The organism is Streptomyces yongxingensis (genome assembly GCF_055597465.1).
In genome coordinates this window covers 2,335,538-2,444,210 of sequence record NZ_CM145717.1, presented here as the reverse complement: position 1 = coordinate 2,444,210, position 108,673 = coordinate 2,335,538, and the positions used below count along the sequence as shown (strand labels likewise).

Here is a 108,673-nt window from a genome sequence, read left to right as displayed (position 1 = left end):
CTGTGGCCTGCGCTCGCCCAGGCAGTGAGGGGCTAACCATGGGCATCACGTTCCGCAAGAGCATTCGCATCTTCCCCGGTGTCACCCTCAATCTGAACGCCAAGTCCTGGTCGATAACCCTCGGAGGCAGGAGCGGCCCCCGGCACACGATCAGCTCCACCGGCCGCCGCACCAGCTCCATGGATCTTCCCGGCCCGTTCGGGTGGAGGCACAACCACCGCCGCAACCGCCACCACTGACCTGCCCGCCCGCCGTGCCCCGCGTGCCGCCACAGGCGCGGAGTACGGCGAGCACACAACCCGGACACCAACCACCTGAGAGGACCATGGAAGCCATGACTCCCATGACCGACCTTCTATTCACCGCCACGCGAATGGTGACCGAGACCCGGTTTGCCTCGCCATCCATGCTCGTCCGTCGCCTCAAAACGGAGCACGGCGTGCGCATCACCTTCGACACCGCCCGCAACCTCCTCGACCAGATGCACGACGCTGGCATCGTCGGGCCCGAGAAGGGCTCACTCGCCCGCGACATCGTCATGGACGACAACGAGGCGACACAAGCGCTGACGAGCAGGTGGGGCGGCGACTGGACTCATCCCAGGGTCACCTGACCTACCCCGCCGCACCACCTCGGCCCCGCTCGGATTCCGGGCGGGGCCTACTCGTGGGCGGCGCCTTGTGGCTGCGGGGCGGGCACCTGGGCGCGGGCCATCCACCGGTCCCGACCCAAAGCCTGCGACGGGCGACCCAGAGGCTCCAAACCCAGCACCTCGCACACCCGCCGGTGCCACGCCAGAGCCTCAGCCTCCGACTCCGTCAACACCACCACCGTCACGGCCATAGCCACAGTGTGGCGGGCAAGGCGGGGGAGCGGGCTGATTTGCGGCTACTCGTCGCCCCCGAAGCAGCAACCCGGCCGTGTCGGGACGGGTATGCACAATGAGGGCAGCGCCACCTCCTGCACCACCCGCGCCACGAGGAGCCCGCCGTGCAGCACAACGCCCCCACCGACACCTACCAGTGGCCCACCTGCACAGCATGCAGCCGAGACCTCTGGGAAACCGAAGCCGGCCGCATGGCGTGCCGACCGTGCGAGACACGCACCAGCGAACGGCTCGGCGAACTCGCCACCCTCTTCCAGCAGATCAACACCAGTGCGGCCCTCATGCGCGGCGCCCGGCGCGGTGGCGCACCCATATCCGGCAGCCGCACCCCGCCCATCCCGCCACGGCTCGAAGTCCTCAGCCTGGCCGCCGCGGGGGGAGTAGCCACCCGGCTCCGCGACATCGAAGACGCGTGGCGGAAGACGCTCGGTTGGACCATCGCCCCGTGGCGCGGCAACCCCGGTGAAGCGGTCCCCGAGCACGTGCGATTCCTGATCAACAACCTGCCCTGGGCCGCCGACGCCTACGACAGCGTAGGCCAAGACGTGGAAGAGATCCGGCGACTCCACGCCGAATGCAAGCAAGCCCTGTCGCACGACCGGAAGCCCGGTCGGGTCAACGTCGGCCTGTGTCCCGTCGTGGTGGACGACGTCCGGTGTGGGGCGCAGCTCACCGCCTCCGCCGTCACCAGTCGCATACGGTGCCAAGCGTGCGGGGCACAGTGGGACGACATGTTCGGGTGGCGGGAACTCCGGCAGGCGCAAGAAGCCGTGGCAGGCGGAGAGAGGGCAGCAGCATGAGCGAGCCCACCGTCACCCGCGTCCACGACGCCACCGGAAGCCACATCGAACCACCCCTCGAAGAGTCTTGGAGCGACCTCGCCAAGCTCAGATGGCACGCCGCCGTCACAGCCCACGACACCGGCATAGCCGCCACCGTCCAAGACGCCACCTACACCATCGACGGCAAACCGGTGCCCGACCTCTACGACATCATCGTCGGCGCCAGCAGCATCGGCCCACTCGACTTCCGGTCCGCATGGGACTACCTCAACGGAATCGGTACCGGAGCCGCCCAAGCGCCCTGGCTCGTCACCGACGCCATGGTGCGGGCCGCCGCCGAAGCCATCGAGGACGAATGCCTGACGCATCTCGGCCGCGACCTCGGCACCATCCACCGCGACGACATCGCCCGCGCCGGACTCGAAGCAGCAGCACGGGCGCGAGGCGAGCAGCCGTGACCGACAAGGACGACACCCCAATCCAGCCCGCCTCCACCAGGCTGCCCATCGTCACCGCCACCGACGGGCAGCCATACCTCGGCTGCGACGCCGTCATCGCCTTCCTACGGGCCATCGCCGAATCCTGCCGCAACCTCGCCGACAACCCCGAATGCGACCTCGACACCGCAGCCGCCGCCATCGACTACGAAGCCGACAACCTCGAATGCCGGGCCATCGCACACACCACCGGAGCCACAACATGACCGACATCGCCGACTTCCTCCGCGCTCGATATCAGGAAGCCCGCAAGCGAGAAGAAGGGGTGCGCTCCATGCGCGGCGACCTCGGCTTCCAATGGGAACACCGCTACGACATGGACGAGGAATACGTCCTCATCAGCGGGCACCAGCGCGTCGACGTCAACGAGTTCTGGGAACGGTACGGAGAGCCCGCCGCAGACGCCGCCATCCTCGCTGACCTCGACGCCAAGCTCGCCCTCGTGGACGAACTGGATGCGGCTGCCCCGAACGGCGGCTACATCACCGCCACGTTCACCGCCCAAGACGCACTGCGCCTCCTCGCCCAACCGTTCGCCGGACACCCCGATTACAAGGCCGCCGAATGGGCGGCGTAAGTCAAACCGTGCCCTTAGTTGACAATCGGACGAACCGAAGTCATGATCTGCTCAGATAGCAGAACTTCGCGCTGAGGCCACCCAGACACAGGGTGGCCTTCGCTATTTCCCGGAGGTGACCATGGCCTCCACACTCGCGCTCGCCACCGCCACAGACGTCGCCCACTGGACAGGCCGCCCCGTCGGAACCATCTGGCGCTGGGCATCCGAAGGCCGCATCACCGTCTACGGCCACGGCAAGAACGCCCGCTACAACCTCATGGAAATCGACCCCGCCACCCGGGACGAAGACCGCAACGTCATCGCCCCCACCCCAGCACCACCCATCACCGGCCGCGTCCGCATCGACAACGCCGCCTAACGACTCCTCGCGGGCTGGTCGAGCGCGCTGGGTGGACGCTCCCACCCGCGAGGACACACACCTGCCCTGCGGGGGCAGGAACGGGAAGCCCGCACCCCCACGCCGCTTCCCCCGTCCGCCCGGCCGCCTCGTCACGGCCGGGCGGACACACGCGCACCCGCTGCCCGGAGGATCGCGACCGGGCAGCGGGCCCAGCCGGCACCACCAAGGAGGCCCGCGCCATGGCCGACGACCTGCTCGTCATCATCCCCACCCGCGGCCGACCCCAGGCCGTGCCCGAACTCGTGCGGGCGTGGGACGACACCGGGGCCACCGCGGACCTGCTGTTTGTGGTGGACACTGATGATCCGGAGCTGGCCGCGTACAAGCAGCACGCTGCGGCGTTGAAGCCCGATCCGCGAGTGCGGTTCACGTTCGGCAAGCGGCGGAGGCTGTGCGGGACGCTCAACCAGCAGGCCATCAAAGCCGCGCCGAAGTACCGGTTCCTGGCGTTCCTCGGCGACGACCACCGACCGCGACCCGCTGACCGTCCGTGGGACGAGCGGATCCGGGAGTGCCTATCCGGCGGGCCCGGCATCGTGTACGGCAACGACCTGCTCATGGGGGAGCGGATGCCGACCGCGGTGGCCATGACGTCGGATATCGTCACGACGCTCTCCTACATGGCGCCGCCGCAGCTGGTGCATCTCTGCCTGGATCTGTGTTGGCTCGACTGGGGGAAGGGGATGCGGCGCATCACCTACCTCGACGACATGGTCATCGAGCACCTGCATCCTGCGGCGGGGAAGGCGGAGGTAGACCAGGGCTACGAGGAGGCCAACAGCTCGGAGCAGGTGTCCTCCGACTCGGCTGCCTACTACGAGTACCGGGATGGCGGCGGCCTCGAAGCCGACCTGGAGAAGCTGCGGAAGCTCGTGAAGGCGAGCGGCTGATGGACCCGCGGATTCCGGAGTACGCAGAGCGCCTCCGCAAGCTCCACAACAAGATCAGACCACTGCTCGCACGCGAAGATCAGAACGAGTTGCTGGAGTTGGCGATCGGCCTCGGCCTGGTGGCGCTCGACCAGAAGCGGGAGGAGACCCGATGCGAGTCCTCCTGAGTGGTCACCGCGGCTTCGTCGGCCGCCACCTGCACCGGGCGCTGGAGGAGCGCGGCTGGGAGGTCACCGGCATTGACCTTGCGGACGGCGGCGGCGATGCCCTCGACTTCTTTCGCACCGACAGCGTTCCCTTCGATCTGGCCTTCCACTGTGCGGCGGTCGTCGGTGGCCGGGCCAGCATCGACGGGAGCCCGCTCGGTGTCGCCACCAACCTGGCGCTCGACGCCTGGTACATGCGGTGGCTCGCCCGCACCAAGACCCCGAGGGCCGTGTACTTCTCGAGCTCGGCGGCGTATCCGGTGGCCCTCCAGCAGCCGGGCAGGGTGCGGAAGCTCCGCGAGGACGACATCGACTACGAGTGCCCGGGGCGTCCGGACGCCACCTACGGGCTGGCCAAGCTGACGGGCGAGCAGCTCTGCCAGTACGCGGCGGCCGAGGGCACACGCATGACCGTCGTCCGGCCATTCTCCGGCTATGGCGAGGATCAAGACGAGGCGTACCCGTTCCCCGCGTTCATCCAGCGGGCCAAACGCCGCGACGACCCGTTCGAGATCTGGGGCGACGGCAGCAGCACACGCGACTGGATCCACATCAGCGACCTGATCGGGGCCACCCTCGCTGCCGTCGACCAGGACGTCACCGGGCCCGTCAACCTCGGCACCGGGCGGCCCACGTCGTTCGACCAGCTCGCCCGGCTCGTCACCGAAGCAGCGGGCTACCGGCCACAGCTCAAACACCTCGCCACCGCGCCACAAGGCGTCCACCACCGCGTCAGCGACCCGAGCCGGATGCTCGACTTCTACCAGCCCCGCGTGAGCCTCGAAGAAGGCATCCAGCGGGCACTCGGCACCTGACAAGACGAGAGGCCCGCGCCAATGACAGTGATCGATTACGACCTTGAGTTCTTGGAGGACGGCCGAACCATCGACCTGATCTCCATCGGCATGGTGTGCGACGACGGCCGCGAATACTACGCGGTCAACCGGGACATGCCGGTCCGGAAGATTCGCAAGCACAAGTGGCTGATGGAGAACGTCGTCCCGCACCTGCCGCAGGGACACGGCGATCGCCGCAACCACGTACCGAAGTCCTGGCTGTTCGACTACGCCGATCCGGTCGTGAAGCGGCGGGAGCGGATCGCAGACGAGGTCCGGGACTTCATCCTCGGCACCGACCCGCATGAGTTGCCGCACATCGAACTGTGGGCGAACTACGGGGCCTACGATCACGTCGCCCTCGCGCAGCTCTGGGGGCCGATGATCGCGCTCCCCGAGGGTGTCCCGATGTACACGAACGATATCCAACAGGAACGCGCCCGCCTCGGCTTCAACTGGGACGACCTGCCCAAGCAAGAGGCTGGCGAGCACAACGCACTCGCCGACGCCCGCCACAACCAGACGATCCGGCGGTGGCTCGCCGAACACGCCAGACGGAACGGCTGATCCAACGAGGAGGTAGCCGTGACCGCTGGTGCGTGGGACCTCCAGATCGAGCAAGGCAGCACGTTCGCCGAGACCTACACGTGCACCAACGACGACGGATCAGCGGTCGACTGGACAGGCTGGACCGGTCGCGCACAGATCCGGGTACTCGCCGCCCCCGACGCCGAGCTCCTCCTCGACCTCACCCCCTACCTCACCATCACCGGCGCCGCCATCACCGTGCTGGTCCCCGCCACGATCACCACCACCCTCACCCGCTCCGGACGCTGGGACCTCGAGCTGACCGACGGCACCACCGTCATGCGACTCCTCCAAGGCCGCGCCCTCCTCGCCCCGGAGGTGACCCAATGAACATCACCGTCACCCCCAACGGCACCCAACCACCCCGCGTCATCCAAGTCACGGATGGGGCCGTTACCTCCGTCAACGGGCAGCGCGGCGACGTCACCATCACCGCCGCTAGCCTCGGCGCCCTCGACACCACCGCAGCAGCAAGCAGCGTCACGGCGGAGACCACCTTCGGGCAAGCCTCCAACGTCGGCGTCAGCACCGGATACGCCCGCGCAGACCACACCCACGGCACACCCGCCGCCCCCACCGTGCCCAACGCTGCTACCACCGTCACCGCACAGACCACGTTCGGCGCCGCTTCCAGTGCGGGCGCCGCCACCACCTACTCGCGCGGCGACCACACGCACGGAACCCCCACCCTGCCCACCGCATCCACCAGCGCGGCCGGCGTGGTGCAACTCGACGGGACCGCCGCCGACATCGCCGCCCTCGGCACCCAAGCCGCCGGCGCCACCGGCAAAGCCGCCGACGCCGGACACGTCCACCCCACCACCGGCGTCCTCCCCACCGCAGGCGGCAACCTCACCGGCGCCGTCACCTCAAACCGCTCCGCCACCAGCGACGTCGCCTACGCAGTCATCCTCGGCGGCGACACATTCGACCGATACCGCGTCCTCGGATCCGGGAACATCGAGCAAGGCTCCGGGGCAGCGGCCCGCGAAGTCACCTACGGTCGGACCGCAGCCAATCAGTGGTCGGTCACCGGTGCCGACCTGCGCGTTGCCACCGTCGGACGCGGACTCATGGTGGCGGAGGGTAGCAACGCCAAGATGGGCACGGTCGCACTGACAGCCGGAGCCGCGACAGTCTCCACCACGGCGGTCACCGCCAGCAGCCGCATCTTCCTCACCAACCAGGCCCTCGGCGGTACCGCGGGCTTCCTGCGGGTCTCCGCACGCACCGCCGGAACCTCGTTCACCATCACGTCCAGCAGCGGCACCGACACCAGCACGGTCGCCTGGATGATCGTCGAACCCGCATAGTCCATCACCCAGGAGGCCAGCGCCATGGATCTCCACGCCTGGATCACGAAGCAAGTCGAGCGCGTTGCAGCCCTCACGAAGGAGGCCACGCCCGGCCCTTGGCAGGCAGAAGCTCACCGGATCGAAGGACACGGGCGCACGGTCGTCTACCCGGAAGTCCATCCCATCGCCGAGATCGACAGCGACGGAAGCGGTGGCGTCACAAGCGAAGCCGACGCCATCCACGTCGCCCTGCACGACCCGACGACTGTCTTCCGCCGCTGCGAGGCAGACCGCCGAATCCTCGCCCGGCACACGATCGACCCCGACCAGGTGGCATTCCCGGCCGCCTGCAACGGCTGCGGCATCGACGACTGGGGCCTACCGAACATGGGCAACATCAACGACTGCCCCGAACTCCGCGACCTCGCCCACGCCCACGGCATCACCGACGAGATCCTCGCCGAACTCGACCGACCACAGGCGCCCGAGCCGGACAGTGGCCTCCCTGCCGACGCTGGCTACGAGATGCGCATCACCCACTGGCCCACCCCGCCCATCACCACCAGCGACGTACCCGCCGCGCTACGCGGACCCCGCTGGAAGCCGTAACCACACCCACAGGAGCCCGCGCCATGCTCGACTACCTCGCCCCGGCCCTCGCCCGGGCGGCAGCCATCGCAGCCGAAGGGGAACTGTCGTGACCGCTGCGATCTACCGGTACGAAGTCCCCGTCGACGACCAGTGGCATCAACTCGAACTGTGCGGCGATGTCCTCCACGTGGCTGCCCGCACGCCGTACCGTGTCGAACTCTGGGCACTACATGGCGCCGGGTCGACCATCGCCCGCACCTTCCGCGTAATCGGCACAGGACAACCCTTGCCCGACGAGTACACCACTTACCGAGGGACGGCCATAGTGCCCGGCGGGCAACTCGTATGGCACCTCCTCGAACGCCAATAACCCGCCACAGGAGGCCCGCGCCATGGCCCGCTACCGCAAGAAGCCCGTAGAGGTCGAAGCCATCCGCTGGGACGGCACCGATACCGAGGCCACCCGCATCATCGACTGGATCTTCAGCAGTGGTTCGACAGCGAACTACATCTGCTCGAACCCTGAACGCTGCTTGGAGACCCACGGCGACACCCCGCACGTCATCGCCATTCGAACGCTCGAAGGAACCATGAACGCCGATCTCGGCGACTGGATCATCAAGGGGGTCGCGAGCGAGTTCTATCCCTGCCGCGACGACATCTTCCGAGCCACCTATGAGGCGGTGACTGACTGATGGCCCGCCTGCAGATCCTCGAACTCCCCGAAGGCGCCGGAGACGACCGGCCGCCGTTCGTGCTCGTCATCGACCAGTATGAGCCGCCGCCCTACCCGGATGAGCTCGGTGACACGTCGCCCTTCGATGGGGTCGCCGAGAAGATCGGCGCCCGCGGCGTCCTCGTCTTCGAAGACACCATCGACATCCCCGCCAACCAGGTGGCCGTCGACCCCGACGGCTACCCGGTGCGCGTGCGCATCGAAGGCGACTTCGAGGAGTTCCGCGAACAGGTCCAGGAAGAGATCGCCAAGGCGCAGGCTGAGACCGCCGAAGCTCTTCGGTACGGTCTCGGATGAGCGGCGGCTGGAAGAACTCCAACCGGCGGGCGCGCCTGCCGTCAGGGTGGCGGAAGATACGTGCGCAGGTACTGGCCAGGGATCCGATCTGTGTTCTGTGCTCGGTCAGACCCTCGGCCTTCTGTGATCACATCGAAGCCATGAAGGACGATCACAGCCTGTCGGCGCTCCAAGGCGTGTGCGGGCCCTGCCATGATCGAAAAAGCAGCGCCGAAGGGAACGCAGCCCAGAAAGCTAACCCACGCCCCGGACGTCAACGGCCACCCGAACAACACCCCGGACTGCTGTAACCGAAGGCGGTGACCATGCCCGCCTACCTCGTCCAACACCAGCGCGGACAACGCGACGACATCCTCATCGACGCCCCCGACCTCAAGCTCACCTTCGAAGGCGACTGGGCCATCTTCAGCGACAGCAACGGCCCCAGCCTCGCCGTACCCGCCGAACGCGGCGCCACCATCCAACGCATCGACCCCGACCAAGCCGGGCAAGAGCAAGACGACACCACAGCCAAGGGGCCCGCGCCACAGGAGTGACCCCCATGGCCAAGCTCAGCAGCAAGAAGCGACGCAGCCTCCCCAAGACCTCGTTCGCCCTGCCCGGCAAGCGCAAGTACCCCGTGGACACGAAGAACCGGGCCCGCAACGCCCTCGCACGGGTCGCGCAGCATGGCACGCCGGCCGAGAAGAAAGCCGTCCGAGCCAAGGTCCGATCCAGGTACCCGAGCATCGGCAAGTCCGGTCGGCGCAAGAAGGGCGGGAAGTGATGGCCAACAAGGGCAGTCGACGGAACCGAGGCAACGCCGAGACGCTTCGTCGTTACTGGAGCACGGGCGGCGCAGGCGGGGCCAAGATCCGTTGGGGTACACCAGGTGACTGGAAGCGGTGCAACCGCCTACTGAGCAAGTACCTCGGAGCCCGCGCCCGCGGATACTGCCAGCTCATGCACATCCGCAACACGGGCGTCGGGACAGGGTCTCGTCTCAACCCTGGCCGCCGCATGGGCAGGCGTCGATAGCGGAACTGGCCGCATCGCGCCGGGCGTTGAACAAACAGAACCCCGGCGACTGCGGTAACAGTCCCGGGGCCATGGCCGACCTGAACAGACAGGACCGACATGACCCAGGCTACGCGAGCCTGCCCATACTGCAGCGCGCCCCTCGACAACCCCCGCCGCGTTCAATGCGGAGCACCCGACTGTAAGCGTCAGCACCGCAACGCCCGGCAGAGAGACTTCCAGCGCAAACACAAGGCCGAGCATGGGCGCTACTACAGTCGCAAGTACGACAAGCCCAGACAGAAGCAATACCCGATCACCTGCGCACGCTGCGGAGTCGAGGCAGTGGTTACGAAGAACACTGCAAAGTACTGCTCGCATCGCTGCTGGTACGACGCTAAGCATGCTGCTCATGTGCAGGTGGAGCTGTGGCAGCCCAAGCCGGCTGACCCCAGGGTTCAACCAGTGACGATCCTCAAGCCGCCGAGGCCACGCTGGTATAGCGGCAAGTGTCCACTGTGTGCTGACTGGTTCGTCACCTTCGATCCTCGAACGCAGTACTGCTCGCAGCGATGCGCACGTAGGGCCGACAAGGACAAGCGGCGAGCCATGGAGCGCGAGGCGTTCGTCGCCCACGTGGACCGCACTCAGGTATACGAGCGGGATGGTTGGACGTGCCAGCTATGCCGGAACCCGGTCGCACGGGACGAGGTAGTTCCTCACCCCAAAGCGCCGACACTGGATCATGTCGTTCCGCTCTCGAGAGGTGGAACACACGAACCTGCGAACGTGCAGCTTGCACACTACTGGTGCAACACGATCAAAGCTGACGGCGAGTGGAACGACGGCGAGCAGATGCTCTTGCTGGATTGATCCCAAGATCCATCACCAAGATCACCCTGGGGAATGATCTTCCCCCATGATCTTTTGGCCATCGGGGCCGTCTAGCCCCTCTGGATCTGCAAGCGCCTGAGCTGTATTTTTTCGGCCCCTGGCGGGCCTCCCCGAGGCCCCCGGAGGGTCGACATGTCATCGAAGATCGAACCCCCTGAGGGTCTCGGTGCCAAGGCCCTGGTGGTCTGGTCGGAGATCGCAGGGAACTATGAGCTGCGAATCGACGAGCTGCGCGTCCTCGAGGACGCTTGCCGAGAGATCGATCTGATCGAGCGACTGGAAGCGGAACTGGTCCACGCCGACCTCATGGTCACCGGCAGCATGGGCCAGCCCGTGGCGTCGCCCCTCGTTCAGGAACTGCGCCAGCACCGCGGCGTCCTGGCCCGCCTGCTGGGCTGGCTGAAGCTTCCGGACGAGGAGGAGCCGGCGAAGGGCAACACCTCGGCGTCCGCGCGGCAGGCCGCGATGGCGCGCTGGGGCCGTGGCGCGTAGGCGGTCGGTCGAGCGCCGGGACGACGGGCACGAGGACGTCATCGCCTGGTATCGGGAGCGGCTACTGGCGGTTGCTCCGCGCCCGGAACTGGAGTGGGAGCCAAAGCTGATCGGCCCGACCTGGCAGCGGAACCCGGACGGAACCTGGCTGCTGCCGGAGGCCACCCTGGGGTGGGAAGTCCTCGGTTGGTGCGGCGTCTGGCTGCAGCATTCCCGAGGTGTCCCGTGGCGCTTCACCGACGAACAAGCACGTTTCTTGCTGTGGTGGTTCGCCCTCGACGAGGCCGGTACGTTCGCGTACCGCGATGGGGTCCTGCAGAGGCTGAAGGGCTGGGGCAAGGATCCTGTGGGGGCTTGCCTGTGCGCGGTAGAGGCACTGGGGCCGTCGCGCTTCGCCGACTGGGCTTCGGACGGTTCGCCGATCGCCACTGACAGCCCGGAGGCGTGGGTCCAGACCGCAGCGGTCAGCCTGGAGCAGACGAAGAACACGATGCGGCTTTTCCCGTCGCTGTTCACTGCCGAGGCGAAGGAGCACTACCGGATCCAGGTCGGCAAGGAGACGGTGAACGCTCTCGGCGACTCGCGGTTGATCCAGGCCGTGACCTCTTCGCCTTCCACCCTGGAGGGTGCGCGGGCCACGTTCGTGCTGCTCAACGAGACGCATCACTGGGACTCGTCGAACTCGGGTCACGACATGGCCGATGTGATCGAGCGGAACGCCACGAAATCAGCTGACGGAGCGGCTCGGACGCTGCGCATCACGAACGCTTACGAGCCCGGCCAGGACTCGGTCGCGGAGCGGGACCGGGAGGCTTGGGAAGCGGTGGACGCCGGGCGGGTTTTGGATTCGGGTCTGCTGTACGACTCCATCGAGGCTCCGCCGAAGGCCCCTCTGACGGTGGAGGATGCGCCGGCTGTCATCCGGTCGATCCGGGGTGACGCCTCCTGGTTGAACGTGGACCGGCTGGTGAAGTCGATCGCCGATGTGCGTAACCCGCCGAGTCGGTCGCGACGCTTCTGGTACAACATGATCGTCGCCGCTGAGGATGCCTGGATGGCACCCTACGAATGGGACGCCTGCAAGGCCGAGGCCCTCGAAGTGCTGGATGGCGAAGAGATCGTCATGTTCTTCGACGGCTCCAAGTCCGACGACGCCACGGCCCTGGCCGGCTGCCGCATGTCCGACGGGCACGTCTTCACGCTGGGCGTCTGGCAGCGGCCGGCGAACTGGAATCTGGACGTGCCGTGGTCGGTGCCGCGTGACGAGGTCGACGGCGTCGTGGAGCGAGCGTTCAACGCGTACAAGGTGCTGGCGTTCTTCTGCGACCCCGGTTCCGGGCAGGACGAAGACGGAGAGCGTTACTGGTACTCCTACCTCGACAAGTGGGGCCAGGATCACGGGGCGAAGCTGATCCTGCACGCCGTGACCGCCGGTCCGAAGCAGCACGCCGTTCGCTGGGACATGGGCGCACCCCGCCACCAGGAGGAGTTCACGGATGCGGTGAAGCGCACGAGCGAGGACATCCTCGAACGGCGCCTCACCCACGACGGTCACAAGGTGATGCGCACGCACGTGGCGAACGCCCGCCGCCGCACGAACGCGTGGGGGATCACGATCGGCAAGGAGCATCGCGAATCCGCACGGAAGATCGACCTCGCGGTGTGCATGGTCGGTGCACGCATGCTGCGCAGGAAGCTCCTCAACAGCAAGCAGTACGGGAAACGGCCGAAGTCGCGCGGTAAGGGACGGGTGGTGGTGCTGCGGTGACCACGTCTATCCCCGACCTGCCGCTTCTGACGTTGTCGGACGACGAGCTGGCGCTGGTGCAGACGTTGCGCGGGGACATGCTGGCTGAGCGCTGGCGCTTGCAGTTGTTGGACGCGTACTTCAACGGCGAGCAGCTGGTGCGGGACCTGGGCATCAGTATCCCGCCGCAGCTCAAGGGCCTGCACACGGTCATCGGGTGGCCGCGGGTTGGTGTGGAGTCGCTGGAGGAGCGGCTGGATTTGGAGGCGTTCCGGTGGGCTGATGGCGGCGATCCGTCGGACTTGGAAGAGATCGCGACGGCTAACGACCTGTATGACGAGTCGAGTCTCGCGCATCTGGATGCGATGACCTATGGCCGCGAGTATTTGGCGGTCGGTTCGGGGGATTGCGGCACGGGCGACTGCCCGCCGCTGATCAGCGTCGAGTCGCCGCTGGACATGACGTTGATGTGGGATGCCCGTCTGCGGGTGGGTACGGCCGCTCTACGGGAATGTGCCGCCGATGACCTGATCGAGGCTGGCAGTGACGAGCGGATGCTCGTGCTGTATCTGCCGGATCAGACGGTGATGGCGGTGCCGACCCAGTCTGGCGGCTGGGAGGTCGTCGACCGGGACATGCACAACCTGGGCATTGTGCCGGTGGTCAGGTTGGCGAACCGGCAGCGCACGGCGGATCGGGTCGGGAAGAGCGAGATCACGTCGGACGTCATGTCGATCACGGATGCGGCGTGCCGTCGACTGATGGGTATCGAGGTGGCGGCCGAGTTTTTCGGGGCGCCGCAACGGTACATTTTGGGCGCTTCGGAGTCCGCGTTCCAGGACGCGGAGGGCAACGCGAAGAGCGCCTGGGAGACGTACATCGGCCGCGTCCTGGCCCTGGAGCGGGATGAGGACGGCCAGGTGCCGGACGTGGGGCAGTTCCCTGCCCACGACCCGTCGGGGCAGACACGGATCATCGATTTGTATGCGCGAGTCATGGCCTCCCAGTTTGGGCTGCCGCCGCACATGCTCGGCTACACCACCGACAACCCTGCGTCCGCGGATGCGATTCGTTCCACTGAGGCGAAGCTTGTGAAGCGGTCTGAGCGTCGGATCCGGCGTTTCGGGGCAGCTTGGCAGCAGGCGATGCGTCTGGCCCTGTGGGTGCGGGACGGCGTACCGCCGGACAAGGCGCGGCGTATCGAGACGGTGTGGCGGAACCCGGCGACACCGACGGTGGCTGCGCAGGCGGACGCGACGGTGAAGCTGGTGCAGGCGGGCATTTTGCCTGCCGAGTCGGATGTGACGCTGGAGATGGCGGGTCTTACGGAGAGCCAGCGGCAGCGGGTTGCCGCGGATCGCCGGCGTGCCGCGGGCGGTTCGGTGCTGGAGCGGCTTGCGCGACTCGGTGCCGGCTCGGATGCTCAGCCGAGCCCCGAGCCCGGTCATTTGCCGGTGGACGTGGTGGCCGATGGCGACGCTGGTTTCTGATGGCGGGGGTGCGGATCGGCAGCGCCGTGCGCAACGCGGTGTGACGCGGCTGCTGGTCCGCGATTTGCGGAAGCTGCGGCGGCTCATCCTGCCGTCGCGGATGCAGGCGACCGTTCCGGACTGGATCGAGGCCGTTCGTACTCTGGTCGGCGAGTACGGGAACGCCTCGGCGAGCCTCGCGGCCGACTACTACGATGCGCAGCGCGTGGCGGCCCGGGTGACCGGGACGTTCACGGTGCCGCTGCTGGATCCCCCGCCGGATGAGCAGGTGGACAACAGTCTGCGGTGGGCGACGAAGGATCTATGGCCGCGGGATCCTGAGGATCCAGCGACGACAGAGGCCCAGAAGGCTCCACTCGAGACGCGTCTGGAACAGGCCGAGAAGAAGGCCGAGCAGGTCGCACAGAAGTTGGTGGCCGACCAGGGGCGCGGCACGGTGCACAACGCCGTCCAGCGGGATCGCCAGGCCGTGGGATGGGCTCGGTCGGCAGCGCTGGGCGCCTGTGCCTTCTGCCGAATGCTGGCTATCCGAGGGATGGTCTACAAGCGGGAAACGGTGGGCTTCCGGGCCCACGATGGCTGCCACTGCATGGCCATTCCGGTGTTCAAGGGGCAGCGGTTCGAGCTGTCCGACAAGGCTAAGGAGTGGGAGCGGCTGTACCGGGAGTATGCCGCTCCGTACTCCGGTGATCAGCTTCGCCGTTTTCGGCGGGCGATCGAAGAGCACGGCTGACCGCCAGGCTCGCTGATTGATTCCTGGCTGCCCTGGTGGCGGCCTTTCTCATTTCCACAGCCCCTGGAGGGCCGTTTCGTCATGTCCGATGAGACCAAGCAGAGCACCGAGCAGCAGGCCGAGACCGGCACCGAGGAGACCGTCGAGGAGACGGCGACCGAGGACGGCGGTGGCACCGACACTACGGATGACGCCCAGGAGGCGGAGACCGAGGTCGAGGAGAAGCCGTTCGACCGGAAGAAGTTCGAGGCCGAGCTACGCAAGAAGAACAACGAGGCCGCGAACCTCCGCAAGCGACTCAAGGAGCAGGAGCCCCTACTCGCAGAGTTGCAGCAGCGTAAGGACGCGGAGAAGTCCGACACGGACCGCCTCAACGACCAGCTTGCCCGCGCGAACGAGCAGATCACCAAGACGCGACAGCGGCTGGTGAAGACGCAGGTTCACGCGCTGGCAATGCCGTCGTTCGCGGACCCCGAGGACGCCGTTGGCGCCCTGGACCTTGACTCGTACATCGACTCTGACGGGGACATCGACGAGGCGGCCATTAAGGCGGACCTCGACGCGCTCTTGGAGCGCAAGCCGCACTGGGCGAAGAGCCTGCCCCAGGAGGGCCCGCGGCGTCCCGCACCGGATCGCACTCAGGCATCCGGCGCCAATCGACCCAGGCCCACTGATCCGGCGGATGTGTTTGCCGGGTGGCTTAAGCCGCAGCTCAAGCAGTAGCTGCGGGGAAGGTAGGACCCCATGGTGGCTACGGCCCCCCTGAAGTTGAGCGACGTCAATGCGTCGCTGCTGCCCCGTGAGATCACGGGGCCGATCTTCGAAAAGTCGGTCGAGCAGTCGGCGGTGATGGCGCTGGCACGCCGTGCGCCGCTGAGCATCGACGCGACCACGAGCATCCCGATCCCGATGGACGTGCCGACCGCGGACTGGGTCGGGCAGGCGGCGAAGAAGCCCCTGTCCACCGGCGGCGTGGACGTCAAGCAGATGACGGCGAAGAAGCTGGCCGTGCTGATCCCGGTCGCCGAAGAGGTCGTCATGACCAACGCCGGCGGCCTGTGGACCCAGCTCCAGACGGACCTGCCGACCGCATTCGCGCGGGCTTTCGACCACGCGGCGATCCACGGAAAGACCATGAAGGGTGCCACGGGCCCGTTCACCGACTACCTGGCGATGACCACCAACTCGGTGGCGCTCGGTACCGCGTCGCAGGCTACGGGTGGCATCTGGGCCGACCTGGTGACCGGCATGGAGGAGGTCATCGACGGCGACTGGGACTACACCGGCACCATCGCGGACCACCGGCTGAAGCCGAAGCTGCTGCTCGCCACCGACACCACGGGCCGGCCGATCCTGGTGGACACGCAGACCCCGGGCACGGACGCGGCCTCGGCGGGCACGTTGATCGGTGAGCCGCTGGCGTACTCGCGGTCCGTCTCCGGCAAGCAGCGCCGCCAGTCGGCCAGCACCGACACGGGCCTGCGGGCGATCGGCGGAGACTTCTCACAGGCGGCTTATGGAGTGGGCATGGATATCACCGTGCGCATCTCCAAGGAAGCGACCTACGTCGACGAGGACGGCGGTGTGCACTCGGCATTCCAGGAGAACCTGGTGCTGCTGCTCGCGGAGGCGTTCTACGGCTACGTGCAGGGCGACGCCGAGGCGTTCGTGAAGTTCACCGGCACCCCTTCGGGGTCCTGATGGTGGCCGTCCCGGCTTCCGCGCCGGGCGGGACGGCCAAGCCGCTCCGCATCGTGGCCAGGGTGCATGCAGCGCCGCCAGAGCACAATGCCGGGGCGGAGCACATGCTCATCAGCATGCTGCGTCCTCTGGCGGAGCGTGGGCACGATGTGTCTGTGTGGCTGTCCCGGTACGGCAAGGCTCACCAGGAGTACGAGTACCGGGGCATCCGTATCGTGCCGCTGGAGGCGGGGCTCGACTTCCCAACGGCTGTGCGTCGGGCCGATGTGCTGCTGGCGCATCTGGAGACCGTTCCGTCGACGGCGTCACTGGCCCGCGGCTACGGCAAGCCGCTCGTGGTGATCTGCCACAACACCCATCGGCCCACGTTTCGGGATGCGGCGGCGGGCGGCACGTCGCTGGCGGTGTACAACAGCCAGTGGATGGAGCGGGAGGCAGAGCTCTTCTTTGCCGAGTACCCGAAGGCCATCCGGCCCGCGAGCAGCCTCATTGTGCGGCCTCCGGTGTTCGCCGCCGAGTACGCCACGAAGAAGCGGGGCGACCGGGTCACGCTGATCAACTGCAACCTGGAGAAGGGCGGCAGGGTTCTGGCCGCTCTTGCCGAGAGGATGCCCGACACCAAGTTCCTGGCCGTCACGGGCGCTTATGGGCAGCAGATCCTCCCGGACCTGCCGAACGTCGAGGTACTCGAGCATGTGGATGGCCTGGGCATGCGGGAGCAGGTCTATGCCCGCACCCGTGTGCTGCTGATGCCGTCCTCCTACGAGTCGTGGGGTCGGGTCGGGGCCGAGGCGCTCGCCAGTGGCATTCCGGTCGTAGCGCACCCCACGCCGGGGCTGTGCGAGTCTCTGGGCGAGGCCGGGATCTTCGTGGACCGGGCGGACATCGGCGGCTACGAGGCGGTGCTGCGGAAGCTGAAGGCGGCGGCCGAGTACCGGCTGGCGTCGAAGCGGGCGCGGGCGCGGTCTGCCGAACTGGATCCGTCCGCCGAACTGGCCGAGTGGTGCAGCGCTGTGGAAGCCCTGGCCTGACGGGAGGCGCGACGTGTCATTCACGACTCCGACAGCCGAAGATCTCGCCCTCTACCTGGGGCTCGACGAGATCAACGGCGCCCGCGCGGATCTGCTGATCCAGCAGGCCATCAACCTGTGCCAGTCGATCGTCACGCCGTTGCCGGACGGGGCGAGCGCCGTGGTGCTGTCCGCTGCGGGCCGGGCTTACGTCAATCCGCAGCAGGTGTCTTACGAGACGATCGGCCCCATGTCGGTGCAACGGCCATCCGGCTCAGGCGGCCTGTACTTGACGAAGGCGGACAAGGCCGCGCTCAAGAGCATGGCTGGCCGGGGCGGGGCGTTCACAGTAGACCCCACGCCCGCAGAGGCCACCCCGTGGCCATCGTGGCCACTGGACGTGGACGACGACGGCGGTCCGTTCGGTCCTGGTACGGAGTATGAGCCTGGTTGGGGCTGGGTCTGATGCCCGCGCCGTATCCCTATGGGGAGACGGTGCGGATCCTACGCACCGGACCGCCGCCGACTGGCCCGGATGGCAAGGTGCTGCGGGATGACCGCGGCCATCCGGAATCGGGGCCGGATGAGTCGTTCGATCTGCATGGCTGCGTGGTCACGCCTCGGCAGGAGTCGCCGCAGGTGGGTGGTGAGTTCCAGCAGGGCCGGGACACGGTCATCGTCGGGTACACCGTCTATGCCCCGCCGGGGTCTGATGTGCGGACGACGGATGAGGTGCTGGTTCGTGGCCACCGCTGCGGCATCACGGGCCAGCCGGGCAACTGGGGCCGCTCCCCGTTCACCGGAACCGCCGGTCCCGTGCAGTTCGCTGCTGATCTGGTCACTGGTTGAGGAGGCGCGATGGCTGAGGCGCGGTTCAAGATGAAGAGTCGCGGTGTGAACGAGCTGCTGCATTCGCCGATGATTCAGTCCGAGATTCTGAGGCGAGCCGAAGTCATCAAGAGCGTGGCCATTTCAATCTCCCCGGTTGGGACAGCGGCATGGGATCCGCATCCCGGTTTGTATAAGGAGTCGTGGCACGCCGAGATCAGGCAGAAGCCTGTCGGTCGTTCACAGAAACGGCGTCCGGTGGCGGTGGTGTGGAACTCGGCCCCGTATGCCCGCTGGGTGGAGTACGGAACAGAGCGGGTTCCCGCTCACCATGTGCTGCTGCGAGCCGCGCAGGCGGGTGGCCGCTGATGGCCGCCCCTGTAGGCAGCGTGGACGCCGAGGAGCTGCTGATCGGCTGGCTCGCCGCGCGCTTCCCCGACGCCGTGGTGCGCGACGAGACCGACAACAACCTGCTCAACGAGCTACCCACGATCCAGGTGGAGCAGCTCCCGGGCGGTAACGATGACGGTTTCCGCCTCACGCGCGCTCTGGTGGACGTGAACGTGTACGCCGCGACTCGAAGCGAGGCTGTGGCGATCGCTCAGGAGGTCCGCGGCCGGTTGGCCACTGACCTGGCTGGTTCCACGACTGGCACGGCAGTAGTCGGCCGCGTGGCGGTGGAGAGCCTGCCCGCAAAGCGGCCCTACGAGAACACGGGTCTGCGTCGGGTGGGCGCGACCTATTCGATCTATCTACACCCGGTCTCCTGACCGGTTCAGGCCCGCGCCGGTCCTGTATCCCGACCCCGTCCGTTGTTGGCGGGGTCTTCGCATGTCTGGAGACCCAATGGTCAACATCACGAGGGCCGCGGACCTCACCATCATCGGGAGCAACGGAGGGGGCTGGGTGTCAGACGTCGGCACGACGGCTCCGTCGTCGCCGCTGGTGCAGCCTGTGAGCCCGTGGGAGCCGCTGGGCGCCGTCTCGGACGACGGGCTCGTGTTCGGCTTCGACGAGGACTCCCAGGAGTTCACACCCTGGGGCCTGACGTCGCCGCTGCGCACGACGATCACCAAGTCGATCCGCACGTTCAAGGTCACGTTGTGGGAGACCGCGCGGGTGGCGGTCCAGTCGGTGATGTTCCGCATCCCGGCCGCCGACCTCACCCCGTCGTCCGGCCTGACGTCGTTCGCCGAGACCGCGGCGCCGTCGGTGGACCGCCGCGCCTGGTGGTTCGCCGTGTTCGACGGCGACAGCGCCCGGGGCTTCTACGTCCCGGCTGGCGAGATCAGCGACCGCTCCGACGTCACCTTCAAGCAGGACGAAATGAGCGGCTACGAGATCACGATCACCGCCTACCCGGATGCGGCCGGAAACACGGTGTACCACACCGATTCGGTCCCGGCGACGCCTGCGTACACGGGCTCCTGAGGCCCAATGACTGGTGGGTGGGTCGCCCTGGCGCGGGCCCGGCCCACCCACCACCTCCCCTTGCCCGCGCCAGATGAAGGAGGCCCGCGCCCATGACCAGCACACCGCGAAACGCCCGCCCGCGTCCCACACCGAGGGACCTCGCCCCCAGCGAGACAGCGGAGCCGGAGCAGGACGACTACTACGACGACGAGCCCGTGACTGCAGCGGAGGCCCAGGAGATCGAGGCGAATGGCCGCTACGTGGAGGCCAAGCTCGCTGGGGAGCCGATCCGCGTGATCCCGCCCGGCGCCTGGCGCCAGTCCTGGCAGATGGGCCTCGCTCAGGGGCAGTTCAATGCCTTCGCCGAGAAGGTCGTTCACCCCGATGACCTGGACCTGTACTTCGATATCGATCCGACGAACGACGAGTTCGAGCAGTTCGTGTCCGACGCAGCGAACCTCTCGGGTGAGAGCCTGGGGAAATCGCGTGGACCCAATCGGTCTACGAGGCGCATGCGGAGGCGGTAGAGGCTGACCTCCTCGACCGGCAGATCGATATTCATGATCTGCACACCGGACGCATGACCTGGCGCCGCCTGCGGGTGATCATTCAGCATCTGCCGCCTGAGTCACACACTATGACCGCACTCCGCAACGCCATGTCCGACGAGGAACTGGCGGAGCAGGCAGACAAGGGCGGGTCGGAGCAGGCCCGCTGGTCGCAGGCCGAGCAGCTACTGGCCCTGATCGCCGACCGTCTGGCGCGCTTGGAGTACGTGACGGTCCTCGCCAACTCTGACGGCAAGGGTCGGAAACCGACCCCGCCGGAGCCCATTGCCCGGCCGGGTGCGAAGCCCCGCAAGCCGAAGCCGAAGCTGTCGGAGAACAGCGCGAGCATCCTCTTCGATCTGATCAATGGGGGCGCGGCCTGACGCGCGGGAGGAGGCTCCCGTGGCGATCAGCGTCGGTTCGGTCGAGGTCGATGTCATCCCCAACACTCAGGGGATATATCAGCGCCTACGTGCGGGGCTGGTGCCCGCAGCGACGCGGGCTGGCGAGGATGCCGGTTCGGCTGCGGGTCGTGCGTTTGGCCCGGCTATGCAGCGGCAGGTCGGCGACATTGGCCTGCGGATTGGCGAGCAGATCGGGCAGCAGATCGCGAACCGGATCACTGCGGCGCTGCGGGATGCGGTTCGGGATGGTGTGACCCGGGGTGGGCAGGCTGCTCGCCCGGCTGCGGCTCGGCAGGGCGAGGAGACGGGTGGCGCGTTCGCCCGGTCGATGAAGGCCCGCCTGGAGGCGGCTTTCAAGTCGCTCCCGAAGGCCAACGTCTCCTTGGACGAGACGGGTGTGGATGCGGATCTGGCTCGCCTGCGGGCCCGCATGGAGACCCTGTCGGGCAAGCGCATCGGCATCGATGTCGATGTGGCCGCCGCCCAGGCGGAAATCACAGACATTGAGGAGCGGCTGCTGCGCCTGGGTGCCGCCCACCCGAACGTGTCGGTGCGCGCGGACACGGCGGCGGCGCGGGCACAGCTTGCGGCAATGCGGGAGGAAATAGCGCGGCTTACCGCTGACCCGCACCGGATCCGCCTGGAGACGGACGGATCGTTCGGGACCCGGCTGCGGGCAGCGGTGCAGGCGGCCGAGGCGTCCTTGCAGAACATCAACATCGGTGTGGACACATCTGCGGCCGATGCGGAGATTGCCTCGCTGCGGGCACAGCTGACCGCGCTGCGGGATCAGCGGATCGGCATCGACATTGATGCCGCCACCGCCACCGCGAAGATCGCCGACATCCAGGCCCGGCTGGAGCGCCTGTCAGCATCCGACGCTGACGTCAACGTGCGCGTCGACTCCGCTGCCGCTGCCGCCCAGTTGGCGCAGGTGCAGGCCATGGTGTCGGCGCTGGATGGCCGGACGGCCCGGATCGATATCGACACGATGTCGGCGTCTGCGGCGATGCTGCGTTTGGCGATCGCGGTCGGCAGCGTGGGGGCTCTCCCGACGCTTTCGGTGCTGGCTGCGGGGCTGGGCGCGGTTGCTTCGGCTGGTATCGCGGCTGCTGCCGGTGTGGGCGCTATCGCGGCTGTAGCCGTCCCGGCGTTCACCGGCATTGCGGGCGCGCTGCTGGCCCAGAAACAAGCCCAGGACGCGGCTACGAACGCCTCGCTTCGAGGCGGGCAGGCCGCTTCCCAGGCGGCGTCTCGTGCATTGCAGATGGCGGGTGCCCAGCAGGCTTTGGCTACGGCGCACCGGAATGCGGCCCGGCAGATTGCTCAGGCTGAGCAGGGTGTGCAGGACGCGGTGCGCTCTGCCGCCGAGGCGAACCGGAATGCGGCCCAGCAGGTGAAGACGGCCCGGCAGGGGCTGGCGGACGCCTACCAGCAGGCCGCGGACCGGATGCGCTCGGCGAACGAGCAGGTACAGCAGGCCGAACGGTCGCTGGCGGATGCGCAGGACGCGGCCCGGCAGGCGCAGCAGGATCTGACCCAGGCGCGGCGCGACGCCGCGATGCAACTAGAAGACCTGTCGAACCGGCTCGCGGACGCCCAGTTGTCCGAGCGGGACGCGGCTCTCTCTGTGGAGGAGGCGGAGGTTCGGCTGCGGGCGACGCAGGCGGCCGGCTCGAAGGCCACCGCGTTGGAGCGTCAGCGGGCCCAGCTTGCGTATGACCAGGCGGTTCAGCGGCTCGAGGAACAGCGCATCGAGACGGCCAGGACTGCCGCGGAGAAGAAGAAGGCCGACAAGGCAGGTGTCGAGGGATCTGACACGGTTCGCTCGGCGCAGGAGCGGCTGGCGGCTGCCCAGCAGGCTGTGAAGGACCAGCAGGCCGCGCTGGCGAAAGCCCAGCAGGCCGCTGCCCGCCAGCAGATCCAGAACACCAAGGACATCGCCTCCGCCCAGGAGAAGCTGTCCGAGGCGCAGCGGAATGTGACGCGCGTCCAAGAGGACGGTGCCCGGTCGGTTGCGCGTGCGCAGGAGCAGTTGGTCGCGACGCAGCAGTCGGCGGCGGACAGTATCGCGAGTGCCCAGCGGCAGATCGAGTCGGCGAGCCTGACGGCCGCCGGGGGTGTGGACCAGGCTGCCATCGCCCAGGCGAAATACCAGGAGAAGCTGGCGAAGCTCACCCCGGCGGCGAGGGACACGTTCGACGCATTCGTGGATCTGCGAGGCGCGTTCTCGAAGTGGTCTCGGGCGCTTCAGCCTGCGGTGATGCCCATCTTCACCCGAGCCTTGAAGGGCTTGAAGAACAGCCTGCCGGGTCTGACGCCGATCGTGAAGGGTGCTGCGGACGGCATCAAGAAACTTCAGGACCGTGCCTCAGCCGGGTTCAAGAAGCCGTGGTGGAAGGACTTCAAGAAAGACCTGGCGAAGAACGTCGGGCCCGCGATCGAGGGGCTTGGCATCACCTTCGGCAACATCTTCAAGGGCATGATCGGGATTGTTGACGCCTTCCTGCTGCACACGGACGGCATCAACGACCGCATGGAGTCGATCACCGGCCGGTTCGCGGACTGGGGCACCAACCTCAAGGGATCACCCACGTTTGAGCGGTTCCTGGACAACGTGTCGGAGAAGGGCCCGCAGCTCGCCGAGGCTCTCGGGAAGATCGCTGCCGCTTTCCTGGCTATCAGCACGGCGCTGGGTCCGCTGACGGGCCCAATCCTCGAGGTGATCGGGACGGTCGCCGACGGGATTGTCTACATCGCGGACACGATGCCGTGGCTGATCCAGGGCCTGTATGGGGCGTACCTCGCGTGGCTGGCGCTGAACATCGTGATGGGCATCTCGCCCATCCAATGGATCATCCTGGGCCTCATCGCACTGGTCGTGGCGATCAAGTACGCGTGGGATCACTTCGAGTGGTTCCGCGACATCGTCAAAGGCGTGTGGGACGGCATTTCGACTGCCATCTCGACGGCGTGGAACGTCGCCATCAAACCCACCTTCCAGGGCATTCAAGCTGGTTTGAAGTGGGTTGGCGACAAGGCCACTTGGCTGTGGCGGAACGCGATCTCTCCTGCCTTCAGGGGCATTGCGCTGGCGGCCGGGATCCTAATTACGGCGATCATGACGATCCTGATCACGCCGCTGTATCTCGCCTTCCAGGGAGCGGCGGCCGTTGGTACGTGGCTGTGGAGGAACGCCCTCGGGCCTGCATTTCGCGGCATCGGGGCGGCGGCCACCGGGCTGTGGCGGAACGCGATCGGCCCCGCGATCCACGGGATCGCGACCGTGGCCCGGTGGCTGTACAACAACGCCATCAAGCCTGTGGGCAGCCTCATCGTGGGCTCGTTCCGCACGGTGGGCGATGTCGGCAGGTGGCTGTGGCAGAAGGCCCTGGCCCCGGCATTCCGTGGCATCGCCGATGTGGCTCGGTGGCTGCACACCAAGGTCATCAAGCCGGTGTTCAGCGGCATCAGTACGGCGATCGGTATCGCGTGGCGGACCGGGATACGGCCGGTGTTCGACACAATCAAGTCGGCGATTCGCAAGGTCGCGGACGCGTTCGACTCGGCCCGGAAGGCGATCAAAACCGCCTGGGACAAGATCAAGGACGCGACGAAATCGCCCATCAACTGGGTTTTGAGGGTGGTTTGGAACAACGGCATCGTCAAAATCTGGAAGAAGATCACCGGCTGGATCCCGGGTGTACCGCAACTCGGCAAGGTCGACTATCTCGCCCAGGGCGGCAAGCTCCGCGGCCCCCAGCCAGGCATGTACAACGCCCCGACCGCGATCGTCGGCGAAGGCAACCCACGATACCCGGAGTACGTCATCCCGACGGACCCCAAGTACCGGGCCAGGGCGCTCGCCCTGCACCAGGCGGCTGGCACGCAGATGCTCGCCAAGGGCGGCGTCATCGGCTCGGCTACCGACTTCCTCGGCAACCCGATCAAGTCGTTCGGCAACATGCTCAAGCCGTTCATGGACAAGGCCAAGGGTCTTGGGAAGACCAGCTGGGGCAAGGCCGCGATCGGCCTACCCACGATGGCCATCACCGGCCTCAAGAAGCTCATCAAGGATGCCGTTGGCAGCTGGTTCACCCGCGACGCCTCGGGCGCCCTCAAGTTCATCGGCAAGGTCGGCAAAGGCGTCCAGCGGTGGACCCCGCAGGTGCTCGACGCGCTCAAGCAGCTACACCAGCCCTCGAGCTACCTGGGCATCACCCTCCGCAGGATGAACCAGGAGAGCGGCGGCAACCCGCTCGCGGTCAACAAGTGGGACTCCAACTGGAAAGCCGGACACCCGAGTGTCGGATTGCTCCAGGTCATCGGCCCGACCTTCCGCTCTTACGCGGGCAAATATCGGAAGAAGGGCCCGTTCATGTACGGGGTGAGCGTTGACCCACTCGCCAACATCTACTCCTCGATGCGGTACGCGTTGGCGGCCTACGGCAGCCTGCCGCGGGCCTACAACCGGGCGGGCGGCTACGACTCCGGCGGGTATCTCCAGCCGGGCCTCAACCTTGCCTACAACGGCACGGGCAGGCCCGAGCCCGTCTTCACCACACAGCAGGCCAACGCGCTCGTCCGTATGGGCACGGATCCGGCTGCGGGTCTCGGCGACCTGAACGTGTCGGTGTATGTGGGCGACCGGGAGATCACGGATATCACGCGGGCCGAGGTGCGCCGCTCGAACGGCGAGCTGGTGACCGCGCTGCGAGCCAACAGGACGGGGTGAGACGTGGCGATCCCCGGCAACTTCTTGTCTTCGGTGACGGAGACGATCGACCCGAACACTTCGGGCTGGAAGGTCAAGCTCAATGCCACGATTGGCCTCGGCAGCGGCGGGCGATCTGGCGACGGATGCCTCTTCGTGAAGTCCGTCGCTGCCGGGGAGATGCAGGCCATCACCGTCTCGTCGTACAGCGTGCAGCCGTGGACTGAGTACGAGGCATTCTGCGACGCGGCTGGTGTGGTGGGGGAGCGGATCGGCATCCGCTGGCTCAACAGCAGCAACGCCGAGATCAGCATCACGTGGTCGATGACCACGTCGCCCGCCTCGTCGAGCTGGCATCGGATAGCTGTGGGCGGGGTAGCCCCGGACGGCGCGGCACGGGCTCAGGTCGTACTGTCCTCCACGCCCGCTGCGAGCAACGTCAACCAGTACTACGAGAACGTCTACCTGGGATTCCCGAAGACCACGGTCGGGAACCTGTTCGCATTCAACGCCGAGTCGGGCGAGATCGACGCGAGCGGCTGGTTCGCCGAGAGCAACTGCACGATCGCACGGCAGGTCCCTCCCGTGCAGTGGGCAGTCGACAATTACCTGGCGGGCGGCCACGTCATCGCCATGACCGCGACCGCCAACGGTAACGCCTCGATGCGCAGCACCGACCGGCCCGACGCCACTGCTGGCGTGGAGTACATCGCTCACGCCTACCTCAACCCGCCCACAGCGGCGTCTACCACCTGGGTCGAGCTGCGCTTCTACAACTCTGGCGGCACCCAGATCCAAGCGACACGCAGCGTGCTCGCCGCACCAGGAACCGCCTGGTATCGGCAACGAGCATCCGCCGTCGCTCCGGCAGGCACCGCATCCTGCTCCATCGCGGCCGGGATCGACTCGGCGACCGCCGGGCAGGTGTTGAAGGTCGATTTGGTAGTCGCAGGCACCGCACCGGTGCTGTACGCCGGGTCGATCGTGCCCTACGCCGACGCCAGCTTCGAACAGGGCGCGGCCGGATGGACTGTCGCATCTGGTGCGGCAACGATCGCCCGAACGAGCCCGTGGGGCACCTACGGATTCGACGGGTCTTACTCGCTCGCCGTCTCCTCGGCAACCGCCACCACCAGCGTCATTCGGTCCGCACGCTTCCCGCTCCCGGCCGGGGCTACGGCGGGCCAAAACCTGCGGACGAAGGTCGTAGCTCAGGTGGCGGCTGGCGGGTGGACTGTGATTCGCGGAGTCCGCTGGTACGACGCATCCAATGTGGACCTCGGCGCGTCGACGAGTACCTCTGGTGCTGCTCCGTCACCGGGCTGGTGGAACCTCCAGAACGATTTCACCATCCCGGCGAATGCCACGCAGGTGGCGATCGAGTACACGCTCACCGCAACCAGCACCAGCAGCACATGGATCATCGACATGGTGGGCGCGTGGCTTGCCCTGCCCGCCAACAGCGTTGAGGCCCACGACGACACCGCGAGCATCACGCTGACATTGCGGGAGCTCACCCTCGGGCAGCTCCTCACCATCTACCGGGTGCTCCCGGACGGATCCCGAACCCTGGTGCGTGGACCGTCGGGCCTGTATCTCCAGGTGCCGATCACGGCCGGCGAGGTCATCGTCGAGGACTACGAGGCGCCGCTGGGAGTGTCGGTCAGCTACTACGTGGAGACGTTGCCGCCCGGTACGCAGACGCCCGGCTTCCAGGGCACAGGCACCGTGATTCTGGAGGCTGGCGACCGCAATGAAGCCTGGTTGAAAGACCCGGGCGAGCCCCAGCGGAACATGCGGGTGCTGGTGGCGAAAGCGCCGGACTGGCAGCGTTCGATCGAGCAGGCGGAGATGCGGGTGCGTGGCCGACGCAATAGCGTGATCCTCAGCGATGTGCGCGGGGGCCTCGAAGGCGATCTGACCATCTGGACCCGCAGCGACGACGAGCGGGATGCCCTGCACTGGATACTCGATTCCGGCAACGTCATCCTGTGGCAGTCCGTGCCCGGCATGGGCGTCGCCGACATGTACGTGTCGGTTGGCCAGATCACCGAGGCCCGTGTCACCGGGTATGCGCCGGAGCCGTGGCGGGCCTGGACGCTGCCGCTGAAGGCCGTGGATATGCCCACCACGACGGGTACTGCGGGCTCGGCTGGCCGGACCTGGCAGGACATTCTCACCGAAAACGGTACGTGGCAAGACCTGCTGAGCAAGTACGCCACGTGGGAGGACGTGCTATTCGACCGCAGGATCGGTGAGTGAGGTGTACGCCGTATCCGATCGCTTCCTGACCGCCCTCGCCGAGTCCCACACCCCGATCGTCAAGGTCGAACTGTTCCGCCCAGACGGACGCGTCGAAACACTGGACATCACGGGTGGCTCGGTCACGGTGGACCGCGGGCAGGCGACCCGCCGCACCTGCACCGTCACTCTCTCGGACACGGCCCTGATCCCGCTCACGGCATCCGACAAGCTCAGCATCTACGGCGCGCGCCTGCGCATCAGCCGAGGCATCCAGTTCGCGGACGGACCAGAGATGGTGCCGCTCGGAGTGTTCCGCTTGGACAGCGTGGACGGGGATGTCGATGAGGGGCCCGTGAGCCTGGCTGGGAAATCCCTGGAAGCGGTCGTGTCCGACGACAAGTTCACCTCGCCCTACAAGGCCACTGGTACGGCCGTGGGCGCGGTGACGGCGCTGATCCAGCGCAGCATCCCGGACGCGGTGGTCGTCAACCGTGCGACGGACGCGTCGATCGGCCCCCGCACCTGGGATGTCCAGGGAGACCCGTGGACCGCGGTCACCGAATGCGCGGCGGCCATAGGCGCCGAGGTCTACGCGGACCCGGACGGCGTGTTCATCATCGCCGAACTGCCCGACATCCTCTCCACTCCACCCGTGTGGACGATCGCCGCAGGGGAGGGCGGCGCCTACGTGAAGGCGACACGAGGCATGTCCGCAGACGGGGTGAAGAACGGTTGGCTGGTGTCCGGGGAGAACACGGAGACCGACGTTCCCCCGGTCAGTGCACTGGTCGTCGATAACGACCCAACCAGCCCGACCTACTGGGGCGGGCCCTTCGGACACAGGCCGGATTTCTACTCCAGCCCCACCATCACAAGTGGGGCGGCAGCAACCGCAGCAGGCAATCTGAAGCTTCGCGCATCCGTCTCCCCGAACGCCTCGGCCGACCTCAACAGTCTGCCGAACCCGGCACTCGAACCGGGCGATGTCCTGCGTGTCGCCTATCCGGACGGGAAGCGGGAGCTGCACCAGGTGCAGTCCTTCACCGTGCCCCTGGATGTGGGCGGTGATTTCACCATCGCCACCATCTCCGCGAAGGAGGACGCATGATCTCCTCCTCGGCCTCCCCGGCAGACCTAGCGGACGCCATCCGACAGCAAGCCGTCCAAGCCAGCGTCTCGACTCCGTCGGTGCGTGGCGCCGACTGGCGGCAGGCCACCGTCCAAACCGTCAACACCGACGGTACCGTGCTCACGACGGACGGCATCACCGCCCGCCGACTGGAGACCTACCAGAACGCGGCGGTCGGCGACCGCATCATCGTCACCATTTCCGGGTCCGGGCAGTGGCTCGCCGTCGGGCGCACAGCTGCGGCGACCGAGCAAGCATTCACGGCATATACGCCGACGTGGACCTCAACAGGAACCAACCCTTCCATCGGCAACGGTACTTTGTCTGGCCGCTACTGGCGCTACGGCAGCATGGTGCAGGGCTCCATCAACATGACCATCGGGTCGGCCAGCACACTCGGCTCCGCCAACTACTTCTGGCAATTGCCGACTGGTGTGGGCGGCCTGATCACCGTTTGCTCGGCGCAGATCCTCACCGCAGGATCCCCCTCGCACCGCTGGCTGGGGCAGGGCGTCATCTCGTCCACCGACACCAATCGCATCGGCATCTATATGCCCACAGCGGCAGCAAACGGCGAACTCGTGCGGTGCTCGGCGACGGCCGCCAGCCCGTCCGGGGCATTCGCTTCAGGCGACCAGTTGCGCGTCACCTTCCAATACGAATCTGCCTAGGAGGCTCAGTGGACTACCCCTACGTCGCCGTCGGCTGCCGCACCAGTGACGGCGAGAGCTCGGCGGCCATCTCACTTCAGATCACCCCGAATGGCGTGGACGTCGACGAAGGCGAGCTCGTTGCCCTGATCCGCACATATCTGGAGGGCCTACCTGGCGTGGTGACGAGCGGGGCGACCAGGTACAGCATCGCCCAGGAAGCACTGTAGGAGGCGCGGATGCCGACGACCGACTCCTACGGGCAGGGCGTCAGTATCGCGGCGCTCACCGATGCCCCGAACGCGTCCACTCTCGCATTCAACATTGCGGACGCGATCGCGCAGCGTTCGGTGATGCGCTTCACCTCGGCGACCGCCCGGAACGCCACCTTGACGTCCCCGGTCGCCGGCATGACCGCCTACCTGTCCACCGAGAAGACCTACACGGTGTATGACGGCACTCAGTGGGTTGCGCTGGTCACCGTGCCGGGGGCGTGGACCACGTTCACCCCGACGTGGACGGCCACCACGCTCAACCCGAGTGTCGGCAACGGCACCCTGATCGGCGCCTACTCTCTGTTCGGCAAGACGTGCGACGTGCACATGGACCTCACCATGGGCTCGTCCACCAATTACGGCAGCGGGAACTGGCAGTTCGCTCTGCCGTTCACGGCCGTGTCCGGGAAGGGCTCCCGAGTGGGGAACGCGCACGCTCTGGGCACCGGCAGCAATGGTCGGTATGCCGGACAGAACATCGTGTCGCCGGGGGCCACCACGACCTCGCCGTTTTTTCCCGATTCGGCAGGCGACAGCCAACTGTTCTTCGCGAAGAACGACACCCCGTTCAACTGGGCGGTCGGCTACCAGCTCCGCATCTCCTTCACCTACGAGATCGCCTAGCAGCGGTCGCGTACCACCGGCACAGCGCCCCGAGGGCGCTTTTTTCATGCCCTCAGGAGGGCACCACATGGCCACACCACTCACCGCCACCGCGATCCTCACAGTCTTCAAAGCCGAGGGCCTCACCGTTCACGAGCACTCCGGATGGAAGACTCACAACCGCGACAGCGCCACCGGCAAGGCGTTCGGCCCGGTCCACGGTGTCCTCATCCACCACACCGCTGGGCACGACGACCGCGAAATCTGCTACAAGGGCCGCTCCGACCTGCCCGGCCCGCTCTGCCACTCCTGGCTCGGCAAGACCGCCGGACTCTGGATGATCGGCCACGGGCGCGCCAACCACGCCGGCCTCGTCGACATGGACGTCATCCAGGCACTCATCGCCGAGAAGTCCCCACTCCCGCGGGACGACCAAGCCAACGCCGACGGCAACGACTGCCTGTACGGCCTCGAGATCGAAAACCTCGGCAACGGCAAGGACCCCTACCCTGCCACCCAGTACCGGCAGGCCGTCCTGTGGGCCGCAGCTCTCTGCCGTGCGCACGGCTGGTCGGAGAAGTCCGTGGCCGGGCACAAGGAAGTCCAGCCCGGGAAGATCGACCCCAGCTTCGACATGGACGTCTTTCGTGCCGACGTGAAGAAGCAGCTCGCCGCCAAGCCTGGTGGCACGCCGACTCCCAAGCCCACGCCCTCCACGCCCCGCGTCGATCTCTCGCGGCTCATCCAGGCAGCCAAGGTCGACCCGCCCGCCCGACAGGGCCATCAGACCTACATGGCGGGCGTGAACCTCGTCGAGAACGCCCTCGTCAAGGAAGGCTTGCTGGGCAAGACCTACGCCGGAGACGGCAGCTACGGCACCACAACCATCGCCGCCTACGCCGCCTGGCAGAGGAAGTGCGGCTACACCGGCAAGGCCGCCGACGGCATCCCCGGCCGCTCCAGCCTGGAGCGCCTCGGCAAGCGGCACGGCTTCAACGTCGTCGCCTGACCCATCTTCTCGGCGCCACGAAGACGCCTCGACCTGCACATTTCTCGGCGCCAGGAAGTGGTGCCACAACGAACGGAACCCTCATGAAGATCCTCGGCCGTGAGCCCGCCACGTGGGCCGCACTCGCCTCCATCCTGCTCCAGGTCATCGGTGCGTTCGTCGCCGACTTCGACGCCGATACCCAGGCGTGGGTCAACGCCGTCGTGGTCGCCGCGCTCGGCCTGGTGGTGGCCGTCATGGTCGGTGACGGCGTGATAGCCGCCATCGCCGGTTTCGCGCAGGCCACCATCACGCTGGCGGTCGGCCTCGGCCTCGACTGGTCCGCCGAACGGCAGGCAGCCGTCCTCATCTTCGTCACAGCCGCAGCCCAGTTCGCCGTCCGGCAGACCGTCACTGCACCGGTCCCGCCACTCCCGGCCCCGGCAGCCCGCCGCACCGGGCCGACGAGCGTGTGACCTGACCGGAGCCTTCATGTCCGACGAGCCGACCCTCGGTGAGGTCGTCAGGCGGTTTGAGGACCGGTTCATGGACGTCCGCGACGACATCAAACAGCTCGGCGACCGCATCGATACCAAGGTCTCCCAAGAGGTGTACGACCTGCGGCACGAGGCCCTGGCGTCACGGGTCACCACACTGGAGACCCTGCGCGAAAAGGACGCCGAACGCATCGTCGCCACCCGACGCTGGCTGATCGGCGCGGTGGTGGTCCCCCTCATCGGCGTGCTGCTGCCCATCGTCATCATGCTGACGCAGGGAGCCGGGTCATGACGCGCTCGAAGCTTCGGGCAGAAGAGCGGCGGTGGCGCCGCGGGGACGCCCTCGCGGTGGCCGGAGCCCTGCTGTTGGGTGTGGTGTTGGCATGGATCGTGCTCACGGTGCAGCAACTCAATTCGGAACTGCACACGGCCAACGCCGCCCGCGACGCCCTCGCACGCCAGATAGAGCAGCTCGGAGAAAAGCCCGTCGCAGGCCCGCCCGGATCCCGTGGCGAGCCGGGCCGGTCCGTCGTCGGCCCCCGCGGACCCAAAGGAGAACAGGGCGAGCCGGGCTCGCCAGGGCCTACCGGACCTCCGGGCAGCGACGGCAAGAACGGAGCCAACGCCACCGGCAAACCCGGGCCCGCCGGCCCCTCCGGCGCTCCCGGCGTCGCTGGCAGCGAAGGCCAGCCCGGGGCAGCGGGACCACAGGGCGAACCCGGGCCGGCTGGACCGCAAGGCCCTCAGGGCGAGAAGGGGACACCGGGCGACACCGGTCCCCGTGGCGAGCAGGGCCCGCCACCGTCCGGCTGGACGTTCACCGATTCGCAGGGCGTCACCCACGAATGCACCCCGGACGGTGACGGCTCAACCCACTACACGTGCCGCCCGGACCAACCGGCACCCGAGCCATCCGATCCGTCCTCCGGCCCACTGAACCTGGGCCTCGACCCACAACGCCGCCAATACCCGTAGGAGCAACGATGCCGACACCGGACGAGCAGCCCGCACCGCAGCCGGCCGTTCCGATCCCGGACACAACCGCCGCGGACATGGGCACACTGGTGGGCATGGGCGTGGTGGACCCGCAGCCGACACCAAGCCCGGAGCCGCCACCGCCACCCAACTACGACAGCATGGCCGCCGAGACGCCGTGAGAACGCCCCGCTCTCCTCTGGGAGGGCGGGGCGCTTCGTTGCGCGGAGTGTCAGACTGGAGTTATTCCAGGCGAGAGGGCACAGCATGACCAAGACGAGTTCCGGCACTGTGCGCGCACCGGTCGTGCTGCGCTGCTGTGTCACGCTCCGGGAGCGTGAGATCGCAGCGGTCCAAGAGGTGCCGCGCATCGGTTGGGATGAAGCCGACGAGCTCGTGCGGTCGCACCTCATGAACCTTGCACGGTCCGGCTTGAAGAAGGCCGTCATGCGGGAGACGGGTGGTGCTCCTGACCCTGTCGCGATCGCCGAAGCGCCGGTCACGGTCCACCTCCCCAGCGAGCAGGAGGACGAGATGCACCGGGCGGCGCTGGCCTCTTTGGGAGAGGACGAGTAGGTCTCGCTCCGCAGCGCCCCGCCCTCCGAAAAGGGCGGGGCGCTGCGTCGTCTGCTGCTACTGGATGGTCCCGGTGAACTCAGGAAACTCGAGATCGAAGCTTTCGCTGGCCCGCTGCACAGTGACTACGATCTTGCGGCCGTACTTGGTGCCGAGCACCTCGTCGTCGTTCTTCGTGACCGTCAGCCCCGGTGCGAGACGCCCCTCCAACGGCTCCGAGCCCACGTCGTAGGTGGTGGAGGCTGCCTCGCCGCCGTTGGTGGCGCCCTCGGTGATGAGGGACAGGCCGTCCAGTTTCACCGCGGTCTTGCCCTTGTTGGTGAGCTTGAGGGTGACCCGGAACCCGGTCTCGCCCGGGTCCGGCTTGGAGTCGTACTCCCCGAACTCGGTGACGGTCTTGGCGGAGGTGACGGACACCTCGAGCCCGTCGGGCCAGCGGTAGGACTTCCCGAAGGCGAGACCGGTGCTGGGCTGCTCGGCCGGCGCGGTGGCCTTGTCGGCGCAGTGCTTCATCCATTCGGCCTGGGTCGTGTCCTGGCTGGTGCAGTCGAAGCTGCTCCCTGCGGCTTTCGGCTTCTCGTCTTTGCTGCTGTCGCCGTCGTTTCCGCTGCATGCGGTGAGCGGCAGTGTGGCGGCCAGGACGACGGCCGCAATGTGGTGTGTGCGCATGATGCCCCCCTTGCGTGGTGCGTGAGGGATGACCGTAGCCGTACCAGGCTCCGGGTGAAGGGGGCGTGCACATTTGGTGGCCGACTTGTGATGAGATGCGTGGTGTCGGGAGAGGGTTCGGCGGTCAGTTCGTCAGCCACCGCATTCGGGGAGACTCGGGTACCTCGACGTCGCAGGGCACGACCCACGGCTCGAAACCTTCCTGCGTACACGCGATCACTAGACGAAGCGGCTTCCCAAGCCACCGATCTCGCCACCGCGCGTTCACGTCCTCGCCCTCCTGCCAGTGCGGCGGGCGGGTCCGCTCGATACTGAACGATCGACCGCGGCCGACCTGTAGGCGGACCGGGCGGACGGTGTGGCCGTTGACGTCTGCGCCGTCCGCCCCATGGGTGAACCGGTACGGCCCCCACACCTGCGCGTCGATCTCTTCCTGTGTCCGCGACCCCGCAAGCCGGGGGGTGCGGTCAGCGTCGTCACTGCTGACGATCGCGATGCTGACGCGGTCGAGGTGGTGGAGGGGGAGTGGGCCAACCAGCTGAACGTCGAGCGTGGCCCGGTCACCCTCAGCCCGCTCAATGGTGATGCTGAACTGTGGTGTGAGGTCGGCATGCCACCGGTCCCGCTCGATGCGGGCGACGGCCTCGGCGGTGGTGTTGGAGCGCCGAGCCGCCATCCAGGCGCCTACCGCAGCAATGGCACTTAGGGCAGCGGCGGAGAGACTGGCTATCTCGGACCACGGAATCTTCATGCGGCGGAACGATAGCGACGAGCGGGCCCCGGCGAGCTCCGGCTACCCATCCAGCCGTGGATGAGTAGGCGCCGGCGAGGCATGGTTGCCCCCCCAGAGCAGCCGCCGTTGGCGTCATGCGCTCTCGATAACATGCCATATCGCGGGCATCATTTGGGGTGATTGTCCGACTCTCGCGGGGTGGTTGGACTGCCCGTCGACACCCCTTCGGCGGCCCCTCGTTCGCGGCGCCGCCGGGTCACGTAGCGGTGCAGCTCCCCGAGGATGACGTCGGTGAGGCTGCGGCCTTCCAAACGCGCCTCTTCCTTGGCTGCCGCCCATAGGTCTTCAGGGACGCGGATGCCCCGGATGGGCGTCTGGCCGGTTGCGGGCCGGGCCACGGCCTCACCTCCTTGGTGTTCATACAGAAACTAGCATCCATCTGCCCGTCTGGGTTGACAAGGGGGAGCGGTGGGCGCATTCTGTTAATACAGAAACTCGGTCGCAACAGGGAGTATCCGATGGACAAAGCATCGCTCGTCACCAACGTGAAGCCGCTGACTCCCGCGATGCGCAAGGCCCTGGCCGATGCTGCCGCCCGGTGGGACCGATCCCTGATGGACGTGGACGGGCGGACTCTGCGAGGTCTCATGCAGCGCGGTCTGGTCGACGTCGCGATCGGCACGGAGTCCTACCACCGGGGTAACGGCCACTGGGTGACGAAGCAGGTCATCACCGACGCGAAAATCAACGACGCCGGGCGGGCCGCCCTTGCCGCCAAGGAGCCCAAGCCGCGCACTCTGCGCCGGGACAACCTCGGATACGGCTACGTCACCAGCGACGGCCGCTACGAGATCACGCCCGCATACTCGCCCACCCACCTCGGCGGCAGCGCCTCCCGCCCCTCGTACTGGATCCTCAAGGACCGTCAGGGCCAGTTCGAGGCGCGGACCGAGCTCACTCTCTCCCGCATCCGTGACACCCTCAAGGAGCGCCCGTGACCAGCAAGCGCCGCTACTACGTCGACTTCGACCACGGCTCCGTACCACTGATCCTGCCCGTCGAACCCGGCGACGACGACTACGAGTACGCCGAGCACACCCTGTCGGCCGCGAAGAAGCGAGCCATCAACGGCATGCAGGACAAGATCCGCAGCCTGCGCGAGGCCATCAAGGACGTGCGTCAGTCCCGCGCCGCAGACTTCAACTGATGGCCCTCGAAGTGGCGATGCCCCGCCTGAGGAAAGCAGGCGGGGCATCGCCCGTACCGTACCCGATTGGAGACCCGTGACCGACCTCGTCCGTGCGACCTGCCCCGGCTGCGGCCAGCCTCGGCAGGTCACCATCGCTGGCGTATTTCGCCGCCACCGCCGGGGCCAGATCACCTGCCCCGGCGCAGGGTGCCGACCGTCCGGCAACGGCACGCCACCCGTATCCAGCCGCAGGCCGTTCGGGCTCACCGGAACACCCCCGCCCGACGAACCGGCCGCTGGCCGCTCCTGCGACGCCGGACACTGCGACCGGCCGTCCATCGGCTGGCGCCTGTTCCGAGGCCAACGCGAATGGCTGCCCGTCTGCGGCATCTGCATGGACGGCCCAGCCGGACGAACACGTGTCTATGACCCCGAGAACGAGGAACGCATGATCGACAACGAACCGGAGTGCTGCGCGTACTTCAACCAGGAGACAACAGACGACGGGGATGTGATCTATCCCGACCTCTGTCACTGCATTTGCCACACGAGGGACGACGCGTGACCGCCCTCATCCCGCGCCATTCGGACGCCACCCCCGCCGCCTACGACGCTGCGACGCTCGCCGTCCTGGCAGCCATGGAGAAGGCAGCCGAGAAGCACCTCGACGCCATCCGCCCCCACAACACGAAGCGCAGCTACGCCAACGACTGGGCACTCTGGGAAGAGTTCCACCGCTGGCTGGGGGAGCGGACCGGCAAGCGGCTGCCGTCCACCGCAGTCACCAAGGGCACGCTCGTCGGATTCGTCGTCTGGCTCGACACCATCAAGCTCGCCGCCCCCAACTCGATCGACCGACGGATCACCGGAGTTACCGTCACCGCCCGCAACGAACACGGCGTCGAGGTGCCGAAGGCCGCCACCGTCGCCGCGCGGCAGGCCCTCAAGCCGCTGAAGAACGACCCCGAACGGCAGGCGCGCGGGCGGGGTAAGGCCGCCGCCGTCACCCCCGAGCAGCTCCGACAGATGAACGCCGCCGTCGCCGACGGACTCACCGGACTCCGCGACCGCGCCCTCTGGCTCATGGCCTTCGCCATCGCCGGTCGCTCCGCCGAAGTCGCCGCCCTCCGCGCAGACAGCATCACCCACGTCAGCCAAGGACTCGAAGTCCACGTCCCAGCAGTGAAGGGACGGCCGCCCCGGGACGTCGTCGTCGGCTACGGCCGCAACCCCGACACCTGCCCCGTCCGCGCCTGGCTCACCTGGCGCGCCGCCGCAGGCATCACATCCGGCCCCGCCTTCCTGCCCATCACCGTCCACGGCCGCCTCGGCGACCGCGCCCTCTCCCCAGAAGCCGTCCGCGAGGTCATCGCCCGCAACGCCGAACGCGCTGGCCTCTCCGTCCGGTTGACCGGCCACTCGATGCGGGCCGGGTTCATCACCACCAGCCGGCGGGCAGGGAAGCGCGAAGAGAAGATCCGCGCCCAGTCCGGGCACGCCGAAAACAGCCCCGCCTTCTGGGGATACATCCGCGAGGCTGACAAATGGACCGATGCCGCCTCGGAGGACATCGGGCTGTGAGTCGCGCCGAGGTCGCTGCCATCAAGCTGCTTGACGAGATGGGCGACGGTTCCGCCCCCGTCGATCTCACCGCGCTGGCCGCCAAGCTGGGGGTGCTGATCGTGCCGCATGAGGGGCCGGAGGGCCTGTCCGGAATGTTGCTGCGCCAGGACGGCCGGCTGGTGATCGGCGTGAATGGCGCTCATCCGCAAGAGCGGCAGCGGTTCACGGTGGCACACGAGCTAGGGCACTTGCAGGTGCACCGTGGCCGCCCGCTGATTCTGTGCACGGACGAGCGGGTCACGATGAAGGACGCTCCGAGCCTGGCCACGGATCGGGAGGAGGCGGAGGCCAACCGCTTCGCTGCCGAGCTGCTCATCCCGGAGACTACGGTCCGCCGGATGGTGAAGCAGGGCGGGCTCGCCACGGCGGGCGACATGGCCAGTCGTGTTGCAGCGGAGTTCAAGGTCGGCGTGACCGTGGCCGTGTTCCGGCTGATGTTCCTCGGGCTGATCGTGGACATCTCGGGCAGCCATCTGGTCAGCGCATAAGGGAACGTTATGCGCTACCTCCTGCCGGAGGGCTGGCGTCCGACGCTTGCCCGTCGCCCCACCCCGGGCGCACACTGACCGCGGTCCTCCCCGCCACTGCCCCGCCCCGTCCTGAGCTGCGGACAGGACGGGGCGCTCTGCTGCCCGCCCGTCGGCCCCTCGTGCGACACTGGTTGTGCGGGCTGAACCGGGCCCCTTGCCCGGTGTAGGTCTGCGATCAACCCGCCCGTCTGTCACGGGAAACCGTGTCACCCGGCTCTCTCCGTCAGGGACGGATGCACACCGGCTCAAGCCGGGCGGGCCTTCATCTGTCGGACAAGGCCGGTCCTGCTGCCAGGACCTCCCGGAAGGTGCAGCCCCAATCAGGGTGGCTGCGCTCACCGACCGGGCAGCGGCCCCGGAGATGCTCGCCTTCGCCCCCTGCTCCGGCAGGGGGCGTCGTGCTGTCGGCGCCTACTCGTTCTCGATCCAGAAGTAGCCGGGTCCCGAGCAACGGATGTTGTTGCAGTCCCAGCCAACAGGGATCTCCGGGTTGAACTCGTCATCGAGTCCTGTCGGCTTCTCGTACCTGATCTGGCCGAGCTGCCCGCAGTGGGGGCAGGGGCGGTTGCCGAGGCGACGCGCTTGAGAGAGGTGGTATCGCTTCTTCGGTCTGTTCATGAGGCCAGGAGAGCACGGATTCGTGCGGGCATTGCCCCGGGTCCCTTGGGCCCTCCGCTGTCACCACACGTTGGGCCCGCCGCCGCGCCACTCGATCAGCGGCGACGCTTCGAGGTCCATGTCGTCGACGTCTTCCAGGCCGGCGCGCCGGAGGAACTCGCGGAGGTCGGTCTCGCCGTAGGCCACTCCGAGGATGACCCCGTCGACTCGTACTCGCCGGCCGCCGGTGGGGGAGGGCGGCTGGACGACGACGCGCGGCACCCCGGCCATGCGTCCAGGGTGCGACCATCCGGGACATACCGCACCCTGTGGTCGCCGGTCCGTGCCACACTGGTTCTGGCCCCCGCCGCATCCCCCGTCGGCGGGGGCCACTTCGCGTCCCGAGCGTTGTCGGCGCCCCCACGTACCCTGGAAGCATCTATCCGATCTACTGCGTGGGCTGCGCGGCTACTCGGATGCGACCGCCCCGTCGAACCGGCGGGGCGGAGGCATGTCAGCCCTCAAGCTCCGAATGTCGGGCGAGGCGCTTCACCTTCGACTCCAGCTCGTACCGGTTCTGTCCCTCGGCCGCGTCGGTGATCGCCGCCTGAACCGTCTCGGCCGCCGCCCGCCACCGCTCCCACTGCTCGCGATGCTCCTCACCGTCCAGGCCCTGGAGCTTCGCGTGCTCGGCGTCGGAGGCCCGCTGCAACTCGATCAATCTGTCGATATCACTCACGGCCGGATCTTAAGCCGCCGCAGTGACATCCCGGCGCTGAGCCGCAGCCCACGCCACCACCAGCCGTGCGTACTCCGCCCGTTCGGCCTCGAACAGTGGCCGCCCTGCCCGCTCCGCCATGAACGCCCGGATCGCCTCATTCGCCGCAGCAGCAGGTGCGGGAGGCAGGGGAGCAGGGGTCTCGGGCATGCGAACAAGACTACGGGCCGCCTGTGACAACGGACCCCGTATTCAGGCGTCCGGCTCGGGCTCCGCGATGAAGGTGCCCTTCGCGGGCAGCGTCAGCACCAGCCCTCGCTCCCGCAGCTCCTGCACCGCGCGTCGCACCGTGCCGACCGCCACCCCATACTCCTCGGCCAGATCCCGCTCACCAGCCAGCCGCGCACCCGGCCGCAGCCGACCAGACTCGATCTGCGCCGCGATGCGATCAGCCACCTGCACATACACATACACAGGCGCCGTGGGGTCGATAGGCGACTCGTCCATGCCAGCAACGTAGAACGCCCCTGAGCTGCACAGACGTATGGAGAGCGGCCTACTGCACCATACTGCTCCGGTAGTTATGGACCCCCGCGACCGTGCGACCGGCCCGGGGGCATGGCCCACCTGGAGAGAGCAGGCAGACATGACGGAGCCTACGACCGGACCACGCCACAACAGCAGCCCCAAGGCTGAATCCCTCGCCGCCCGACTGGCCGCACTCACCGGGGCTACGCCGCGAGTCAGCGTCGACGGCTGCCGCACCCGCGTCGAGGTCGACCTGCCAGCTCAGCTCACCAACGCCGAATGCCGCATGCTGTACCACGCCCTCGCCGACACCGACCACTGCGGCATCGACCCAGACGGTTACGCATGGGCCGAATACACCACCCTCCCCGACGTCGCCCGGCTCAGCCCTGAACAGCGGACCGGCGACAACTGTGCCCTGTGCGGCGCCAGGCTCTACACGTGCCGCTACCTCGGCACGGTCGGCGGCCACCAGTTGTACGCCTGCAGCCCCCTCTGTCCGACCGCACCTCTGGCCAGGGGTTAAACAACCCGTGACGGGTTCGTGGGGGATGCATTTATCTGTGCGCGAGACCTTCCGTGGACGCGCCGCGCGGGGTTGACTGGCCGCCACACGCAGGGGCGAAACAGGTCAACACTCCTGTCGCTCAGTCCTGCGCCCACCACACCCCAGCCGCCACCGATCCGCAGGAAGGACCAGGTCGCATGCCTCCACGGGGCGGCCATCCGCCGCATACCGCACCCGCTGAAGCGAAAACGCCGCAGCGCCAGCGGCCAGCCCGGTCAACTCGGCCTCTGCGGCGGTGATCTGATGCGGCACGATCTCGCACCGATACGAGGCGTGCTCTCTGCGCCGGCCGCGCCGCCACGTCGTACACAGGCCCACGGTGACGCCGCTGCTGTCGACCATCTCGACCGACAGGCGCGACAGGCGGGTTCCTGGTGGAACGCCGAGACGGACGGCCAGGTCGACGTCCGCCAGCGGCCGGCTCTCGGCCCGCTTCGCGTCCCGGTGCACCGGCCAGTCGACGTCCGCAGAGACGAGGGTGCGCACAGCCGGAGGGTAGGCCACGGTGGGTCGCGCTCGCCGGACCCCTTCGAGGAGTCCTTCGCGGCGGAGCTGGGCGATGGCGTGCTCAACGACTCCGCGGCCGACGTCATGCTGCTGCTGGAGCTGGGCGTGCGAGGGGATGCGGTAGCCGGGCGGCCAGTCGCCGTTCTGGATGAGGATCCGGAGGTGGGCGGCGAGCCGCTGATACGGCGCACCAGCCATTTAGCAGGCCCCCAACAGCGGACGATCTTGAAGACGTCACGCTAGAGAGGGGTCGAAAATCTTCCGGCCGGAAGATAGCGTCGAGTGATCGACGACTGAAACCCTGCGTCACCTCCGGCGGCGTCGCCGCAGGGAAGGGTTCTGCACCCTTAAAATCACACACACGTTCACACGGTCGAGTGAAAAGCCGGGTGGCGACAGCACTGCCGGGCAGGGGGAAAACCGTTATGCAGCTACGCCTCCAGGAGACAACCATGGACAGGGGAGAGATCCTCGGTCACTACGCATGGGCCACCGCAAACTGCTTCCGGTGCGCCAAGATCGACACCCCCACCACCCTGCTCGCCGAGATCACCCCACCCGCCGGCGACCGCTACGAAGTCCGCGTCTGCGAGCGGTGCGTCCTCGAACTCGAGGACGAGAGACGCCGCTACGCCGAACGGACCGGGCGCGAATACAAGCCCGGTCGGCTGGGGCGTCGCGATCCGTAGACGCCTGGACGTGCCTGCCCGTCAACAGCCCTAGGGCGCCGGATTGGGCGGTAGACGCTCCGGCGGGGGCTCGAATTCTGGGGAGCCTGTGGGGAGAATCATGGCGCAGGGGAGCCCTGGGGGAGGCAAATGCGTCGCCACTCATCTCTAACTGTCTCCACTCATCTCAAGACGTCTCAGCAGGTAGTGCCCGCGTAGGCCGCCCCGAGACGACAAAGGAACTGGCGAGCGCTACAAGCGGCGGCAGTGGGAGAACATCTGGCTGCGGACGAAGCGGTACAACGCCGACGGCAAGGTGGTCTCGGGCACCGGCGGCGTCTGCTACCTCTACTTCCCGGCCGAGCCCACCGCCGCCCAGCGGCGGGTGCTGAAAGCACTGGGCATCCGCTGACGGGGTTCAGGTGGCGCCCAGCGCCACGGTGGGATGGAGGCGAGAGGCGCGGATGGCCGGGTAGAGCCCCGCGAGCATGCCGATCCCCAGCGTGGCGCCGAAGCCGCCGGCCAGTGCCCAGGGCGGGATGACCGTCGTCCAGCCCTGGGCCAGGGCGAACGCCCAGGTGGCCACCGAGCCCAGCGCCACCCCGGCCAGCCCGCCGAGGGCGGACAACAGCAGGGATTCGGTGAGGAACTGCAGCCGGATGGCGTTGCGGGTGGCGCCGATCGCCCGTCGCAGACCGATCTCCTGGCGGCGCTCGAGCACCGAGATCACCATGGTGTTGGCCACGCCGACCCCGCCCACCAGGAGCGCCACGGCCCCGAGCCCGAGCATCAGCGCCGTCAGCCCCTCGTCGGTGGTCGCCTTCGCCGCCAAGGCGTCCGACGGCCGTGAGATCTTGACGGTGCCCTCCTGGCCGGGGTTGACGCTGCGGGCCAGCACCGCCGCCACGTCCTCCACCGACGCGTCCGTGGAGCGCTCGAAGATCGTGGTCGGGTGGCCGTTGAAGCCGAAGTACCGCTCGGCGGCCGGGAATCCGACCATCGCCACCCGGTCCAGGGTGGGCACCAGCTCGACCGGCCGGAGAATGCCCACGACCACCACATAGCGGTCATTGACCATGATCTTCTCACCGGGCTCGGTGACCCCCAGCCGCTTCGCGGCGATCGACCCCAGCACGGTCACCGGCAGCCGCTCATTGGCGGGGTTGAGCCAGACGCCCCGGTCCACCTCGGCGCCGAGCGTCTCCAGCAGATCGGGCCGGGCGGCCTGGGTGGTGACCCCGGCCGTCCGCTCCTCCGGCACCACATCGCTGCGCCGGATCCGGGTGTCCACCTCGCCGGTGGCCGTTGCGTGCCGCACCGGGCCGATGCGTTCGACCATCGCGACGGCCTTCTTGGGCAGGACGATGTCCTTACCCGTCGCGTCCTCCCCGGCCTCGGCGGTGAGCAGATTGGTGCCCAGCCGATCCAGCCGGGCCATCAGATCGGCCCGGCTGGAGGTGGAGAGCCCCACCACCGCCACCATCGTGGCGATGCCGATCGCGATACCGAGGGCGGACAGCACCACCCGGGTCCGGCGCGCCCGCAGCCCGACGGCGCCCACGCGGAGGATGTCACCGGCGGCCGGCCTGGAGGGCTTCAGGCCACGGCCGCCCCGGGACGTCCCCGCCGCGGTCTTCCGGCCGGTCATGACCTCACCTCGTTCGAGTCGGCGTCGGGCGTGGCGGAGCCGTTCATCAGGGAGCCGTTCGTACGGGAGCCGTCCGTACGGGAGCCGTCCGTACGGGAGTCGGCGACGACCTCGCCGTCGCGGAAGCGGACCCGCCGTGGCAGCGCGTCCGCGATCTCGTGGTCATGGGTGATGACACAGACCGTGGTGCCCGCCGCGTTCAGCTCCCGCAGCAGCTCCATCACCACCTCGCCCGACGCCGAGTCCAGCGCGCCGGTCGGCTCGTCCGCGAGCAGCAGTTCGGGCTCGCCGACCAGCGCCCGCGCGATGGCCACGCGCTGCTTCTCCCCGCCGGACAGCTCATGCGGCCGGTGGTCCAGCCGGTGGCCGAGGCGCACCCGCTCCAGCGCCGTACGGGCCCGCGCCCTGCGCTCGCGCGCGCCCACCCCCGCGTACAGCAGCCCGTCCGCCACGTTCTCCACCGCGTCCCGGCCGGGGGAGAGGTGGAAGTGCTGGAAGACGAAGCCGATGTGGCGGGCGCGGAGGGCGGACAGCTGGGCGTCGGAGAGCGTGTTCACATCGTGGCCGGCCACCCGGACCGTGCCCGTGGTGGGGCGGTCCAGGGTGCCGATGATGTTCAGCATGGTCGACTTCCCGGAGCCGGACGGGCCGACGATCGCCAGGAGTTCACCGGAGACCACGGTCAGATCCACTCCGCGCAGGGCATGGACCTCACCCGGATAGGTCTTGGTGGCCCCCACCAGCTCGATCACGGCCGCCGGGCGGGGCGGTGGTGCGGTGGCGATCACTGCTCGGCCACTCCCACCGTCATGCCCTCGCGCAGCCCGGCCCCGCTGACCTCGATTCGCCCGTCGGTCGTCATCCCGGTCTCCACCCGCACCATCCGGGTGGTGTCGCCCCGCACCAGCTCCAGGCCGTAGCCGCCGTGCTCACCGCGCAGCGCCACCACCGCCTCGACCGGGACGGCCAGCACGTTCCGGCGGCTCTCGCTGACGAACGACACGTTCACCGTCGCCTTGGCGTCCTCGCCGGATGCGGCGGAACGGCCGCCGTCCAGGGTCACCTCCACGGTGATGCCGTCCCGCGCCGCGGCCGACGGGTCGTCATCGGAGGATTCGGGGCGGACGGTGCCCGACACCTCGCCCCGTACAGTCCGGCCGCTGGGCAGCGTCACTTTCACCGTGGTGCCCTTGGCGGTGAGCGACACGTCCTGCTGATCGAGCCGGGCCCGGACCACCGGCTGGGTGGAGGCGACGGTGAGCACCGTGGTGTCCGGGCCCACCTGGTCCGCGGCCGCGGCGTCCGCCGAGACGACCTTCACCCGGTCGGGCTGGAAGACCACGTCCCCCTTGCCCACCGTGCCGGTGGGGGTGCGGTTGAGCGACTTCTGCCAGCTCTTGACCGCCGCCTTGGTGGCCGCGTCGTAGCGCGGATCGATGTACAGCCCGGCCCCGAACCCCAAGTCGCGCAGATTCCGCTCCAGTTGGAGGACATCGGAGCCGCGGTCCCCGGGCTTCATGGCGCGGAACATCGGGATCTGCCCGTACAGCAGGGTGACGGGCTTGTCGTTCAGTTCGTACAGCGCCTGCCCCTGGGTGACCGTGCGGCCCGCGTCGGCCGCCACGGTCACGGTGCCGTCGACGGCGGAGGCCACCGTGCGCCGCTGGGCGTAGTCGAGCTGTCCGTCGACGGTCTTGCTCTGGACCAGATCGGTGCGGACGACCTTGGCCGTGGCGGGCGGCCGGTCACCGTCCCGGGACGAGGCGTCCGCCCCGTCCCCGCCGCCCAGGACCAGGGTCGCCGCCCCGGCCCCGGTCGCGGCGGCGGCCAGCGCGCCACCCGCGATCCACGCGGTACCGCGCCTCACTGCATACCGTCCAGACCGTCGAGCAGCTTGCCCTCGCACGCCTTGCGGGCCTGCTTGTACACCGAGGAGTCGGGGTCGATCCGGGGGTTCGTCGGGTCCGGCTCACCGCCGGGCACCGCGTTGCCCGCGGACATGGTGGGGTTCTGGAATTCCGAGACGCCGTGGTCCCGCATGCACGTGGCGTGCGCGAGCATCGACTCGTAGTCCTTCTGGGCGTCCCGCTCGGGCTCGAGCGTCATCGCCTTCCGCAGCTCATCGGCGCAGGCTCCGTCCTTGCCGCCCTTCGTCACCTCGCCCGTGCCGCTGGGGTCGTCCAACTCGTTGATCTTGTCCCAGTCGAGATAGCCGCTGAGCTTGGGGTCGGGGAAGTCCTTGGCCCCGCCCTTGGTGCGCATACAGCGCACATAGTCGAGCTGCGCGTCGTAGAAGGCGCTCTTGCCCTTGCCGGAACCGCCGCCGGTGTCCTTCGAGGAGCCGCCGCCCGAGCCCCCGGAGCCCCCGGAGCCCCCGGTGTTCTCGCCCGGGGCGGAGGCAACCCCCTCCACCCGGGTCGAGGAGTCGTCACCGCCGCAGCCCACCGCGAGGGCCAGGACGGGCAGTGCGGCGAGGGCGGCCAGCGTGCGCCGGACGGCGGCGCGGGAAGTGGTGTGCCGTGTCATGGCGACCACTTTTCGGCGATCACATGATGGTCCGTCCATGACCACATGATGGATGTGTAACAAAGCCCGTCTGCCTTTGAATCATCGGCCTGACCAGCGGGTTTCGGCGATTTCATGGGTCATAATCGACCGCATGCCGCATGTACTGCTCATCGAGGACGACGCCTCCGTACGCGATGGAATGGAGCTCGTGCTGCGCCGCCACGGCTATCAGGTGTCGGTCGCCGCCACCGGCGAGGAGGCCCTCGCCCTGCTCGACGCCCCCGCCGAGACGGCCGTCGAACTCGCGGTGCTCGACCTGATGCTGCCCGGCATGGACGGCTTCGAGGTGTGCCGCCGGATCCGGGCCCGCTCCACCCTGCCCGTGATCATGCTGACCGCGCGCGGCGACGATCCGGACATCGTCGGCGGCCTGGAGGCCGGAGCCGATGACTATGTGGTCAAACCGGTCACCGCACCCGTCCTGGAGGCGCGGATCAAGGCGGCACTGCGGCGCGCCGACCCCGTGCCCCGGCGGCCCGGCGAGGTCTACGCCGGGCTGGTCATCGACCGGGCGGGGCTCACCGTCAGCCGCGACGGCACCCCCATCCCGCTGCCCCCCACCGAACTGCGGCTGCTACTGGAGCTGTCCGCCTCGCCGGGCCGGGTCTTCAGCCGGGAGCAACTGCTCGCCTCGGTGTGGGACCACTCCTTCCTCGGGGATTCGCGCCTGGTCGACGCCGCGGTCGGACGGCTGCGCGCGAAGATCGAGGAGGTGCCCGCCCGGCCCCGCTACATCCAGACCGTGCGCGGCTTCGGCTATCGGTTCGGTCCGATATGAAACGCTTCCGGCCGCGTCTGGGCGGGTTGCGTACCCGGCTGGTCATCGCCTTCGTCCTCGTCGCGCTGATCAGCACCGTCACCGCCACCGCGCTCGCCTACCGGGAATCCCGCAGCGCCGTGCTCCAGCGCACCCAGGACGCCTTCCAGGCCGACCTCCGCGCGCGCGTCGACAGCGTCGCCCCCGACTTCGACATGCCCCCCGACATGCGCACGCTGACCGCGCTGGCCGACTCGGTCTCCTCCGGGCTCTCCGGCGCCCCGCTCGTCGTCACCCGCTACCAGGACCTCACCGCGTCCTCCGACGGGCTTGCCGACCGCACCCGGATCACCCCCGAACTACGCGCCTCGGTCCGCTCCTCGGGCCGCACCCGCTTCCAGCGCGTGGAGTACCGGGGCCGGCCGTATCTGGTGGTCGGCACCCCCGTCTCGTACGAGGGCGGCCGGGCCTCCGGGCTCGAGGTGTTCGCCGTCACCTCCCTGCGGGCGGAGGAGGAGCACACCGCCGCCCTGTTGGACGCGGTGCGCGGCGGACTGCTCCCGGTGCTCGGTCTCGCCGCGGTGCTCGCCCTGCTCGCCGCCGGGACCGTGCTGCGGCCGGTGCGCGAGCTGGGACGCGCCACCCGGCGGCTGGCCGAGGGCGACCTCGACTCACGGGTGGAGGTCAGGGGCCGTGATGAACTCGCGCGGCTCGCCGCGGACTTCAACACCACGGCCGACGCGCTCCAGCGTTCGGTGACCGACCTGCGCGACCAGGAGGCCAGGGCACGGCGGTTCGTCGCCGATGTCTCGCACGAGCTGCGCACCCCGCTGACCGCCATGACGATGGTGACGACCGTGCTGGACGAGGACGCGGCGCAGCTGCCCTCGGACACCGCCCGCGCCGCCCGTACCGTCAGCGACGAGACCGCGCGGCTGGCCCGGCTGGTGGAGGACCTGATGGAGATGTCCCGCTTCGACTCGGGCGCGGCCCGGCTCGACGCGGCGGAGACCGATCTCGCGCGGATCATCCACGGCACGCTGGAGCTGCGCGGCTGGACCGGCCAGGTGGCGGCGCGGCTCCCGGAGGGGATACGGGCGGTGGTGGACCGGCGGCGGGTGGACGTGGCCGTGGCCAACCTCGTGGGCAACGCGCTCCACCACGGTGAGCGGCCGGTGACGGTGACGCTGTCCGCCGACGCGGACCGGGTGACGGTGGAGGTCACCGACCGCGGGCCGGGACTCCCGCCCGACGCCCTCGCCCAGGTCTTCGACCGCTTCTACAAGGCGGACAGCGCCCGGACCCGCTCGGAGGGCAGCGGCCTCGGCACCGCCATCGCGCTGGAGAACGCACGGCTGCACGGCGGCACGGTCGAGGCGGCCAACCGGCCCGCCGAGGAGGGCGGCGGCGCCGTGTTCACCCTGAGGCTGCCCCGCCATCCGCGGCAACGCACCGGGCAGGACTCCGGCGCACGGGAAGCGGTGGCGGACGGAGGGGCGCGATGAGGGGTGGGACGAACCGCCCGCGTACGGTGGCGGTGGCCGTGCTCCTCGCCCTGGCGGCGGCCGGCTGCGGAGTGCGGCCCACCGGGGTGGTGGACGGCGGCGAGCCCGCGAAGGGGCTCACCAAGGATCTGCGGATCTACTACGTCCGCGGCTCCGCGCTCCAGGGCGTCACCCGCCCCGACACCTCCATCGAGGAACCCGTCGGTGCCCTCAAGCTGCTGTCGGACACGCCGGCCTGGGTCGCGGAGCGCGGGCTCGTCAACCTCGTCCGGCTCAGGTCGTACTGGACCACCGGCACGGGCCACCGGATCACCCTGCACTCGCCCGGCGCCTCCTTCGACAGCCCGAGCGACCGGCTGCCCAACGGCCAGCTCGTGTGCACCCTCGCGCGCGCCCAGTCCTTCCTGCGCCGGGACGAGGCCGTCCGGCCGGACGACGTCCGGGTCTCCCTGGACGACGGCGAGCGGACGTACGGCCCCTACCAGTGCTCGCAGTTCCTCACCTGACCGCGTTGCGCCGCCTCACCTGACCGCGGTCACGCGGCCGCGCGCACCTCGCGCGCGGCGTCCGCGTGGAGCGCGACCCGGACCAGGGCGGCGGCCAACCGGGGAAGGTCCTTCTCGGCCACCAGCCCCTCCAGCGCCCGTGCGCTCTTCGGCAGCCCGACCCGCTCGGCGCCGTCCAGCGCCTTGCTGTCGAAGTACGGGGCGAACTCGGGCCAGACGCCCTGCACCTCGCGCAGGAAGATGTTGACCCCGGCCGGCCCGATGCCCTTGATGCCCTGGAGCAGCTTCTTCACGTCCCCGGCCTCGCGCATCCGCCGCAGATCGCCCCCGTACTCCCGGTTCACCAGCTCGGCCGCCTCGCCCAGCTGGCTGGAGGTCCGCTCGTCGTAACGCCGGTAGCCGCCCTCGCCCAGCGCGTCGACCCGCTGCTGCCAGGTGGCCTCCGCCATCCGCCGCGGGTCGCGCATCCCGGCGTCGAAGAGGGCACGCGCGGCGGCGACGGCGATGTCGGAACTGATCCGCGCGGACAGCAGATGCGCGAGCACCAGCAGCTGGTAGAGGGGGCCGGGGGAGTTGCGGAGCTTGATCCCGGCCTCGGCGGCGAAGGTCGTGCCCTGCTGGTCGAGCAGGGTGCGCGCCACACTCTTGTTCTTCTCGCTCATTGCCCATCCCGCCTCGTGGTGTGGTGCCGTCGCGTCGGTCACGGGTGCCCGGCGGCGCCCCGCGGCCATGCGGTCACTCCGTGCGTTCCTCTGTGTCCCGTGCGTCGTCGTGCCTCCTCATGGCGATCCCTCACCACGAGTACCCCTATTCGCGGCAATTCACCGCATGAGGACGAAAAGGCCGCACGGATTTCGGTCCGCGGGGGTGGAGGGGCGGGCGTACGGGCCGGGAGTGCCCCTGCCTCGGCCGTGGAGACCCCGGTGTGGTCCGCGGCGCGGCGGACGTGATGGATTTCCTCATTCGACTGTTCACGAACGAGGGTTGGCGCACCGCCAGAAGGGGTCTCCTGAAGGGGGTTTCGCCGAGGCGCTTTCAAAGGCCCGCCCACTGGAGGGCCGAGGTCAGCGCGGGGATCGAGTCGCTGGCAGATGCCTCTGACAGGTGCTCGACAGCTCCCGGCGGCGCCCGCCTCCATGATCAGATCCGGATTGAAGTTTTCCGTTTTTCCTTTCCTCATCGAACGGTTGATCAGTAATCTCGCCTCAGCAGCGGGTTGCCGTGCCGCTCTTCGTCGTGCTCCACTTCCCCGAGGACGCGGACGACCCGAGGGCGGCCCCGGAAGCCGGAAGAGGGCGAAGGAAGTGCAGGACGTGGACTGGCGGCCGGAGGGCATCGACGCCGCAGGCGAGGACGCGGCGGGCTACAGGGACACAGCCCATGGCGGCTGCCCCGGGGAGCGCACGATATGACTTCCGAATCGGGCGGGCCGAGATGTGACCGCGGCGCCGGGGACGCCGCCGGACACCCCGCCCCCAGGGAGAGCGATCCGCTGAGGCGATTCGCGGGCATCTGGTGCCGGGCCGTCCACCCGCTGGCCGCCACCACGATGACCCCCGATGAGTTCGAGGGCTATCTGCTGCCGCTGGCCCACCGGTTGAGCGCCGCGCTGCGCTCCTCCCCCTTCGACACCGAGGCCGCGTACGAGGTCGGGGCCGCGCTGGTGGACGCCCAGTGCACCGAGCCCGACGCGCTGCCCGCCATCCTGGGCGTCATCGACGCGCATCTGGTGTCCTGCTCGTCGCCCGCCGTGCCCGTCTCCCAGCCGCTGGGTGAACCGTTCCCCGGGGCGTCCGGTGAATCGTTCCCAGGCCCGTCCGTCGAGCCTTCCCACGAGCACGAGCCCCTGGCCGACGAGGAGGCGCGCGCCCGCTGTGTGCGGCTCCAGCACGCCCTCGCCGCCGGATTCGTCCGCGAGCTGCGCGAGCGCGAGCGCGATGAGCAGGAGGCCATCTCGCGAGCCGCGATGGCCGCCCGGACCGAGGCCGAGAAGGCGCTGCACGCGAGCGAGGCCAAGTTCCAGGCCGTCTTCGAGGGCGCGGTCATCGGCGTGGGCATCGCCGGGCTCGACGGCGAGGTGCTCGTCGTCAACGACGCCATGGCCCGGATGTTCGGCGGGATGGACTTCTTCCGCCCCGGCCGCAACGTCACCGAGTTCGTCCACCCCGACGACGTCCCCGGCGCCCACGAGCTCTACCGCGAGCTGGTCAACGGGGAGCGCGACCACTTCCGCATCGAGAAGCCGCACTACCGGGACGACGGCAGCGAGCTGTGGACCAATCTGACGGTCACCCTGCTGCGCGACTCCAGCGGCGCCCCGCAGTACCAGCTCGCCCTCGCCGAGGACATCACCGAGCACCGGCTGCTCCGGGAGCGGCTGCGCTACGAGGCCACCCACGACGAGCTGACCGGACTGCCCAACCGCACCCTGTTCCTGGAACGACTGGACCAGGTGCTGGCCGCCGACGCCGACGCCGAGCGGTTCGGCGTGTGCTACCTGGACCTGGACGGCTTCAAGGCCGTCAACGACAGCCTCGGGCACGCCGTCGGCGACCGGATGCTCAAGGCCGTCGCCGAACGCCTCCAGCGCTGTGTGAAGGCTCCCGCCGAGCTGCTCGCCCGGGTCGGCGGCGACGAGTTCCTCGCCCTGGTCACCGGCCCGGCGGCGCAGGCCGACGGCGCCGGGCTGGCCCGCCGGATGCTCGCCGCGCTCGCCGAACCCGTCCGGATCGAGGGCCGTGAGCTGCGGGTACGGGCCAGCATCGGCGTGGTCGACGGCCGGGCCGGGGAGATCGGCCGGGCGGAGGTGCTGCGCAGCGCCGACATCACCATGTACCGGGCCAAGGCCGCGGGCGGCAATCGCTTTGAGATCGCCGACGCCGACTCCAACGCCCGGGTGATCGCCCGTCACAGCCTCACCAACGGTCTGCCCTCGGCCCTGGAGAAGGGCGAGTTCTTCATCGAGTACCAGCCGCTGGTACGGCTCACCGACGGTACCGTGCGCGGCGCCGAGGCGCTCGTACGCTGGCTGCACCCGCTGCACGGAGTGCTCGGCCCCGACCAGTTCATCCCGCTCGCCGAGGACACCGGGCTGATCGTCCCGCTCGGCCGCTGGGTGCTGGAGCAGGCGGCCCGGCAGGCGCGCGAGTGGCGCGACGCCGCCGAGGACGGCGAGTCGCTGCGCGTCAACGTCAATCTCTCGCCGTGCCAGCTGAGCCATCCCACGCTGGTATCCGACACGGTGGCGGTCCTGGAGAACGCCGGGCTGTGCCCGAGCGCGCTGTGCCTGGAGGTCACCGAGAACGACCTCATCGGCGCCGACGAGACCGCCCTGCGGCCGCTGCGGCAACTCGCCGACCTCGGCGTCGACATCGCCCTGGACGACTTCGGCACCGGCTACTCCAACCTCTCGTATCTGCGCCGGCTCCCGGTCTCGCAGCTCAAGCTGGACCGTTCCTTCACCCGGGGCATGCAGCGGGCCCCGGCCGATCCGGTCGACGTCAAGATCGTCGAGGGAATCGTCTCGCTCGCCCACACGCTGGACCTCGCGGTGACGGTCGAGGGCGTGGAGACGGCCGTACAGGCCGAGCATCTGCGGGGGCTGGGCTGTGACACCGCCCAGGGCTGGTACTACGCACGGCCGGGCCCGCCGGAGCGGCTGCACACTCTGGCGCTGGCCGACGCGAGCTGAGGCACGGCAACGCGGTACTCACGCCGAGGGCGCGAGAAGGTGGTGTTCGCCCCCCTCGTGCCCATCCGGCGGCGCGGCGGCGGGCGGCGCGGCGCGCTGAGTTCGCCGCGCTCAGCTCGCCGTGTCGTCCAGCAGCCGTGAGCGGATCAGGAAACGCACACCCTCCGGCGCCTCCAGGGAGAAGCCGCTGCCACGGCCCGGCACCACGTCCACCGTGAGATGCGTATGGGCCCACAGCTCGAACTGCGAGGCCGACATCCAGAAGCCCACCGGCTCCTCGACCCCGTCCACCTCCAGCTCCCCGAGCAGCACATCCGACCCACCCGTACGGAACTCGCCGAGCGGATAGCACATCGGCGCGCTGCCGTCACAGCAGCCGCCCGACTGGTGGAACATCAGCGGCCCGTGCTCCGCCCGCAGCTTGCGGATCAGCTCGGCCGCGGCCGGTGTCAGCGCGATACGGTCCATGGCGATCCCTCTCCGTCATGCTGGTCATGCTCACCGAGCGGTCAGGGGTCCGGCCCAGCGAACCCCCCGCCACAACGCGGCCCGCTCCGCGCTGCGCGCGCTGGGGCGCCCGACCCCGGGGAGCCGGGCGCCCTCCGCACGGCCGCCTGACGGGCATCCGCCCTGGTCAGGCGCCCTTTTGCGGTGCTCAGAAGAAGCCGAGCTTCTTCGGCGAGTACGACACCAGCAGGTTCTTCGTCTGCTGGTAGTGGTCCAGCATCATCTTGTGGGTCTCGCGGCCGATCCCGGACTGCTTGTAGCCGCCGAAGGCGGCGTGCGCCGGATAGGCGTGGTAGCAGTTGGTCCACACCCGGCCCGCCTGGATGGCGCGCCCGGCGCGGTACGCGGTCGAGCCGTCCCGGGTCCACACCCCCGCGCCCAGCCCGTAGAGGGTGTCGTTGGCGATCCCGATCGCGTCGTCGAAGTCGCCGAACCGCGTCACCGCGACCACCGGCCCGAAGATCTCCTCCTGGAAGACCCGCATGCGGTTGTCGCCCTCGAAGATCGTGGGCTCGACGTAGTAGCCGCCCTCCAGCTCACCGCCGAGCTCGGCACGGCTGCCGCCGGTCAGGACGCGGGCGCCTTCCTGACGGCCGATGTCCAGGTACGAAAGGATCTTCTCGAGCTGGTCGTTGGACGCCTGGGCGCCGATCATGGTGTCGGTGTCCAGCGGATGCCCCTGCGTGATCTTCTCCGTACGGGCCACGGCCGCGTCCATGAACGCCTGGTAGTGGCCGCCCTGGACCAGGGCGCGCGAGGGACAGGTGCACACCTCGCCCTGGTTGAGGGCGAACATGGTGAACCCTTCCAGGGCCTTGTCCATGAAGTCGTCGTCGGTGGCCGAGACATCGTCGAAGAAGATGTTCGGGCTCTTGCCGCCGAGCTCCAGGGTGACCGGGATCAGGTTCTCGCTCGCGTACTGCATGATCAGCCGGCCGGTGGTGGTCTCCCCGGTGAAGGCGACCTTGGCCACCCGGGAGTTGGACGCCAGCGGCTTCCCGGCCTCCACGCCGAAGCCGTTGACGATGTTGACCACACCCGGTGGCAGCAGATCGGCCACCAGGTTCATCCAGACGTGGACCGAGGCGGGCGTCTGCTCGGCCGGCTTCAGCACCACCGCGTTGCCCGCGGCCAGCGCCGGGGCCAGCTTCCAGGTGGCCATCAGGATGGGGAAGTTCCACGGGATGATCTGGGCGACCACGCCCAGCGGCTCATGGAAGTGGTACGCGACCGTGTCGTGGTCGATCTCGGAGAGGCTGCCCTCCTGGGCCCGGATGGCTCCCGCGAAGTAGCGGAAGTGGTCGATGGCGAGCGGGATGTCGGCGGCCAGTGTCTCCCGTACCGGCTTGCCGTTCTCCCAGCTCTCGGCGACCGCGAGGGCCTCCAGGTTCTGCTCCATCCGATCGGCGATCTTCAGCAGCACCGAGGCGCGCTCGGCGGGTGCCGTACGGCCCCAGGCGGGGGCGGCCGCGTGGGCGGCGTCCAGGGCCCGCTCGACGTCCTCGGCGGTGCCCCGGGCGATCTCGGTGAAGGGCTGCCCGTTGACGGGGGTGGGGTTCTCGAAGTAGCGGCCCTGGGCCGGGGATACGTACTCCCCGCCGATCCAGTGGTCATAGCGCGGCTGGTAGGTGACGACCGAGCCCTCGGAGCCGGGGCTTGCGAAACGCGTCATGGGGCGGCCTCCCTGGTGTACGCGTGGTGGGTCCCTTGGCCGGACGCGTCGTCCGTGTGCGCGTCCAGGCTCCGCCCGCGCCGACACGGGCGGAGCCGACGGGGAGGCTAGGCGCCGCCACGTTGCGCCGACGTTGCGTCCCGGTGGACGCCCCCTTGCCGCGGAGCTCCGTGCTCATGGCCGCCTTGGTGGCGCAGGGCTTCGCCCTCATGGCCGCCTTGGTGGGTGCCGCCCGGCAGCCCGTACAGCTCCCGCAGCCGCCGCACCCGCGCCGCCGGAGCCGCCCGCCCCGGCGCATGCGCCGGAAACGTGGTCAGCAGCGCCTCCGCGACCTCCAGATCGTCCTCGCCCCACGGCGTCTGCGCCCAGCGCCGCAGCAGCTCAGGATCGCCGTGGGAGAGCACGGCGCGCCGCAGCCCGTCCTCCAGCACCCGCCGCATCCGGCACACCCCCGGCGCCTCCGACAGCGGCAGCAGCGGCCCGGTGTACGCCCGCAGCGCCGTGTACGCGTCGCCGGAGGCCAACGCCTCGGCGGCGTCCGCAAGATCGGTGCGCACGGGTGCGCAGAGCCGGTACGGGCGCGAGCCCAGCAACGGGCCCACCAGGCGGCGCAGCCGGGAGAGTTCGGCCCGCAGTGTCACCGGGGAGCGGTCGTCGGCCCGGGGCCCGTACAGCTCGAGCGTCAGCCGGTCGCCCGACAGCCCCTCCGGATGGCCGGCCAGCAGCACCATGATCTCGCTGTGCCGCCGCCCGAGCCGCAGCCGCCGCCCGTCGACGACCAGCAGTGCCTCGTCCCGCCCCAGCGCCGTCAGCGAGATCCGCGGCTCGCGCGTCCGCGGCGCCTCGGCGCCCAGCTGGGCCTCGGCGGCGCGGGCGGTCGCCTGGACCAGGGCGAGGCTGTGCGGGGCGGCCAGATGGTCCCCGCCGGTGATGTCCACCGCGCCCAGCAGCCGCCCGGTGTGCGGATCGTGGACCGGGGCGGCGGCGCAGGTCCACGGCTGCACACTGCGGTTGAAGTGCTCGGTGGCGAAGATCTGCACCGGGTGGTCGACGGTGAGCGCCGTCCCGGGCGCGTTGGTGCCCGCGTGGCGCTCGTCCCAGCGCGCCCCGGCCACGAAGTTCATCCCCTCGGCCCGGTTCCGTACCCCCGCGTGCCCCTCCACCCAGAGCAGCCGGCCCTGTTCGTCGCAGACCGCGAGCAGATGGGCCCCGTCGTAGGCGATGGTGCCCAGCAACTCCCGGAACAGCGGCATCACCCGGGCCAGCGGATGGTCCGCGCGGTAAGTGTCCAGCGCGTCGTCCGCCAGGTCGATCGGCGCCTTGCACTCCTGGGAGACCCGGGCGTCGGCCGAGCGCCGCCAGGACTCCGCCACCACCGGCCGTACGGCCGGACTCACCGCCCCCTCCGTCAGAAACGCCTCATGGGCGCGGCGCACGTCGCGGGTGCGCTCAGCGGGGTCGGTGCCGGACGCCATCGCCAGCCAGGGATTGACCATGGTGCCTCGCTCAGCGGTACGGAGGGGCGGAACGGGGAGGTGCGGAGACTCAGGCTTTCACGGATCGGACGGGCGGAGGAGTCGGCAGGTCAGGTGTGGGCGGGCAGGGAGGGGGCGGGCACGACCCCGGGCGGGGAGGCATAGCCGCAGGAGTGGCAGATCTTCCACCCGTCCTGGTTCACGGCGAGTTGGCCGCCACAGCTCGGGCACTGCTCGGAGCTCATGATCGTTCCTTTGGTTCACGCGCGAGGAGTGGTGCGGGCACCCGTGCGCTCAGATTTCCTTGTGGGGCGGATGCCCCGCAATAGCCAGAACAAGCCGCGTTGAGGTACGAGCCCCGGACGGAGCGCGTTCACACGGGGTGCGTGGCGTTATCGGGGGGTCTTCCCCACATACGCTCCTCGCGCTCCCTCGTGCGCCGCTTGAACGCTTGACGGCCGGTGGGCCGGGTGTGCGCGGGCGCGCACGACGAAGCGGGCGGGGAGCCGGTGATGGCTCCCCGCCCGCGTCGATCAGGGGCGTTGGTGTGGGGTCAGCTGATGGACTTGATCAGCTCACCGTTCGCGGTGTCGCCGCTGAGCTCCCAGAAGAAGGTGCCGCCCAGGCCCTGCTGCTGCTTGTAGTTCATCTTCCCGGCGATGGTGGCGGGGGTGTCATAGCTCCACCACTGGTTGCCGCAGTGCGCGTAGGCCGTGCCCGCGACCGTGCCGGTCGCCGGGCAGGAGCCCTTGAGCACCTTGTAGTCCTCGATGCCCGCCTCGTAGGTGCCGGGCGCGGCGCCGGTCGCCGTGCCACCGGGGGCGTCCTGGGTGACGCCGCTCCAGCCGCGTCCGTAGAAGCCGATGCCCAGCAGGAGCTTCGAGGCCGGGATGCCGAGGCCCTTGAGCTTTTGGATGGCCGCGTCGCTGTTGAAGCCCTGCTGCGGAATGCCGTTGTAGGAGTTGAGCGGGGAGTGCGGGGCGGTGGGGCCCTGTGCGGCCCACGCGCCGAAGAAGTCGTACGTCATCGGGTTGTACCAGTCGACGTAACGCGCGGCGCCCGCGTAGTCGGCGGCCTCGATCTTGCCGCCGGAGGAGGCGTCGGCCGTGATCGCCGCAGTCACCAGGTTGGACGAACCGAACTTGGCGCGCACGGCGGACATCAGGTTCTTGAAGGCGTCCTTACCGCTGGTGTCACAGCCCAGGCCGCAGGCGTTGGGGTACTCCCAGTCGATGTCGATGCCGTCGAAGACATCCGCCCAGCGCGGGTCCTCGACCAGGTCGTAGCAGGACTGGGCGAAGGCCGCGGGGTTCTTGGCGGCCTCGGTGAACCCGGAGGACCAGGTCCAGCCGCCGAAGGACCACAGCACCTTCAGGCCGGGGTGGAGCTTCTTGAGCTTGCGAAGCTGGTTGAAGTTGCCGCGCAGGGCGCCCGCGTCCCAGGTGTCGGCCTTGCCGTCGACGCTGCTCGCCGCGTCGTACGCCTTGTCGTAGTCGGCGTAGGCGTCGCCGATGGCGCACTTGCCGCCGGTGACGTTGCCGAAGGCGTAGTTGATGTGGGTGAGCTTGGCGGCCGAGCCCGAGGTCTCGACGTTCTTGACGTGGTAGTTGCGCTGGTAGATGCCCCATTCGGTGAAGTAGCCGACCACCTTGTTCCCGGCGGCCTTCGTCGTGGGGGTCTTGGCGGCCTTGGACGTGGCCTGGGGTATGTCGGCGCTCCGGGGTTCACCGGCCGCTGCCGAGCCCGCGAGCAGGGTGGCGGTCAGGACCGCCGTACAGATCGCCGCGAGCGCGGCGGACAGTCTGCCTGGTCTGAGCATGGAATCTCCTCGGTGGGGGGTGAGGGGAGAGTGAACTGCCCGACGACCTGCCCATAGCTTGACATGAACGCGCAGGGCAGGGTGGGGAAAAGGTAGAAGGACTAGACCAGTGGGGTCAATGGTCTGGGCCAATTTGCTCCATGCGTGCGACGTTGGTGGGAGTGCGTGGAGGAAGGTGGTGAGTGTCCCTGTGTGAAATTGGTTGAAGATCGGGCGACTGGTACCGGAAGGCTCCGGATCGGGCATACTCCAACCGCCGCAGTGCAGGTCATCACCGTTCGCGATCCGACGGGCCGACCGGCCGGCGGCAGCATCACCGGTGGCGCCGCCTCACCCCGGCGCACGCCGCCGCAGCGCCTGACCAGGGGAGAGGAGAGCGCCGCCATGACCGATCACGGCCCGCAGCCGGTGGAGCGTGAGCTGCCCACCGAAGAGGCCCGCGACCTGATTTCGCTCGTCCGCGAGCTGATCGAACGGGAGATCAAGCCCCGGGCCGCCGAGGAGGAGGCCGCCGGGCGCTTCCCCCGCGAGCTGTTCACCCTGCTGTCCGAGTCCGGGCTGCTGGGGCTGGTCCACCCCGAGGAGTTCGGCGGCGGCGACCAGCCGTACGAGGTCTACCTCCAGGTCCTCGAGGAGCTCGCCGCGGCCCGGCTGACCGTCGGCCTCGGCGTCAGCGTCCACACCCTGGCCTGCCACGCCCTCGCCGGCTACGGCAGCAAGGAGCAGCTGGCCGAGCACCTTCCCGCGATGCTGGGCGGCGGGCTGCTCGGCGCGTACTGCCTCTCCGAGCCCTCCTCCGGCTCCGACGCGGCCGGGCTCACCACCCGGGCCACCCGCGACGGGGACACCTGGACGCTCGAGGGCACCAAGGCGTGGATCACCCACGGCGGCATCGCCGACTTCTACACCGTGCTCGCCCGCACCGGCCCCGAGCGCACCCGCGGCATCAGCGCCTTCCTCGTGCCCGCCGACGCCCCCGGGCTGTCGGCGGCCGCGCCCGAGCACAAGATGGGCATGGCCGGTTCGCCGACCGCCCAGATCCACCTCGACGGGGTGCGGGTCCCCGACGCCCGCCGCATCGGCGAGGAGGGCCAGGGGTTCGCGATCGCCCTGTCCGCCCTCGACGCGGGCCGCCTGGGCATCGCGGCCTGCGCCGTCGGCGTCGCCCAGGCAGCGCTGGACGAGGCGCTCGCGTACACCGCGCAGCGGCGGCAGTTCGGCCGGCCGATAGCCGACTTCCAGGGGCTGCGCTTCATGCTCGCCGACATGGCCACGCAGATCGAGGCCGGGCGCGCGCTGTACCTGGCGGCGGCACGGCTTCGGGACGCGGGGCGGCCGTTCTCCAAGCAGGCGGCGATGGCCAAGCTGTTCTGCACGGACGCCGCGATGCGGATCACCACCGATGCCGTCCAGCTGCTGGGCGGATACGGCTACACGGTGGACTTCCCGGTCGAGCGCTATATGCGCGAGGCGAAGGTCCTCCAGATCGTGGAGGGCACCAACCAGATCCAGCGGGTGGTGATCGCCCGCGCTCTCGCGGGGCCTGAGGTCGGCTGAGGCCGGTGTGTCGGTTGGGGGCGCGGCCTGCGCCCCCGCCGTTTCGCTACCGCCGCGTCACCGGGAAGCGCACCGGCCGGGAGCCGGGGCCGCCGAGGTGGGAGAACGGTTGCTTCCGCCAGTCCAGGCCCTCCGGAAGCGTCAGCAGCAGCGCGGCGTCCCGCTCGTGCGCGTCCAGCGACGCGTCGGCGGGCTCGGCGTCGGCCACCCGGCGGCCGGTGCCGGCGCAGACCGTGAGCCCGAACGGGTCCCACGGGGACGAGCAGAGCGCGTGCTCGGGAAGGACGTCCTCGTCGGCGAGGAGTGCGATGGGGCGCGCGCAGTCCGGGCAGATCACCCGGAACATCTCATAGGTGTCGTGGTTCTCGTCGGTATCGATGTCGCCTGCGTCGAGGCGCTCGAGATGAGGCATGAGTTTCCCCCTCGGGTGGGCTGGCCAGGCGCGTCGGCCTCGACCACAGCAAGCATTTCCCTCGCGGCCGCATAGGTAATCGCCGCATCTCATAGGACACCCATGAGGACATGTGGCGTTCGTCACATGCCCGGTGCAGGTGCGGCGTAGCGGCGCCTATGTCCGCTGTGCCCACCCGTTGTGCCGGAGCCCTCCTGACCACATAAGGTGATCGGCTGTGGAGGAGTTGGACAGACAGATCGTGGAGCTGCTCGTCAAGGACGGCCGGATGAGCTACACGGACCTGGGCAAGGCCACCGGCCTGTCCACATCGGCCGTGCACCAGCGGGTTCGCCGTCTCGAACAGCGGGGCGTGATCCGCGGCTATGCCGCCGTGGTGGACCCCGAGGCCGTCGGGCTCCCCCTTACCGCGTTCATCTCGGTCAAACCCTTCGACCCCAGCGCGCCCGACGACATCTCCGAGCGGCTCGCCGAGGTGCCCGAGATCGAGGCGTGCCACAGCGTCGCGGGCGATGAGAACTACATCCTCAAGGTGCGCGTCGCGACCCCGCTGGAGCTGGAGCACCTGCTCAGCCGGATCCGCTCGCTGGCCGGTGTCTCCACCCGCACCACCGTGGTCCTCTCCACGCCCTACGAGGCGCGCCCGCCGCGCGTCTGAGCGCCCTTCCGAACACCCCCTTACCTGATACCCCCATCGAGGCGGCCCGCCGTGAACGACCCCACCCCCGCCCAGGCCCCCGAAGGCCGCACCGTCCTGCTGCGCGGAGGTGAGGTCCACAGCCCCGCCGATCCGTTCGCGACCGCGATGGTCGTCGAGCGCGGCACCGTCGCCTGGGTCGGCTCCGAAGGGGCCGCGGACGGCTTCGCGGACGGTGTGGACGAGGTCATCCCGCTGGACGGGGCACTGGTGACGCCCGCCTTCACCGATGCGCATGTGCACACCACCGCGACCGGGCTCGCCCTCACCGGACTCGATCTCACCGGCGCCCGTACGCTCGCCGACGCGCTGGAGCGGGTGCGCGCCCACGCCACCGCCCACCCCGCCGACCGGGTGCTGCTCGGCCACGGCTGGGACGCCGCCCGCTGGCCCGAGGGACGGCCGCCCTCCCGGGCCGAACTCGACCAGGCGACCGGCGGCCGCCCCCTCTATCTCACCCGCATCGATGTGCACTCCGCCGTCGTCACCACCGCGCTGCTCGACCTCGTCCCCGGCGTGTCGGACCTGGCCGGGTACCACCCCGACACGCCGCTGACCGGCGCCGCCCACCACGCCGTACGCGCCGCCGCCCACGCGGTCATCACCGAGCGGCAGCGCACCGACGCCCAGCGGGCCGCCCTCGCCCGCGCCGCCTCGCTCGGCATCGGCACCCTCCACGAATGCGCCGGGCCCGACATCTCGTCCGAGGACGACCTCACCGGGCTGCTGAAGCTCGCCGCGGAAGAGCCCGGGCCGCGGGTGTACGGCTACTGGGCCGAGGCCGCGAGCAGCGCCTCCGACCTGGAGAAGGTGCGCGAACTCGGCGCCATCGGCGCGGCGGGCGACCTCTTCGTCGACGGGGCGCTCGGCTCGCACACGGCGTGTCTCCACCAGCCCTACGCCGACACGCCGCACACCGGCACCGCCTACCTGGACGCGGCGGCCGTCGCCGCCCATGTCACCGCCTGCACCGAGGCCGGGATCCAGGCCGGTTTCCACGCCATCGGCGACGCCGCCGTCACGGCCGTCGTCGAGGGCGTACGGTCCGCCGCCGACACGGTCGGGCTCGCCCGCGTGCGCGCCGCACGCCACCGCGTCGAACACGCCGAGATGCTCACCTCCGAGACCGTCGCGGCCTTCGCCGACCTCGGCCTCACCGCCTCCGTCCAGCCCGCCTTCGACGCGCTGTGGGGCGGTGAGGACGGCATGTACGCCCAGCGGCTCGGCCCCGAGCGGGCCCGCACCCTCAACCCCTACGCGGCGCTGCTGCGCGCCGGAGTGCCGCTGGCGCTCGGCTCCGACAGCCCCGTCACCCCGCTCGACCCCTGGGGCACCGTGCGTGCCGCCGCCTTCCACCGCACCCCGGAGCACCGGATCTCCGTCCGCGCCGCCTTCACCGCCCACACCCGCGGCGGCTGGCGGGCCGTCGGGCGGGACGACGCGGGCGTGCTCGCGCCCGGCGCGCCCGCCGACTACGCGATCTGGCGGACCGGTGAGCTCATCGTGCAGGTGCCCGACACGCGGGTGGCCGGATGGTCCACCGACCCCCGCTCCGGCACTCCCGGTCTGCCCGATCTCACCCCCGGCGGTCAACTGCCCGTCTGTGTGCGCACGGTGGTGGGCGGACGCACCGTCCACCTCCGGCCGGACGAGTGACGCGCGGGTGCCCCGTACCGCCGAACGATGAGCCCCCGGCCTGTCGTGACATCTGAACACCGTCCGTACTGACCTGGTCATTTGAGGAAACGGCGCAGGTCATGTGGCTGTTGACAGGGTGCGGTCGGTGGCCGGTAGGTTCGGCCACGTCCACCACAGGACGCCCGACCGGGGAATCTTCACGCAGTCGTCGAACGCCGCTGGGCCAGAGGGAGACGCGCCATCGCGGTGCGCCACCACTGGGAGCCAGGTCCAGTGCACGGGGGCGAGGGAGGGATCGCCGGGTCGGCAGGTGCGACCCGGGAGGGGCCCGGACGCTCAGTAGACAACGGCTCTCGGTCGATCCGCAGCCAGCGGGTCCCAGGTCGGCCCGAAGGGCGTCGGGCCCCCACTCCGCGCGCGCACACCGGCGGACCGCCCCCGGCGCGGGGGCGGGGCCGCCGCCGGGCGGGGGAACCCCCGCCATGGCCGAAGCGTTTCTCCATCCCGAGGTCACAATCCGCACCTCGGGACCACTTCCGCGCGCCCGCGTTATACGGTCACCTCACCACAGCACGACCTGTAGGAAGGCCGCACCGTGCCATCGGGTTCCGACACCACCGCCGAAGCCGCCCCCACCGGGCCGGACGCAGACCGACCGGGTCAGCGGACGACCGGCTCCGCCGCCACGCCGCCCACGGAGGGCGCCGATGGCGCCGAGGGCGGTGACGCTGTGGGGGGCCGTGATCCCGTCGGGGGCGGTGACGCCGCCGAGGGCCGTAAGCCCGTGGAGGGCGGTGACGCCGTGGGGGGCCGTGACGCCGTCGAGGATCGTGACGCCGCCGAGGGCGGGGAATCCGGCGCGACCGGGGCCGCCGCGCCGGGGACTGCCGCATCCGGTGCCGCGTCTGCCGTGTCCGGAGCCGCGTCTGCCGCGCGCGGGGCCGCCGCGTCCGGTGCCGCCTCCAGCGCCCCCAGGACCGCCTCCGGGCCGTCCGCCGGGGAGCGGCGGCCCGGCCGGCTGCGCCGCCTCGGCCTGCTCGCCCGCCGCGAGGCGCGGCGCAGCGCGCTCGCGGCGGTCAGCGGGCTCGCGCTCGGCCTCGCCTTCCCGCCGTTCGGGGTGTGGCCGCTGTCCCTGGTGGCCGTCGCCGCCCTGGCCCTGCTCACCCACGGCCGGACCGCCCGCCAGGGGGCCTGGACGGGCTTCGCCTTCGGGCTGCCGTTCTTCCTGCTGCTGCTGAAGTGGCTCAGCGTGGTGGGCTGGGACGCGGTGGTGGGGCTGTCCATCATCGAGGCGGCCTTCCTCGCGCTGATGGGGGCGGGCCTGGCCCTGGTCTCCCGGCTGCCCGTACCGGCCCTGTGGCCGCTGTGGACGGCCTGTCTGTGGGTCGCCGAGGAGTGGGCCCGCGACCGGGTGCCCTTCGGCGGCTTCCCCTGGGGCCGGCTGGCCTTCGCCAACACCGGCTCGCCCTACACCCCGCTCGCCGCGCTCGGTGGCGCCCCGCTGGTCACCTTCGGCGTCGCCCTGACGGGCGGAGCGCTCGCCGGTGCCGCACTCGCCCTGTGGCGGCTGCGCGGCGCCGGGGGCTTCTCGCCGCGCCGCGCTCTGCCCGCCGCCGGGGCCGTGGCCGTCGCTGCCGCCGTGACGGCCGCCGGATTCGCGGTGCCCATCCCCACCGCCGCCGACGACTCGGTCGACATCGCGGTCGTCCAGGGCAATGTGCAGCAGCCCGGTATGGACTTCCTGGGCCGCCCCATGATGATCCTCGACAACCATGTGAAGGCGACCCTGAACCTGGCGAAGGACGTCAAGGCGGGCCGGATCGCCAAGCCCGATCTCGTCATATGGCCGGAAAACGCCTCCGACCTCGACCCCTTCCAGTATCGGGAGGCATACGCCCGGATCGACGAGGCCGTGAAGTCGATCGGCGTTCCGGTGCTGGTCGGTGCCCTGGTCGACCATCCGACCAAACAGGGCTACGTGGAGAACCAGGGCATCGTCTGGGACCCGAAGAGCGGCCCCGGCGCCTCGTACACCAAGCAGCACCCGGTGCCCTTCGGTGAGTACGTCCCCTTCCGCCAGGAGCTCAGCAAGATCATCACCCGGCTGCAGCGGGTGCCCCGCGACTTCTACCCCGGCGACCACACCGGTGTGCTGAACGTCGGCCCGGCGCGGCTCGGCGATGTGATCTGCTTCGAGGTCGCCTACGACGAGATCGTGCGCGACACGGTCAACGCGGGCGCCCGGGCGATCGTCGTCCAGACCAACAACGCCACCTATGGGCGCAGCGGCCAGCCCGAGCAGCAGCTGGTCATGTCCAAGCTGAGGGCGATCGAACACGGTCGGCCGGTGATCACCGCGGCCACGAGCGGGATCAGCGCCGTGGTCTCCCCGGATGGCACGATCGAGCAGCGGACGAAAGAATTCACGCAAGATGTGCTCACCGCGCGCATCCCGCTGCGTGACGGCAAGACCCTGGCCGACCGCGTCGGTGCGACCCCCGAGTGGGTGCTCGCTATGGTGGGCGTTCTGTCCTGCGCGGCCGCGATCATGATCGGCCGTCGGGGACGTACGGACAAGAAGGGGCAGTAGCCGTGAGCGACGCACGCGAGGCCGAGGAGCCTGGCACCAAGGCCGACGAGCCGAGCGCGAAGGCCGAGGAGGCCGGCGCCGAGGCCGGGGAGCCGCGCCGTAGCAACGAGGGCCAGGACGACGGTGGCCGGCGGAAGTACGGTCCGCTCGGTACGACCTTGGTGATCATCCCGACCTACAACGAGGCGGAGAACATCAAGCCGATCGTCGCGCGGGTCCGGGAGTCGGTTCCGGACGCGCACATCCTCGTCGCGGACGACAACAGCCCGGACGGCACGGGCAAGGTCGCCGATGAGCTGGCTGCCGAGGACGACCACGTCAAGGTCTTGCACCGGAAGGGCAAGGAGGGCCTCGGCGCCGCCTATCTGGCCGGGTTCCGCTGGGGCATCGAGCACGGCTACGGCGTGCTGGTGGAGATGGACGCCGACGGCTCCCACCAGCCCGAGGAGCTGCCCCGGCTGCTCACCGCGCTCAAGGGCGCGGATCTGGTGATCGGCTCCCGCTGGGTGCCCGGCGGGCGCATCGTCAACTGGCCCAAGTCCCGCGAGTTCATCTCCCGGGGCGGCAGCACCTACTCCCGCCTGCTCCTCGACGTCCCGATCCGCGACATGACGGCGGGCTACCGGGCGTTCCGCAAGGAGACTCTCGAGGGCATCGGCATGGACGAGGTCGCCTCCCAGGGCTACTGCTTCCAGATCGATCTGGCCTGGCGGGCCATCAAGGCGGGCTTCCACGTCATCGAGGTCCCGGTCACCTTCATCGAACGCGAGCGCGGCGAGAGCAAGATGAGCCGCGACATCGTCACGGAGGCGGCCTGGCGGGTCATGTCCTGGGGCGTGGGCTCGCGGGTCAACAAGGTGCTGGGCCGCAAGGACTCCAAGGAGTCCTAGGGGCGTCCGACGGATCTTGGCGTCTGCGGCGGGCCGCTCCCCTCCGCGCCCCTTCTCACAACTGGGGCTCCGCCCCAGACCCCGGGATCCAGGGACGAAACCTCCGCCGCGTGGTCCGCGGGACACCCCGTAGGACCCTGGACCCTGGATCCCGGACCCCGGTCCGGCCTCCGGCTCCGCGCTCGGCGTAGTCCCGCGGGCGATGTTCCGCCGTGTACCGGACACTTGAGGCGGAAGGAGGCGGAACATGGCCAAAGCGACCGCCAAGAGCGGGAAGACGTCGGGGCGCCGCATGGCGGCCCGCGGGGGCGCCAAGTCGGGCGGCATGGAGACGCGGACCAAGGAGGACCTGTACCGCGAGGCCCAGAAGGCGGGCATCGAGGGCAGGTCCCAGATGTCCAAGAGCCAGCTGATCTCGGCACTGCGCCACCGCTGACCGCTGACCTACGGGACCGGGCGCGTCCCGGTCCCGGCGGCTCAGCGGATCCCCGGGACGGTCAGCACCGTGAGCAGCGCCGTCCCGGCGACCAGCCAGGCGACGTAATCGCCGATATGCCCGGACTGCAGTCGTCGTACGGGCGCGAGGAGCGCGGCCGTCCCGGTGGGGACCGGCCGCCGTACCGCCAGTGTGGCCAGGGTGATGGCGAGGGCCGCGGAGAGCAGCCCGAGCAGGATCCCGGTCAGCTGCCAGTGCGGTGGCAGATGTGCCGGGGCGCCCGCGGTGTGTCCCTCGAGGACCGTCCGCCGATAGCCGCCGGTGTCGGTGAACAGCGCTCCGGCCCGGCCCACCGCGGACGCGACGGCCGGGATCACCCCGAGGGCCAGCGCCGCGGCCAGCAGCGCGGCGGGCACCGCCAGCAGTGGCACCGGGATGCGCCCGAGGCGGCCGCCGGTCTCGGGCTCCTCCTCACCGGTGGTCTCCGGGCCGCCCTCCTCCTTCCCAGGCCGCCGGCCCACTCCGGCGAAGATCCGCAGCCCGGCGCGCAGCACCGCGCCCCCGGTCACCGCCGACACCAGGACGTAGAGCGCGGGCAGCCATACGGCGGTGTGCCCCGCGGCCTCCTCCGCGGCGGCCTTGCCGAGGCCGGAGCCGAACGGCGGCAGCCCGCTCAGGCCCAGCCCGCCCACCGCGAACAGCACGCCGACCTCCGGCAGCTCCCGGGCCCGGCCGAACAGCTCGTGCTCGTCCACGGTCGCGTACCGGTCCAGCAGCACCCCGGTGCAGGCGAAGAGGGCCGCCTTCACGCCCGCGTGGCCCAGCACGTACAGCGCCGTGCCCGAGATCCCCTCGGGGGTCAGCACGGCCACGCCGATCAGGAACAGCCCGGTGTGGGCCACGGTCGAGAACGCCAGCAGCCGTTTGAGATGGCGCTGCTGCCAGCACATCACCGCGCCCAGCAGCGCCGTGAGGACGCCCAGCGCCAGCAGCGCGCGGGTGAAGTCGGGGTGGGAGAGCCCTCCCGGCCCGGAGAAGACCGTCCAGTAGACCCGGGCGACCCCGTAGACACCGAGCTCCACCATCACCCCGGACAGCAGCATGCACACCGGCGTCGGCGCGACCGCGTGTGCGTCGGGCAGCCAGAAGTGGAACGGAACGGCGGCCGCCTTCACCAGCAGACCGGTCGTCACCAGGACGAACGCGGCGAGCACCAGCCCGTCCGGCCCGTCCGTGTCCAGCCTCCGCCCGATCTGGGCGAACCCCAGCTCCCCGGTGCGCGCGTACAGCAGGGTGATGCCCAGCAAGGTGGCGTAGCCGCCGAGGGAGTTCACCACCCCGAAGGCCAGCGCGCCCTGCAGCGGTTTGGGCTCCTCGACGCGGAAGCCGGTCAGCGCGTAGGCGACCACGCCCATCAGCTCGAAGAAGACGAAGGCGTTGAACAGGTCGCCGGTCAGCGCGAAACCGCACATGCCCGCCTGGAACACCAGGATCAGCGCGGGGAAGGAGCCGGTGTGACGGCGCGGCGGCTCCTCGAAGTAGCGCCAGGAGTAGACCAGGACGGCGACGACGAGCAGCGAGACCAGCGCCGCGAGCCCGGCCCCCAGCGGATCGCCGACCAGCACGATGCCCACCCGCCGCCAGCCGCCCACCCACTCCACCGGATACGTCCCCGGTCCGGGACGACCGGCCCGGAGCAGCACCAGGAGCGCCAGCGCGGCGGTGGCGGCGGCGAAGGCGCAGCCCACGATGTCGGAGACGAGCCGGGGCAGCCGCCGTCCGGTGGCCACCAGCACCGCCGCGCCCAGCAGCGGCACGGCCACCACCAGTGGCAGCAGTCGCGCGGTGTCCACCCGGTCAGCCCTTCAGCTCGGACAGGGCGTCCGGGTCGACCGTGCCGTGGCGTTTGCGGAGCTGGACGACGAGCGCGAGCAGCAGCGCGGTCACGGTCGCGCCGACCACGATGTCGGTGAGGGCGAGCGCCTGGATGACCGGGTCGACCACCCGGCTGTTCGTGGGCGCGTCGGCGAAGACCGGGGCGGTGCCGCCGTCGCGGTAGCCGACGGCGAGCAGCAGCACATAGGTGGAGGACTGGGTGACGGCCAGGCATCCCACGGCATGGATGAGGTTCCGGCTGGTCACCAGCCCGTACACACCGATCAGAAAGATCCATCCGGCGACCAGATACGGCAGGACCGTCACGCTCGCTCCCTCTCGTCGTCTCCGTTGCCCCCGCTGTCTCCTGTGTCCCGCGGGCTCCCGTCGTCTTCCCCGGGCTCCTCGATCTCCACCGCCTGGTCCAGGAAACGGGCCAGCAGGACCACGATCCCGCTGGTGACCTCCAGGCCGACGGCCGCGTTGAGCACGGGCACCGTGCCGCCGGAGGACAGGGTCGCGAGGGTGCCGAAGGGCAGGACGTTGGCGAGGAACGCCGACCCCGCGAGGACGGCCGCGAGCCCGGTGATCACGTACGCCGCCTCCCCGGCGGCCTCCCCGATCTCGTAGAGGGTCAGCGGGCGGACCCGCTCCAGAGCCCGGTAGTCGGCGGCGACGTAGAGCAGGTGCAGCGCGGTGGCGGCGACCACCCCGCCCTGGAAGCCGCCGCCCGGACTGACCTGGCCGTGCGCGATCACATACAGGCCCACCAGCAGCGCGAGCGGCAGCGTCAGCAGCGCGAACCGGCGCACCCGGGGATGGACCGCGGCGGGCTCGGGATCCTTGCGGTGCTCGTCCCGGGCCTGGCGGAGCAGCACCACGGTGCCGAGGACGGCGGAGAAGAGGATGGTCTCCTCGCCGAGTGTGTCGAAGGCGCGCAGATCGAAGTTGACGGAGGCGATGACATTGGCCGTGTGATGGCTCAGGGCGGCGCGCACGGCCCGGGCGCCGTACGGGTGCGGGACGGTGCCGAACGCCGGCAGGTCGAAACAGGCCGCGGCGAACAGCGCGGCGAACCCGGCGGCGCCCACCAGGAAGACCCACAGCCGGACCCGGGAGCTCATCGCTCGCGGCCCGCCGGCTTGTCCACGCGGTCGCCGCTCCCCGGGCGGCGCCGCACCTTGCGCACGGTCAGCAGGATCATCAGAGGCGTCACCGCGGAGCCGACGGCGAGCTGCGAGAGCGCGACGTCCGGCGCCTGGAGGAAGGTGAACAGCAGGGCCAGCGTGAGCCCGAGGAAGGACAGCACCAGCGCCTGCCGCACCGGGTCCCGGTTGAGCACGGCGGCGGTGGCGGCGCCCGCGACCAGCAGCAGCGCCACGACGATCAGCACATCGGTCATGCCGTGACGCCCCCCTTACCGCCGCGGGTGCTGGTCACCACGCTGCCCGCGATCAGCAGCACGCCGATCAGCAGCAGCTTCACCATGGCCCGGCCGGGCCCGGTCGCCACGCACAGCGGCAGCACCGTGGCGGGCACCCCGAGTAGCGCCGTCCAGCGCACCAGCCGGGAGTCGGGCAGGACGTCCAGGAAGCGGGCGTAGATCAGCGTTCCGGTGGGGCCGAGCACGCTGACCACCAGCGCCACATCGTTGTACGAGGTCCGGTGGAAGCCCTGCGCGGCCAGCAGCAGCGCAAGACCGGCCAGCAGCGAGGTGAGGTTCTGGCCGATCAGCCGGTCCTTCGGCGAGCCGTAGGCGATCCGCCACAGCACCGGTACGAGCGCGAGCAGCGGCACCAGCGCCGCCGCCAGCCAGCCGTCCGAGGTGCTCACCGGTCCGCCACCGCCCGGTGCCCGGCGCGGGCGAGCACGGCGGCGGCCAGCGCGGAGGCCGAGCCGACCAGGAGCTCCAGGGGGTCCACGGTGCTGATCAGCACCAGCCAGATCCCGGTCAGCGCCGCCCACCACACGAGGACCTCCAGCACAGCCGTCATTCGACACCTCCGTCGGCGGCGGGTACCCGGCCCGCCGCCGCCGATACCCGGCGCTTTCGCGGATTCCGCCCGGTCTCCTCGAGGACTCCTGGACCCATCGGGACCCCTCGCGCGTTGGAACCCATGAGATCCCCTCGATCCCCTTGGCCATGCGACCCGCGCTCCGCATCGGTCATGGGCCCGGGCACACTTGGAGGCATGATGACCGGCGCACCGCAGCAGAGCGACCCGACCCGCCCGAAGCGCTCACGCGCCCGCACCTTCGTACCGCTGGGGATCGCCGCCTGGCTGGTGCTGGAGATCTGGCTGCTGACACTCGTGGCGGACGTCGCCGGCGGGCTGACCGTCCTCCTGCTGCTGGTCGCGGGCGTGGTGGTGGGCGGGGCCGTGGTCAAGCGCGGTGGCCGCCGGGCGTGGCAGAGCCTGGCCGGGTCGATGCGGCCGGGCGCCGAGGAGCCCGCCGCGCGGCCCGGAAGCTCCTTCACGATGCTCGGCGGGCTGTTGCTCATGGTGCCGGGGCTGATCTCGGACGTGGCCGCGCTGGTGTGCCTGTTCCCGCCGACCCGGGCGCTGCTGCGACGCCGCGCGGAGAGCGCGCTGTCACGCCGGATGGGCTTCGTCCCCGGATCGCCGTCCGACCCCTTCCGGCAGGCCCGTGAGCAGTATGAGCGCCGGGACGGGCGGGAGCGCCCGGAGCGGGGCACGGTCATCCAGGGCGAGGTGATACGGGACGGGGACGACCGGGGCCGGGACGGCGACGGAGAGCCGGGGCCCGGACTGCGGCCGCGCGACCGGGGCTGAGCCGCCGGGGCCGCACCTCACCGGCCGCAAGCGCGTACAAGGGCCGGGGCCACTGCTCAGCAGTGGCCCCGGCCCTTGTTCTTCAGGTGTTACCTCAGTGCTGCCGCTCGGTTCAGGCAGACTTACGGGTGTCCCGCGGATGCACGGCGATGTTCATGGCGCCGGAGCGCAGAACGGCCAGCCGCTCGGCCAGCACCTCCTCCAGCTCCTCGCGGGTGCGCCGCTCCATGAGCATGTCCCAATGCGTGCGCGCGGGCTTGCCCTTTTTCTCCTCTGGACCGTCGCCGTCGACAAGGAGTGCCATGGCGCCGCACGCCTTGCACTCCCACTCCGGCGGGATCTCCGCCTCTACCGAGAACGGCATCTCGAATCGATGGCCGTTCTGGCATGCGTACTCCACCGCCTGGCGCGGGGCCAGATCGATGCCGCGGTCGGTCTCGTAGCTGGTCACCACGAGTCGCGTGCCGCGAAGAGCTCGCTCACTCATGAATCGTGCCTCCCGGGCTTGTCGCCCACAGGACAGGTGTCGCTGTCGTCGTCATCCGGTCAACGTCCGGTCGGCGGTGAAGATTCCCGTATTGGGACATGCGTCGCCCGTCGTGCCGCCCCGTTGTTCTACCCACAGGCGCCCGGTTTGTCACATCTGGCAGCAGATGTCACCCAGCGTTTCTGGTACTTTAGCGCGCAGTAACGGTCCGCCTGGTAGGCCGAGGGCGTACACTACCGCCCCGACGGCCCCAGCCCTAAATCAGGTCCCGGACCTGCGGCTCGGCGCCGCCGCGCGCCACGATCCCAGAGCCCGTCCCGGCGGGTGCGGGAATCGCGAAGACACGCAGGAAGAACTGCGACAGCGGCCCGATGGCCAGCGCGAACAGCACCGTGCCCACCCCCACCGAGCCGCCCAGCGCGAAGCCGGTGGCCAGCACCGCCAGCTCGATCCCGGTCCGCACCAGCCGGATCGACCACCCGGTGCGCCGGTGCAGCCCCGTCATCAGCCCGTCCCGCGGGCCCGGCCCGAACCGCGCCGAGATGTAGAGCCCGGTGGCCGCGCCGCACAGCACGATCGCGAAGAGCATCAGCGGAATCCGCACCGCCAGCGCCTCCGGCTCCGGTACCAGCCACAATGTGCCGTCCATCACAGGTCCGATGATCAGCGCGTTCGACACCGTGCCAAGACCTGGCCGCTGGCGCAGCGGGATCCACAGCAGCAGCGCGGCGACGCCGACGACGACCGTCACCGTCCCGATCGACAGCGAGGTGTGCTCGGAGACGCCCTGGTGGAAGGCGTCCCACGGGTCGAGACCGAGCGTGGCGCGCAACTGGAGCCCCATGGACACGCCGTAGAGCACCAGCCCCACGTAGAGCTGGGCAAGACGGCGCGGAAGGCGGCGGCGTGGAAGGTCGGACAACGCGTGCTCCTGGTGTGAGTGGCCTGCGGCATGTCACTCTGTGGGCCGGAACCAGTCCAGTTCCACGGCCAATCTCCGAAAGGTGGACCGCATTCGATGAGTGCATGGACGTCTGCTGTCGGGGCACCCCAACTGGCCCGGCTGCTCGGGTCACAGCACACCCGCGACGGCGTGGCCACCGGGGCCGCGGCCTCACTGACCGGGGGCCGCCGCGTCCCCGCCTACCGCTCCCTCGCCGACGGCGTACGGCTGCTCATCCTGGAGGGCCGGGTGCCGGTCGCGGCCCGCCTCCCCGCCGAACGCGAGCTCGCCGCGGCGCTCGCGGTCAGCCGCACCACCGTCGCCGCCGCCTACGAGGCGCTGCGCGGCGAGGGGTTCCTGGAGTCCCGGCGCGGCGCCGGGAGCTGGACCGCCATGCCCGCCGGAAGCCCGCTGCCCACCCGGGGGCTCGATCCGCTCCCGCCCGAGGCCGCGGCCTCCGTGATCGACCTCGGCTGTGCCGCGCTGCCCGCCCCCGAGCCCTGGCTCACCCGCGCCATGCGCGGCGCCCTGGACGAACTGCCGCCCTACGCCCACACCCACGGCGACTACCCCGCCGGGCTGCCCGCCCTGCGCCAGGCGCTCGCCGACCGCTACACCGCCCGCGGCATACCGACCATGCCCGAGCAGATCATGGTCACCACCGGCGCCATGGGGGCCGTCGCCGCCGCCTGCCGGCTGATGGTCCGGCCCGGGGAGCGGGTCGCCGTCGAATCGCCCAGCTACGCCAACATCCTCCAGCTGATGCGGGAAGCGGGCGCCCGGCTCGTCCCCGTCGCCATGGCCGACCGGCTCGCGGGCTGGGACATCCCGTCCTGGCGCCAGGTGCTCAGCGCCGCCGCGCCCCGGCTGGCCTACGTCATCGCCGACTTCCACAACCCCACCGGCGCCCTCGCTACCGAGGACCAGCGCCGCCGGCTCGTCGACGCCGCACGCTCCGCCGGAACGATCCTGATCGCCGACGAGACCATGGCCGAGCTGCGGCTGGACGACGAGGTGGAGTTGCCCCGGCCGGTCTGCGCCTTCGACCCGGCGGGCTCCACCGTGATCACCGTCGGTTCGGCGAGCAAGACCTTCTGGGCGGGGCTGCGGATCGGCTGGGTGCGCGCGGCGCCCGACGTCATCCGCAGTCTGGTCGCCGCCCGCGCCTACGCGGACCTGGGCACCCCCGTCATCGAACAGCTCGCCGTCGCCTGGCTGCTGAACACCGGCGGCTGGGAGGAGGCCATCGAGATCCGCCGGGCGCTCGCGCGCGGCAACCGGGACGCGCTCGTCGACGCCCTGCGGCGCCATCTGCCCGACTGGGAGTTCACCGTCCCGCACGGTGGGCTCACCCTCTGGGCCCGCACCGGCGGCCTCTCCGGCTCGCGCATCGCCGAGGCGGGCGCCCGGCTGGGGGTCCGGGTGCCGTCGGGGCCCCGCTTCGGGGTGGACGGCGCGTTCGAGGGGTACGTACGGCTGCCGTTCACCGTCGGGGGAGCGGTCGCCGAGAAGGCCGCCACCCGGCTGGCCTCGGCCGCCGCCCTGGTGGCCACGGGCGCCACGATCGAGGCGGAGGCGCCGCGTACGTATGTGGCCTGACCCGCCGTAATGCGCCCCGGCGCGGCTCCGCTACGGGCCCCGGTGGCTAGGGCCCTTCTGACGGATCTCCGTGGAGGAAGGACCCTAGCCCCCGACGGGTGCCGGGGCCGGGGGCGCCGCCGGGTCCGGGTCCGGGAGCAGCCGGAGCACCGCCTGCCGCTCGGCCTCGCCGGCCGCCTCGTCGTACGGGTCCGGTGTGGCCGGTACCTGGAGGCGGTGCACCGGGCCCGCGCCGAGGCGGGCATAGCCGCGGCCCGGAGGCACCTCGGGCGTCGGCGTGGTGTGCGGCGGCGCCCCGAGGACGGCCGTGACCTGCTCGGACGAGACCGGGCCCAGCACCACCCGGGCCCGGGTGTGGCTCCGTACGGCCTCGCTCAGCGTCTCCGCGGCGTCCAGCTGATCGGCCACCACGACCCGTACGTTGGCCGCCCGTCCGTGCCGCAGCGGCACGGCCAGCAGCTCCTGCGGATCGGTGCGGCCGTCCGCCGCCGCGAGATGGCTCATCACCGAGGGCCGGTCCAGCAGGATCCACAGCGGGCGCTGGATGTCCTCCGGCGGCGCGTGCCGCAGTTGGCGGGCGCGGTTGGCGGCGATCAGCCGGCGCTCGGTCTCATGGCCCGCCCACTCCAGCGTGGCCAGCATCCCGGCCAGCCCGCACTCCACGGCCAGCACCCCCGTGCGTCCGCTCAGACACGCGTACTCGCCGGTGCCGCCACCGTCCACCACCAGCACCTCGCCGTGGGGCAGCGCCTGCAGCGCGATGGAGCGCAGCAGGGTCGTGGTGCCGCTTCCGGGCTGGCCGAGCGCGAGCAGATGCGGCTCGGTCGACCGCGGGCCGGTGCGCCAGACCACCGGCGGTACGTCATGGGTCTCCGGCCCGTCCTCCGCCGCCTTCTTGAGCCCGACCTCCGTCGTGGCCTCCGCGCTCTCCTCGTCTTCCTCGCCCTCCTCGCACGTCTCCGGCCCCGCCAGTACCGGCAGCGTCCGCTGCACCGACGACGGGTCGGTGAAGCCCAGCACCGTCTCGCCGGGCGCGGTGACGAAGCGCTGGGCGTGGATCGCGGTGGACAGGGCGGGCAGCACGGTCAGGGTGAGGTTGTTGGCCTCCTCGTCCCACTCGAACAGGTATTCACGGCCGCGTCCCGACTTCGCGTACAGGAGCTGCTCGATCCGGGTGCGGGCCGCGGGCTCGCCGTCGGTGAAGTACGCGGGGTAGTGGAGGCGCAGCCGGGTGAGCCGTCCGCTCTCGTCGAAGGCGAAGGAGTCGAACGCCTCGGACCAGTCGCCGCCGTGGCTGTAGAGCGGGCTGGGGTCCTCGGAGGCGGAGAAGTACGGCACCAGCGCCTCGTAGAGCGTGCGCAGCCGCTCGGTCCCGTCGGCGGGCGTCTCCGATGCGGCGCCGGCGCGCCCCCGCCCGGCCCAGCCCGCCGCGCCGATCAGGCTGATCGCCGCCGCCAGTGGCCCGTACGGCAGCAGGTAGAGGACGAAGCCGCAGGCGACCACGAGGGTGAACACCGGTCCGCGGCGGTCGCCCGGCAGCTCCATCCACTTGCGCCGCCCGGCGGCGGCGAGCACGCGCAACCCGCGCGAGAGCGCGACCAGCGGCTGGAGTACATCGGCGACGCCGTCGGCCGTGCTGCGGGCGAACGCCCGGCCGCGGCCGAGCGGGACGGGCGGGGTGGCCCCGGCGCTGCCGAGACGGAGGCGGGGGAGCGGTCTCCGGCCCACGTCAGATCTTGATCCCACCCAAGAGGCTGGCGAGGCTCGCACCGCCCGCTTTGATGCTCGGAGCGATCGCCGTGGACGCGAGATAGAAGCCGAAGAGCGCACAGATGACCGCGTGCGACCCCTTCAGGCCGTCCTTGCGGAAGAAGATGAAGACGATGATGCCGAGCAGCACGACGCCGGAAATGGACAGGATCATCACGGTCTCCTGGCTGATGGGGGACGGTCAGTCACCATGAGTGGTTCCAGGATCACAGCATGTATCCATCGGGCGAAAGGTGCAATTGGGTGGATTATCGGTGTAATCATCACCATGGAGGCGTGGCGCTACGAGCCGACCGCCCGCTGGCGCGGGGCGCCCGCCTGCTCGGGTGGGTCGGCCGCCGTCCTTAGGGTGGATGATCACGTACCCAGGTAGCGAAGCCGGAGGCGACAGGCCATGACCGAATCGAACCCCGAGAGCGAGCCCGCCCACGACCCGGAGGTGCTCCAGCTGGCGGCCAAGGTCTTCGACCTGGCCCGGCAGGGTGACACCGATACGCTCGCCGCCTATGTGGACGCGGGTGTCCCGGCCAACCTCACCAACGACAAGGGTGATTCCCTGCTCATGCTCGCGGCCTACTACGGCCATCCCGCGACGGTGTCTGCCCTGCTCCAGCGCGGCGCCGACCCCAATCGGGTGAACGAACGGGGTCAGACCCCCATCGCGGGGGCCGCGTTCAAGGGTGAGGCGGAGGTGCTGAGGGTGCTGCTGGCCAAGGGTGCCGACCCGCGCGCCGGATCGCCCTCGGCCGTCGAGACGGCGCGGATGTTCGGGCGGGAGGATCTGCTCGCGCTGTTCCAGACCCCGGGTGCGGAGGAGTGAGCCGTACGGCGGTCATGAGGCGGCGCCGCTCAGCCGCCGTTGACTGTCAACCCGCCCTTGACCGTTCAAAAAGTGAAGCGCGAGGCTTTATTCAGACCGTGAGTTAAGCGATGAAACCAGTCGGCGTCAAGAGCGGCAGCGTCCGGTAGGTTCGGGCAGGGGGAAGGAGCCCGATGGGTCAGATGAGCCGACGGACCGTCCGCGACCTGAGGCGCGGCAACCGTTCGACGCTGTTGCGCCAGCTGTACTTCCGGGGCCCGGTGAGCCGTCAGGAACTGGGGACGCTCACCGGGCTCAGCTCCGGTTCGGTCAGCAATGTCGTCGGCGAACTGCTCGCCGACGAACTGGTGGAGGAGGCCGGGTCCGTCGAGTCCGACGGCGGCCGCCCCCGCACCTTGCTGCGGGTCGCGCCGGGCGGCGGCCACCTCATCGGGGTCGACGTCGGCGAGACCCACGTCCGCGTGGAGCTGTTCGACCTCGCGCTGACCGAACTGGCCCGCTGGGAGCATCCACTGACGCCCGGAGGGCTGGAGCGGGATCCGGAGCCGGTCGTCGGCCACATCCTGACCGGCCTGGACGCGGTCGTCGACAAGAGCGGTGCCTCGCCGGAGGCGGTCATCGGCGTCGGGGTCGCCGTCCCCGGCGTCGTCGAACAGGGGGACGAGGTCCTCGTCCACGGCCCGACCGCCGGCCGGGACGCGGTGCCGCTGGAGCGGCTGCTGCGCACCGGCACCGATCTGCCGCTGTTCATCGACAACGGCGCGACCGCGCAGGGGCAGGCCGAGATGTGGTTCGGGGCGGGCCGCGGCGCGGACAACGCGGTGATCGCGCTGATCGGCTCCGGCGTCGGCGCGGCCATCGTGACCGCCGGGGTGCCGTACCGGGGCGCGACCAGCAGCGCGGGGGAGTGGGGGCACACGGTCGTCCAGGTCGGGGGGCGTGCCTGCCGATGCGGTGCGGTCGGCTGTCTGGAGGCGTACGTCGGGGCGCAGGCGGTGCTCGGCCGCTACCGGCACGGGGTGCGCGGAGCCGGTGCGGGCGGCGCGGGCGGCGGCGGTGAGGACGGCTTGGACGGTGTCGCCGAGGGCGGTGTGGGTGACGCGGACGGCGCCGGTGAGGACCAGCGGGCCGCGTTCGCCGCGATCGTAGGGGCCGCCGGGAGCGAGGCGCGGGCGCGTGAGGTGCTGGAGGAGACCGCCGTCTACCTCGGCGCCGGTATCGCCGATCTGATCAACCTCTTCAACCCCGAGCGGATCATCCTCGGCGGCTGGGCCGGACTGCTCCTCGGGGCCCGGATCCTCCCCAGGATCCGGGCCGCCACCGCCTCCTGCGCGCTGCGCAGGCCGTACGCGCAGACCGAGATCGGGCCGGCCGAACTGGGGCCGGATGCCGTGGCGTTGGGCGCGGCCACGCTTCCGCTGGCGCACTTCCTCGCCACCGGTGGAGCGCGCTGAGGGTTCGACTTCTGTCGGTTCAGGGGGAGTTGGGTCGGACCCCGCCTCAAATTCTTTGAGGCAGGAAGGTCCAGACCTATTGACATGCATTGAACAGGGCTGGACATTGTGTCTCCCCGGAGGTGACCGATGACGGCCAAGGCGCAGGCAGCCCAGCCCTCGCTGCGCACCACCGTGCGCGATCCGCGGCGCGGCAGCCGCTCCGCGCTGCTGTGGGCGCTGTATCCGCACGCTCCGCTCAGCCGCCAGGAGCTCGTCCGCCGTACGGGGCTCGGCGCCACCACCGTGAGCGCGGTCATCGGCGAACTGATCGCCGAAGGCGTCGTCACGGAAGAGACCGTCACGGATGCGGAATCGCCCCGGCTGCGGCTGGCCTCCGAGCACCGGTACGTCATCGGCGTCGAGGTCGCCGATGCCCGGGTCCGCGTCGGGCTGTTCGACCTCGCCCTCACCCAACGGGCCGGAGCCGCCCACCCGTTACCCTCCGGCCCCGCCGCGGAGCACGGCGCCGAAACCGCCGTCCGACACATCCTGACCTTCCTGGACGACGTCATCGAGGAGGCCGGAATCCCCCACGGGCACATCCTCGGCGTCGGTGTCGGCGTTTCGGCCACCGGCTGGGACGGCGTCCCCCTGGAGCGGCTGCTGCGCACCGGCACCGCACTGCCCCTGCACATCGACAACGGCGCGGAGGCCCTGGGCCGGGCCGAGATGTGGTTCGGCGCCGGACGCGGCGTCCAGCACGCCGTCGTCGCGCTCATCGGCTCCGGCGTCTCCGCGAGCGTCATCACCCACGGCTCCCCCTACCGGGGCGCCGCCGACGGCGCGGGCGAGTGGGGCCACACCACCGTCCAGGCCGGGGGCCGCCGTTGCCGCTGCGGCGCCCGCGGCTGTCTGGCGGCGTACGCCGGCGCCGAGGCGGTCCTGGAGCGCTACCGCCGGGCCCGGCGCGGTCGCGTCACCCCCGGCGCTGACCGGGAGTCCGCGTTCGCCGCGCTGCTCGCGGCCGCCGACACCTCGTCCGCCGCGCAGCGCGTCCTGGAGGAGGCGGCGGTGTACTTGGGTGCCGGAATCGCCAATCTCGTCAATCTGTTCAATCCGCAGCGGATCATCCTCGGCGGCTGGGCCGGGCTGATGTTCGGCGCCCGTATGCTGCCGCGGATCCGCGAGACGGTCGCCGCGCAGGCGCTGCGCAGGCCGTACGCGCGGACCGACATCGGGCTGTGCGGGCTCGGCCCCCACGCCGTGGCGCTCGGCGCCGCCGCCCTGCCCGTCCGCCACTTCCTGACTCACCCGACCACCTCCCCCTCAGGAGCGCTGACGCGCGCGGCCCCCACCACCCGTATGCCCGTGCCGTAGCGCCCGCGGGTCCCGGCCCCCAGCCGCCGGACACACACCTTCCCCCTCCGGACCGGCACCCACCGGTCCCATCCCCCACACAGGAAGGCACCACCGTTCCATGAGAAGTACGCTGCGCAACACCGTGATCGGTCTGCTCTCCGCGACCGCACTCGCCGCCACCCCCTGGCTCACCGCTCCGGCCACGGCCACCACGGCCGCCCCCCAGGCCACCGCCGCCGCGGCCGAATTCACCGACAACTTCGACGGCCCGGCGGGCAGCGCGGTCGACGGCTCCAAGTGGGGTCTGGAGACCGGCGACAACGTCAACAACCACGAGCGGCAGTACTACACCGACGGCAACAAGAACGCGGCGCTGGACGGCAACGGCAACCTCGTCATCACCGCCCGCAAGGAGAACCCGGCCGACTACAACTGCTGGTACGGCCGGTGTGAGTACACCTCCGCCCGCCTCAACACCTCCCAGAAGTTCACCACCGCGTCCGGCCATGTCGAGGCCCGGATGAAGCTGCCGCAGGGCCAGGGCATGTGGCCCGCCTTCTGGATGCTCGGCAACGACATCGGCAGCGCGGGCTGGCCCAACTGCGGCGAGATAGACATCATGGAGAACGTGGGCTTCGAGCCCAGCACCGTCCACGGCACCATCCACGGCCCCGGCTACTCCGGCTCGGGCGGCATCGGCGCCGGCTACACCCTGCCAGACGGTGGCAAGTTCTCCGACGGCTTCCACACCTTCGCCATCGACTGGTCGCCCAACAAGATCACCTGGTCCGTCGACGGCAATGTCTACCAGACCCGCACGCCCTCGGACCTGAACGGCAACCGCTGGGTCTTCGACCACCCCTTCTACATCATCCTCAACCTGGCCGTCGGCGGTGACTGGCCCGGCGACCCGGACGGCAACACCTCCTTCCCGCAGCAGCTGGTCGTCGACTACGTCAAGGTGACGGGCGGCAGCTGACGCCCGCGGCCGATGTGGAAGCCCGCCGAGCGGTGTTCTCGCCGGTGTCATCAGCAGGGGCGGACCGCCTTCGAGACCGCCGCGACGAGGGCTTCCACATCGGCACCCCACCGACGTCCACGAACGAGTCACCAACCTCTCCGGTCGGCACACCTAACTCTTCACGATGCGCCACCGGTTGTCGGCAGTGCCATTGTCCGAGTCCTGGACCGCGAACGCGCCGACAGCGGTGGAGTTGTCCGCGATCGCGAGCAGCTTGCCGCTGTGCGCGTTGCGGATCTTGTAGGTCCCGTCTCCCTGGTCGAGCAGCGTCCATCTGTGGTCGGCGGTGCCGTTGTCCGACCACTGCAGGACGGCCGCGTTGTCTGTCGTGGACATGCCCTGGACACCGAGCACCTTGCCGCTGTGGGCATTGCGGAAGCGGACCGCGTCTCCGTCGGTGATCATTTGCCAGTTGTGGTCGGCGGTGCCCGAGTCGTTCCACTGCAGAGCGCGGCCGCCCTCGGCCGTGGACATGTTCTGGATGCCCAGCACGAGACCGCTGCCCACGTTGGCGAGACGGACGGTGCCGCTGATGTTCCAGTAGACGGTGTAGTTGTGGCCATGCGCGTCGTGGAACGGGCCCAGGCTGACGGTGGAGCCGTTGGCGGTGGCGTCGAAGGCGAGCGAAGTGCTGCTGGTCCGTGTGATCGAGGACGTGTTCAGCGTCGGGAGGGAGCTGAGCGCGGCGTTGCCGTAGTCGCCGGAGAGGACCACCGGGCCGTAGGTGATCGCGGCGACGTTCGCGTTGTCGTTGGCCGCTCGCATGACGATCCGCATGGGCAGGCGGACGGTGACCGTGTCGCCGGAGGCCCACGAGCGGCTCAGGGTGGCGTAGCTGCCGGGGGCGGTGGTGATGTTCTGCGCGACGCCGTTGACGCTGACAGTGGCCCCGGTGGTCCAGCCCGGGATGCGGACGCGCATCGCCCAGGTTCCGCTGACGTTGCCGGTGACCTTCAGGGTCGTGGTGTCGCTCTCCGGGTACGACGTGGTCTGGGTGACCGTGATTCCGCGCTCTGACCAGTTGAGCACCGAGGGCACGAACAGGTTCACGATCAGCGTGTTGTCACCGCGGAAGTAGATGGAGTCCATCAGCCTGGTGTGCATCTCCAGGCCCGTGCCCTGGCAGCACCAGAAGGTGCCGTAGTCGGTGCTCCAGGTGCCGCCGCCCCACGCCGGGCCCACACCGCGTCGGCCGCCCGGGTTGAGCGGGGTGAAGTAGGTGACGTGGCCGTGGTTGTCGGCCGGGTTCTGCTGGCCGATCATCTGGTTCAGCCACGCCCGCTCGTAGTAGTCGAACAGCGCGACTCGGCTCGGGTCCAGTGTGAACAGTTCCCGGGTGAGGCTGAGCATGTTGAAGGTGTTGCAGCTTTCGCACGTGTCCTGGTTCAGGTAGCCGGCGATGGCGTTCGGGGCGCGGAAGTGCTCCGCCTGGCTGTTGCCGCCGATGGCGTAGGTGTGCGAGTTGACGCAGATGTTCCAGGCGTTGGTGGCGATGTCCCGGTAGCGGGTCGTGCCGGTGGCCTTGTACTCCCGGGCGGCCCCGATCCACTTGGGTACCTGGGTGTTGGCGTGCAGTCCGTTGAGCTGGTCCTGGCCGGACGCCAGGGGGTTGAACACCGCGGCGTGGTCGAACCGCTGGGCGACGGTGAGCCACCGCGCGTCGTTGGTCTGCTGGTAGAGATCGGTCAGCACGGCGTTCATGCCGCCGAACTCGGTTCCCAGCATGGTCTGCATCTGCTGGCCGCTCAGCCGGCCGGTGCGCCGGTCGACCCATCCCGCCAGGGCGAGCAGCACGTCCCGGGCTTGTGTGCTGCCGATGTGGCGCCATACGTCCAGCAGGCCGGCGAGGGTCTTGTGGATGGTGTAGTACGGCACGTTGCCGTTGGTCAGGGTCCCCTGCTCGAGGGCGGTGAAGTCGGACTCGGGGTAGCCGGAGAGGTACCCGGCGTTGAAACCGGCGGCGCTGTTGTTGGCCTGGCATGTGGCCAACTCCGCGACCATGGTGGTTGCCTTGTCCCGGCAGGTGGTGTCCCCGGTCACGGCGTACAGCTGTGACCATGCCGTGAGGAAGTGCCCTTGGACGTGGGTGCGGAAGGGGAACGTCGGCGCGTCCCAGCCGCCATTGGCGGCCGCGCCGTTGGTGGACAGCCGGTGGTTGGCGCGGAAGTTGTACAGCAGCCGGTCGACATCGACGAACCGCAGGTAGTTCTCCGTACGGTTCTGGTTGTCCAGCCACCGGCTTGCGGTGAGCCGGACCTGGCCGAGTTCGAAGGGGTGCGCGGAGACCCCGATGTCGGCCCTTGCCGGGGGAATGGCCGCGTGGGCGGGAGAACTGCCGACGAAGGATCCGGTGGCAGAGGCGGCGGCGGTGGCCCCGGCCACTTGCAGGAGGCGCCGTCTGCTGACGGAGGAAGACATCTTGCACCCCTTCGGTGACGAGCGAGCGACTGCTCGGTCATTGGTGTGTTGGCTCACGTCTCCGGCGGGTCGGGTGCGGCACGTCCCGGGCTTGTGCTGCCGATGTGCGCCATACGTCCAGCGGGCCGACGACATCACAGCGGGGCCGTTGGCGGCACCTCCCCGTGCTCGACCGGGGGAAGCGCCGTGAACAACTCGTGTTCGACCAGCCGAGTTGTGCGACATATCGAACAGTGTTCGTAAGATCGGGCAGATGCTAAGTGTGGGCAACAGGGTGCGTCAATACATCCGACATCCGTGGTCCTCGAACGGGTCTGCCCGGCCAACGGTGCAACTCGGGGTGGCGCAGGTCGAGTTCGCGTTCGGCGGCTGCTGGGATGGGCCCCTGATGTGGAGTCGGTCCTCGTTGGGCCGTCCGCACCCGTATGATGGGTATCCAGTCCCGTGTACGGAGTTGGGGACGAGATGACTGCCACATGGTGGCTTATGCAAGGTGAGGCCGCGGTCGGCGAGTTACGCCAGTACGGGGTCGACCAGCCGGTTTTTCTGTGTCACTTCACGCCGGGCCCGGCGTGGGAAACCGTCCGGGCGCAGTTCGAGGCGTGGTCCGCGCTGCGCGGGCCGGATCCCGACGGAAGCCGTACCGCCCAGGTCATCCGGTCCATCATGGACCTCGGTCTGCGGCTGGTCCCCACGGACGACAGCCCTTCGATGGCGCTGTTCACCGAATGCATCCTGCGCATCGACGGCCACACCGCGCGGCTGCGCTACTGATGCTCCGCCGGGCGCGCGGCCGGTAGCGTGCCCCCATGGACATCGGTGATGTGGTCGAGGACTTCGAGCTGCCGGATGAGACCGGCACCGTGCGTTCGCTCAGCGGGCTGCTGGCGGACGGTCCGGTGGTGCTGTTCTTCTATCCGGCGGCCTTCACCCCCGGCTGTACCAAACAGGCGTGCCACTTCCGGGACATCGCGGCGGAGTTCAAGGAGCTCGGCGCCCAGCCGGTCGGGGTCAGCGCCGATTCCGTCGAGAAGCAGGCGGAGTTCGCCCATGCGTACTCCTTCGGCTATCCGCTGCTGTCGGATCCGGAGGGGACCGTGCGGGAGCGGTTCGGGGTGAAGCGCGGGATCGCGGCGGTGCCGACCAAGCGGGTCACCTTCGTGATCGATACCGATCGCAAGGTGCTGGAGATCGTCAAGAGCGAGTTCCGGATGGGTGTGCACGCGGACCGGGCGCTCGACGCTCTGCGTGGCAGGAGCGCGTAAGCCCCGTACGACCGTCCGTGTCGAGCGGAAAGCGCGTGCGGGGGCGGCCCAAGAGGCCGCCCCCGCTGAGTTCGCGCCCTCTAGCAAGCGCTTGCCGACACGACGTATGGTCAGGCGGCCGACCGTAGGCCATCGGCGAGCCTCCGTCGCCGAACTGAGCCGAGCCGAGGAGCCCCCATGAGACGCGCCGGTACCGCACTGCTGGCCGCCACCGCCACCGAGTTCGCACCCCTGATGCTCGGCGAGCTGCGCGCTCAAGCCCTCGTCCCCGCCGGGGTGCTCCGATGACCGGCCTCGCACCGCGCCCCACGCCGTGCCCCACGCCGCGCCTCGCGCTGCCCCCGGAGGACCGCGACCTCAGCCCCCGCACCGGCTGGACCCGCGCCCACTGGGAGGCCGCCGCCGACGGACTGCTCGCCGCGGTCGCCCCGTACGCGACCCCCGGCGGCGCCCTCTACCCGCTCCCCGGCGACCGGCCGAGCTGGTCCGGCCCCCGCTCCGACGGCCTGGAAGGCTACGCCCGGACGTTTCTGCTGGCCGCCCTCCGCGTCGCGGGCGCGCGCGGCGCCGACCCCGGCGGGCTGCTGGAGCGGTACGCGGACGGGCTCGCCACCGGTACCGCACGCCCCGGCGGCGACGGACCCGAGGACTGGCCCCGGATCACCGACCGGAGCCAGCCGCTGGTCGAGTCCGCCTCCATCGCGCTCGGGCTGCGGCTCACCCGCCCCTGGCTGTGGGACCGGCTCGACGACGGTGTGCGGGAGCGGGTGGCGGCCTGGCTGGTGGACGCGCTCACCGCCGAACCCGTGCCCAGCAACTGGGAGCTGTTCCCCGTAGCCGTCGGCGGGTTCCTCGCCGACGCGGGCATCGAGCCGGAGGCCGCCCGCGCCGCCGTGGCCCGCGGGCTGGAGCGCATCGAGCCCTGGTACACCGGCGACGGCTGGTACAGCGACGGCGCGGGCCGCGCCTTCGACTACTACAACGGCTGGGCGCTGCACCTGTATCCGGCGCTCGAGGCATGGCTGTCCCAGGACGGCGAGCGGCTCAGCCGCTACGGGCGCCGGCTGGCCGCCCATCTCGCCGACTACGCCCACCTCTTCGGCGCCGACGGCGCCCCGCTGCACCAGGGCCGCTCCCTGACGTACCGATTCGCCGCCGCCGCGCCCCTGTGGCTGGGCGCCCTCACCGGCCACACCCCGCTCGGCCCCGGAACCACCCGCCGCCTCGCCTCCGGCGCCCTGCGCCACTTCCTCGACCGGGGCGCGACCACGGACCGCGGGCTGCTCTCGCTCGGCTGGTACGGCCCCTACGACGGCGTCCTCCAGCCCTACTCCGGCCCCGCCTCCCCGTACTGGGCCGCCAAGGGCTTCCTGGGGCTGCTCCTCCCGGCCGACCACGAGGTCTGGACGGTGCGCGAGGAGCCGGGACCCGTCGAGCGCGCGGACGCGGTGCGCGCCGTCCCCGGTCCCAACTGGCTGCTCCAGTCCACCGCGGGCGACGGTCTGGTCCGGCTCCACAACCACGGCAGCGAACACCTGCCGCCGCCCGGCGACCCCGACCAGGACGACCCCCACTACGCCCGCCTCGCCTACTCCACGGCCACCGGCCCCTTCCCGTACGGCGTCGCGCCCGACAACCACTTCGGCCTGGTCCACGGCGGCCGGATCTCCCTGCGCACCGCGCTGGAACCGCTGGGCGCGGGCGACGGCTGGGCCGCCTCGCGCCATCGGGCGCGGCTGGTGGGGGAGGAGCCGGAGCAGGGCGAGGAGGCCCGCGTCACCTCGCTGGTGCTGGTGCGCGGCGCCGTGGAGGTCCGGATCCACCTGGTGACCGGTGCGGCGCCGGGCCGGGTCGTCCGCCAGACGGGCTGGGCGGTTCCGGATCCCCCGGCGGAGGACGAGGGGCCGCGGTCCGAACTGCTGCCGCTCCACGGCCTGATGAAGGACGGCGTCCTGCCCGCCGCCCCCACGGCCTTCACCCGGCGCGCCGTCTCACCCGCGCTGGCCGGTGAGACGACGGGCCGCGCCGGGGGCGACCTCTTCCTCTGCCTCGCCCGCCTCACGGCCGACCCCGACGCGCCCCCGCTGGCCGACCGGGTCCGCGCCGCTGCGGGCCCGGCGGACGACGGGACCCATCTGGTGACGGTCACCTGGTGGGACGGCGAGGTGCGGCGGGCCCGCATGGGCCCGAGCGCGGTCACCGTCGATGGTCTGGCCGAAAACGCCGGTTGACAACCCGGTTTAACCGGGTCTACAGGGCGGGAGCGGGCGGCAATGTGCCGCCCAGGCGCCCGGACAGGGCCTTCGTGGAGTCGAGGAGGAGCTCCCCGATCTCGGCGGCGCGGTCCCGGGTGACGCGGGAGGCGGGCCCGGAGACGCTGATCGCCGTGGCGACCGTCCCGCTGTGATCGAAGACCGGCGCCGCGACGCAGCGGATCTCCTCCTCGTTCTCCACGTCGTCGATCGCGTACCCCCGCTCCCGGACGGCGGCCAGTTCGGCGTGCAACCGCTCGGCGGAGGTGATGGTGGCCGGGGTGCGGGGCGGCATGCCCCGTGCTATGACCTGTTCCACCACGGCGTCGGAGGCGTGGGCCAGGAACGCCTTGCCGACGGCGGTGCAGTAGGCGGGCTGCCGGCTGCCGATACGCGAGTGCATGCGCACCGGCTGGGGGCTTTCGACCTTGTCGATGTAGACGATCTCCGGCGGGTCGAAGACGACCAGGTGAACCGTCTCCCCGATGCTCTCGACGAGCTCGTGCAGATGGGGGGCGGCCGTCTCCCGGAAGTCGAGGCGTTCCAGGTAGACCTGGCCGAGCAGGGCGTTCTGGGGGCCCAGCCGGTAGCGCCCGCTGTCGGCGTCCTGGTCCACCAGGCGCACCTCCCGCAGCGGCGCCAGCAGCCGCAGGACGGTGCTCTTGCTCAGGTTCAGGCCCTCGGCCAGGTCGGTGAGCGTCGCGCCGCGCGGATGCCCGCGGTCCTCGGCCAGGAACATCACGATGGACAGCGCCCGGCGCAGCGAGGACGAGGTGTTGCGCCGGGGGCCGGTCGGGGCGGGCCGGTCCTCCTGGTCGCCGTGGGCGGTATCGGGCCCGGACATACGGTCCTTCCCCCTCCGTCGGGTCCTGGGGCGAGGAGTTGGGAGGCTCCCCGCGGGTGATCCGGGGACAGTAGTCGACCCGGTCCCGTTTTGCATAGCAGCATCAGGTGTCGGGATATGAAATCAGCCATTGACGACCTCTGTCGGCTCGGCTAGCTTATGCGCACCAATTACGGAATTGGATTCTGCATTGCAGCATCCCTGAGTTCGGCGATCATCGGCGATCGCGGCTCGTCGATCTTCCTCGCTTTTCCTCCCCCGAAGGCTTTCCTCCCTCGAAGCCTTTCCTCCACGAAGCCTTTCCTCCCCGAAGGGAGTCCCGCCATGGGACGACGCCCTCATGCCCGCAGGCTGGCCGCGATCTCCGCGGGCGCCATCGCCGCCACCACCCTGCTCGCCGCCTGCTCCTCGAGCCAGGGTGCGGCCTCCCGGGCGCAGAGCTCCACCCTGCAGAAGGTGGCCCGCGGCGGCACCCTGCGCATCGCCAGCTGTCTGACGTTCCCGCCCTTCGGGTCGACGAACAAGGCCAACCAGCCCCAGGGCTTCGACATCGACGTCGCCAAGGCCATGGCCAAGGCGCTGGGTGTCAAGGTGAAGATCGTGGACACCACCTCGGCCAACCGCGTCCCGAATCTGCGTACGCACAAGGTGGACGCCGTGATCTGCAACTTCACCACCACCGCCGAGCGTGCGAAGCAGGTCGCCTTCAGCGACCCGTACATCGTCGCCGGTGAGGTGCTGATGGTGAAGAAGTCCAGCGATATCTCCGGCATCAAGGACCTGTCGGGCAAGAAGGTGGCGGTCACCAAGGGCTCCACCAACGGCGCCGCGGTGAAGGAGGGCAACCCGGGGGCGCGGATCCAGGAGTACGACACCTCGGCGGCGGCCGTGCTCGCGGTCAAGCAGGGCCAGGCCGACGCCATGGTCGAGGATTCCAACTTCCTCAACTCCCAGGCCAAGTCCGACCCGGCCCTCAAGGTCACCAAGGACTCGGTCGTACCACTGGAGTACAACGCGATCGGGGTGAGCCAGGGCGACCCGGACTGGCTGCAGTGGATCAACACCTGGCTCCGGGAGTTCAACACCTCCGGCCAGAGCGCGGCCCTCTACAAGAAGTGGTTCGGCGTCAAGCCCGTCTACCCGCTCAACCCGTCCTACTGAGCCCTGCCGGGCGGCGGCACCCCAGCCGTCGCCCCCGTGGAGGAACCCCATGCTCGCCGACTGGACCTACGCATTCCAGGACTGGCCCACCTATCTCAGCGCGGCCTGGCTGTCCCTGAAGCTGTCCCTCGCCGCCTTCGCCCTCGCCTGCGCCCTCGGTCTGCTGGGCGCCCTCGCCCGCAGATCGCGTCACGCACTCGTCCGCGCCCCGGCCGCCGTGTACGTGGAGGTCATCCGCAACACCCCGGTGCTGCTCCAGATGTTCGTCGCCTACTTCGCCCTGCCCTCGGCCGGGCTGCGGCTCAGCCCCGTACAGGCGGGCATCGCGGCGCTCGGCGTCAACGTCGGCGCGTACCTCACCGAGATCTTCCGGGCCGGTATCCAGGCTGTTCCGCGCGGCCAGCGCGAGGCGTCCCGCGTGCTGGCCCTCACCCCCTTCCGGACCTATCTGCACGTGGTACTCCCGCAGGCGCTGCGCAACGTCTATCCGGCCGTGGTCAACCAGCTCGTCCAGATCATCCTGGGCTCGTCCCTGCTGTCCGCCATCTCCGTTCCCGAACTCACCGGCACCGCCATGGTGATCAACTCCCGCAATCTGCTGACCATCCAGGTCTTCGGCATCGCCGCCATGCTCTATCTGGTGCTCACCAACCTGGTCGTGCTGGTGGCGGGGCTCATCGGCCGCGCGGCCTTCAAACCGCCGCTGCGCCCGGTCAGCACCCGGCAGTCGGCGCTGGCGGGCCTGCGGACCGCGGCCCGCCGCCTCGTCCTGGTCCGCAAGGAGGCGTGATGGACTGGTCGGTCATGTGGTCCAACCGGGACCTGTACGGCGCCGGGCTGTGGGCCACCGTCGAGCTCTCCGTGGCGGCCATCGCCGCCTGCACCCTGCTCGGCCTGGTCATCGCGGCCATCCGCACCAGCCGGATCCCCGTCCTGGCCCAGCTCGCCCGCTGCTACCTGGAGGTCTTCCGGGGCATACCGCTGCTGGTCCAGATGCTCTTCATCTACTTCGGCGCGGTCTACCTCAACATCGGGAACATCACCGTCTTCGGGGCCGCCCTGCTGGCGCTCACCCTCTTCCAGGGCGCGTACGTCGCGGAGATCTTCCGGGCCGGTATCGAGGCCGTACCGCACGGTCAGTGGGAGGCGTCGCGGGTCCTGGGCCTGACTCGCGCCCAGACCTTCGGGTCGGTCATCCTCCCCCAGACCCGGTCGATCGTGCTGCCCCCGCTGGTCGGCCAGTACCTCTCGCTCGTCAAGGACACCTCGATCGCCGTCGTCATCGGCTACGCCGAACTGCTCCGCGAGGGCCAGGCCATCGTCGACCGGGTGGGACACCCCGGCGAGACGTACCTGGCGATCGCCGTCCTGTACTTCGTCATCTGTTCCCCGCTGTCGATCGTCGTCCGGCGGATGGAGAGAAAGGCCGTGACCGCCTGATGATCACCAAATCCCCCGCGGAGCGGACCCCCGCCACCACCGCCCAGGTCGCCCTGTCCGGCGTGCACAAGCGCTTCGGCGAGCTGGAAGTCCTCAAGGGCGTCGACATCGAGGTCGGCGCGGGCGAGGTCGTGGTGCTCATCGGAGCCAGCGGCTCCGGCAAGAGCACCCTGCTGCGGATCATGTGCGACCTGGAACGCGCCGACCGCGGAGAGGTCTGGGTCAATGGAGTCCCCCTGCACGACCGCAAGCGCGCACCCGAGATCTTCGGCCATGTCGGCATGGTCTTCCAGCAGTTCAACCTGTTCCCGCACCACACCGCGCTGGGCAATGTGACCCTCGCGTTGCGCAAGGTACGCAAGATCGGCCGCAAGGAGGCCGAAGAGCGCGGGCGGGAGGCACTGGCCCGGGTCGGTCTCGCCGAGAAGGCGGCCGCCTACCCCGTCCAGCTGTCCGGCGGCCAGCAGCAGCGCGTGGCGATCGCCCGCGCGCTCGCCATGGACCCCGCCGTCATGTTCTTCGACGAACCCACCTCCGCCCTCGACCCGGAGCTGGTGGGCGAGGTCACCGGGGTCATGCGGTCCCTGGCCGACGAGGGCATGACCATGGTGGTCGTCACCCACGAGATGCGGTTCGCCCGGGACACCGCCGACCGCGTGGTCTTCATGGACGGCGGTGTCGTCCTCGAACAGGGCACGCCCGAGCGTGTCTTCGGCAGCCCGGCCGAGGTCCGCACCCAGCAGTTCCTGCACCGGGTCCTGGACACCTGACGCCGGGCCGCCGAGCCCGGGACCGCCGGGTCAGCCCAGCGGGCTGAAGGTGAACGAGAACGCGGCGGGGGCCGCGTCCAGGCGGTGCTCGTCCAGCACCCCCGGGCCGCAGGACTGGCTGCCGATGCCCTGCTGTCCGTGGTCCAGGTTCACCCACACCGTCTCGGTCGACGGCTCGAGATCCGGTGTGTGCTCGGCCGCGTCGAGCTGCTCGGTGGTCCAGCGGCGCGCGGTGAACCAGAAGGCCGGCTCGCCCTCGATCCGCACCCCCGATCCGTCGGGCCCGGTCAGCCGCACCCAGCGGACGTCGATCCGGGCGCCGTTCTCCTGCGGCCGGACGTACGGCGTCTGGAGCTCGTCCACCGACAGCGCCCACCGCCCCACGCGCGCGGCGGCGCGGGTGTCGGGGTACGCCTCGCCGGGGCCGCCGCCGAACCACTCGGCGTCGCCCAGCGCGGCCGGGACCCCGAGCCGCAGGCCCAGACGCGGCAGCGGGCAGGTCCACTCGCCCAGCGGGGTGACGGAGACCGCCAGGCTCAGCCGTCCGTCCCCGTCGGCGGTCCAGCGGTAGACCGTCTCCAGACCGATGTCCACGGCGGCGGGCGCGACGCGGGTACGGACGGTCAGCGCACCGTCCGGCGTCGTCTCCACCGCATCGGTCCGGTGCCGCATCCGGTGCAGTCCGAACTGGCGCCAGATCAGGCCCCAGCGCTCGTCCGGCTGCCAGGACGCGCCGTTGTCGTTGTCGGTGGGCGCGCGCCAGATGTCCAGCCGGGGCGGTTCGGTGAGGGGCAGCCCGCCGAGCGAGGTCAGGGCGCCGGTGGCCGCGTCGAAGACGCCGGGGCCGAGCACGATCCGGTCGCCGTCGCGGCGCGGCGCCTCCCCGGAGGCGAGGGCGCGCGCCCGGCCGGTGCCGGGTGCGGCGGCGGGGAGCTGGGCCCAGGCCACCGGATGGCCCGCCTCGGCCCACGCCGTCGCGGCCGCGAGCCGCGCCTCGACCGTCCACCACGTCTCCGCCCCCGCCTCGGCGTCGGGCGGCGCCGGGAGCTTCAGGACGGCGGACTCGCCCGGGGGCAGCGGCGGCACCGCCAGCTCACCCGAGCCGATCGCCTCGCCCTCGGCCTCGTAAGTCCAGGAGAAGACGAGGTGGGACAGGTCGGCGAAGTCATGGCCGTTGGTGATCCGGACCGTGCCGTCGGCCCCGTCGCCCTCGATCCGCACCGGCTCGACGACCTTCTTGTACTCGATCAGGCCGGGGGAGGGGGTGCGGTCGGGGAAGACCAGCCCGTCGCACACGAAGTTCCCGTCGTGCAGCTCCTCGCCGAAGTCCCCGCCGTACACGTAGTAGAAGCGGCCGTCGGGGGCGCGCCGGGTGAAGCCGTGGTCGATCCACTCCCAGACGAAACCGCCCTGGCAGCGCTCATGCTCCTGGAACAGCCGCTGGTACTCGCTCAGCCCGCCGGGGCCGTTGCCCATGGCGTGCGCGTACTCGCACTCGATGAACGGCAGCGCCCGGCGCTTCGCGTCCAGCTCCGGATCGCCCCACGGGGGCTCGGTGCGCCGGCCGATCTGGTCGACCTCCTCGTGCGGTGCGTACATCCGCGAGTAGATGTCCGTGTCGGCGCAGGACAGATCGCCCTCGTAGTGGATCACCCGGGACGGGTCGCGCTCCCGGATCCAGTCGGCCATGGCGGACAGCCCGCGCCCGGTGCCGCACTCGTTGCCCAGCGACCACATCACCACCGACGGGTGGTTCTTGTCGCGCTCGACCATCCGCTCGGCGCGGTCGAGCAGCGCCGGGGTCCAGCGGTCGTCGTCCACCGGGTTGTTCCGCCAGTCCAGGTCGACGAAGCCGTGGGTCTCCAGATCGCATTCGTCGATGACCCACAGCCCCAGCTCGTCGCAGAGCCCGAGGAAGGCGGGGTGCGGCGGATAGTGGCTGGTGCGCACGGCGTTGATGTTGTGCTGCTTCATCAGCACCAGATCGCGGCGCATGGTCGCGAGGTCCACCGCCCGCCCGTTCTCGGGGTGGAACTCATGCCGGTTGACGCCGCGGAAGAGCACCCGCCGCCCGTTGACCTTGAGCAGCCCGTCCTCGACCACCACGGTACGGAAGCCCACGTGCAGCGAGACGCTCTCGCCCACGGTGGTCAGCCGCGCCTCGTACAGCCGGGGCGTCTCCGCCGTCCACGGCTCGACGGGGACGGTGGCGCTCTCCCCGGTGGCCAGGTCAAGACCCAGCTCGGGGACGGTGACCCGGCCGCCGGGGTCGGAGTCGATCCGCAGCGTGCCCTCACCGGTGGTGTGGTCGTAACTGGCGTGGACGAAGTAGTCGTCGAGCGCGCCCTCGGGGCGGTGCTCGAGCGTCACCTCACGGAAGATCCCGGGCAGCCACCACTGGTCCTGGTCCTCGAGATAGGTTCCGGAGGACCACTGGTGGACGCGTACGGCCAGCACGTTGCCCGACGGCTGGAGCAGGCCCCCGACGGCGAACTCGTGCGGCAGCCGGCTGCCCTTGAAGGTGCCCAGCTCCTCGCCGTTGAGCCAGACCCGGGCGCAGGACTCGACGCCCTCGAAGCGCAGGACCGCGTCCCCGCCGGCCGGCCAGTCGCCGGGGAGGTCGAAGACGCGCAGATGGTCGCCGGTCGGGTTCTCGTCGGGCACCCGCGGTGGGTCCACCGGGAAGGGGTAGCGCACATTGGTGTAGATCGGTGCCCCGTGGCCGTGCAGCACCCAGTGGCCGGGCACCGGGAGCTCGTCCCAGCCGCGGGCGTCGTAGCCCGGGCGGGCGAAGGAGTCGTCCTCGGCGGTGGCGGTCGGCGACAGCCGGAACGACCACGTCCCGTTCAGGCTCAGCCGCGCGGCGTCGGAGGATGGGGTCCAGGGGCGGGGCGGCAGCGCTCCCGCGCCGGGGGAGACGTCCTCGTAGTAGGGCAGTGGCGTGTGCTGCGTGGAGCTCATCGACTCTCCTCGGTCAGCCCTTGATACCGGTCTGTGCGACACCTTGCACCAGCCAGCGCTGGAGGAACACGAAGACCAGGACAAGGGGCAGGATCGATACGGCCGTTGCCATGAAGATCAGGTGGATGTTGATGGTCTGTGCGGTCATATAGGAGGACAGTGCGACCTGCACGGTCCACGAGCTCTGATCCTGGCCGATGACCAGGGGCCACAGGAAGGCGTTCCAGCCGCTGATGAAGGTGATGACCGAGATCGCGGCGAAGAAGTTGAGCGAATTCGGCACGACGATGCGCCAGTACGCGCCCCAGTAGCCGAGCCCGTCCACCCGGGCCGCCTCCTCCAGCTCCTTGGGGAAGCCGAGGAAGTACTGGCGGAAGAGGAACGCGGTGAACCCGCTGAACAGCCCCGGGATGATCAGACCGCGCAACGAGGAGACCCAGCCGAGCGAGGACACCAGCACATAGCTCGGCACGAACGTCACGGCCGCCGGGACCATCAGGGTGAACAGCACCGCGTACAGCACCTTGTTCGCGTGCCGGTACGGGATGCGGGCCAGGCCGTATCCGGCCAGGGAGCAGACCAGCAGGGTGCCCAGGGTGTGCAGCACGGCCACCACCGTGGAGTTCCACAGGGCCTTCGCGAACGGCACGGAGGGGTCGTCGAACAGCTCCTCGACGTTCCCCCACTGGAGGTCGGTGGGGAAGAACCGCCAGCTCTCGCCGGTGATGTCCGCGTCGGTGGACAGGGCGTTGCGGACGATCAGATAGAAGGGCACGAGGAACAGCACCGTGGCCACGCCGAGGGCGAGGTACAGCCCGGTGTTGCTCATGACCGAGCGCGCGGAGCGCTTGCCGGCCCCCGTGGGCCCGGGCGTCGTGACGGTCACTTCTCATCGCCCCTTCCGAAGCCGAGGAACTTGCCCTGGGCCAGGGTCACCAGGGCGATCAGCAGGGCGAGGATCAGGGCGCCCGCGCTGGCGTGGCCGTAGTCCTGATTGGCGCCGAGCGCCTGGAGATAGAGGTCGACCAGGGGCGGCCGGCCCCAGGTGGCCCGGCCCTCGTCGAGGATGTTGTAGAACTCGTCGAACGCCTGGTACGCCGCGATGAGCAGCAGCAGGACGACCGCGACCGAGGTGGCGCGCAGCTGCGGAAGGGTGATGTGGCGGAACGTCTGCCAGCCGGGTTTCGCGCCGTCCACGGCCGCCGCCTCGTACAGCTCGCGCGGGATGTTCTGCAGCGCCGCCAGGAAGAGGATCATGTAGAAGCCGCACTGCAGCCACAGCCGGGCGGAGCAGATCACCAGCCAGTACCAGGGCGGATGCGGGGAGGCGAGCCAGGCGACGGAGTCGATGCCGAACCAGCCCAGCACGGTGTTCATCATCCCGTAGCGCAACCCGTTGAACAGCGACATCTTCCACACCAGCGAGGCCACGACGAAGCTGCACGCGGTGGGGAGGAAGAAGACCGACCGGAAGAACGCCTTCATGAAGCGGATGCGGTGGACCAGCAGCGCGAGGGTGAGGGAGAGGGCGTAGGTGATCGGCACGATGATGGCGGCGAAGATCGTGAAGTTGACGAGACTGTCCACGAAATCGCCGTCGCCGAGCATATCGGCGTAGTTGCCGAGGCCGACGAACTCGGAGGGGGTGACGGTGCCCTGTGCGTTGTGCAGGCTCAGCCAGAGGCTCCAGCCGATCGGCACATAGACGAAGACGATCAGCCCGATCAGGAACGGGCCGGTGAACAGCCAGAAGTTGAGGGTGCGGCCGCGGGGGCCGCCGAGTCCCCGCGGCCGTCGTCGGGCGGGGGCCGCTCCTCGGGGCGCTTGGCCCTTGGCGGCGCTGTGGGTGGGTGTGGTGGTCGCCATGACGGTTCCGGTCGCCGGCCTATCCGAGCTTCTTCAGCGAGCGCTCGATCTTCTTGTCGGCGCTGTCGAGTTCGGCTTCGGGATTCTTGTTGTCGCGCACCGAATTGACCACCGCGTCGAGCAGGATGTTGAACATCCCCTCGGTCCAGTACGGGTCGTCGAAGACGCCGTGGGTGTTGAACAGCTCGACCGCCTCGGCCGCCACCCCGCTCTTGAGCTTGTCCGCACCGGCGGCGATGCTCTTGCGCGCGGGGATGTGGAATCCGTAGTCGAGCGCCCACTCCTGCTGGTACTTCTTCTGGTCGATCCACAGCCATTTGACGAATTCCTTGGCCGCGTCGACGTCCTTGGCTTTGGCGGACACATAGGTGGACCAGCCGCCGTTGTACACCACCTGGCGTCCCTCGGCGCCTGACTTGGGGAAGGGGAAGATCCCGAAGTCGTCGCCGAACGCCTTCTGGACCGCCGGTATCGCCCATATGCCGCACCATTGGATGGCGCACAGGCCCTGGAGGAAACTGGCCGGGTCCCAGACCTCGGTGGGCGCGCCCAGCAGCAGTGACTTGCTCTTGTAGAGCTCCCGCGCCTTGGTGAGGGTCTCCACGAGATTGTCGGTGTGGTAGGCGATTCTGTGGTCCGCGTCCAGATAGTGCGGGCCGGTGGACCACACCAGCGGCTTGCTGATGGTCTTGAGGTTCTGGCCGATGTACAGCCCCTTGACCTTGCCGCTGGTGAGTTTGTGCGCGGCGTCGATCAGCTCGTCGAAGGTGGTTGGAGGCTTGACCCCGGCATCCTCGAAGAGGGACTTGCGGTAGAAGAAGAACTGCGGATCGTCGATCATACGGATGCCGTAGATCTTCCCGTCCACGGAATTCGCCGTGAGGTCCTTCGGCAGGAAGTCGTCCTTCACATCGGCGATGACGTCGTCGAGGGGGACGATCTGCCGGGAGCGCACCAGTTGCAGATCGGGGTGGTATTCGAAGACATCCGGTGCCCCGGACCCCAACAGGGTGGTCGCCAGCTTCGACTCGTATTCGCCCGGCACCCATTCGATGGTGACCTTGGCCTTGTCGTAGGCGTCGGCGAACTTCTTCGCGGCCTGCTGGGTGCCCTGCTCCCCGTAGGCGTGGTACATCTGCTTGATCGACTTACCGCCGCCGCCCGAGCGGCCGGTGTTCGAACCGCAGGCGGCGAGTCCGCCGAGGGCCGCCGCTCCGCCCATCGCGCGCAGCACGCCGCGTCGGTCCCAGTCCCTGCCTCTGCTGATGTTCGACATATGACGTCCTCGTCTCCGTCGCCGCCAGGTTCCGTCACGTTCCTTGGTGCAGCGGGACGTTAGCCATAGACGAAGACTTCGGCAAGGGGTTGGACGAAGTGGGTGCGGCAAGAGCGGTGACGCGGCGTCAGGGCGGAGCCGGACGGTTCGAGGCGTCGAACGAAAGGGGCGCGGAAGCCGCTGTGGGAGCGCTCCCATGACGGCTTCCGCACCCCGCGAGGGGCCGGGAATCAGCCGCGCTGACCGAGGACGAAAGTGGTGATGGAACGGCCCGGAAGCGAGGCGGAAACCGAGCCGCCGGAGATCCTGGGTGCCGCCGCCCGGGCCCAGTTCTCGGTGGCCGACGTCCGTACCGCGGAGAGCGGGGAAAGCCGTGCGGAGGTGCCGAGATCCACGGTGAGATCCGAGGCGGTGGAATGGTGGTTGTTGACCACCAGAATCCAGCGGCCCTTGTCCCGGAACGCGGTGACCTCGACCCCGCTGGGGGCGCCCGTCACCTCATGCAGAACCGCCCCGGGGCGGACGAATCTGCTGTACTGCCCGAGCGCGTAATAGCGCTTGGTCATATACAGCCGCTGATTTCCGTTGGTGGCGTAGTCGGGGTCGTAGTAGATCAGCCCGTCGTTCCAGCCCTGGTCGTTCTTGGTGTCCGCACCGGTCTGGGCATCCGCACCGATCTTGTTGGACAGCGCGGTCCACCAGTGGAACGCCGAGTCATGCGCCACCGTGAAGTCCTTGTGGATGATCCGGGACATCAGCAGCGCGTTGTCGATGGTCGGGTCGTACTCCTGGGCCCAGCCCGTGCCGCCCTTCCCGAAACAGCAGATCTCGGTGGACCAGGACGGCTTTCCGAAGGATTTCGCCGTCTCGCCGACCTGAGTGCGCGAGGCGTCGCCGGGGTTGTCGTACGTATGGTGGGCCAGCTTGCCGACATAGCCCGCGGTGCCCGGCCGGCTGAGCCACTGCGGCACCTCGTTGTTGAAGCCGTCCGTACTGCTGGACTCGTCCGCGATGATTCCCGTCCGGCCGCCGCGCGCGTCCAGCGCGGCGCCCACCGCGCGCACGATGTCATCGCGCTGCTCGACGCCGACCAGCATGCCTTCCTGGCCGCATTCGGCGAAGCTGTTCGTCGGCTCGTTGAAGGGGCTGATGTAGTCCAGCCGCGCGTCCTTGGCCGCGAAGTGGGTGACCACATCGGCGATATAGCGGGCGAAGTCCTTCTCCTTCGCGGCATCGAGATGGTCGCCGCAGCTCTTTCCGTTGGTCTTCCATTCGGCGGGGGCGCTGTTGACGAAGCCGATCAGATCCTTGACGCCATAGCGGGCGGCGTAGTGGAGGAACAGCCGCCCGCCCGGGTCCCTGGACCAGTCGTAGCTGCCGTCGGCCCGCAGGAAGTCCTCGGGGGCGCGCTCGGGGGTGGTGACACCGGTGCCACCGCCGCCGATGTTGTAGCGGTACGCGGACAGCGCCAGCCCGTCCCGGGAGAAGAGCAGCCGGGCGGCCTCGGCCCGTACGGCGGGGGAGAAGCGGCCCACGTCATTGACCCACCAGGCGCCCGAGGCGCCGATGTTGTCGATGGTCTGCGCGGACCGCGGCGAGACCTGCGCCACCGGGGTCCCGTCCGCGGCGGCCGGGGTGGCGGGGGTGAGCGAACCGGTCAGGGCGAGTGCGGTGGCCGATCCCACCAGCAGCGCGCGGGCTCGGTGGTGCCGTCTTATCCGTGACATGACAACCCTTCCGTCGACGCGAGGGTGTGCTGCGGTTCCGCGGGGTGTACTGCGGCTCCCTCAGGCTGTGCTGCGGTTCCTCAGGCCGTGCTGGTTCCTTGGCGTGGTGCGGCGGTTCTTCAGTCCCACCGACGCGAGCGAGCCCTCCAGGGCGAAGGTCGCCGCGCCGAGGCTCACGGGGTTGGACCGGATCGGGCACAGCACGATCTCGGTGTTCGCCAGCGGGCGGCGCAGCGCGCGCACCGCCACCGCCTCGCGCACCTCGGTGAGCAGCGGCTCACCGAGGGCGGCCGCCACCCAGCTGCTGAGCACGATCACTTCCGGGTTGAGCAGATTGATCAGATCGGCGAGGGCAGCGCCGAGATAGCGCGCGGTGGCCCGCACGACCTTCATGGCCACCGGGTCGCCCTCCGCGAGGCCCCGGCCGAGCGCCTCGATGGTGGCCGTCTGGTCGTCCGGGTGCAGCAGCGGGCTGTCCGGGCTCAGCTCGCGCAGATTGCGCATGATGCCGGGGGCGCCGACATAGGTCTCCACACACCCCTGGTTGCCGCAGTGGCACTGCCGTCCGTCCAGGATGAGGGTGGTGTGCCCCCACTCCCCGGCGCTGTTGCTGACCCCGCGGTGCAGGGTGCCGCCGAGCGCCAGCCCGGCCCCCACACCCGTACCGAGGTTGACCACCACGGCGTCGTTCCGCCCGCGCGCCGCGCCGAACCACTGCTCGGCCACGGTGCAGGCGCGCAGCGGATTGTCGAGGTGGAGGGGGTAGGGGATGTGCTCGGCCAGCAGCCGCAGCAGCGGGACGTCATGCCAGTCCCAGTTGGGGGCGAAGACCGAGACCCCGCCCTCGCGGTCCACCTGGCCCGGCATGCTGACGCCGACGCCCAGCACCCGGTCCGCGGCCACGTCCGCCTGCTCGACCACCGAGGACACGGCGGCGGCGATGTGCGCCACCACCTTGGCCGGGTCGTTCTCCTCCGGGCGCAACTCCTCGTCGGCGCGGGCCAGGACGGTCAGCGCCAGGTCGAACAGCTCGACGTGGATGTACGTCTCCGCCACATCCACGCCGATCAGGGCGCCGCCCGAGGCGTTGACCGCGACCAGGCCGCGCGGCCGGCCGCCGTCGGAGTCCTCGTAGCCGACCTCCACCAGCATCCCGAGGTCGAGCAGCTCTCCGACGAGATTCGCCACGGTGGCCAGGCTCAGCTCGGTCGCGGCGGCCACCTCCTGCCGGGAGACAGGGGATTGGGCGACGATATGGCGCAGCACTCCGTAGCGGTTGGCGGTGCGTATGTCGCGGGACGTGCGCTTCACGCCGGAATCCCCTCTGCGCGGGCAGGTGCTGCTGTGTCGCGGTGCCGCGCCAGGCTAGAGCGTGGGCCAGACCATAGACAACCCCTTCGACCAACCCTTGTACGAAGCGTCGGGGCAGCTGGAGGGCCATGAGGTGGGACCTGTCGGGCGCGCGGGACCCAAAATGCCGTCGACCGCGCCCGCGTGCGGCATTTAGCCTGACCGCCATGAGCGAGCTCACGAGCGACCTGCGGACGATCCATGGCGTCCCCGTCCTGATCTGTGCCTCCGAGGGCGAGACCATCGGTGGTGAACGCGACGCGCTGGATCTCATCGGCAACGCCGGATACCAGGGCGCCCAGTGGGTCGTCATCCCGGTCGAGCGGTTCGACGAGGCGTTCTTCCGGCTGAGCACGCGCGTGGCCGGGGACATCATCCAGAAGTTCGTGCAATACGCCATGGGGCTGGTGGTCCTCGGTGACATCTCCCGGCATACGGAGGACAGTTCGGCGCTGCGGGACTTCGTCCGCGAGTGCAATCGGGGACGGCAGACGTGGTTCCTGGCGGATGTCGAGGAGTTGCGGGACCGGCTGAAGAGCTGAGGGGCTGCGGCGTCTCAGCCCGCCTCGAGCACCGCGCGGACGACCGGCCCGGCGGCATCCCCGCCGTGGCCACCGCCGGTGACCACGGCGGCGGCCGCCACATCGTTCCGGTAGGCGGTGAACCAGGCGTTGGTCTCGGGCTGGCCGTCGACCTCGGCCGAACCCGTCTTGGCGCCGATGTCGCCGGTGAGCCCGGACATCGCCCGGGCGGCGGTGCCGCTGGTCGCGGTCAGCCGCATCATGGCCTTGAGCTGCGACACGGTGGCCGGGCCGAGGCTGCGGTCGCTGGTGGCGATCTCCCGGTGGTCGACGGAGCGCGGCACGAGGACGGGCTGCTTGAAGGTGCCCGTCTGAGCGGTGGCCGCCACCGAGGCGATGGTGAGCGGGTTCATCTGGACCGTGCCCTGTCCGATCATGGCCGCGGCCTTGTCGTCGCCGCTTCCGTTCGGCACCTCGCCGTCGAAGGTGGTGACGCCCACCCGCCAGTTCAGCCCGAGCCCGAACACGGTCCGCGCCTCCTGCGCCAACGCGCCATCGGGCACGGCCCCGGCGAGCGAGACGAACGCGGTGTTGCAGGACGCCGCGAAGTCCTGGGCGAAGGTGGCGGCGGGGTTCTCGCTGTCCTCGACGTTGTGGAACATCATGCCCTGTGCGTACGCCGCCGTCTTCGGGCACGGCACCGGGCGGCTCGGGCTGACCTTGCCCGCCTCCAGCAAAGTGGCCGCGGTGACTATCTTGAAGGTCGATCCCGGCGCCGTCTGCCCCTGCAACGCGGCGTTGAACTCGGCCTGGTCGGAGTTGGCCACCGCCAGGATCTCCCCGGTGCTGGGCTTGAGCGCCACCACGGAGGCGCCGTCGCGCGTGGCCACCGCCTTCTCCGCGCTCTTCTGCACGCCGGCGTCGAGGGTGGTGCGCAGCGTGCCCGGGGTGCCCTTCGTCACCACATGGAGCGTGGCTCCGGCGGTCCCGTCGGGCTTGACCGCGGAGACCTCCACCCGGGGCCTGCCACCCGCGTCCGCCCCGTATCGCGCACGCAGCGCGATCAGCACCGGGTCGAGCGAGGGATAGCGGCCCTGCCGCAACTCCTCGCCGTCCCGGTCCAGCACCCGGACCGGCGGGTTGTCCGCCAGATCCGTCCGTACGGACTGAGCGGCGCCCAGCTCGGGGTGGAGGACGGAGGGTTTCCAGTCGACCAGCGGCTTCTTGGTCGTCCGGCCGCGCACCACGGTCAGCCGTGAGGCGTAGCTCCAGCTTGATCGGGCCTTGCCGAAGACCACGTCGGCCTTGACGGTGAACGGGACCGTGGTGCCCCGCGCCGCGCCCGGGGTGACCGTCACCTTCTTCACATGCCCGTCGTCGCGGTAGCCGCTGAGAGCGCCGATGGCCGACTCGGCGTCGTTGGTGAGCCCGGCGGCGAGCATGTCATTGCCGTCCGCCCACGCGTCCAGGAACTCCCGCGCGGTCCGCCGGGTCTCGTCCGCGGTCACCGGACCGTCATGGGCCGCGGTGGTGTCGCCGCCGGTCACGCCCGTGTAGAGGTTGTACCCGCCGTAGCCGGCGACCCCCAGGAGCCCCACTGACAGTGCCCCTAAGACGACCTTCCCCGCTGCCCGCATGGCGTCCCCCCGATGTTCACCTGTGATCAGCTCGTGCGGCTTTGCCGCTCAGGCGGCCTTTTCCACCTCGCCGCGCAACGCCCGTGTGTAGACCTTCAGCAACCGGCTGTACTCGGCCCGCTCCGAAGGCCGCAGTGCCCGGCCTGCCCGGGCCCGCAGGAAGACGCGTATCGCCTCGTTGGCCTGGTCGGTGGCGGGGGTGGTCAGTAAGGCAGGTTGGTGAGTAGGAGTCGGACGCATGACCACAAGAGTAGAGGCCCCTACCGACAACGGCATCGGCGTAAACCGCCCAACTGGGGTGTTACCGGCGGTATGTGAGGAAGACCGCATCCCCCGTACGGGTGTTCCCCTTCATGTCCTCATGGCATATGCCCCACCACGGCAGGGGTATGCCTCCTGGGCTCCCTTGCCGTTCCATCAGCTCTGACCAGCGGATTCCGGCCCGGCGAGGATCACTTCGAGGGTGCGGGGGCCGTGGACGCCTTCGACGCGGTCGAGTTCGATGTCGCTGGTCGCGGACGGGCCCGAGATCCAGGTCAACGGGCGTGCCGGGTCGAGGCGTTCGAGCGCCTCGGGGACGGAGCCGACGACCTGGTCGGTGAGGCGGATCACGCAGATGTGGTGGTCGGGCACCAGGGTGATGCGGCGACGGCCCTGGTCGGGGGCGGCATCCAGGACCACGGTGCCCGTCTCGGCGATGGCCACCGCACAGCCCGTCACCACGCTGGAGACCGCGTCCAGGTCGTGCGGGGTCAGCTCCGCCGTGTCCGGAACCCGGCGCACCGCGTCGGGGACGGCGGACAGCCAGGAGTCGGGGAGGCCCGGGGGCACGGCCACGCTGGTCGCGCCGCGGTCGGCGAGGAGGCGGGCGATCAGGGCCGGCAGGGACGACGGGGCGTCGGCGCGGTGGACGATCGCGCGGTAGTCGGCCAGGTTCTCCGCGAGGAGGTCCGCGGTCCGGGCGGAGGTGCGGGCGCCGTGGACCCGGTCGTAGGTGCGCTCGACCGGCACCTCGCCGGGTGTCTCGGCGCGCGGCACATCGGCCAGGGCGCGGCGGATGCGGGCCATGACCAGGGCGCGCGAGTCCAGGCCCTGGGCACTGGGGCTCTGGGCGGCGGGGTGGTGCGCGCCGGAGATCTGGGTGCCGGGGTTGTGCCCGCGGGGGTTCTGGGCGGCGGGGTCTGGCGGGGTCATGTGGTCTTCTTCCTTCCCTCCGTGCGACTCCCGGTGCCGCTCCCGCCCCCGGTGCGTCGCCACCAGTCGCGGAACGACTCCTCCGGCACCTTCGGCAGCTCCCGCGTATCGCTCCACGCCCGCCCCGGACCGGGCAGCCGCCGAGGATGGAAGCGGCGGGTGCGGGAGGCCAGCCGCTGGCCGGTGCGCAGCAGCCGGGGGTGGTCCAGGGCCCAGCGGGCGGCACGCATCGCGGCGCGCTCGGCGGCGTGGCCCTTGGCGGGCTTGATGACCGTACGGGTGCCACGGACGGAGGCGGGGCCGCCCTCCACCACACGCTCGCGCAGGTGGACCAGGATCTCCGGGATGTCGATGGCGACCGGGCACACCTCGTAGCACGCCCCGCACAGGGACGAGGCGTACGGCAGCGAGGCGTCCAGTTCGCTCTGGGTGCCGCGCAGTTGGGGGGTGAGGATCGCGCCGATCGGGCCCGGGTACGCCGATCCGTACGCATGGCCGCCCGCCCGCTCGTACACCGGGCACACATTGAGACACGCCGAGCAGCGGATGCAGCGCAGCGCCTGCCGTCCCACGGTGTCGGCGAGGGTGTCGGTGCGGCCGTTGTCGAGCAGGACGAGGTGGAAGGTGCGCGGGCCGTCGGCGTCGGTGGTGCCGGTCCAGGTGGAGGTGTACGGGTTCATCCGCTCCGCAGTCGAGGAGCGGGGCAGGAGCTGGAGGAAGACCTCCAGGTCCTGGAAGGTGGGCACCACCTTCTCGATGCCGACGACGGAGATCAGCGTCTCGGGGAGGGTCAGGCACATCCGCCCGTTGCCCTCGGACTCCACGACCACGAGCGTGCCGGTCTCCGCGACCATGAAGTTGGCGCCGGAGATCCCCACCTTGGCGTTCAGGAACTTCTCGCGGAGGTGGAGCCGTGCCGCCTCGGCGAGGTCGGCGGGCGCGTCGGACAGCCCCTCCGGGGCCGGGCGTCCCCACTGGGACATCTTCTCCGTGAAGATGTCCCGGATCTCGCCCCGGTTGCGGTGGATCGCCGGGACCAGGATGTGCGACGGGAGGTCGTCGCCGAGCTGCACGATCAGCTCGGCGAGATCGGTCTCGTACGCGGTGATCCCGGCCGTGGCGAGGGCGCCGTTCAGCCCGATCTCCTGCGTGGCCATGGACTTGACCTTGACGACCTCGCGCTCGCCCGTGGCCCGTACCAGCTCGGTGACGATCCGGTTCGCCTCGTCCGCGTCCGCCGCCCAGTGGACATGGCCGCCGGCCGCCGTGACCGCGCTCTCCAGCCGCTCCAGATAGTGGTCGAGATGGCGCAGCGTACGGTCCTTGATGGCCGCGCCCGCGGCGCGCAGCCGGGACCAGTCGTCCAGTTCGGCCACGGCCGTGGCGCGCTTGGCGCGGATGGTGTGGGTGGCGTGGCGGAGGTTGGCGCGTAGCTGGGTGTTCCGGGTCGAGGCGTCGGCTGCCTGTGGGAAGGCGGGCATCCCCAGGTAGGTGGCCTGGTGGGTTCCGCTCACCAGACGTCTCCTTCCGTGCTGGCCAGGATCTCGGCGAGGTGGACGGGGCGGACCGTGGAGCCCTGGCGGGCGAGTGTGCCGCCGATGTGCATCTGGCAGGAGTTGTCGAGGGTGCACACCGCCTCGGCGCCGGTCGCCGTGATGTTGCGCGCCTTGTCCGCCCCCATGGCCGCCGAGACCGCCGCGTTCTTGACGGCGAACGTACCGCCGAAGCCGCAGCACTCCTCGGCGCCCGGCAGCTCCACCAGGTTCAGCCCCTTCACGGCCGCGAGGAGCGAGCGCGGGCGGTCGCCGAGCTTCAGCATCCGCAGCCCGTGGCAGGTGGGGTGGTAGGTCACGGTGTGCGGGTAGTACGCGCCGACGTCCGTGACCTTCAGGACGTCCGTGAGGAATTCGGTGAGTTCGTACGTCTTGGGGACCGTCTCGGCCGCCGCGTCCGCGAGTTCCTGGCCCCGCCCCTCGGCGGCGGCCTTCGCGCCGATCCGGGGGTAGTTGTCCCGCACCATCGCCGCGCATGACCCCGAGGGGGTCACCACGTATTGGTAGTCGCGGAACGCCGTGGCGTAGCGGCGCAGCAGCGGTTCGGTCTCGTGGCGGTAGCCGGTGTTGAACTGCGGCTGGCCGCAACAGCTCTGCGCCTCCGGGAAGCCGACGTCCACGCCGAGCCGCCTCAGGAGCGTGACCACGGCTTGGCCGGTGCGTGGATAGAGGGTGTCGTTGACGCAGGTGATGAAGAGCGCTACGCGCACGGTTCCTCCTCGTCGCCCTGGCCGGTGGCGGCCCTTGTGACCGGTGCGTCTCCGAGCCGGGCGGCTGCCCGGTCCCACGCCGAATGATCACCTGTGGGCTCATACTGCCTCAGCGGCTGGGTGCTGTGAAGCAGGGCGCGCAACTCGGGCAGGCCACCGGTGATCGCTCCGGCCGTCCGGGCTTGGACCAGTACGTTTCCGAGGGCCGCCGCCTCGGCCGGGCCCGCGATCACGGGGAGGCCGCAGGCGTCGGCGGTGAGCTGGCACAACAGCGTGTTGTGCACCCCGCCGCCGACGATGTGCACGGCGCTGACCGTACGGCCGGACAGCCGGGTGGCGTCCTCGATCGCGCGGCGGTGGGCCAGGGCGAGGGAGTCCAGGACGCAGCGGGTGGTCTCGGCGGGGGTGCGGGGGCCGGGCTGGCCCGTGCGGCGGCAGGCGTCGGCGATGCGGTCGGGCATGTGGTGGGGGGCGATGAAGGCGGGGTCGCCGGCGTCTACGACCGAGCGGAGGGGAGTGGCTCGGGCTGCGGCTTGGAGCAGGGCGGTGAGGTCTGTGCTGCCTGTGCGGCTGCTCTCCGCGTTCCAGGTGCGGATGCACTCCTGGAGCATCCACAGGCCCATGATGTTGCGCAGATAGCGGACCGTGCCGTCCACGCCCAGCTCATTGGTGAAGTTGGCCGCGCGGCTCTCCTCCGTGAGCACCGGCGCGTCCAGCTCGAGCCCGGCGAGGGACCAGGTGCCGGTGGCGATGTACGCGAAGTCGGGCGTGGTGGCCGGGACGCCGACGACGGCGGACGCGGTGTCGTGCGAGCCGACGGCGGTGACGGGGAGGGGGTGGGTGAGGCCCGTCTCGGCGAGAACGTCCTGGCGCAGGGTTCCGGCGGGGTCGCCGGGGCGGCGCAGGGGAGGGAAGAGCGAGAGGTCGATGCCCAGGGCCTCTGCCACCGGGGTGGCCCAGTCGCGGGTGCGGGGGTCGACCAACTGGGTGGTGGAGGCGTTGGTCAGCTCGGTGCCCAGCTCGCCGGTCAGCCAGTACGAGATGAGGTCGGGGACGAGGAGGAGGCGGTGGGCGGCGGTGAGGGCGGGGGTGCCTTGCGCCGCGATGAGCTGGTAGATGGTGTTGAAGGGGAGGTGCTGGATGCCGGTGGCGGCGTAGAGGGCCTGGGGCGGGAGCGCGGCCGCGACCTTTTCGGTGGCGCCGGTGGTGCGGGTGTCGCGGTAGTGGACGGGGTTGGCGAGCAGGGTGCCGTCGGCGGCGAGCAGGCCGTAGTCCACGGCCCAGGTGTCGATGCCGATGCTGGTCAGGCTGTCGCCCGTGTGCACGGCAGCCGCCGTGAGGCCGTTCAGGACGCCCTTGTAGAGCGACAGGATGTCCCAGTGCAGGGTGCCGAGGAGGCGGACCGGCTCGTTGGGGAAGCGGTGCGCCTCGTGGAGGGTCAGCCGTTCGGGGGCGACCTCCCCGACGATGACGCGGCCGCTGGACGCACCGAGGTCTACGGCGGCGAAGCGGTGTTCTCTGGTGGGCACGTGGACCTCGTGGTGGGTGGTGGGGTGCGTGGTGGTTGCTGTGGTTCGTACGGGGCGGGGGCCGGGGCCTCCGGGGCGGGGCCCACCCCTCCGACCCCGTCCCCCTCACGCGCGTGTCAGCGCAGGAACGCCGCCGCGACGCCCGCGTCGACCGGGACGTGCAGACCCGTGGTGTGGGTCAGGTCGCCGCCGACCAGGGCGAAGACGGCGTTCGCCACGTGGGTGGGGAGCACTTCGCGCTTGAGCAGGGTGCGTTGGGCGTAGAACTCGCCCAGCTTCTCCTCGGGGACGCCGTACACGGCGGCGCGCTGTGCGCCCCAGCCGCCCGCGAAGATGCCGGAGCCTTGGACGACGCCGTCGGGGTTCACGCCGTTGACGCGGATGCCGTGCTCGCCCAGTTCCGCTGCCAGGAGGCGGACTTGGTGGGCCTGGTCGGCCTTGGTCGCGGAGTACGCGATGTTGTTCGGGCCCGCGAACACGGCGTTCTTGGACGTGATGTACACGATGTCACCGCCCATGTTCTGGGCGATGAAGGTCCTTGCCGCCTCGCGGGAGGCGAGGAAGCTGCCTCGCGCCATGATGGTGTGCTGGAGGTCCCAGTCGGCGGTGGTGGTGTCGAGGAGCGGTTTGGAAATGCTGATCCCGGCGTTGTTGATGAGAATGTCCACGCCGCCGAAGTCCAGCACCGCTTGCTCGAACGCCGCCTTGATCTGCTCTTCCGAGGTGACGTCGGCGGTGACGGCCGTGGCCTTGTCCGGGCCGCCGAGCTCATGGGCCACGGCTTGTGCCGATTCCGCGTTGACGTCCGCGACGACGACGCATGCGCCCTCGGCCACGAGGCGGTGGGCGATCGCCTTGCCGATACCCGAGCCCGCGCCGGTCACCAGGGCGATACGGGTCGCGAGGGGCTTGGGCTCGGGCATGCGCTGGAGCTTGGCTTCTTCGAGTGCCCAGTACTCGATGCGGAACTTCTCCGACTCCTCGATGGGGGAGTAGGTGGAAACCGCTTCGGCGCCGCGCATGACGTTGATCGCGTTGACGTAGAACTCGCCTGCCACGCGGGCCGTTTGCTTGTCCTTGCCGTAGCTGAACATCCCGACTCCGGGGATCAGCACGATCGCCGGATCCGCGCCGCGCATGGGCGGGGAGTCGGGAGTGGCGTGGCGTTCGTAGTAGGCCGCGTAGTCGGTGCGGTACGCGGAGTGGAGTTCCTCGAGGCGGTCGATCGTCGTGTCGAGGGGCGCGTCCGGAGGGAGGTCCAGGACCAGCGGGCGGACCTTGGTGCGGAGGAAGTGGTCCGGGCAGGAAGTGCCGAGGGCCGCCAGGCGGGGGTGTTCGGCGCGGGAGACGAAGTCCAGGACGGTGTCGCTGTCCGTGAAGTGGCCCACCTGGGGGCGGTCCGTGGAGGCCAGGCCCCGGATCACGGGGGCCAGGGCCGCCGCACGGGCGCGGCGTTCGGGCTCGGGGAGGGTGGGGTGGATGACGGGGCCGAACGGGTCGGCCTTGCCGCGTGCGGTGAGGAACTCCTCGGCGGTGCGGATGATGCGGAGCGAGTTCGCCTCGCACTCGGCGGAGGTGTCGCCCCAGGCGGTGATGCCGTGGCCGCCGAGGACGCAGCCGATGGCCTGCGGATTGGCCTTCTTGATGGCGGCGATGTCCAGGCCCAGCTGGAAGCCGGGGCGGCGCCAGGGCACCCAGACGACCTGGTTGCCGAAACACTCCTTGGTGAGCGCCTCGCCGTCGGCCGCGCAGGCGAGGGCGATACCGGAGTCGGGGTGGAGGTGGTCGACGTGGGCGGCGTCCACCAGGCCGTGCATGGCGGTGTCGATGGACGGCGCGGCCCCGCCCTTGCCGTGCAGGCAGTAGTCGAACGCCGCGACCATCTCGTCCTCGCGGTCCACCCCG

Annotated in this window: 122 protein-coding genes and 1 pseudogene (2 of these 123 cut by a window edge); 79 read left to right on the top strand and 44 right to left on the bottom strand. The window is 70.1% G+C overall.

All coding sequences use genetic code 11. The features are described 5' to 3' along the window. From ACZ6TD_RS09910 to ACZ6TD_RS09680, 47 genes are all read left to right on the top strand, one after another. Positions 1–36, top strand: partial view of a DUF6919 domain-containing protein gene (locus ACZ6TD_RS09910; protein WP_471352672.1) — the end only. The gene continues 528 nt to the left of window position 1, outside the view; the window shows 36 of its 564 coding nt (coding positions 529–564); its start codon lies off the left edge, out of view; its stop codon occupies positions 34–36. A 2-nt stretch (positions 37–38) separates the two neighbouring features. Beyond that, the gene (locus ACZ6TD_RS09905) at positions 39–239 is read left to right on the top strand and encodes a DUF4236 domain-containing protein (protein WP_471352670.1); all 201 of its coding nucleotides are present in this window, start codon (positions 39–41) and stop codon (positions 237–239) included. Between the two features lie 95 nt (positions 240–334). Then, the gene (locus tag ACZ6TD_RS09900; RefSeq protein ID WP_471352668.1) at positions 335–613 is read left to right on the top strand and encodes a DNA translocase FtsK; all 279 of its coding nucleotides are present in this window, start codon (positions 335–337) and stop codon (positions 611–613) included. 377 nt (positions 614–990) lie between these two features. Then, positions 991–1,686: a hypothetical protein gene (locus tag ACZ6TD_RS09895; RefSeq protein ID WP_471352666.1), complete on the top strand. Its 696-nt coding sequence runs from the start codon at positions 991–993 to the stop codon at positions 1,684–1,686. Next, positions 1,683–2,126 carry a hypothetical protein gene (locus tag ACZ6TD_RS09890; protein ID WP_471352664.1) on the top strand — a complete coding sequence of 148 codons (444 nt, stop codon included), beginning with the start codon at positions 1,683–1,685 and terminating at the stop codon, positions 2,124–2,126. The genes ACZ6TD_RS09895 and ACZ6TD_RS09890 overlap by 4 nt, the downstream gene beginning before the upstream one ends. After that, on the top strand, positions 2,123–2,371 hold the full coding sequence (locus ACZ6TD_RS09885) for a hypothetical protein (protein WP_471352662.1): 249 nt from the start codon (positions 2,123–2,125) through the stop codon (positions 2,369–2,371). Before ACZ6TD_RS09890 ends, ACZ6TD_RS09885 begins: the two co-directional genes overlap by 4 nt. Continuing rightward, positions 2,368–2,742 (top strand): DUF6221 family protein, encoded by a 375-nt coding sequence (locus tag ACZ6TD_RS09880; RefSeq protein WP_471352660.1) that lies wholly within the window; start codon positions 2,368–2,370, stop codon positions 2,740–2,742. The genes ACZ6TD_RS09885 and ACZ6TD_RS09880 overlap by 4 nt, the downstream gene beginning before the upstream one ends. 121 nt (positions 2,743–2,863) lie before the next feature. Beyond that, positions 2,864–3,103: a helix-turn-helix domain-containing protein gene (locus ACZ6TD_RS09875; RefSeq protein WP_471352658.1), complete on the top strand. Its 240-nt coding sequence runs from the start codon at positions 2,864–2,866 to the stop codon at positions 3,101–3,103. Positions 3,104–3,324: 221 nt separating this feature from the next. Continuing rightward, entirely contained in the window at positions 3,325–4,035 is a 711-nt protein-coding gene (locus tag ACZ6TD_RS09870; RefSeq protein ID WP_471352656.1) for a glycosyltransferase family 2 protein, read from the top strand. After that, a complete protein-coding gene (locus ACZ6TD_RS09865; protein ID WP_471352654.1) occupies positions 4,035–4,202 on the top strand; it encodes a hypothetical protein in 168 nt (55 codons plus the stop codon). The genes ACZ6TD_RS09870 and ACZ6TD_RS09865 overlap by 1 nt, the downstream gene beginning before the upstream one ends. After that, positions 4,187–5,056 (top strand): NAD-dependent epimerase/dehydratase family protein, encoded by an 870-nt coding sequence (locus ACZ6TD_RS09860; protein ID WP_471352652.1) that lies wholly within the window; start codon positions 4,187–4,189, stop codon positions 5,054–5,056. Before ACZ6TD_RS09865 ends, ACZ6TD_RS09860 begins: the two co-directional genes overlap by 16 nt. Positions 5,057–5,077: 21 nt before the next feature. After that, positions 5,078–5,644 carry a 3'-5' exoribonuclease domain-containing protein gene (locus ACZ6TD_RS09855; RefSeq protein WP_275558505.1) on the top strand — a complete coding sequence of 189 codons (567 nt, stop codon included), beginning with the start codon at positions 5,078–5,080 and terminating at the stop codon, positions 5,642–5,644. A gap of 18 nt (positions 5,645–5,662) precedes the next feature. Beyond that, positions 5,663–5,995, top strand: coding sequence for a hypothetical protein (locus ACZ6TD_RS09850; RefSeq protein WP_471352650.1), 333 nt, complete (start codon positions 5,663–5,665; stop codon positions 5,993–5,995). Further along, a complete protein-coding gene (locus ACZ6TD_RS09845; protein WP_471352648.1) occupies positions 5,992–6,978 on the top strand; it encodes a hypothetical protein in 987 nt (328 codons plus the stop codon). The genes ACZ6TD_RS09850 and ACZ6TD_RS09845 overlap by 4 nt, the downstream gene beginning before the upstream one ends. Before the next feature lie 24 nt (positions 6,979–7,002). Next, a complete protein-coding gene (locus tag ACZ6TD_RS09840; protein WP_471352646.1) occupies positions 7,003–7,569 on the top strand; it encodes a DUF6221 family protein in 567 nt (188 codons plus the stop codon). Positions 7,570–7,657: 88 nt separating this feature from the next. Then, on the top strand, positions 7,658–7,921 hold the full coding sequence (locus tag ACZ6TD_RS09835; RefSeq protein WP_471352644.1) for a DUF7352 domain-containing protein: 264 nt from the start codon (positions 7,658–7,660) through the stop codon (positions 7,919–7,921). A 22-nt stretch (positions 7,922–7,943) separates the two neighbouring features. Continuing rightward, positions 7,944–8,246, top strand: a complete 303-nt coding sequence (locus ACZ6TD_RS09830; RefSeq protein WP_471352642.1) for a hypothetical protein — start codon at positions 7,944–7,946, stop codon at positions 8,244–8,246. Further along, positions 8,246–8,584, top strand: coding sequence for a hypothetical protein (locus ACZ6TD_RS09825; protein ID WP_471352640.1), 339 nt, complete (start codon positions 8,246–8,248; stop codon positions 8,582–8,584). Before ACZ6TD_RS09830 ends, ACZ6TD_RS09825 begins: the two co-directional genes overlap by 1 nt. Positions 8,585–8,889: 305 nt before the next feature. Further along, the gene (locus ACZ6TD_RS09820; RefSeq protein ID WP_471352638.1) at positions 8,890–9,120 is read left to right on the top strand and encodes a hypothetical protein; all 231 of its coding nucleotides are present in this window, start codon (positions 8,890–8,892) and stop codon (positions 9,118–9,120) included. A gap of 5 nt (positions 9,121–9,125) precedes the next feature. Next, positions 9,126–9,350 (top strand): hypothetical protein, encoded by a 225-nt coding sequence (locus tag ACZ6TD_RS09815; RefSeq protein ID WP_471352636.1) that lies wholly within the window; start codon positions 9,126–9,128, stop codon positions 9,348–9,350. Between the two features lie 350 nt (positions 9,351–9,700). Further along, positions 9,701–10,453, top strand: a complete 753-nt coding sequence (locus ACZ6TD_RS09810; RefSeq protein ID WP_471352634.1) for an HNH endonuclease — start codon at positions 9,701–9,703, stop codon at positions 10,451–10,453. A gap of 153 nt (positions 10,454–10,606) precedes the next feature. Then, positions 10,607–10,966, top strand: coding sequence for a hypothetical protein (locus tag ACZ6TD_RS09805; protein ID WP_471352632.1), 360 nt, complete (start codon positions 10,607–10,609; stop codon positions 10,964–10,966). Further along, entirely contained in the window at positions 10,956–12,734 is a 1,779-nt protein-coding gene (locus ACZ6TD_RS09800; protein ID WP_471352630.1) for a terminase, read from the top strand. The genes ACZ6TD_RS09805 and ACZ6TD_RS09800 overlap by 11 nt, the downstream gene beginning before the upstream one ends. Continuing rightward, the gene (locus tag ACZ6TD_RS09795; RefSeq protein WP_471352628.1) at positions 12,731–14,203 is read left to right on the top strand and encodes a phage portal protein; all 1,473 of its coding nucleotides are present in this window, start codon (positions 12,731–12,733) and stop codon (positions 14,201–14,203) included. Before ACZ6TD_RS09800 ends, ACZ6TD_RS09795 begins: the two co-directional genes overlap by 4 nt. Continuing rightward, a complete protein-coding gene (locus tag ACZ6TD_RS09790) occupies positions 14,184–14,936 on the top strand; it encodes a VG15 protein (protein WP_471352626.1) in 753 nt (250 codons plus the stop codon). Before ACZ6TD_RS09795 ends, ACZ6TD_RS09790 begins: the two co-directional genes overlap by 20 nt. A gap of 81 nt (positions 14,937–15,017) precedes the next feature. Beyond that, positions 15,018–15,659 (top strand): hypothetical protein, encoded by a 642-nt coding sequence (locus ACZ6TD_RS09785; protein ID WP_471352624.1) that lies wholly within the window; start codon positions 15,018–15,020, stop codon positions 15,657–15,659. Positions 15,660–15,680: 21 nt separating this feature from the next. Further along, positions 15,681–16,637, top strand: a complete 957-nt coding sequence (locus tag ACZ6TD_RS09780) for a phage major capsid protein (protein ID WP_471352622.1) — start codon at positions 15,681–15,683, stop codon at positions 16,635–16,637. A gap of 62 nt (positions 16,638–16,699) precedes the next feature. Further along, positions 16,700–17,668, top strand: coding sequence for a glycosyltransferase family 4 protein (locus ACZ6TD_RS09775; RefSeq protein ID WP_471352620.1), 969 nt, complete (start codon positions 16,700–16,702; stop codon positions 17,666–17,668). 13 nt (positions 17,669–17,681) lie between these two features. Continuing rightward, the gene (locus ACZ6TD_RS09770) at positions 17,682–18,113 is read left to right on the top strand and encodes a hypothetical protein (protein WP_471352618.1); all 432 of its coding nucleotides are present in this window, start codon (positions 17,682–17,684) and stop codon (positions 18,111–18,113) included. Further along, the gene (locus ACZ6TD_RS09765) at positions 18,098–18,496 is read left to right on the top strand and encodes a hypothetical protein (protein WP_471352616.1); all 399 of its coding nucleotides are present in this window, start codon (positions 18,098–18,100) and stop codon (positions 18,494–18,496) included. Before ACZ6TD_RS09770 ends, ACZ6TD_RS09765 begins: the two co-directional genes overlap by 16 nt. A 9-nt stretch (positions 18,497–18,505) precedes the next feature. Beyond that, positions 18,506–18,844 (top strand): HK97-gp10 family putative phage morphogenesis protein, encoded by a 339-nt coding sequence (locus ACZ6TD_RS09760; RefSeq protein WP_471352614.1) that lies wholly within the window; start codon positions 18,506–18,508, stop codon positions 18,842–18,844. Beyond that, positions 18,844–19,245 carry a phage tail termination protein gene (locus tag ACZ6TD_RS09755; protein WP_449353670.1) on the top strand — a complete coding sequence of 134 codons (402 nt, stop codon included), beginning with the start codon at positions 18,844–18,846 and terminating at the stop codon, positions 19,243–19,245. The genes ACZ6TD_RS09760 and ACZ6TD_RS09755 overlap by 1 nt, the downstream gene beginning before the upstream one ends. A gap of 76 nt (positions 19,246–19,321) precedes the next feature. Then, positions 19,322–19,906, top strand: a complete 585-nt coding sequence (locus ACZ6TD_RS09750) for a phage tail tube protein (protein WP_471352612.1) — start codon at positions 19,322–19,324, stop codon at positions 19,904–19,906. A gap of 92 nt (positions 19,907–19,998) precedes the next feature. After that, positions 19,999–20,415, top strand: coding sequence for a hypothetical protein (locus ACZ6TD_RS09745; protein ID WP_471352610.1), 417 nt, complete (start codon positions 19,999–20,001; stop codon positions 20,413–20,415). A 53-nt stretch (positions 20,416–20,468) separates the two neighbouring features. Next, positions 20,469–20,819, top strand: coding sequence for a hypothetical protein (locus tag ACZ6TD_RS09740; RefSeq protein WP_471352608.1), 351 nt, complete (start codon positions 20,469–20,471; stop codon positions 20,817–20,819). Positions 20,820–20,838: 19 nt separating this feature from the next. Then, positions 20,839–25,575 carry a hypothetical protein gene (locus ACZ6TD_RS09735; protein ID WP_471352606.1) on the top strand — a complete coding sequence of 1,579 codons (4,737 nt, stop codon included), beginning with the start codon at positions 20,839–20,841 and terminating at the stop codon, positions 25,573–25,575. A gap of 3 nt (positions 25,576–25,578) precedes the next feature. Next, positions 25,579–27,816: a hypothetical protein gene (locus ACZ6TD_RS09730; RefSeq protein WP_471352604.1), complete on the top strand. Its 2,238-nt coding sequence runs from the start codon at positions 25,579–25,581 to the stop codon at positions 27,814–27,816. 127 nt (positions 27,817–27,943) lie between these two features. Further along, the gene (locus ACZ6TD_RS09725) at positions 27,944–28,906 is read left to right on the top strand and encodes a DUF5047 domain-containing protein (protein WP_471352602.1); all 963 of its coding nucleotides are present in this window, start codon (positions 27,944–27,946) and stop codon (positions 28,904–28,906) included. Next, complete coding sequence (locus ACZ6TD_RS09720; RefSeq protein WP_471352600.1) at positions 28,903–29,598, top strand: hypothetical protein; 696 nt, start codon at positions 28,903–28,905, stop codon at positions 29,596–29,598. The genes ACZ6TD_RS09725 and ACZ6TD_RS09720 overlap by 4 nt, the downstream gene beginning before the upstream one ends. Positions 29,599–29,606: 8 nt before the next feature. Next, positions 29,607–29,807, top strand: coding sequence for a hypothetical protein (locus ACZ6TD_RS09715; RefSeq protein WP_471352598.1), 201 nt, complete (start codon positions 29,607–29,609; stop codon positions 29,805–29,807). A gap of 9 nt (positions 29,808–29,816) precedes the next feature. After that, entirely contained in the window at positions 29,817–30,476 is a 660-nt protein-coding gene (locus ACZ6TD_RS09710; protein WP_471352596.1) for a hypothetical protein, read from the top strand. A 67-nt stretch (positions 30,477–30,543) separates the two neighbouring features. Continuing rightward, positions 30,544–31,464 carry an N-acetylmuramoyl-L-alanine amidase gene (locus ACZ6TD_RS09705; RefSeq protein ID WP_471352594.1) on the top strand — a complete coding sequence of 307 codons (921 nt, stop codon included), beginning with the start codon at positions 30,544–30,546 and terminating at the stop codon, positions 31,462–31,464. Positions 31,465–31,547: 83 nt separating this feature from the next. Then, a complete protein-coding gene (locus ACZ6TD_RS09700; RefSeq protein ID WP_471352592.1) occupies positions 31,548–31,919 on the top strand; it encodes a hypothetical protein in 372 nt (123 codons plus the stop codon). Between the two features lie 16 nt (positions 31,920–31,935). Continuing rightward, positions 31,936–32,232, top strand: coding sequence for a hypothetical protein (locus tag ACZ6TD_RS09695; RefSeq protein WP_471352590.1), 297 nt, complete (start codon positions 31,936–31,938; stop codon positions 32,230–32,232). Next, positions 32,229–32,915, top strand: a complete 687-nt coding sequence (locus tag ACZ6TD_RS09690; protein ID WP_471352588.1) for a collagen-like protein — start codon at positions 32,229–32,231, stop codon at positions 32,913–32,915. Before ACZ6TD_RS09695 ends, ACZ6TD_RS09690 begins: the two co-directional genes overlap by 4 nt. An 8-nt stretch (positions 32,916–32,923) precedes the next feature. After that, on the top strand, positions 32,924–33,097 hold the full coding sequence (locus ACZ6TD_RS09685; RefSeq protein ID WP_471352586.1) for a hypothetical protein: 174 nt from the start codon (positions 32,924–32,926) through the stop codon (positions 33,095–33,097). 85 nt (positions 33,098–33,182) lie between these two features. Continuing rightward, on the top strand, positions 33,183–33,491 hold the full coding sequence (locus ACZ6TD_RS09680) for a hypothetical protein (RefSeq protein WP_471352584.1): 309 nt from the start codon (positions 33,183–33,185) through the stop codon (positions 33,489–33,491). A 57-nt stretch (positions 33,492–33,548) separates the two neighbouring features. On the opposite strand, the gene ACZ6TD_RS09675 is transcribed toward ACZ6TD_RS09680, so the two are convergent. From ACZ6TD_RS09675 to ACZ6TD_RS09665, 3 genes are all read right to left on the bottom strand, one after another. After that, a complete protein-coding gene (locus tag ACZ6TD_RS09675) occupies positions 33,549–34,160 on the bottom strand; it encodes a hypothetical protein (protein ID WP_471352582.1) in 612 nt (203 codons plus the stop codon). 124 nt (positions 34,161–34,284) lie between these two features. Then, entirely contained in the window at positions 34,285–34,911 is a 627-nt protein-coding gene (locus tag ACZ6TD_RS09670; RefSeq protein ID WP_471352580.1) for a hypothetical protein, read from the bottom strand. A gap of 149 nt (positions 34,912–35,060) precedes the next feature. Continuing rightward, complete coding sequence (locus ACZ6TD_RS09665; protein ID WP_471352578.1) at positions 35,061–35,291, bottom strand: hypothetical protein; 231 nt, start codon at positions 35,289–35,291, stop codon at positions 35,061–35,063. 120 nt (positions 35,292–35,411) lie between these two features. Here ACZ6TD_RS09665 and ACZ6TD_RS09660 point away from each other — a divergent pair, with 120 nt between their 5' ends. The 5 genes from ACZ6TD_RS09660 (at position 35,412) to ACZ6TD_RS09640 (ending at position 38,193) form a co-directional block, all read left to right on the top strand. Then, positions 35,412–35,891: a hypothetical protein gene (locus tag ACZ6TD_RS09660; protein ID WP_471352576.1), complete on the top strand. Its 480-nt coding sequence runs from the start codon at positions 35,412–35,414 to the stop codon at positions 35,889–35,891. Next, on the top strand, positions 35,888–36,100 hold the full coding sequence (locus tag ACZ6TD_RS09655; RefSeq protein WP_471352574.1) for a hypothetical protein: 213 nt from the start codon (positions 35,888–35,890) through the stop codon (positions 36,098–36,100). The genes ACZ6TD_RS09660 and ACZ6TD_RS09655 overlap by 4 nt, the downstream gene beginning before the upstream one ends. A 76-nt stretch (positions 36,101–36,176) precedes the next feature. Then, entirely contained in the window at positions 36,177–36,647 is a 471-nt protein-coding gene (locus tag ACZ6TD_RS09650) for a hypothetical protein (RefSeq protein ID WP_471352572.1), read from the top strand. Next, positions 36,644–37,663: a tyrosine-type recombinase/integrase gene (locus tag ACZ6TD_RS09645; protein ID WP_471352570.1), complete on the top strand. Its 1,020-nt coding sequence runs from the start codon at positions 36,644–36,646 to the stop codon at positions 37,661–37,663. The genes ACZ6TD_RS09650 and ACZ6TD_RS09645 overlap by 4 nt, the downstream gene beginning before the upstream one ends. After that, positions 37,660–38,193: an ImmA/IrrE family metallo-endopeptidase gene (locus ACZ6TD_RS09640; RefSeq protein ID WP_471352568.1), complete on the top strand. Its 534-nt coding sequence runs from the start codon at positions 37,660–37,662 to the stop codon at positions 38,191–38,193. Before ACZ6TD_RS09645 ends, ACZ6TD_RS09640 begins: the two co-directional genes overlap by 4 nt. A 453-nt stretch (positions 38,194–38,646) precedes the next feature. Here ACZ6TD_RS09640 and ACZ6TD_RS09635 read toward each other — a convergent pair whose 3' ends face one another. The 4 genes from ACZ6TD_RS09635 to ACZ6TD_RS09620 form a co-directional block, all read right to left on the bottom strand. After that, complete coding sequence (locus tag ACZ6TD_RS09635) at positions 38,647–38,853, bottom strand: hypothetical protein (RefSeq protein ID WP_471352566.1); 207 nt, start codon at positions 38,851–38,853, stop codon at positions 38,647–38,649. A gap of 60 nt (positions 38,854–38,913) precedes the next feature. Next, positions 38,914–39,123, bottom strand: coding sequence for a hypothetical protein (locus ACZ6TD_RS09630; protein WP_471352564.1), 210 nt, complete (start codon positions 39,121–39,123; stop codon positions 38,914–38,916). Positions 39,124–39,346: 223 nt separating this feature from the next. Beyond that, positions 39,347–39,571 (bottom strand): hypothetical protein, encoded by a 225-nt coding sequence (locus ACZ6TD_RS09625; RefSeq protein ID WP_471352562.1) that lies wholly within the window; start codon positions 39,569–39,571, stop codon positions 39,347–39,349. 231 nt (positions 39,572–39,802) lie between these two features. Further along, entirely contained in the window at positions 39,803–40,057 is a 255-nt protein-coding gene (locus ACZ6TD_RS09620) for a GntR family transcriptional regulator (RefSeq protein WP_445520397.1), read from the bottom strand. A gap of 139 nt (positions 40,058–40,196) precedes the next feature. Here ACZ6TD_RS09620 and ACZ6TD_RS09615 point away from each other — a divergent pair, with 139 nt between their 5' ends. Continuing rightward, positions 40,197–40,604 (top strand): hypothetical protein, encoded by a 408-nt coding sequence (locus ACZ6TD_RS09615; RefSeq protein ID WP_471352560.1) that lies wholly within the window; start codon positions 40,197–40,199, stop codon positions 40,602–40,604. A gap of 105 nt (positions 40,605–40,709) precedes the next feature. On the opposite strand, the gene ACZ6TD_RS09610 is transcribed toward ACZ6TD_RS09615, so the two are convergent. Then, entirely contained in the window at positions 40,710–41,351 is a 642-nt protein-coding gene (locus tag ACZ6TD_RS09610) for a GntR family transcriptional regulator (RefSeq protein WP_471352558.1), read from the bottom strand. 254 nt (positions 41,352–41,605) lie between these two features. On the opposite strand from ACZ6TD_RS09610, the gene ACZ6TD_RS09605 reads away from it, so the two are divergent. Beyond that, positions 41,606–41,842, top strand: coding sequence for a hypothetical protein (locus ACZ6TD_RS09605; RefSeq protein ID WP_471352556.1), 237 nt, complete (start codon positions 41,606–41,608; stop codon positions 41,840–41,842). A 232-nt stretch (positions 41,843–42,074) separates the two neighbouring features. Continuing rightward, a pseudogene (locus ACZ6TD_RS09600) lies at positions 42,075–42,233 on the top strand (peptidase C39 family protein); the annotation flags it as partial. Positions 42,234–42,239: 6 nt separating this feature from the next. Here ACZ6TD_RS09600 and ACZ6TD_RS09595 read toward each other — a convergent pair. From ACZ6TD_RS09595 to ACZ6TD_RS09580, 4 genes are read right to left on the bottom strand one after another with little or no spacing between them, the layout of a single operon-like run. After that, positions 42,240–43,469 carry an ABC transporter permease gene (locus ACZ6TD_RS09595; RefSeq protein ID WP_471352555.1) on the bottom strand — a complete coding sequence of 410 codons (1,230 nt, stop codon included), beginning with the start codon at positions 43,467–43,469 and terminating at the stop codon, positions 42,240–42,242. After that, positions 43,466–44,254, bottom strand: a complete 789-nt coding sequence (locus ACZ6TD_RS09590; RefSeq protein ID WP_471357598.1) for an ABC transporter ATP-binding protein — start codon at positions 44,252–44,254, stop codon at positions 43,466–43,468. The genes ACZ6TD_RS09595 and ACZ6TD_RS09590 overlap by 4 nt, the downstream gene beginning before the upstream one ends. Then, on the bottom strand, positions 44,254–45,336 hold the full coding sequence (locus ACZ6TD_RS09585) for an efflux RND transporter periplasmic adaptor subunit (RefSeq protein ID WP_471352553.1): 1,083 nt from the start codon (positions 45,334–45,336) through the stop codon (positions 44,254–44,256). The genes ACZ6TD_RS09590 and ACZ6TD_RS09585 overlap by 1 nt, the downstream gene beginning before the upstream one ends. Then, positions 45,333–45,995: a hypothetical protein gene (locus ACZ6TD_RS09580; RefSeq protein WP_471352551.1), complete on the bottom strand. Its 663-nt coding sequence runs from the start codon at positions 45,993–45,995 to the stop codon at positions 45,333–45,335. The genes ACZ6TD_RS09585 and ACZ6TD_RS09580 overlap by 4 nt, the downstream gene beginning before the upstream one ends. 133 nt (positions 45,996–46,128) lie before the next feature. Here ACZ6TD_RS09580 and ACZ6TD_RS09575 point away from each other — a divergent pair, with 133 nt between their 5' ends. The 3 genes from ACZ6TD_RS09575 to ACZ6TD_RS09565 are packed head-to-tail and all read left to right on the top strand — an operon-like array spanning position 46,129 to position 48,805. Continuing rightward, positions 46,129–46,815: a response regulator gene (locus ACZ6TD_RS09575; protein ID WP_471352549.1), complete on the top strand. Its 687-nt coding sequence runs from the start codon at positions 46,129–46,131 to the stop codon at positions 46,813–46,815. After that, positions 46,812–48,299, top strand: a complete 1,488-nt coding sequence (locus ACZ6TD_RS09570) for an ATP-binding protein (RefSeq protein WP_471352548.1) — start codon at positions 46,812–46,814, stop codon at positions 48,297–48,299. The genes ACZ6TD_RS09575 and ACZ6TD_RS09570 overlap by 4 nt, the downstream gene beginning before the upstream one ends. Beyond that, complete coding sequence (locus ACZ6TD_RS09565) at positions 48,296–48,805, top strand: GerMN domain-containing protein (protein WP_471352546.1); 510 nt, start codon at positions 48,296–48,298, stop codon at positions 48,803–48,805. The genes ACZ6TD_RS09570 and ACZ6TD_RS09565 overlap by 4 nt, the downstream gene beginning before the upstream one ends. A 29-nt stretch (positions 48,806–48,834) precedes the next feature. Here ACZ6TD_RS09565 and ACZ6TD_RS09560 read toward each other — a convergent pair whose 3' ends face one another. Next, positions 48,835–49,467, bottom strand: a complete 633-nt coding sequence (locus tag ACZ6TD_RS09560) for an HhH-GDP family DNA glycosylase (protein WP_471352544.1) — start codon at positions 49,465–49,467, stop codon at positions 48,835–48,837. A 746-nt stretch (positions 49,468–50,213) separates the two neighbouring features. Here ACZ6TD_RS09560 and ACZ6TD_RS09555 point away from each other — a divergent pair. Beyond that, the gene (locus ACZ6TD_RS09555) at positions 50,214–52,496 is read left to right on the top strand and encodes a putative bifunctional diguanylate cyclase/phosphodiesterase (protein ID WP_471352542.1); all 2,283 of its coding nucleotides are present in this window, start codon (positions 50,214–50,216) and stop codon (positions 52,494–52,496) included. 111 nt (positions 52,497–52,607) lie between these two features. Here the strand turns inward: ACZ6TD_RS09555 and ACZ6TD_RS09550 are convergent, their stop codons facing one another. From ACZ6TD_RS09550 to ACZ6TD_RS09530, 5 genes are all read right to left on the bottom strand, one after another. Beyond that, the gene (locus tag ACZ6TD_RS09550; RefSeq protein WP_137980395.1) at positions 52,608–52,964 is read right to left on the bottom strand and encodes a DUF779 domain-containing protein; all 357 of its coding nucleotides are present in this window, start codon (positions 52,962–52,964) and stop codon (positions 52,608–52,610) included. A 187-nt stretch (positions 52,965–53,151) separates the two neighbouring features. After that, the gene (gene adh / locus ACZ6TD_RS09545; RefSeq protein ID WP_471352539.1) at positions 53,152–54,675 is read right to left on the bottom strand and encodes an aldehyde dehydrogenase; all 1,524 of its coding nucleotides are present in this window, start codon (positions 54,673–54,675) and stop codon (positions 53,152–53,154) included. Positions 54,676–54,782: 107 nt separating this feature from the next. After that, positions 54,783–56,171 carry a GAF domain-containing protein gene (locus ACZ6TD_RS09540; RefSeq protein WP_471352537.1) on the bottom strand — a complete coding sequence of 463 codons (1,389 nt, stop codon included), beginning with the start codon at positions 56,169–56,171 and terminating at the stop codon, positions 54,783–54,785. Between the two features lie 89 nt (positions 56,172–56,260). After that, positions 56,261–56,395, bottom strand: a complete 135-nt coding sequence (locus ACZ6TD_RS09535; protein WP_262704163.1) for a hypothetical protein — start codon at positions 56,393–56,395, stop codon at positions 56,261–56,263. 308 nt (positions 56,396–56,703) lie between these two features. Then, complete coding sequence (locus ACZ6TD_RS09530) at positions 56,704–57,969, bottom strand: glycoside hydrolase family 18 protein (RefSeq protein WP_471352535.1); 1,266 nt, start codon at positions 57,967–57,969, stop codon at positions 56,704–56,706. A 384-nt stretch (positions 57,970–58,353) separates the two neighbouring features. On the opposite strand from ACZ6TD_RS09530, the gene ACZ6TD_RS09525 reads away from it, so the two are divergent. After that, positions 58,354–59,526, top strand: a complete 1,173-nt coding sequence (locus ACZ6TD_RS09525) for an acyl-CoA dehydrogenase family protein (protein ID WP_471352533.1) — start codon at positions 58,354–58,356, stop codon at positions 59,524–59,526. Between the two features lie 46 nt (positions 59,527–59,572). Here ACZ6TD_RS09525 and ACZ6TD_RS09520 read toward each other — a convergent pair whose 3' ends face one another. Continuing rightward, positions 59,573–59,938, bottom strand: a complete 366-nt coding sequence (locus tag ACZ6TD_RS09520) for a hypothetical protein (RefSeq protein ID WP_198273888.1) — start codon at positions 59,936–59,938, stop codon at positions 59,573–59,575. A 217-nt stretch (positions 59,939–60,155) separates the two neighbouring features. Here ACZ6TD_RS09520 and ACZ6TD_RS09515 point away from each other — a divergent pair, with 217 nt between their 5' ends. The 5 genes from ACZ6TD_RS09515 (at position 60,156) to ACZ6TD_RS09495 (ending at position 66,189) form a co-directional block, all read left to right on the top strand. Next, positions 60,156–60,596: an Lrp/AsnC family transcriptional regulator gene (locus ACZ6TD_RS09515; protein WP_020866923.1), complete on the top strand. Its 441-nt coding sequence runs from the start codon at positions 60,156–60,158 to the stop codon at positions 60,594–60,596. Positions 60,597–60,743: 147 nt separating this feature from the next. Beyond that, positions 60,744–62,291: an amidohydrolase gene (locus tag ACZ6TD_RS09510; protein ID WP_471357595.1), complete on the top strand. Its 1,548-nt coding sequence runs from the start codon at positions 60,744–60,746 to the stop codon at positions 62,289–62,291. 577 nt (positions 62,292–62,868) lie between these two features. Further along, complete coding sequence (gene lnt / locus ACZ6TD_RS09505) at positions 62,869–64,863, top strand: apolipoprotein N-acyltransferase (RefSeq protein WP_471352531.1); 1,995 nt, start codon at positions 62,869–62,871, stop codon at positions 64,861–64,863. A gap of 158 nt (positions 64,864–65,021) precedes the next feature. Next, a complete protein-coding gene (locus ACZ6TD_RS09500; RefSeq protein WP_223864990.1) occupies positions 65,022–65,753 on the top strand; it encodes a polyprenol monophosphomannose synthase in 732 nt (243 codons plus the stop codon). A gap of 247 nt (positions 65,754–66,000) precedes the next feature. Further along, positions 66,001–66,189, top strand: coding sequence for a Rho termination factor N-terminal domain-containing protein (locus ACZ6TD_RS09495; protein ID WP_020866919.1), 189 nt, complete (start codon positions 66,001–66,003; stop codon positions 66,187–66,189). A gap of 41 nt (positions 66,190–66,230) precedes the next feature. Here the strand turns inward: ACZ6TD_RS09495 and ACZ6TD_RS09490 are convergent, their stop codons facing one another. Genes ACZ6TD_RS09490 through ACZ6TD_RS09465 form a run of 6 tightly spaced genes read right to left on the bottom strand, consistent with a single transcriptional unit; the run spans position 66,231 to position 70,058 of the window. Then, entirely contained in the window at positions 66,231–68,042 is a 1,812-nt protein-coding gene (locus tag ACZ6TD_RS09490; protein WP_471352528.1) for a complex I subunit 5 family protein, read from the bottom strand. A gap of 4 nt (positions 68,043–68,046) precedes the next feature. Continuing rightward, positions 68,047–68,391, bottom strand: coding sequence for a sodium:proton antiporter (locus ACZ6TD_RS09485; RefSeq protein WP_471352527.1), 345 nt, complete (start codon positions 68,389–68,391; stop codon positions 68,047–68,049). Next, a complete protein-coding gene (locus ACZ6TD_RS09480) occupies positions 68,388–69,188 on the bottom strand; it encodes an MnhB domain-containing protein (RefSeq protein WP_471352525.1) in 801 nt (266 codons plus the stop codon). Before ACZ6TD_RS09480 ends, ACZ6TD_RS09485 begins: the two co-directional genes overlap by 4 nt. Then, on the bottom strand, positions 69,185–69,466 hold the full coding sequence (locus ACZ6TD_RS09475; RefSeq protein WP_471352523.1) for a Na(+)/H(+) antiporter subunit B: 282 nt from the start codon (positions 69,464–69,466) through the stop codon (positions 69,185–69,187). Before ACZ6TD_RS09475 ends, ACZ6TD_RS09480 begins: the two co-directional genes overlap by 4 nt. Continuing rightward, a complete protein-coding gene (locus ACZ6TD_RS09470; protein WP_471352522.1) occupies positions 69,463–69,897 on the bottom strand; it encodes an MrpF/PhaF family protein in 435 nt (144 codons plus the stop codon). The genes ACZ6TD_RS09475 and ACZ6TD_RS09470 overlap by 4 nt, the downstream gene beginning before the upstream one ends. Then, the gene (locus tag ACZ6TD_RS09465; RefSeq protein ID WP_470007694.1) at positions 69,894–70,058 is read right to left on the bottom strand and encodes a hypothetical protein; all 165 of its coding nucleotides are present in this window, start codon (positions 70,056–70,058) and stop codon (positions 69,894–69,896) included. The genes ACZ6TD_RS09470 and ACZ6TD_RS09465 overlap by 4 nt, the downstream gene beginning before the upstream one ends. Before the next feature lie 198 nt (positions 70,059–70,256). Between ACZ6TD_RS09465 and fxsA the strand changes: the two genes are divergently transcribed. Then, entirely contained in the window at positions 70,257–70,859 is a 603-nt protein-coding gene (gene fxsA, locus ACZ6TD_RS09460) for an FxsA family membrane protein (protein WP_471352520.1), read from the top strand. Between the two features lie 112 nt (positions 70,860–70,971). Here fxsA and ACZ6TD_RS09455 read toward each other — a convergent pair whose 3' ends face one another. Continuing rightward, on the bottom strand, positions 70,972–71,346 hold the full coding sequence (locus ACZ6TD_RS09455; RefSeq protein ID WP_014056358.1) for an RNA polymerase-binding protein RbpA: 375 nt from the start codon (positions 71,344–71,346) through the stop codon (positions 70,972–70,974). Between the two features lie 256 nt (positions 71,347–71,602). Next, complete coding sequence (yczE, locus tag ACZ6TD_RS09450) at positions 71,603–72,190, bottom strand: membrane protein YczE (protein WP_471357590.1); 588 nt, start codon at positions 72,188–72,190, stop codon at positions 71,603–71,605. Between the two features lie 174 nt (positions 72,191–72,364). Between yczE and ACZ6TD_RS09445 the strand changes: the two genes are divergently transcribed. Beyond that, entirely contained in the window at positions 72,365–73,888 is a 1,524-nt protein-coding gene (locus ACZ6TD_RS09445) for an SCO1417 family PLP biosynthesis transcription factor (protein WP_471352517.1), read from the top strand. 84 nt (positions 73,889–73,972) lie between these two features. Here ACZ6TD_RS09445 and ACZ6TD_RS09440 read toward each other — a convergent pair whose 3' ends face one another. Beyond that, positions 73,973–75,616, bottom strand: a complete 1,644-nt coding sequence (locus ACZ6TD_RS09440) for a hypothetical protein (RefSeq protein WP_471352515.1) — start codon at positions 75,614–75,616, stop codon at positions 73,973–73,975. A gap of 1 nt (position 75,617) precedes the next feature. Continuing rightward, entirely contained in the window at positions 75,618–75,812 is a 195-nt protein-coding gene (locus ACZ6TD_RS09435) for a hypothetical protein (protein WP_020866907.1), read from the bottom strand. 240 nt (positions 75,813–76,052) lie between these two features. Here ACZ6TD_RS09435 and ACZ6TD_RS09430 point away from each other — a divergent pair, with 240 nt between their 5' ends. The 4 genes from ACZ6TD_RS09430 to ACZ6TD_RS09415 all read left to right on the top strand — a co-directional run bounded on the left by ACZ6TD_RS09430 (position 76,053) and on the right by ACZ6TD_RS09415 (position 80,252). Beyond that, a complete protein-coding gene (locus tag ACZ6TD_RS09430) occupies positions 76,053–76,478 on the top strand; it encodes an ankyrin repeat domain-containing protein (protein ID WP_471352513.1) in 426 nt (141 codons plus the stop codon). Positions 76,479–76,651: 173 nt separating this feature from the next. Further along, positions 76,652–77,932, top strand: coding sequence for an ROK family transcriptional regulator (locus ACZ6TD_RS09425; protein ID WP_471352511.1), 1,281 nt, complete (start codon positions 76,652–76,654; stop codon positions 77,930–77,932). Positions 77,933–78,061: 129 nt separating this feature from the next. Continuing rightward, on the top strand, positions 78,062–79,291 hold the full coding sequence (locus ACZ6TD_RS09420; RefSeq protein WP_471352509.1) for an ROK family transcriptional regulator: 1,230 nt from the start codon (positions 78,062–78,064) through the stop codon (positions 79,289–79,291). Positions 79,292–79,391: 100 nt separating this feature from the next. Beyond that, positions 79,392–80,252: a glycoside hydrolase family 16 protein gene (locus ACZ6TD_RS09415; RefSeq protein WP_471352507.1), complete on the top strand. Its 861-nt coding sequence runs from the start codon at positions 79,392–79,394 to the stop codon at positions 80,250–80,252. Positions 80,253–80,405: 153 nt separating this feature from the next. On the opposite strand, the gene ACZ6TD_RS09410 is transcribed toward ACZ6TD_RS09415, so the two are convergent. Then, entirely contained in the window at positions 80,406–82,712 is a 2,307-nt protein-coding gene (locus ACZ6TD_RS09410) for a beta-L-arabinofuranosidase domain-containing protein (protein WP_471352505.1), read from the bottom strand. 465 nt (positions 82,713–83,177) lie between these two features. On the opposite strand from ACZ6TD_RS09410, the gene ACZ6TD_RS09405 reads away from it, so the two are divergent. From ACZ6TD_RS09405 to ACZ6TD_RS09395, 3 genes are all read left to right on the top strand, one after another. Next, positions 83,178–83,486 carry a hypothetical protein gene (locus ACZ6TD_RS09405; protein ID WP_471352503.1) on the top strand — a complete coding sequence of 103 codons (309 nt, stop codon included), beginning with the start codon at positions 83,178–83,180 and terminating at the stop codon, positions 83,484–83,486. A 35-nt stretch (positions 83,487–83,521) separates the two neighbouring features. Next, positions 83,522–83,977: a peroxiredoxin gene (locus tag ACZ6TD_RS09400; protein ID WP_471352501.1), complete on the top strand. Its 456-nt coding sequence runs from the start codon at positions 83,522–83,524 to the stop codon at positions 83,975–83,977. 284 nt (positions 83,978–84,261) lie between these two features. Next, positions 84,262–86,208, top strand: coding sequence for a DUF2264 domain-containing protein (locus tag ACZ6TD_RS09395; protein ID WP_471352499.1), 1,947 nt, complete (start codon positions 84,262–84,264; stop codon positions 86,206–86,208). A 19-nt stretch (positions 86,209–86,227) separates the two neighbouring features. On the opposite strand, the gene ACZ6TD_RS09390 is transcribed toward ACZ6TD_RS09395, so the two are convergent. Next, positions 86,228–87,073: an IclR family transcriptional regulator gene (locus ACZ6TD_RS09390; protein ID WP_471352497.1), complete on the bottom strand. Its 846-nt coding sequence runs from the start codon at positions 87,071–87,073 to the stop codon at positions 86,228–86,230. A 324-nt stretch (positions 87,074–87,397) separates the two neighbouring features. Here ACZ6TD_RS09390 and ACZ6TD_RS09385 point away from each other — a divergent pair, with 324 nt between their 5' ends. The 4 genes from ACZ6TD_RS09385 to ACZ6TD_RS09370 are packed head-to-tail and all read left to right on the top strand — an operon-like array spanning position 87,398 to position 90,444. After that, complete coding sequence (locus ACZ6TD_RS09385) at positions 87,398–88,234, top strand: ABC transporter substrate-binding protein (RefSeq protein ID WP_471352495.1); 837 nt, start codon at positions 87,398–87,400, stop codon at positions 88,232–88,234. A gap of 49 nt (positions 88,235–88,283) precedes the next feature. After that, positions 88,284–89,024 (top strand): amino acid ABC transporter permease, encoded by a 741-nt coding sequence (locus tag ACZ6TD_RS09380; protein ID WP_471352493.1) that lies wholly within the window; start codon positions 88,284–88,286, stop codon positions 89,022–89,024. Next, entirely contained in the window at positions 89,024–89,674 is a 651-nt protein-coding gene (locus ACZ6TD_RS09375) for an amino acid ABC transporter permease (protein WP_471352491.1), read from the top strand. The genes ACZ6TD_RS09380 and ACZ6TD_RS09375 overlap by 1 nt, the downstream gene beginning before the upstream one ends. Further along, positions 89,674–90,444, top strand: a complete 771-nt coding sequence (locus tag ACZ6TD_RS09370; RefSeq protein ID WP_471352489.1) for an amino acid ABC transporter ATP-binding protein — start codon at positions 89,674–89,676, stop codon at positions 90,442–90,444. The genes ACZ6TD_RS09375 and ACZ6TD_RS09370 overlap by 1 nt, the downstream gene beginning before the upstream one ends. 30 nt (positions 90,445–90,474) lie before the next feature. On the opposite strand, the gene ACZ6TD_RS09365 is transcribed toward ACZ6TD_RS09370, so the two are convergent. The 6 genes from ACZ6TD_RS09365 to ACZ6TD_RS09340 form a co-directional block, all read right to left on the bottom strand. After that, on the bottom strand, positions 90,475–93,405 hold the full coding sequence (locus ACZ6TD_RS09365; protein ID WP_471352487.1) for a glycoside hydrolase family 2 TIM barrel-domain containing protein: 2,931 nt from the start codon (positions 93,403–93,405) through the stop codon (positions 90,475–90,477). 13 nt (positions 93,406–93,418) lie between these two features. Then, positions 93,419–94,234, bottom strand: a complete 816-nt coding sequence (locus tag ACZ6TD_RS09360; protein ID WP_471357587.1) for a carbohydrate ABC transporter permease — start codon at positions 94,232–94,234, stop codon at positions 93,419–93,421. A 53-nt stretch (positions 94,235–94,287) separates the two neighbouring features. After that, a complete protein-coding gene (locus ACZ6TD_RS09355) occupies positions 94,288–95,271 on the bottom strand; it encodes a carbohydrate ABC transporter permease (protein ID WP_471352485.1) in 984 nt (327 codons plus the stop codon). A 19-nt stretch (positions 95,272–95,290) separates the two neighbouring features. Continuing rightward, the gene (locus tag ACZ6TD_RS09350; RefSeq protein WP_471352483.1) at positions 95,291–96,547 is read right to left on the bottom strand and encodes an ABC transporter substrate-binding protein; all 1,257 of its coding nucleotides are present in this window, start codon (positions 96,545–96,547) and stop codon (positions 95,291–95,293) included. 230 nt (positions 96,548–96,777) lie between these two features. Then, on the bottom strand, positions 96,778–98,274 hold the full coding sequence (locus ACZ6TD_RS09345; protein WP_471352481.1) for a glycoside hydrolase: 1,497 nt from the start codon (positions 98,272–98,274) through the stop codon (positions 96,778–96,780). 60 nt (positions 98,275–98,334) lie between these two features. Then, positions 98,335–99,585: an ROK family protein gene (locus tag ACZ6TD_RS09340; protein WP_471352479.1), complete on the bottom strand. Its 1,251-nt coding sequence runs from the start codon at positions 99,583–99,585 to the stop codon at positions 98,335–98,337. Between the two features lie 206 nt (positions 99,586–99,791). Here ACZ6TD_RS09340 and ACZ6TD_RS09335 point away from each other — a divergent pair, with 206 nt between their 5' ends. Beyond that, positions 99,792–100,166, top strand: coding sequence for a DUF4180 domain-containing protein (locus ACZ6TD_RS09335; RefSeq protein WP_471352477.1), 375 nt, complete (start codon positions 99,792–99,794; stop codon positions 100,164–100,166). Positions 100,167–100,180: 14 nt separating this feature from the next. Here ACZ6TD_RS09335 and ACZ6TD_RS09330 read toward each other — a convergent pair whose 3' ends face one another. From ACZ6TD_RS09330 to ACZ6TD_RS09300, 7 genes are all read right to left on the bottom strand, one after another. Then, positions 100,181–101,782, bottom strand: a complete 1,602-nt coding sequence (locus tag ACZ6TD_RS09330) for a penicillin-binding transpeptidase domain-containing protein (protein ID WP_471352475.1) — start codon at positions 101,780–101,782, stop codon at positions 100,181–100,183. A gap of 48 nt (positions 101,783–101,830) precedes the next feature. Beyond that, complete coding sequence (locus tag ACZ6TD_RS09325; RefSeq protein ID WP_385201666.1) at positions 101,831–102,022, bottom strand: hypothetical protein; 192 nt, start codon at positions 102,020–102,022, stop codon at positions 101,831–101,833. Positions 102,023–102,199: 177 nt separating this feature from the next. Beyond that, a complete protein-coding gene (locus tag ACZ6TD_RS09320) occupies positions 102,200–102,850 on the bottom strand; it encodes a LutC/YkgG family protein (RefSeq protein ID WP_471357585.1) in 651 nt (216 codons plus the stop codon). A 122-nt stretch (positions 102,851–102,972) separates the two neighbouring features. Beyond that, positions 102,973–104,457 (bottom strand): lactate utilization protein B, encoded by a 1,485-nt coding sequence (locus tag ACZ6TD_RS09315; RefSeq protein WP_471357582.1) that lies wholly within the window; start codon positions 104,455–104,457, stop codon positions 102,973–102,975. 29 nt (positions 104,458–104,486) lie between these two features. Beyond that, positions 104,487–105,239, bottom strand: coding sequence for a (Fe-S)-binding protein (locus ACZ6TD_RS09310; RefSeq protein WP_471352473.1), 753 nt, complete (start codon positions 105,237–105,239; stop codon positions 104,487–104,489). Then, complete coding sequence (locus ACZ6TD_RS09305) at positions 105,230–106,768, bottom strand: rhamnulokinase (protein WP_471352471.1); 1,539 nt, start codon at positions 106,766–106,768, stop codon at positions 105,230–105,232. The genes ACZ6TD_RS09310 and ACZ6TD_RS09305 overlap by 10 nt, the downstream gene beginning before the upstream one ends. A 116-nt stretch (positions 106,769–106,884) precedes the next feature. Then, a protein-coding gene (locus ACZ6TD_RS09300; RefSeq protein WP_471352469.1) for a bifunctional aldolase/short-chain dehydrogenase crosses the window boundary here: on the bottom strand, positions 106,885–108,673 show its 3' portion. The gene runs 251 nt beyond the window's last position; 1,789 of the gene's 2,040 nt are visible here — the last part of the coding sequence; the start codon falls outside the window, past its right edge; it ends in the stop codon at positions 106,885–106,887.

What these genes read in the sequence shown, in the direction of transcription:
- ACZ6TD_RS09785 (WP_471352624.1), top strand. Translation starts at nt 15,018, where the DNA reads ATGTCCGATGAGACCAAGCAGAGCACCGAGCAGCAGGCCGAGACCGGC.
- ACZ6TD_RS09605 (WP_471352556.1), top strand. Translation starts at nt 41,606, where the DNA reads ATGGACAGGGGAGAGATCCTCGGTCACTACGCATGGGCCACCGCAAAC.
- ACZ6TD_RS09475 (WP_471352523.1), bottom strand. Translation starts at nt 69,466, where the DNA reads ATGACCGATGTGCTGATCGTCGTGGCGCTGCTGCTGGTCGCGGGCGCC.
- ACZ6TD_RS09660 (WP_471352576.1), top strand. Translation starts at nt 35,412, where the DNA reads ATGGACAAAGCATCGCTCGTCACCAACGTGAAGCCGCTGACTCCCGCG.
- ACZ6TD_RS09610 (WP_471352558.1), bottom strand. Translation starts at nt 41,351, where the DNA reads ATGGCTGGTGCGCCGTATCAGCGGCTCGCCGCCCACCTCCGGATCCTC.
- ACZ6TD_RS09395 (WP_471352499.1), top strand. Translation starts at nt 84,262, where the DNA reads ATGACCGGCCTCGCACCGCGCCCCACGCCGTGCCCCACGCCGCGCCTC.
- ACZ6TD_RS09510 (WP_471357595.1), top strand. Translation starts at nt 60,744, where the DNA reads ATGGTCGTCGAGCGCGGCACCGTCGCCTGGGTCGGCTCCGAAGGGGCC.
- ACZ6TD_RS09455 (WP_014056358.1), bottom strand. Translation starts at nt 71,346, where the DNA reads ATGAGTGAGCGAGCTCTTCGCGGCACGCGACTCGTGGTGACCAGCTAC.
- ACZ6TD_RS09380 (WP_471352493.1), top strand. Translation starts at nt 88,284, where the DNA reads ATGCTCGCCGACTGGACCTACGCATTCCAGGACTGGCCCACCTATCTC.
- ACZ6TD_RS09845 (WP_471352648.1), top strand. Translation starts at nt 5,992, where the DNA reads ATGAACATCACCGTCACCCCCAACGGCACCCAACCACCCCGCGTCATC.
- ACZ6TD_RS09905 (WP_471352670.1), top strand. Translation starts at nt 39, where the DNA reads ATGGGCATCACGTTCCGCAAGAGCATTCGCATCTTCCCCGGTGTCACC.
- ACZ6TD_RS09790 (WP_471352626.1), top strand. Translation starts at nt 14,184, where the DNA reads ATGGCGACGCTGGTTTCTGATGGCGGGGGTGCGGATCGGCAGCGCCGT.
- ACZ6TD_RS09535 (WP_262704163.1), bottom strand. Translation starts at nt 56,395, where the DNA reads ATGAGCTCCGAGCAGTGCCCGAGCTGTGGCGGCCAACTCGCCGTGAAC.
- ACZ6TD_RS09350 (WP_471352483.1), bottom strand. Translation starts at nt 96,547, where the DNA reads ATGTCGAACATCAGCAGAGGCAGGGACTGGGACCGACGCGGCGTGCTG.
- ACZ6TD_RS09385 (WP_471352495.1), top strand. Translation starts at nt 87,398, where the DNA reads ATGGGACGACGCCCTCATGCCCGCAGGCTGGCCGCGATCTCCGCGGGC.
- ACZ6TD_RS09855 (WP_275558505.1), top strand. Translation starts at nt 5,078, where the DNA reads ATGACAGTGATCGATTACGACCTTGAGTTCTTGGAGGACGGCCGAACC.
- ACZ6TD_RS09360 (WP_471357587.1), bottom strand. Translation starts at nt 94,234, where the DNA reads ATGAGCAACACCGGGCTGTACCTCGCCCTCGGCGTGGCCACGGTGCTG.
- ACZ6TD_RS09745 (WP_471352610.1), top strand. Translation starts at nt 19,999, where the DNA reads ATGACCAGCACACCGCGAAACGCCCGCCCGCGTCCCACACCGAGGGAC.
- ACZ6TD_RS09550 (WP_137980395.1), bottom strand. Translation starts at nt 52,964, where the DNA reads ATGGACCGTATCGCGCTGACACCGGCCGCGGCCGAGCTGATCCGCAAG.
- ACZ6TD_RS09680 (WP_471352584.1), top strand. Translation starts at nt 33,183, where the DNA reads ATGACCAAGACGAGTTCCGGCACTGTGCGCGCACCGGTCGTGCTGCGC.
- ACZ6TD_RS09815 (WP_471352636.1), top strand. Translation starts at nt 9,126, where the DNA reads ATGGCCAAGCTCAGCAGCAAGAAGCGACGCAGCCTCCCCAAGACCTCG.
- ACZ6TD_RS09465 (WP_470007694.1), bottom strand. Translation starts at nt 70,058, where the DNA reads ATGACGGCTGTGCTGGAGGTCCTCGTGTGGTGGGCGGCGCTGACCGGG.
- ACZ6TD_RS09325 (WP_385201666.1), bottom strand. Translation starts at nt 102,022, where the DNA reads ATGCGTCCGACTCCTACTCACCAACCTGCCTTACTGACCACCCCCGCC.
- ACZ6TD_RS09565 (WP_471352546.1), top strand. Translation starts at nt 48,296, where the DNA reads ATGAGGGGTGGGACGAACCGCCCGCGTACGGTGGCGGTGGCCGTGCTC.
- ACZ6TD_RS09900 (WP_471352668.1), top strand. Translation starts at nt 335, where the DNA reads ATGACTCCCATGACCGACCTTCTATTCACCGCCACGCGAATGGTGACC.
- ACZ6TD_RS09810 (WP_471352634.1), top strand. Translation starts at nt 9,701, where the DNA reads ATGACCCAGGCTACGCGAGCCTGCCCATACTGCAGCGCGCCCCTCGAC.
- ACZ6TD_RS09755 (WP_449353670.1), top strand. Translation starts at nt 18,844, where the DNA reads ATGGCCGCCCCTGTAGGCAGCGTGGACGCCGAGGAGCTGCTGATCGGC.
- ACZ6TD_RS09445 (WP_471352517.1), top strand. Translation starts at nt 72,365, where the DNA reads ATGAGTGCATGGACGTCTGCTGTCGGGGCACCCCAACTGGCCCGGCTG.
- ACZ6TD_RS09595 (WP_471352555.1), bottom strand. Translation starts at nt 43,469, where the DNA reads ATGACCGGCCGGAAGACCGCGGCGGGGACGTCCCGGGGCGGCCGTGGC.
- ACZ6TD_RS09580 (WP_471352551.1), bottom strand. Translation starts at nt 45,995, where the DNA reads ATGACACGGCACACCACTTCCCGCGCCGCCGTCCGGCGCACGCTGGCC.
- ACZ6TD_RS09370 (WP_471352489.1), top strand. Translation starts at nt 89,674, where the DNA reads ATGATCACCAAATCCCCCGCGGAGCGGACCCCCGCCACCACCGCCCAG.
- ACZ6TD_RS09560 (WP_471352544.1), bottom strand. Translation starts at nt 49,467, where the DNA reads ATGAGCGAGAAGAACAAGAGTGTGGCGCGCACCCTGCTCGACCAGCAG.
- ACZ6TD_RS09760 (WP_471352614.1), top strand. Translation starts at nt 18,506, where the DNA reads ATGGCTGAGGCGCGGTTCAAGATGAAGAGTCGCGGTGTGAACGAGCTG.
- ACZ6TD_RS09345 (WP_471352481.1), bottom strand. Translation starts at nt 98,274, where the DNA reads ATGTCACGGATAAGACGGCACCACCGAGCCCGCGCGCTGCTGGTGGGA.
- ACZ6TD_RS09420 (WP_471352509.1), top strand. Translation starts at nt 78,062, where the DNA reads ATGACGGCCAAGGCGCAGGCAGCCCAGCCCTCGCTGCGCACCACCGTG.
- ACZ6TD_RS09880 (WP_471352660.1), top strand. Translation starts at nt 2,368, where the DNA reads ATGACCGACATCGCCGACTTCCTCCGCGCTCGATATCAGGAAGCCCGC.
- ACZ6TD_RS09405 (WP_471352503.1), top strand. Translation starts at nt 83,178, where the DNA reads ATGACTGCCACATGGTGGCTTATGCAAGGTGAGGCCGCGGTCGGCGAG.
- ACZ6TD_RS09415 (WP_471352507.1), top strand. Translation starts at nt 79,392, where the DNA reads ATGAGAAGTACGCTGCGCAACACCGTGATCGGTCTGCTCTCCGCGACC.
- ACZ6TD_RS09425 (WP_471352511.1), top strand. Translation starts at nt 76,652, where the DNA reads ATGGGTCAGATGAGCCGACGGACCGTCCGCGACCTGAGGCGCGGCAAC.
- ACZ6TD_RS09320 (WP_471357585.1), bottom strand. Translation starts at nt 102,850, where the DNA reads ATGGCCCGCATCCGCCGCGCCCTGGCCGATGTGCCGCGCGCCGAGACA.
- ACZ6TD_RS09635 (WP_471352566.1), bottom strand. Translation starts at nt 38,853, where the DNA reads ATGAACAGACCGAAGAAGCGATACCACCTCTCTCAAGCGCGTCGCCTC.
- yczE (WP_471357590.1), bottom strand. Translation starts at nt 72,190, where the DNA reads ATGGGGCTCCAGTTGCGCGCCACGCTCGGTCTCGACCCGTGGGACGCC.
- ACZ6TD_RS09750 (WP_471352612.1), top strand. Translation starts at nt 19,322, where the DNA reads ATGGTCAACATCACGAGGGCCGCGGACCTCACCATCATCGGGAGCAAC.
- ACZ6TD_RS09615 (WP_471352560.1), top strand. Translation starts at nt 40,197, where the DNA reads ATGACGGAGCCTACGACCGGACCACGCCACAACAGCAGCCCCAAGGCT.
- ACZ6TD_RS09375 (WP_471352491.1), top strand. Translation starts at nt 89,024, where the DNA reads ATGGACTGGTCGGTCATGTGGTCCAACCGGGACCTGTACGGCGCCGGG.
- ACZ6TD_RS09435 (WP_020866907.1), bottom strand. Translation starts at nt 75,812, where the DNA reads ATGATCCTGTCCATTTCCGGCGTCGTGCTGCTCGGCATCATCGTCTTC.
- ACZ6TD_RS09540 (WP_471352537.1), bottom strand. Translation starts at nt 56,171, where the DNA reads ATGGTCAATCCCTGGCTGGCGATGGCGTCCGGCACCGACCCCGCTGAG.
- adh (WP_471352539.1), bottom strand. Translation starts at nt 54,675, where the DNA reads ATGACGCGTTTCGCAAGCCCCGGCTCCGAGGGCTCGGTCGTCACCTAC.
- ACZ6TD_RS09820 (WP_471352638.1), top strand. Translation starts at nt 8,890, where the DNA reads ATGCCCGCCTACCTCGTCCAACACCAGCGCGGACAACGCGACGACATC.
- ACZ6TD_RS09865 (WP_471352654.1), top strand. Translation starts at nt 4,035, where the DNA reads ATGGACCCGCGGATTCCGGAGTACGCAGAGCGCCTCCGCAAGCTCCAC.
- ACZ6TD_RS09430 (WP_471352513.1), top strand. Translation starts at nt 76,053, where the DNA reads ATGACCGAATCGAACCCCGAGAGCGAGCCCGCCCACGACCCGGAGGTG.
- ACZ6TD_RS09495 (WP_020866919.1), top strand. Translation starts at nt 66,001, where the DNA reads ATGGCCAAAGCGACCGCCAAGAGCGGGAAGACGTCGGGGCGCCGCATG.
- ACZ6TD_RS09330 (WP_471352475.1), bottom strand. Translation starts at nt 101,782, where the DNA reads ATGCGGGCAGCGGGGAAGGTCGTCTTAGGGGCACTGTCAGTGGGGCTC.
- ACZ6TD_RS09335 (WP_471352477.1), top strand. Translation starts at nt 99,792, where the DNA reads ATGAGCGAGCTCACGAGCGACCTGCGGACGATCCATGGCGTCCCCGTC.
- ACZ6TD_RS09400 (WP_471352501.1), top strand. Translation starts at nt 83,522, where the DNA reads ATGGACATCGGTGATGTGGTCGAGGACTTCGAGCTGCCGGATGAGACC.
- ACZ6TD_RS09685 (WP_471352586.1), top strand. Translation starts at nt 32,924, where the DNA reads ATGCCGACACCGGACGAGCAGCCCGCACCGCAGCCGGCCGTTCCGATC.
- ACZ6TD_RS09520 (WP_198273888.1), bottom strand. Translation starts at nt 59,938, where the DNA reads ATGCCTCATCTCGAGCGCCTCGACGCAGGCGACATCGATACCGACGAG.
- ACZ6TD_RS09365 (WP_471352487.1), bottom strand. Translation starts at nt 93,405, where the DNA reads ATGAGCTCCACGCAGCACACGCCACTGCCCTACTACGAGGACGTCTCC.
- ACZ6TD_RS09675 (WP_471352582.1), bottom strand. Translation starts at nt 34,160, where the DNA reads ATGCGCACACACCACATTGCGGCCGTCGTCCTGGCCGCCACACTGCCG.
- ACZ6TD_RS09530 (WP_471352535.1), bottom strand. Translation starts at nt 57,969, where the DNA reads ATGCTCAGACCAGGCAGACTGTCCGCCGCGCTCGCGGCGATCTGTACG.
- ACZ6TD_RS09825 (WP_471352640.1), top strand. Translation starts at nt 8,246, where the DNA reads ATGGCCCGCCTGCAGATCCTCGAACTCCCCGAAGGCGCCGGAGACGAC.
- ACZ6TD_RS09525 (WP_471352533.1), top strand. Translation starts at nt 58,354, where the DNA reads ATGACCGATCACGGCCCGCAGCCGGTGGAGCGTGAGCTGCCCACCGAA.
- ACZ6TD_RS09710 (WP_471352596.1), top strand. Translation starts at nt 29,817, where the DNA reads ATGCCGACGACCGACTCCTACGGGCAGGGCGTCAGTATCGCGGCGCTC.
- ACZ6TD_RS09555 (WP_471352542.1), top strand. Translation starts at nt 50,214, where the DNA reads ATGACTTCCGAATCGGGCGGGCCGAGATGTGACCGCGGCGCCGGGGAC.
- ACZ6TD_RS09355 (WP_471352485.1), bottom strand. Translation starts at nt 95,271, where the DNA reads ATGGCGACCACCACACCCACCCACAGCGCCGCCAAGGGCCAAGCGCCC.
- ACZ6TD_RS09630 (WP_471352564.1), bottom strand. Translation starts at nt 39,123, where the DNA reads ATGGCCGGGGTGCCGCGCGTCGTCGTCCAGCCGCCCTCCCCCACCGGC.
- ACZ6TD_RS09575 (WP_471352549.1), top strand. Translation starts at nt 46,129, where the DNA reads ATGCCGCATGTACTGCTCATCGAGGACGACGCCTCCGTACGCGATGGA.
- ACZ6TD_RS09780 (WP_471352622.1), top strand. Translation starts at nt 15,681, where the DNA reads ATGGTGGCTACGGCCCCCCTGAAGTTGAGCGACGTCAATGCGTCGCTG.
- ACZ6TD_RS09690 (WP_471352588.1), top strand. Translation starts at nt 32,229, where the DNA reads ATGACGCGCTCGAAGCTTCGGGCAGAAGAGCGGCGGTGGCGCCGCGGG.
- ACZ6TD_RS09840 (WP_471352646.1), top strand. Translation starts at nt 7,003, where the DNA reads ATGGATCTCCACGCCTGGATCACGAAGCAAGTCGAGCGCGTTGCAGCC.
- ACZ6TD_RS09620 (WP_445520397.1), bottom strand. Translation starts at nt 40,057, where the DNA reads ATGGACGAGTCGCCTATCGACCCCACGGCGCCTGTGTATGTGTATGTG.
- ACZ6TD_RS09740 (WP_471352608.1), top strand. Translation starts at nt 20,469, where the DNA reads ATGACCTGGCGCCGCCTGCGGGTGATCATTCAGCATCTGCCGCCTGAG.
- ACZ6TD_RS09890 (WP_471352664.1), top strand. Translation starts at nt 1,683, where the DNA reads ATGAGCGAGCCCACCGTCACCCGCGTCCACGACGCCACCGGAAGCCAC.
- ACZ6TD_RS09390 (WP_471352497.1), bottom strand. Translation starts at nt 87,073, where the DNA reads ATGTCCGGGCCCGATACCGCCCACGGCGACCAGGAGGACCGGCCCGCC.
- ACZ6TD_RS09700 (WP_471352592.1), top strand. Translation starts at nt 31,548, where the DNA reads ATGAAGATCCTCGGCCGTGAGCCCGCCACGTGGGCCGCACTCGCCTCC.
- ACZ6TD_RS09805 (WP_471352632.1), top strand. Translation starts at nt 10,607, where the DNA reads ATGTCATCGAAGATCGAACCCCCTGAGGGTCTCGGTGCCAAGGCCCTG.
- ACZ6TD_RS09670 (WP_471352580.1), bottom strand. Translation starts at nt 34,911, where the DNA reads ATGAAGATTCCGTGGTCCGAGATAGCCAGTCTCTCCGCCGCTGCCCTA.
- ACZ6TD_RS09860 (WP_471352652.1), top strand. Translation starts at nt 4,187, where the DNA reads ATGCGAGTCCTCCTGAGTGGTCACCGCGGCTTCGTCGGCCGCCACCTG.
- ACZ6TD_RS09570 (WP_471352548.1), top strand. Translation starts at nt 46,812, where the DNA reads ATGAAACGCTTCCGGCCGCGTCTGGGCGGGTTGCGTACCCGGCTGGTC.
- ACZ6TD_RS09875 (WP_471352658.1), top strand. Translation starts at nt 2,864, where the DNA reads ATGGCCTCCACACTCGCGCTCGCCACCGCCACAGACGTCGCCCACTGG.
- ACZ6TD_RS09705 (WP_471352594.1), top strand. Translation starts at nt 30,544, where the DNA reads ATGGCCACACCACTCACCGCCACCGCGATCCTCACAGTCTTCAAAGCC.
- ACZ6TD_RS09870 (WP_471352656.1), top strand. Translation starts at nt 3,325, where the DNA reads ATGGCCGACGACCTGCTCGTCATCATCCCCACCCGCGGCCGACCCCAG.
- ACZ6TD_RS09695 (WP_471352590.1), top strand. Translation starts at nt 31,936, where the DNA reads ATGTCCGACGAGCCGACCCTCGGTGAGGTCGTCAGGCGGTTTGAGGAC.
- ACZ6TD_RS09410 (WP_471352505.1), bottom strand. Translation starts at nt 82,712, where the DNA reads ATGTCTTCCTCCGTCAGCAGACGGCGCCTCCTGCAAGTGGCCGGGGCC.
- ACZ6TD_RS09315 (WP_471357582.1), bottom strand. Translation starts at nt 104,457, where the DNA reads ATGCCCGCCTTCCCACAGGCAGCCGACGCCTCGACCCGGAACACCCAG.
- fxsA (WP_471352520.1), top strand. Translation starts at nt 70,257, where the DNA reads ATGATGACCGGCGCACCGCAGCAGAGCGACCCGACCCGCCCGAAGCGC.
- ACZ6TD_RS09480 (WP_471352525.1), bottom strand. Translation starts at nt 69,188, where the DNA reads ATGAGCTCCCGGGTCCGGCTGTGGGTCTTCCTGGTGGGCGCCGCCGGG.
- ACZ6TD_RS09720 (WP_471352600.1), top strand. Translation starts at nt 28,903, where the DNA reads ATGATCTCCTCCTCGGCCTCCCCGGCAGACCTAGCGGACGCCATCCGA.
- ACZ6TD_RS09830 (WP_471352642.1), top strand. Translation starts at nt 7,944, where the DNA reads ATGGCCCGCTACCGCAAGAAGCCCGTAGAGGTCGAAGCCATCCGCTGG.